This window comes from Streptomyces sp. NPDC101776 (assembly GCF_044766845.1).
GTDB lineage: Bacteria > Actinomycetota > Actinomycetes > Streptomycetales > Streptomycetaceae > Streptomyces.
In genome coordinates, this window is the sequence record NZ_JBIWMV010000004.1 from 57672 (window position 1) to 168532 (window position 110861).

The 110861-nt window shown below is 70.1% G+C and carries 106 protein-coding genes, 7 tRNA genes, 1 other RNA gene and 1 pseudogene; 50 read left to right on the forward strand and 65 right to left on the reverse strand.

Features of this window, described 5'->3' with window-relative positions; genetic code table 11:
• Positions 1-295: 295 nt before the first annotated feature.
• Positions 296-1141 (reverse strand): hypothetical protein, encoded by an 846-nt coding sequence (locus ACIRRY_RS15380; RefSeq protein ID WP_403972377.1) that lies wholly within the window; start codon positions 1139-1141, stop codon positions 296-298.
• Between the two features lie 223 nt (positions 1142-1364).
• Between ACIRRY_RS15380 and ACIRRY_RS15385 the strand changes: the two genes are divergently transcribed.
• Positions 1365-2456 (forward strand): Leu/Phe/Val dehydrogenase, encoded by a 1092-nt coding sequence (locus tag ACIRRY_RS15385; protein WP_403972379.1) that lies wholly within the window; start codon positions 1365-1367, stop codon positions 2454-2456.
• A gap of 274 nt (positions 2457-2730) precedes the next feature.
• A complete protein-coding gene (locus ACIRRY_RS15390) occupies positions 2731-2988 on the forward strand; it encodes a DUF3073 domain-containing protein (protein ID WP_328681855.1) in 258 nt (85 codons plus the stop codon).
• A 131-nt stretch (positions 2989-3119) separates the two neighbouring features.
• On the opposite strand, the gene purM is transcribed toward ACIRRY_RS15390, so the two are convergent.
• From purM to ACIRRY_RS15405, 3 genes are all read right to left on the reverse strand, one after another.
• On the reverse strand, positions 3120-4184 hold the full coding sequence (gene purM / locus ACIRRY_RS15395) for a phosphoribosylformylglycinamidine cyclo-ligase (protein ID WP_403972381.1): 1065 nt from the start codon (positions 4182-4184) through the stop codon (positions 3120-3122).
• 37 nt (positions 4185-4221) lie between these two features.
• Positions 4222-5748 (reverse strand): amidophosphoribosyltransferase, encoded by a 1527-nt coding sequence (gene purF, locus ACIRRY_RS15400; protein ID WP_403972383.1) that lies wholly within the window; start codon positions 5746-5748, stop codon positions 4222-4224.
• A 220-nt stretch (positions 5749-5968) separates the two neighbouring features.
• Positions 5969-6766, reverse strand: coding sequence for a sterol carrier family protein (locus ACIRRY_RS15405; RefSeq protein ID WP_403972385.1), 798 nt, complete (start codon positions 6764-6766; stop codon positions 5969-5971).
• A gap of 538 nt (positions 6767-7304) precedes the next feature.
• Here ACIRRY_RS15405 and ACIRRY_RS15410 point away from each other — a divergent pair.
• A complete protein-coding gene (locus tag ACIRRY_RS15410; RefSeq protein ID WP_403972387.1) occupies positions 7305-8441 on the forward strand; it encodes an FAD-dependent oxidoreductase in 1137 nt (378 codons plus the stop codon).
• Between the two features lie 70 nt (positions 8442-8511).
• Here the strand turns inward: ACIRRY_RS15410 and purL are convergent, their stop codons facing one another.
• From purL to purS, 3 genes are read right to left on the reverse strand one after another with little or no spacing between them, the layout of a single operon-like run.
• A complete protein-coding gene (purL, locus tag ACIRRY_RS15415; protein WP_403972389.1) occupies positions 8512-10794 on the reverse strand; it encodes a phosphoribosylformylglycinamidine synthase subunit PurL in 2283 nt (760 codons plus the stop codon).
• Positions 10791-11471, reverse strand: coding sequence for a phosphoribosylformylglycinamidine synthase subunit PurQ (gene purQ, locus ACIRRY_RS15420; protein ID WP_403972391.1), 681 nt, complete (start codon positions 11469-11471; stop codon positions 10791-10793). Before purQ ends, purL begins: the two co-directional genes overlap by 4 nt.
• On the reverse strand, positions 11468-11731 hold the full coding sequence (gene purS / locus ACIRRY_RS15425) for a phosphoribosylformylglycinamidine synthase subunit PurS (RefSeq protein ID WP_279551917.1): 264 nt from the start codon (positions 11729-11731) through the stop codon (positions 11468-11470). The genes purQ and purS overlap by 4 nt, the downstream gene beginning before the upstream one ends.
• Before the next feature lie 310 nt (positions 11732-12041).
• Between purS and ACIRRY_RS15430 the strand changes: the two genes are divergently transcribed.
• The 8 genes from ACIRRY_RS15430 (at position 12042) to ACIRRY_RS15465 (ending at position 16715) form a co-directional block, all read left to right on the forward strand.
• Complete coding sequence (locus ACIRRY_RS15430) at positions 12042-12359, forward strand: Lsr2 family protein (protein ID WP_403972393.1); 318 nt, start codon at positions 12042-12044, stop codon at positions 12357-12359.
• A gap of 137 nt (positions 12360-12496) precedes the next feature.
• A tRNA-Gly gene (locus ACIRRY_RS15435) sits at positions 12497-12568 on the forward strand.
• 80 nt (positions 12569-12648) lie between these two features.
• Positions 12649-12724 (forward strand) — tRNA-Gly (locus ACIRRY_RS15440).
• A gap of 137 nt (positions 12725-12861) precedes the next feature.
• Entirely contained in the window at positions 12862-13806 is a 945-nt protein-coding gene (locus tag ACIRRY_RS15445; protein WP_403972395.1) for an ABC transporter ATP-binding protein, read from the forward strand.
• A 5-nt stretch (positions 13807-13811) separates the two neighbouring features.
• Entirely contained in the window at positions 13812-14600 is a 789-nt protein-coding gene (locus ACIRRY_RS15450) for an ABC transporter permease (RefSeq protein WP_403972397.1), read from the forward strand.
• 20 nt (positions 14601-14620) lie between these two features.
• Positions 14621-15919, forward strand: a complete 1299-nt coding sequence (locus ACIRRY_RS15455; protein WP_403972399.1) for a sensor histidine kinase — start codon at positions 14621-14623, stop codon at positions 15917-15919.
• A gap of 79 nt (positions 15920-15998) precedes the next feature.
• Positions 15999-16616 (forward strand): response regulator, encoded by a 618-nt coding sequence (locus tag ACIRRY_RS15460; RefSeq protein WP_403972401.1) that lies wholly within the window; start codon positions 15999-16001, stop codon positions 16614-16616.
• A 23-nt stretch (positions 16617-16639) separates the two neighbouring features.
• Positions 16640-16715: transfer RNA gene (locus ACIRRY_RS15465), tRNA-Gly, on the forward strand.
• A 43-nt stretch (positions 16716-16758) separates the two neighbouring features.
• Here the strand turns inward: ACIRRY_RS15465 and ACIRRY_RS15470 are convergent.
• From ACIRRY_RS15470 to ffs, 6 genes are all read right to left on the reverse strand, one after another.
• A complete protein-coding gene (locus ACIRRY_RS15470) occupies positions 16759-17658 on the reverse strand; it encodes a phosphoribosylaminoimidazolesuccinocarboxamide synthase (protein WP_403972403.1) in 900 nt (299 codons plus the stop codon).
• A 113-nt stretch (positions 17659-17771) separates the two neighbouring features.
• Entirely contained in the window at positions 17772-19322 is a 1551-nt protein-coding gene (locus ACIRRY_RS15475) for a N,N-dimethylformamidase beta subunit family domain-containing protein (RefSeq protein WP_403972405.1), read from the reverse strand.
• A gap of 188 nt (positions 19323-19510) precedes the next feature.
• The gene (locus tag ACIRRY_RS15480) at positions 19511-22177 is read right to left on the reverse strand and encodes a hypothetical protein (RefSeq protein WP_403973588.1); all 2667 of its coding nucleotides are present in this window, start codon (positions 22175-22177) and stop codon (positions 19511-19513) included.
• Positions 22178-22478: 301 nt separating this feature from the next.
• Positions 22479-23744, reverse strand: a complete 1266-nt coding sequence (purD, locus tag ACIRRY_RS15485) for a phosphoribosylamine--glycine ligase (protein WP_403972407.1) — start codon at positions 23742-23744, stop codon at positions 22479-22481.
• A 276-nt stretch (positions 23745-24020) separates the two neighbouring features.
• Positions 24021-26357, reverse strand: a complete 2337-nt coding sequence (locus ACIRRY_RS15490) for a DNA polymerase III subunit gamma and tau (RefSeq protein WP_403972409.1) — start codon at positions 26355-26357, stop codon at positions 24021-24023.
• Between the two features lie 156 nt (positions 26358-26513).
• Positions 26514-26612: signal recognition particle sRNA small type (gene ffs / locus ACIRRY_RS15495), an RNA gene on the reverse strand.
• A 71-nt stretch (positions 26613-26683) separates the two neighbouring features.
• Here ffs and ACIRRY_RS15500 point away from each other — a divergent pair.
• A tRNA-Ser gene (locus tag ACIRRY_RS15500) sits at positions 26684-26771 on the forward strand.
• Positions 26772-26834: 63 nt separating this feature from the next.
• Here ACIRRY_RS15500 and ACIRRY_RS15505 read toward each other — a convergent pair.
• From ACIRRY_RS15505 to ACIRRY_RS15570, 14 genes are all read right to left on the reverse strand, one after another.
• Positions 26835-28121, reverse strand: a complete 1287-nt coding sequence (locus ACIRRY_RS15505) for a tyrosine-type recombinase/integrase (protein ID WP_403972411.1) — start codon at positions 28119-28121, stop codon at positions 26835-26837.
• Between the two features lie 85 nt (positions 28122-28206).
• Positions 28207-28422, reverse strand: a complete 216-nt coding sequence (locus ACIRRY_RS15510; protein ID WP_403972413.1) for an excisionase family DNA-binding protein — start codon at positions 28420-28422, stop codon at positions 28207-28209.
• Between the two features lie 485 nt (positions 28423-28907).
• Positions 28908-30383 carry an ATP-binding protein gene (locus ACIRRY_RS15515; protein WP_403972415.1) on the reverse strand — a complete coding sequence of 492 codons (1476 nt, stop codon included), beginning with the start codon at positions 30381-30383 and terminating at the stop codon, positions 28908-28910.
• Between the two features lie 2 nt (positions 30384-30385).
• Positions 30386-31258, reverse strand: a complete 873-nt coding sequence (locus tag ACIRRY_RS15520; RefSeq protein ID WP_403972418.1) for a bifunctional DNA primase/polymerase — start codon at positions 31256-31258, stop codon at positions 30386-30388.
• Positions 31259-31348: 90 nt separating this feature from the next.
• Positions 31349-31639, reverse strand: coding sequence for a hypothetical protein (locus ACIRRY_RS15525; RefSeq protein ID WP_403972420.1), 291 nt, complete (start codon positions 31637-31639; stop codon positions 31349-31351).
• An 18-nt stretch (positions 31640-31657) separates the two neighbouring features.
• Positions 31658-32128 carry a hypothetical protein gene (locus ACIRRY_RS15530; RefSeq protein WP_403972423.1) on the reverse strand — a complete coding sequence of 157 codons (471 nt, stop codon included), beginning with the start codon at positions 32126-32128 and terminating at the stop codon, positions 31658-31660.
• Positions 32129-32148: 20 nt separating this feature from the next.
• Entirely contained in the window at positions 32149-32343 is a 195-nt protein-coding gene (locus ACIRRY_RS15535; RefSeq protein ID WP_403972425.1) for a hypothetical protein, read from the reverse strand.
• 18 nt (positions 32344-32361) lie between these two features.
• Positions 32362-32613, reverse strand: coding sequence for a hypothetical protein (locus ACIRRY_RS15540; RefSeq protein ID WP_403972428.1), 252 nt, complete (start codon positions 32611-32613; stop codon positions 32362-32364).
• Positions 32614-32753: 140 nt separating this feature from the next.
• Positions 32754-34982 carry a cell division protein FtsK gene (locus ACIRRY_RS15545; protein WP_403972430.1) on the reverse strand — a complete coding sequence of 743 codons (2229 nt, stop codon included), beginning with the start codon at positions 34980-34982 and terminating at the stop codon, positions 32754-32756.
• Between the two features lie 90 nt (positions 34983-35072).
• The gene (locus ACIRRY_RS15550; RefSeq protein ID WP_403972433.1) at positions 35073-35414 is read right to left on the reverse strand and encodes an RRQRL motif-containing zinc-binding protein; all 342 of its coding nucleotides are present in this window, start codon (positions 35412-35414) and stop codon (positions 35073-35075) included.
• On the reverse strand, positions 35411-36025 hold the full coding sequence (locus ACIRRY_RS15555) for a GGDEF domain-containing protein (protein ID WP_403972436.1): 615 nt from the start codon (positions 36023-36025) through the stop codon (positions 35411-35413). The genes ACIRRY_RS15550 and ACIRRY_RS15555 overlap by 4 nt, the downstream gene beginning before the upstream one ends.
• Entirely contained in the window at positions 36022-37152 is a 1131-nt protein-coding gene (locus ACIRRY_RS15560) for a conjugal transfer protein (RefSeq protein WP_403972437.1), read from the reverse strand. Before ACIRRY_RS15560 ends, ACIRRY_RS15555 begins: the two co-directional genes overlap by 4 nt.
• Positions 37149-37439, reverse strand: a complete 291-nt coding sequence (locus tag ACIRRY_RS15565) for a hypothetical protein (RefSeq protein ID WP_403973590.1) — start codon at positions 37437-37439, stop codon at positions 37149-37151. Before ACIRRY_RS15565 ends, ACIRRY_RS15560 begins: the two co-directional genes overlap by 4 nt.
• Positions 37440-37541: 102 nt before the next feature.
• Entirely contained in the window at positions 37542-38354 is an 813-nt protein-coding gene (locus tag ACIRRY_RS15570) for a DUF4097 family beta strand repeat-containing protein (protein WP_403972440.1), read from the reverse strand.
• Positions 38355-38789: 435 nt separating this feature from the next.
• Here ACIRRY_RS15570 and ACIRRY_RS15575 point away from each other — a divergent pair, with 435 nt between their 5' ends.
• A complete protein-coding gene (locus ACIRRY_RS15575; protein ID WP_403972442.1) occupies positions 38790-39140 on the forward strand; it encodes a GntR family transcriptional regulator in 351 nt (116 codons plus the stop codon).
• Between the two features lie 160 nt (positions 39141-39300).
• Positions 39301-40548 (forward strand): XRE family transcriptional regulator, encoded by a 1248-nt coding sequence (locus ACIRRY_RS15580; protein WP_403972444.1) that lies wholly within the window; start codon positions 39301-39303, stop codon positions 40546-40548.
• Positions 40549-40861: 313 nt separating this feature from the next.
• Here ACIRRY_RS15580 and ACIRRY_RS15585 read toward each other — a convergent pair whose 3' ends face one another.
• The 5 genes from ACIRRY_RS15585 to ACIRRY_RS15605 all read right to left on the reverse strand — a co-directional run bounded on the left by ACIRRY_RS15585 (position 40862) and on the right by ACIRRY_RS15605 (position 46812).
• Positions 40862-44008: a COR domain-containing protein gene (locus ACIRRY_RS15585; RefSeq protein ID WP_403972446.1), complete on the reverse strand. Its 3147-nt coding sequence runs from the start codon at positions 44006-44008 to the stop codon at positions 40862-40864.
• A gap of 621 nt (positions 44009-44629) precedes the next feature.
• Positions 44630-45070: a VOC family protein gene (locus ACIRRY_RS15590; RefSeq protein ID WP_403972448.1), complete on the reverse strand. Its 441-nt coding sequence runs from the start codon at positions 45068-45070 to the stop codon at positions 44630-44632.
• Between the two features lie 394 nt (positions 45071-45464).
• Positions 45465-45923, reverse strand: coding sequence for a hypothetical protein (locus tag ACIRRY_RS15595; RefSeq protein WP_403972450.1), 459 nt, complete (start codon positions 45921-45923; stop codon positions 45465-45467).
• A gap of 64 nt (positions 45924-45987) precedes the next feature.
• Complete coding sequence (locus tag ACIRRY_RS15600; RefSeq protein WP_403972453.1) at positions 45988-46317, reverse strand: hypothetical protein; 330 nt, start codon at positions 46315-46317, stop codon at positions 45988-45990.
• 15 nt (positions 46318-46332) lie between these two features.
• Entirely contained in the window at positions 46333-46812 is a 480-nt protein-coding gene (locus ACIRRY_RS15605) for a hypothetical protein (protein ID WP_403972455.1), read from the reverse strand.
• 231 nt (positions 46813-47043) lie between these two features.
• On the opposite strand from ACIRRY_RS15605, the pseudogene ACIRRY_RS15610 reads away from it, so the two are divergent.
• From ACIRRY_RS15610 to ACIRRY_RS15625, 4 genes and pseudogenes are all read left to right on the forward strand, one after another.
• Positions 47044-47511 (forward strand): annotated as a pseudogene (locus ACIRRY_RS15610) (SigE family RNA polymerase sigma factor); the annotation flags it as partial.
• Between the two features lie 770 nt (positions 47512-48281).
• Positions 48282-48455 carry a helix-turn-helix domain-containing protein gene (locus ACIRRY_RS15615; RefSeq protein ID WP_403973593.1) on the forward strand — a complete coding sequence of 58 codons (174 nt, stop codon included), beginning with the start codon at positions 48282-48284 and terminating at the stop codon, positions 48453-48455.
• A 109-nt stretch (positions 48456-48564) separates the two neighbouring features.
• Complete coding sequence (locus tag ACIRRY_RS15620; RefSeq protein WP_403972458.1) at positions 48565-49479, forward strand: GMC family oxidoreductase; 915 nt, start codon at positions 48565-48567, stop codon at positions 49477-49479.
• Between the two features lie 42 nt (positions 49480-49521).
• Positions 49522-49935, forward strand: coding sequence for a GMC oxidoreductase (locus ACIRRY_RS15625; protein WP_403972460.1), 414 nt, complete (start codon positions 49522-49524; stop codon positions 49933-49935).
• Positions 49936-49953: 18 nt separating this feature from the next.
• Here ACIRRY_RS15625 and ACIRRY_RS15630 read toward each other — a convergent pair whose 3' ends face one another.
• The gene (locus ACIRRY_RS15630; RefSeq protein WP_403972462.1) at positions 49954-50112 is read right to left on the reverse strand and encodes a hypothetical protein; all 159 of its coding nucleotides are present in this window, start codon (positions 50110-50112) and stop codon (positions 49954-49956) included.
• Here ACIRRY_RS15630 and ACIRRY_RS15635 point away from each other — a divergent pair.
• The 3 genes from ACIRRY_RS15635 to ACIRRY_RS15645 all read left to right on the forward strand — a co-directional run bounded on the left by ACIRRY_RS15635 (position 50092) and on the right by ACIRRY_RS15645 (position 53100).
• Complete coding sequence (locus tag ACIRRY_RS15635) at positions 50092-50403, forward strand: hypothetical protein (RefSeq protein ID WP_403972465.1); 312 nt, start codon at positions 50092-50094, stop codon at positions 50401-50403. The genes ACIRRY_RS15630 and ACIRRY_RS15635 overlap by 21 nt on opposite strands.
• A gap of 199 nt (positions 50404-50602) precedes the next feature.
• The gene (locus ACIRRY_RS15640; protein ID WP_403972468.1) at positions 50603-51988 is read left to right on the forward strand and encodes an alpha/beta hydrolase-fold protein; all 1386 of its coding nucleotides are present in this window, start codon (positions 50603-50605) and stop codon (positions 51986-51988) included.
• Between the two features lie 137 nt (positions 51989-52125).
• Positions 52126-53100 (forward strand): cytochrome c oxidase assembly protein, encoded by a 975-nt coding sequence (locus ACIRRY_RS15645; protein WP_403972470.1) that lies wholly within the window; start codon positions 52126-52128, stop codon positions 53098-53100.
• Between the two features lie 18 nt (positions 53101-53118).
• Here ACIRRY_RS15645 and ACIRRY_RS15650 read toward each other — a convergent pair whose 3' ends face one another.
• Positions 53119-53721: a TetR/AcrR family transcriptional regulator gene (locus ACIRRY_RS15650; protein WP_403972473.1), complete on the reverse strand. Its 603-nt coding sequence runs from the start codon at positions 53719-53721 to the stop codon at positions 53119-53121.
• 104 nt (positions 53722-53825) lie between these two features.
• Here ACIRRY_RS15650 and ACIRRY_RS15655 point away from each other — a divergent pair, with 104 nt between their 5' ends.
• Positions 53826-54629: an SDR family oxidoreductase gene (locus ACIRRY_RS15655; RefSeq protein WP_403972475.1), complete on the forward strand. Its 804-nt coding sequence runs from the start codon at positions 53826-53828 to the stop codon at positions 54627-54629.
• Positions 54626-55507 carry a haloalkane dehalogenase gene (locus ACIRRY_RS15660; protein ID WP_403972477.1) on the forward strand — a complete coding sequence of 294 codons (882 nt, stop codon included), beginning with the start codon at positions 54626-54628 and terminating at the stop codon, positions 55505-55507. The genes ACIRRY_RS15655 and ACIRRY_RS15660 overlap by 4 nt, the downstream gene beginning before the upstream one ends.
• Before the next feature lie 19 nt (positions 55508-55526).
• Here ACIRRY_RS15660 and ACIRRY_RS15665 read toward each other — a convergent pair whose 3' ends face one another.
• From ACIRRY_RS15665 to ACIRRY_RS15680, 4 genes are all read right to left on the reverse strand, one after another.
• On the reverse strand, positions 55527-57299 hold the full coding sequence (locus ACIRRY_RS15665) for a copper resistance CopC/CopD family protein (protein WP_403972479.1): 1773 nt from the start codon (positions 57297-57299) through the stop codon (positions 55527-55529).
• Positions 57300-57503: 204 nt separating this feature from the next.
• Entirely contained in the window at positions 57504-58280 is a 777-nt protein-coding gene (locus tag ACIRRY_RS15670; protein ID WP_403972481.1) for an SDR family NAD(P)-dependent oxidoreductase, read from the reverse strand.
• Positions 58268-58741 carry a cupin domain-containing protein gene (locus ACIRRY_RS15675; protein WP_403973595.1) on the reverse strand — a complete coding sequence of 158 codons (474 nt, stop codon included), beginning with the start codon at positions 58739-58741 and terminating at the stop codon, positions 58268-58270. The genes ACIRRY_RS15670 and ACIRRY_RS15675 overlap by 13 nt, the downstream gene beginning before the upstream one ends.
• A 33-nt stretch (positions 58742-58774) precedes the next feature.
• Positions 58775-61498, reverse strand: coding sequence for a GNAT family N-acetyltransferase (locus ACIRRY_RS15680; RefSeq protein ID WP_403972483.1), 2724 nt, complete (start codon positions 61496-61498; stop codon positions 58775-58777).
• Between the two features lie 115 nt (positions 61499-61613).
• Here ACIRRY_RS15680 and ACIRRY_RS15685 point away from each other — a divergent pair, with 115 nt between their 5' ends.
• The 6 genes from ACIRRY_RS15685 (at position 61614) to ACIRRY_RS15710 (ending at position 64779) form a co-directional block, all read left to right on the forward strand.
• Entirely contained in the window at positions 61614-62327 is a 714-nt protein-coding gene (locus ACIRRY_RS15685; RefSeq protein ID WP_403972485.1) for a siderophore-interacting protein, read from the forward strand.
• 42 nt (positions 62328-62369) lie between these two features.
• Positions 62370-62804: a hypothetical protein gene (locus ACIRRY_RS15690; protein ID WP_403972487.1), complete on the forward strand. Its 435-nt coding sequence runs from the start codon at positions 62370-62372 to the stop codon at positions 62802-62804.
• Between the two features lie 73 nt (positions 62805-62877).
• The gene (locus tag ACIRRY_RS15695; protein WP_403972489.1) at positions 62878-63465 is read left to right on the forward strand and encodes an HhH-GPD-type base excision DNA repair protein; all 588 of its coding nucleotides are present in this window, start codon (positions 62878-62880) and stop codon (positions 63463-63465) included.
• 61 nt (positions 63466-63526) lie between these two features.
• Positions 63527-64186: an HdeD family acid-resistance protein gene (locus ACIRRY_RS15700; protein WP_403972491.1), complete on the forward strand. Its 660-nt coding sequence runs from the start codon at positions 63527-63529 to the stop codon at positions 64184-64186.
• A gap of 78 nt (positions 64187-64264) precedes the next feature.
• Positions 64265-64603, forward strand: coding sequence for a hypothetical protein (locus tag ACIRRY_RS15705; RefSeq protein WP_403972493.1), 339 nt, complete (start codon positions 64265-64267; stop codon positions 64601-64603).
• A gap of 53 nt (positions 64604-64656) precedes the next feature.
• Positions 64657-64779, forward strand: coding sequence for a hypothetical protein (locus ACIRRY_RS15710; protein WP_403972495.1), 123 nt, complete (start codon positions 64657-64659; stop codon positions 64777-64779).
• Between the two features lie 27 nt (positions 64780-64806).
• On the opposite strand, the gene ACIRRY_RS15715 is transcribed toward ACIRRY_RS15710, so the two are convergent.
• Positions 64807-66327 (reverse strand): helicase HerA-like domain-containing protein, encoded by a 1521-nt coding sequence (locus ACIRRY_RS15715; protein WP_403972497.1) that lies wholly within the window; start codon positions 66325-66327, stop codon positions 64807-64809.
• A 105-nt stretch (positions 66328-66432) separates the two neighbouring features.
• On the opposite strand from ACIRRY_RS15715, the gene ACIRRY_RS15720 reads away from it, so the two are divergent.
• Together ACIRRY_RS15720 and ACIRRY_RS15725 are read left to right on the forward strand one after the other, a co-directional pair.
• Positions 66433-66729 (forward strand): type II toxin-antitoxin system VapB family antitoxin, encoded by a 297-nt coding sequence (locus tag ACIRRY_RS15720; RefSeq protein ID WP_003999914.1) that lies wholly within the window; start codon positions 66433-66435, stop codon positions 66727-66729.
• A gap of 161 nt (positions 66730-66890) precedes the next feature.
• Entirely contained in the window at positions 66891-67520 is a 630-nt protein-coding gene (locus ACIRRY_RS15725) for a LytR C-terminal domain-containing protein (RefSeq protein WP_403973597.1), read from the forward strand.
• Positions 67521-67593: 73 nt separating this feature from the next.
• Here ACIRRY_RS15725 and upp read toward each other — a convergent pair whose 3' ends face one another.
• Positions 67594-68229: a uracil phosphoribosyltransferase gene (gene upp, locus ACIRRY_RS15730; protein ID WP_403972499.1), complete on the reverse strand. Its 636-nt coding sequence runs from the start codon at positions 68227-68229 to the stop codon at positions 67594-67596.
• Between the two features lie 149 nt (positions 68230-68378).
• On the opposite strand from upp, the gene ACIRRY_RS15735 reads away from it, so the two are divergent.
• The 8 genes from ACIRRY_RS15735 to ACIRRY_RS15770 all read left to right on the forward strand — a co-directional run bounded on the left by ACIRRY_RS15735 (position 68379) and on the right by ACIRRY_RS15770 (position 72838).
• Positions 68379-68576 (forward strand): hypothetical protein, encoded by a 198-nt coding sequence (locus ACIRRY_RS15735; RefSeq protein WP_403972501.1) that lies wholly within the window; start codon positions 68379-68381, stop codon positions 68574-68576.
• 243 nt (positions 68577-68819) lie between these two features.
• Positions 68820-69368, forward strand: coding sequence for a hypothetical protein (locus ACIRRY_RS15740; protein ID WP_403973600.1), 549 nt, complete (start codon positions 68820-68822; stop codon positions 69366-69368).
• Positions 69369-69424: 56 nt separating this feature from the next.
• Entirely contained in the window at positions 69425-69856 is a 432-nt protein-coding gene (tadA, locus tag ACIRRY_RS15745; protein ID WP_403972503.1) for a tRNA adenosine(34) deaminase TadA, read from the forward strand.
• Between the two features lie 56 nt (positions 69857-69912).
• A tRNA-Ser gene (locus tag ACIRRY_RS15750) sits at positions 69913-69997 on the forward strand.
• 123 nt (positions 69998-70120) lie between these two features.
• The gene (locus ACIRRY_RS15755; protein WP_019073295.1) at positions 70121-70297 is read left to right on the forward strand and encodes a hypothetical protein; all 177 of its coding nucleotides are present in this window, start codon (positions 70121-70123) and stop codon (positions 70295-70297) included.
• A 22-nt stretch (positions 70298-70319) separates the two neighbouring features.
• The gene (locus ACIRRY_RS15760) at positions 70320-70613 is read left to right on the forward strand and encodes a Dabb family protein (protein ID WP_403972506.1); all 294 of its coding nucleotides are present in this window, start codon (positions 70320-70322) and stop codon (positions 70611-70613) included.
• Positions 70614-70791: 178 nt separating this feature from the next.
• Positions 70792-71640 carry an RNA polymerase sigma factor SigF gene (locus ACIRRY_RS15765; protein WP_403972509.1) on the forward strand — a complete coding sequence of 283 codons (849 nt, stop codon included), beginning with the start codon at positions 70792-70794 and terminating at the stop codon, positions 71638-71640.
• A gap of 307 nt (positions 71641-71947) precedes the next feature.
• Positions 71948-72838: an RNA polymerase sigma factor SigF gene (locus tag ACIRRY_RS15770; RefSeq protein ID WP_019073292.1), complete on the forward strand. Its 891-nt coding sequence runs from the start codon at positions 71948-71950 to the stop codon at positions 72836-72838.
• 447 nt (positions 72839-73285) lie between these two features.
• Here the strand turns inward: ACIRRY_RS15770 and ACIRRY_RS15775 are convergent, their stop codons facing one another.
• Positions 73286-73486, reverse strand: a complete 201-nt coding sequence (locus ACIRRY_RS15775; protein WP_403972512.1) for a hypothetical protein — start codon at positions 73484-73486, stop codon at positions 73286-73288.
• A 221-nt stretch (positions 73487-73707) separates the two neighbouring features.
• On the opposite strand from ACIRRY_RS15775, the gene ACIRRY_RS15780 reads away from it, so the two are divergent.
• From ACIRRY_RS15780 to ACIRRY_RS15795, 4 genes are all read left to right on the forward strand, one after another.
• On the forward strand, positions 73708-74235 hold the full coding sequence (locus ACIRRY_RS15780; RefSeq protein ID WP_403972514.1) for a MarR family winged helix-turn-helix transcriptional regulator: 528 nt from the start codon (positions 73708-73710) through the stop codon (positions 74233-74235).
• Positions 74236-74256: 21 nt separating this feature from the next.
• Positions 74257-76779 (forward strand): MFS transporter, encoded by a 2523-nt coding sequence (locus ACIRRY_RS15785; RefSeq protein WP_403972516.1) that lies wholly within the window; start codon positions 74257-74259, stop codon positions 76777-76779.
• 111 nt (positions 76780-76890) lie between these two features.
• Entirely contained in the window at positions 76891-77730 is an 840-nt protein-coding gene (locus tag ACIRRY_RS15790; protein WP_403972519.1) for a YceI family protein, read from the forward strand.
• A gap of 28 nt (positions 77731-77758) precedes the next feature.
• The gene (locus tag ACIRRY_RS15795; protein ID WP_403972521.1) at positions 77759-78226 is read left to right on the forward strand and encodes a PPOX class F420-dependent oxidoreductase; all 468 of its coding nucleotides are present in this window, start codon (positions 77759-77761) and stop codon (positions 78224-78226) included.
• A 221-nt stretch (positions 78227-78447) separates the two neighbouring features.
• On the opposite strand, the gene ACIRRY_RS15800 is transcribed toward ACIRRY_RS15795, so the two are convergent.
• The 10 genes from ACIRRY_RS15800 to ACIRRY_RS15845 form a co-directional block, all read right to left on the reverse strand.
• Positions 78448-79245, reverse strand: a complete 798-nt coding sequence (locus ACIRRY_RS15800; RefSeq protein WP_403972523.1) for a TetR/AcrR family transcriptional regulator — start codon at positions 79243-79245, stop codon at positions 78448-78450.
• A 133-nt stretch (positions 79246-79378) separates the two neighbouring features.
• Positions 79379-80857, reverse strand: a complete 1479-nt coding sequence (locus ACIRRY_RS15805; protein ID WP_403972526.1) for an MFS transporter — start codon at positions 80855-80857, stop codon at positions 79379-79381.
• Positions 80858-80958: 101 nt separating this feature from the next.
• A complete protein-coding gene (locus ACIRRY_RS15810) occupies positions 80959-83208 on the reverse strand; it encodes an ArnT family glycosyltransferase (protein WP_403972529.1) in 2250 nt (749 codons plus the stop codon).
• Positions 83205-84707 (reverse strand): glycosyltransferase, encoded by a 1503-nt coding sequence (locus ACIRRY_RS15815; protein ID WP_403972531.1) that lies wholly within the window; start codon positions 84705-84707, stop codon positions 83205-83207. The genes ACIRRY_RS15810 and ACIRRY_RS15815 overlap by 4 nt, the downstream gene beginning before the upstream one ends.
• Before the next feature lie 13 nt (positions 84708-84720).
• Positions 84721-86367 (reverse strand): ATP-binding protein, encoded by a 1647-nt coding sequence (locus tag ACIRRY_RS15820; RefSeq protein ID WP_403972533.1) that lies wholly within the window; start codon positions 86365-86367, stop codon positions 84721-84723.
• Complete coding sequence (locus ACIRRY_RS15825) at positions 86364-87104, reverse strand: response regulator transcription factor (protein WP_019054929.1); 741 nt, start codon at positions 87102-87104, stop codon at positions 86364-86366. The genes ACIRRY_RS15820 and ACIRRY_RS15825 overlap by 4 nt, the downstream gene beginning before the upstream one ends.
• Positions 87105-87324: 220 nt before the next feature.
• Positions 87325-88221 (reverse strand): amidohydrolase family protein, encoded by an 897-nt coding sequence (locus ACIRRY_RS15830; protein ID WP_403972536.1) that lies wholly within the window; start codon positions 88219-88221, stop codon positions 87325-87327.
• Positions 88214-88582 (reverse strand): antibiotic biosynthesis monooxygenase family protein, encoded by a 369-nt coding sequence (locus ACIRRY_RS15835; RefSeq protein WP_403972539.1) that lies wholly within the window; start codon positions 88580-88582, stop codon positions 88214-88216. Before ACIRRY_RS15835 ends, ACIRRY_RS15830 begins: the two co-directional genes overlap by 8 nt.
• Positions 88583-88770: 188 nt before the next feature.
• Positions 88771-89682 (reverse strand): DUF2797 domain-containing protein, encoded by a 912-nt coding sequence (locus ACIRRY_RS15840; RefSeq protein WP_403972542.1) that lies wholly within the window; start codon positions 89680-89682, stop codon positions 88771-88773.
• A 57-nt stretch (positions 89683-89739) separates the two neighbouring features.
• Positions 89740-90123: an HGxxPAAW family protein gene (locus ACIRRY_RS15845; RefSeq protein WP_403972544.1), complete on the reverse strand. Its 384-nt coding sequence runs from the start codon at positions 90121-90123 to the stop codon at positions 89740-89742.
• Positions 90124-90225: 102 nt separating this feature from the next.
• Between ACIRRY_RS15845 and ACIRRY_RS15850 the strand changes: the two genes are divergently transcribed.
• On the forward strand, positions 90226-90723 hold the full coding sequence (locus ACIRRY_RS15850) for a MarR family winged helix-turn-helix transcriptional regulator (protein WP_403972546.1): 498 nt from the start codon (positions 90226-90228) through the stop codon (positions 90721-90723).
• A 188-nt stretch (positions 90724-90911) separates the two neighbouring features.
• Positions 90912-91385: a GtrA family protein gene (locus ACIRRY_RS15855; protein ID WP_403972548.1), complete on the forward strand. Its 474-nt coding sequence runs from the start codon at positions 90912-90914 to the stop codon at positions 91383-91385.
• 92 nt (positions 91386-91477) lie between these two features.
• On the opposite strand, the gene ACIRRY_RS15860 is transcribed toward ACIRRY_RS15855, so the two are convergent.
• Positions 91478-92416 carry a cupin domain-containing protein gene (locus ACIRRY_RS15860; RefSeq protein ID WP_403972550.1) on the reverse strand — a complete coding sequence of 313 codons (939 nt, stop codon included), beginning with the start codon at positions 92414-92416 and terminating at the stop codon, positions 91478-91480.
• A 111-nt stretch (positions 92417-92527) separates the two neighbouring features.
• Here ACIRRY_RS15860 and ACIRRY_RS15865 point away from each other — a divergent pair, with 111 nt between their 5' ends.
• Together ACIRRY_RS15865 and ACIRRY_RS15870 are read left to right on the forward strand one after the other, a co-directional pair.
• Positions 92528-93397 carry an NmrA family NAD(P)-binding protein gene (locus ACIRRY_RS15865; protein WP_403972553.1) on the forward strand — a complete coding sequence of 290 codons (870 nt, stop codon included), beginning with the start codon at positions 92528-92530 and terminating at the stop codon, positions 93395-93397.
• Between the two features lie 44 nt (positions 93398-93441).
• The gene (locus tag ACIRRY_RS15870) at positions 93442-93885 is read left to right on the forward strand and encodes a nuclear transport factor 2 family protein (RefSeq protein ID WP_403972555.1); all 444 of its coding nucleotides are present in this window, start codon (positions 93442-93444) and stop codon (positions 93883-93885) included.
• 94 nt (positions 93886-93979) lie between these two features.
• On the opposite strand, the gene ACIRRY_RS15875 is transcribed toward ACIRRY_RS15870, so the two are convergent.
• From ACIRRY_RS15875 to ACIRRY_RS15890, 4 genes are all read right to left on the reverse strand, one after another.
• On the reverse strand, positions 93980-94147 hold the full coding sequence (locus ACIRRY_RS15875; RefSeq protein ID WP_403972558.1) for a hypothetical protein: 168 nt from the start codon (positions 94145-94147) through the stop codon (positions 93980-93982).
• 79 nt (positions 94148-94226) lie between these two features.
• Positions 94227-94448 carry a hypothetical protein gene (locus tag ACIRRY_RS15880; RefSeq protein ID WP_026150079.1) on the reverse strand — a complete coding sequence of 74 codons (222 nt, stop codon included), beginning with the start codon at positions 94446-94448 and terminating at the stop codon, positions 94227-94229.
• Between the two features lie 233 nt (positions 94449-94681).
• A tRNA-Arg gene (locus tag ACIRRY_RS15885) sits at positions 94682-94754 on the reverse strand.
• Between the two features lie 205 nt (positions 94755-94959).
• Positions 94960-95050, reverse strand: a tRNA-Ser gene (locus ACIRRY_RS15890).
• 168 nt (positions 95051-95218) lie between these two features.
• Between ACIRRY_RS15890 and ACIRRY_RS15895 the strand changes: the two genes are divergently transcribed.
• On the forward strand, positions 95219-95692 hold the full coding sequence (locus tag ACIRRY_RS15895) for an SSI family serine proteinase inhibitor (RefSeq protein WP_403972560.1): 474 nt from the start codon (positions 95219-95221) through the stop codon (positions 95690-95692).
• Positions 95693-95911: 219 nt separating this feature from the next.
• Positions 95912-100450: a PAS domain-containing protein gene (locus ACIRRY_RS15900; protein WP_403972563.1), complete on the forward strand. Its 4539-nt coding sequence runs from the start codon at positions 95912-95914 to the stop codon at positions 100448-100450.
• A 13-nt stretch (positions 100451-100463) separates the two neighbouring features.
• Here ACIRRY_RS15900 and ACIRRY_RS15905 read toward each other — a convergent pair whose 3' ends face one another.
• A complete protein-coding gene (locus ACIRRY_RS15905; RefSeq protein WP_403972566.1) occupies positions 100464-101042 on the reverse strand; it encodes a TetR family transcriptional regulator in 579 nt (192 codons plus the stop codon).
• A 133-nt stretch (positions 101043-101175) separates the two neighbouring features.
• Between ACIRRY_RS15905 and ACIRRY_RS15910 the strand changes: the two genes are divergently transcribed.
• Positions 101176-102384 (forward strand): MFS transporter, encoded by a 1209-nt coding sequence (locus ACIRRY_RS15910; RefSeq protein ID WP_403972568.1) that lies wholly within the window; start codon positions 101176-101178, stop codon positions 102382-102384.
• A 203-nt stretch (positions 102385-102587) separates the two neighbouring features.
• Here the strand turns inward: ACIRRY_RS15910 and ACIRRY_RS15915 are convergent, their stop codons facing one another.
• The 8 genes from ACIRRY_RS15915 to ACIRRY_RS15950 all read right to left on the reverse strand — a co-directional run bounded on the left by ACIRRY_RS15915 (position 102588) and on the right by ACIRRY_RS15950 (position 110608).
• On the reverse strand, positions 102588-104264 hold the full coding sequence (locus ACIRRY_RS15915) for a long-chain fatty acid--CoA ligase (protein WP_403972570.1): 1677 nt from the start codon (positions 104262-104264) through the stop codon (positions 102588-102590).
• Positions 104265-104368: 104 nt separating this feature from the next.
• Positions 104369-104992: a SigE family RNA polymerase sigma factor gene (locus ACIRRY_RS15920; RefSeq protein ID WP_403972573.1), complete on the reverse strand. Its 624-nt coding sequence runs from the start codon at positions 104990-104992 to the stop codon at positions 104369-104371.
• Between the two features lie 147 nt (positions 104993-105139).
• Positions 105140-106306, reverse strand: coding sequence for a lipid-transfer protein (locus ACIRRY_RS15925; RefSeq protein ID WP_403972575.1), 1167 nt, complete (start codon positions 106304-106306; stop codon positions 105140-105142).
• The gene (locus ACIRRY_RS15930) at positions 106303-106698 is read right to left on the reverse strand and encodes a MaoC family dehydratase (protein WP_403972577.1); all 396 of its coding nucleotides are present in this window, start codon (positions 106696-106698) and stop codon (positions 106303-106305) included. Before ACIRRY_RS15930 ends, ACIRRY_RS15925 begins: the two co-directional genes overlap by 4 nt.
• Positions 106695-107816 (reverse strand): acyl-CoA dehydrogenase family protein, encoded by a 1122-nt coding sequence (locus tag ACIRRY_RS15935; protein WP_403972579.1) that lies wholly within the window; start codon positions 107814-107816, stop codon positions 106695-106697. The genes ACIRRY_RS15930 and ACIRRY_RS15935 overlap by 4 nt, the downstream gene beginning before the upstream one ends.
• Before the next feature lies 1 nt (position 107817).
• Positions 107818-108849 (reverse strand): bifunctional MaoC family dehydratase N-terminal/OB-fold nucleic acid binding domain-containing protein, encoded by a 1032-nt coding sequence (locus ACIRRY_RS15940; RefSeq protein WP_403972582.1) that lies wholly within the window; start codon positions 108847-108849, stop codon positions 107818-107820.
• Positions 108846-110048, reverse strand: a complete 1203-nt coding sequence (locus tag ACIRRY_RS15945; protein WP_403972584.1) for an acyl-CoA dehydrogenase family protein — start codon at positions 110046-110048, stop codon at positions 108846-108848. The genes ACIRRY_RS15940 and ACIRRY_RS15945 overlap by 4 nt, the downstream gene beginning before the upstream one ends.
• Before the next feature lie 248 nt (positions 110049-110296).
• A complete protein-coding gene (locus ACIRRY_RS15950) occupies positions 110297-110608 on the reverse strand; it encodes a hypothetical protein (protein WP_200690873.1) in 312 nt (103 codons plus the stop codon).
• Positions 110609-110861 lie beyond the last annotated feature (253 nt).

Here is a 110861-nt window from a genome sequence, read left to right on the forward strand (position 1 = left end):
AGACCCCCCAAAGCGCGCAATGCCGAGATTCCGCCCAAAGCATGACGGATGGAGTCCTCCCCGGACTCCTTGTCCTATTTTGGCATGAGGAGGGGCAAGCGGCGCAAGGGATCCGCACGTGCGGTCCGTCACGCTTGGCATCAAACGTCCGGATCGGGACCTACGTCCCGTGTTGACGAACCGTAAGAATCCTATGCGCACTTGTTCGAACCTGTCAGTTCGCCTAGGCCTACGTAGGTCCACCCAGGACTACGTATGTCCACCCAGGACCGCTCAGGTCCGTCTCGGGTCCGTCTCAGTTCGCCGAGCGCCGGTCCCTGACCGACCGCCAGCGCTCCACGAGCCGCCCGTACGCCTCGCCCGCCGCCGCCCCGTCCCCGAGCCGCAGCGCCTCGATGCCGGCCGCCACGTCCGCCGCCGAGTGGTCGTCCTCCAACTCGCCGGCCGGCAGGACGTGCACGAGCCCGCCGTAGTCCAGCTCCACCAGGGACCGCGGATGGAACTCCTCCAGCCAGCGCCCCACGTCCACCAGACCGTCGATCAGCGGCCCGTCGTCGATCGCGTCCTTCAGCGTCCGCAGCGCCCGGGCCGTGCGTCGCCGCGCCTGCACCATCGGCGTCCGGTACCGCAGCATCGGCGGATCGTCCCCGGACGCCTTGTCGTAGCGCCGCTCCTCGTCGGTGACGAGCACGAACCAGTTCAGCGGCACCTGCCAGGTCGCCGTCCGGATCCACGGCCGGGCGTCCGGGTTGCGGGCCAGCCAGCGCTCGTAGTCCTGGGTCGCCTGGTCCCGTACGAGCGGCGGCAGTACGGCGTCCAGGACCGACGGCGGAAGCTCCTCCGCGAGGTCGCCCAGGGCCTGCCAGCCGCGCAGCCGGGTGCGCCAGGGGCAGACGCAGACCACGCCGTCGACCTCCACCACGAAGGCGTCGGCGCTCTCGTGCACCGGCACCGGGACCGGCGGGGTGGGCAGCAGGTCGGCCAGCGCCCGGCGCAGTTCGTCCTGGTACGACGGACGGTCCGGGCGGCGGGCGTAGCGCGTCCAGTGGCCGCGCTCCGGCTCGGGGAAAGCGGCCAGCGGTTCGTAGACCCGTAGATAGGTCGCGTACGGGACGACCACCGAGGACACCTTCTTGGGCACGCCTGCTCCCTCCCCCGCCGTCCGCCAGGAAAACCTCCGGAACCCGCTCACAAACGCGCGGGAAAACTATGCAAATCGTCGCACGATCACCCCCCTTCGGTAGGTGATCCTGAACACTGCACGGATGGCGGCCATACCCAGGCTCTACGCTCATGCCACGGCACCCGCCACCCCTTACGGGAGCCTGTCTCCAACCGCCGCCACTCACCCAGGAGTCACCACCGTGACCGACGTAGACAACGGCGTCCTGCACACCCTGTTCCACTCGGACCAGGGCGGTCATGAGCAAGTCGTGCTCTGCCAGGACCGGGCCAGCGGCCTCAAGGCCGTCATCGCCATCCACAACACCGCGCTGGGCCCCGCGCTGGGCGGCACGCGCTTCTACTCGTACGCGAGCGAGGCCGACGCCGTCTCCGACGCGCTCAACCTCGCCCGCGGGATGTCGTACAAGAACGCCATGGCCGGCCTGGACCACGGCGGCGGCAAGGCCGTGATCATCGGTGACCCGGAGCGCGACAAGACCGAGGAACTGCTGCTCGCCTACGGCCGGTTCGTGGCTTCGCTGGGCGGGCGGTACGTGACCGCGTGCGATGTCGGCACGTATGTCGCCGACATGGACGTCGTGGCGCGCGAGTGCCGCTGGACGACCGGACGTTCCCCGGAGAACGGCGGCGCGGGCGACTCCTCCGTGCTGACCGCCTTCGGCGTCTTCCAGGGCATGCGGGCCAGCGCCCGGCACCTGTGGGGCGACCCGTCGCTGAGCGGCCGTACGGTCGGCGTCGCGGGCGTCGGCAAGGTCGGGCACCACCTGGTGGAGCACCTGCGGGACGAGGGCGCCGAGGTCGTGATCACGGACGTGCGCGAGGACTCCGTACGGCGGATCCTCGACAAGCACCCGACCGGTGTGCGGGCCGTCGCCGACACGGAGGCGCTGATCCGGGTCGAGGGGCTCGACATCTACGCCCCCTGCGCGCTCGGCGGCGCCCTGAACGACGCGACCGTGCCGGTGCTGACCGCCCAGGTGGTGTGCGGCGCGGCCAACAACCAGCTGGAGCACCCGGGCGTCGAGAAGGACCTCGCCGACCGCGGGATCCTCTACGCGCCGGACTACGTGGTGAACGCGGGCGGGGTGATCCAGGTCGCCGACGAGCTGCACGGGTTCGACTTCGAGCGGTGCAAGGCGAAGGCCGCGAAGATCTACGACACCACGCTGGCCATATTCGCACGTGCGAAGGACGACGGTATTCCGCCGGCCGCCGCGGCCGACCGGATCGCCGAGCAGCGGATGCACGAGGCGGCCGCCGGGAACAGGTGAGCGGTACCCGCCGGCGAGGACTTAGAGAGAACTCTCACGTTCGTCGGCGGGTCGCCTGCCAATAAGTGGTTAAAATCGCGGTTGACCAGCGAGTACAGGGCACCTCGCGGGTCCTGGAACCCGGCACGTGCTGCGGGCGACGTACCGTATGGGCGCGGGCTCAGGTACCGTGGAAGCCCTACGGACCGGTCTCTCCACGGAGAGTCCGTTCCAGATCATGAACGCGTGTCAAGACTCTGAGGCCACCGAGCCTCGTATCCGAGGGGGTCGAGCCATGGGGCGCGGCCGGGCAAAGGCCAAGCAGACGAAGGTCGCCCGCCAGCTGAAGTACAGCAGCGGCGGGACTGACCTCTCGCGTCTGGCCAATGAGCTGGGCGCTTCGACTTCGAGCCAGCCGCCGAATGGCGAGCCGTTCGAGGACGACGACGAGGAAGAAGACGACCCGTACGCTCAGTACGCGGATCTCTATAACGACGACGGCGAGGACGAGGACGACGAGTCCGGTCCCCAGTCACAACGTCGCGGAGCTTGACGCAACAGCGTCCCTCGCAGTTTCCGCATATCCGGAGCAACTGCACCTCACCCGGTCCGGGGCAACACCGCCGGACCGGGTTTTGTGCTGCCGTCTGATCCAGGCGGCTGCCTGGATCAGACGGAGGCGCTTTAAATCGAATACGTGCCGACCATGGCCGCGCCCGTCGCGTAATCTCCCCGCTCGGTGATCTCGCCGGCGACCCACGCCTCAACCCCGCGGTCGGCCAGGGTCTCCAGGGCCACGTCCGCGGACTCCTCGGGGACGATGGCGATCATGCCGACGCCCATGTTCAGGGTCTTCTCCAGCTCCAGGCGCTCGACCCGGCCGGTCTTCCCGACGAGGTCGAAGATCGGCGCCGGGGTCCAGGTGGAGCGGTCCACGATCGCGTGCAGGCCGTCCGGGATCACCCGGGCGAGGTTCGCGGCGAGTCCGCCGCCGGTGACGTGCGAGAAGGCGTGCACGTCGGTCGTACGGGTCAGCGCCAGACAGTCCAGCGAGTAGATCTTGGTGGGCACGAGGAGTTCCTCGCCGAGCGTGCGGCCGAGTTCCTCGACGCGTGCCTCCAGGTCGAGGCCGGCCTGGTCGAGGAGCACATGCCGGACGAGCGAGTACCCGTTCGAGTGAAGTCCCGAGGACGCCATCGCGATGACCGCGTCACCCGTGCGGATGCGATCGGCGCCGAGCAGCCGGTCGGCCTCCACGGCGCCCGTACCGGCGCCCGCGACGTCGAAGTCGTCCGGGCCCAGCAGACCGGGGTGTTCGGCGGTCTCGCCGCCCACCAGGGCGCAGCCGGCCAGCACACAGCCCTCGGCGATGCCCTTCACGATGGCCGCGACACGCTCGGGGTGCACCTTGCCGACGCAGATGTAGTCGGTCATGAAGAGCGGCTCGGCGCCGCACACCACGATGTCGTCCATGACCATGGCGACCAGGTCGTGGCCGATCGTGTCGTAGACGCCGAGGCGGCGGGCGATGTCGACCTTCGTGCCGACGCCGTCCGTGGCGGAGGCGAGCAGGGGGCGCTCGAACCGCTTGAGGGCGGAGGCGTCGAAGAGCCCGGCGAAGCCGCCGAGGCCGCCGAGGACCTCGGGGCGGTGGGTCTTCTTCACCCACTCCTTCATGAGTTCTACGGCGCGGTCGCCCGCTTCGATGTCGACGCCTGCGCTGGCGTAGCTGGCACTGGTCTCAGACATTGCCTGGGATCTTTCGCGTTGAGTGGTGCGGCGGGGCTTACGGGCGACGGATCGCGTCGGCCGCGGCCGTGGCGGCCGGACCGGCCGCCAGCTCGGTCTCCAGGAGCTGCTTGCCGAGCAGCTCGGGGTCCGGGAGGTCCATCGGGTACTCGCCGTCGAAGCAGGCGCGGCACAGGTTCGGCTTGGCGATGGTGGTCGCCGCGATCATGCCGTCCAGGGAGATGTACGACAGGGAGTCGGCGCCCAGCGAGGTGCCGATCTCGTCGATGGTCATGCCGTTGGCGATGAGTTCCGCGCGGGTGGCGAAGTCGATGCCGAAGAAGCAGGGCCACTTCACGGGCGGCGAGGAGATCCGGATGTGGACCTCGGCGGCCCCGGCCTCGCGGAGCATGCGCACCAGCGCCCGCTGGGTGTTGCCGCGCACGATCGAGTCGTCGACGACGACCAGGCGCTTGCCCTTGATGACTTCCTTCAGCGGATTCAGCTTCAGCCGGATACCGAGCTGCCGGATCGTCTGTGACGGCTGGATGAACGTACGGCCGACGTAGGCGTTCTTCACCAGACCCGCGCCGAACGGGATGCCCGAGGCCTCCGCGTAACCGATGGCGGCCGGGGTGCCGGACTCCGGAGTCGCTATGACCAGATCGGCGTCGACCGGAGCTTCTTTGGCGAGTTTCCGGCCCATCTCGACACGGGAGAGGTACACGTTCCGCCCGGCGATGTCGGTGTCGGGGCGGGCGAGATAGACGTACTCGAAGACACAGCCCTTGGGCTTCGCTTCCGCGAATCGGGACGTCCGCAGGCCGTTCTCGTCGATGGCGACGAACTCGCCCGGCTCGATCTCGCGGACGTACGCGGCGCCGCAGATGTCGAGGGCGGCGGACTCGGAGGCGACGACCCAGCCACGCTCCAGGCGGCCGAGGACCAGCGGGCGGATGCCCTGCGGGTCGCGGGCCGCGTAGAGGGTGTGCTCGTTCATGAAGACGAGCGAGAAGGCGCCCTTGACCTGCGGGAGGACGGTGTGAGCGGCCTCCTCGATGGTCAGCGGCTTGCCGTCGGCGTCGACCTGGGCCGCGAGGAGCGCGGTGAGGAGGTCGGTGTCGTTGGTGGCCGCGACGCGGGGCGTACGGCCTTCCTGCTTGGGGAGGTCGGCGACCATCTCCGCGAGCTGCGCGGTGTTGACCAGGTTGCCGTTGTGGCCGAGCGCGATCGAGCCGTGCGCGGTGGCGCGGAACGTCGGCTGGGCGTTCTCCCACACGGAGGCGCCGGTGGTCGAGTAGCGGGCGTGACCGACCGCGATATGACCCTGGAGCGAACCGAGCGAGGTTTCGTCGAAGACCTGGGAGACCAGGCCCATGTCCTTGAAGACAAGGATCTGCGAGCCGTTGCTGACCGCGATTCCCGCGGATTCCTGGCCTCGATGCTGGAGGGCGTAGAGCCCGAAGTAAGTGAGCTTGGCGACCTCTTCACCGGGAGCCCAGACTCCGAAGACGCCACAAGCGTCCTGGGGTCCTTTCTCGCCGGGGAGCAGATCATGACTGAGTCGACCGTCACCACGTGGCACGGCACCGAGTGTAGGCGAGATCGACCACTGGTCCGAATTCGGGTTACCCGGCTGTAATGGATCACTCGAGCCCGACACCGCTCTCACCTGCGAAAACGCCGGGATCGGCGCGGATGTGGCCGCGCTGCCCACCGGATGAGGTGAGCCGTCGCACATCCTGTCGCGGTGCGATCGGGTCGTTGTCGGGCCGCAGGGGGGTCGGAGTCGGGTCGTGGTCCTGTCAGGACATGATCGGCAGCAGGCCCCGGAGGTCCGCCCGTTCCCCGCTCGCTGTGATCTTCGCCTCTTCTACGGCGTCCTTCCACGACGTCCGCCCGGTCGCCAGCCGGAGCCAGGTCAGGGGGTCGGTCTCGACGACGTTGGGCGGGGTGCCGCGGGTGTGCCGGGGGCCTTCGACGCACTGCACGACGGCGTACGGCGGGATGCGCACCTCGGTCGAGCCGCCGGGGGCCTTGGCGGCGAGGGCGTCGGCGAGGAGGCGGGTGCAGGCGGCGAGGGCCTGGCGGTCGTAGGGGATGTCGAGGCCGGGGACGGCGGCGTTGAGGTCGTCGGTGTGGACGACCAGTTCGACGGTACGGGTGACCAGGTAGTCGGCGAGGGGCATGACGCCGGCGTTGGTCTCCAGGAGGCGGGTGCCGGGGTTCGTGTCGAGGTGCTCGGTGAAGCTCTGCTCGACGTCGGCGAGGTAGGTGCCGAGGTCGGGGTGCTGCTCGGTGAGTGTGCGGGTGAAGTCGGCGATGGCCGAGGAGCTGGCCGCGGTGGCGAACGGCCAGTCGAGGATCACGGCGTTCCGTGCGGGTGGGGCCGGGCGGTCCAGGGAGCGGTGGATCGCGGTGATCGCCATGCCGATGTGCGCGATCAGTTCGCGTACGGTCCATTCGCCGAGGCGGGTGGGGAGCGTTAGCTGGTCGGGGGTGAGTGTCCCTACGGCTTTTCGTACGTTTCCGAACTGGGCGAGGACCGCGGTGCGGGTCTTGGCGGGGTCGTACGTACGGGCGCGCTTTTTGGCCGTGGGCATGGCGGTGAGCCTAATCCTCGGGGCGGGGGCGACACCCGGCGTTTTTCAAGGGACTTGCGGGTCAACGGGCTTGCGGGCGTAGTCGCCCAGGCCATGTTCCACCAGGTCGAAGGCTCGGGCGGCGGTGAGGGTCTATCTCCAGGTGGCCCGAGGCATCAGCAGTTCCTCGGCCGGCCTCTGCCTCCTCCTCGTGGCCTTCGGCATGACCGCCGTCGGCATCCTCTCCTCTACAGGGCCGTGTTGATGGGGGTGTGTGTGGTGATGGCGCTGCGGTTGTCGAGGTATTCGGGTCCCCGGGACGCCGGGCGGGTCTCCGCGGAGGTGGCCCGACCTGTCCCCTCTGCAAGCCGGGGTCACTTCTAACCAGTCACCCTCATGACAGTAGTTAGTTTCGACCCCAGCCTCTGGAGACCCCCGTGTCGGACGTCTGTCGGAGCTGTCGGTGCCGCGTCGGCGACCTGTCGGCGGGGCGCTGAACTCTGGGCGCAGATCCCGCCGGGTGACCGTCCGGCAGGCCCGCGACACGTAAGGAGTCGGCATGACCACTCACGTCACGATCATCGGCGCAGGACTCGGCGGACTGACCCTGGCCCGCGTCCTGCACGTCCACGGGATACCGGCCACGGTCTACGAGGCGGAGGCCTCAGCGAGCGCCCGGGTACAGGGCGGGATGCTCGACATCCACGACTACAACGGCCAACTCGCCCTGGAAGAAGCCGACTTGATGGACGAGTTCCGCGCCATCATCCTGGAGGGCCGGCAGGCGACCAGGGTCCTCGACCCGGACGGGACCGTTCTGCTCGACGAGCCCGACGACGGCACGGGCACCCGCCCCGAGGTGCAGCGCGGCGCGTTGCGGCAGATCCTGCTCGACTCGCTCCCGGCCGGCACTGTGCGGTGGGGCCACAAGGTCAGCGGCACCCGCAGCCTCGCCGACGGCCGTCACGAGGTCGCCTTCGCCGACGGCGGCACCGTCGTCACCACTCTGCTCGTCGGCGCCGACGGCGCCTGGTCGCGGGTGCGGCCGCTGGTGTCCGACGCCGTCCCGGAGTATTTCGGCCGGACCTTCGTCGAGACCTACCTGTACGACGCCGACATCCGGCACCCGGCCGCCGCGAAGGCGGTCGGCGGCGGATCGCTGTTCGTGCTCGACAAGGACACAAACGGACGGTGGGTCGGGGCACACCGGGAGAGCGGCGAAACGCTGCACGCCTATGTGACGCTGGCCCGGCCGCAGGAGTGGTTCGACGACATCGACTTCACCGACGCCGCCGTGGCCACCGCGCGGATCGCCGCGGAGTTCGACGGCTGGGCTCCCGAGATCACCGCCCTGATCACCGACAGCGACACCGCCCCGGTCCTGCGGCCTCTCAACTCCCTGCCGATCGGGCATCGTTGGGACCGCGTACCCGGAGTGACCCTGGTCGGCGACGCCGCCCACCTCGCGCCGCCGGACGGCGAGGGCGCCAACCTCGCCATGCAGGACGGCGCCGAACTCGCCCTGGCCATCGCCGCGTACCCCGACGACATCGAGCAGGCGCTCACCGCGTACGAGGAGGCACTGTTCCCCCGTAGCGCCACAGCCGCCGTCGAGGCCGTGGCCACCAACGAGGCCATCGGGCAGGATCTGCTCGCCTTCCTCACCCGGGGCGAGCAGGACCAGCAGAACGCCTGACATGGGAAAGCGTTCGTGGAGCGGGTCGTCTGCGTGACCGCTCCACGAACGCTTTCGTCCAACCGAACTACTACGCCAGCAGTGCCGGGATCGTTCCCTCGTGCGCCTCGCGCAGTTCCTCCAGGGAGAGCGCGAACTCGCCCTGGACGTCCACGGAGTCACCGTCCACGACACCGATGCGCGTGACCGGCAGGCCCCGTGCGCCGCACATGTCGTTGAAGCGGAGTTCCTCGGAGCGCGGGATCGCCACGACCGCGCGGCCCGCCGACTCCGAGAAGAGGAACGTGAACGCGTCGAGGCCGTCGGGGACGACCAGGCGTGCGCCCTTCTCGCCCAACAGGGCCGATTCCACTACCGCTTGGATCAGACCGCCGTCGGACAGGTCGTGCGCCGAGTCGATCATGCCGTCGCGGGACGCGGAGATCAGGATCTCGGCGAGCAGCCGCTCGCGCTCCAGGTCGACCTTCGGGGGCAGACCGCCGAGGTGGTCGTGGACGACCTGGGACCAGGCCGAGCCGCCGAACTCCTCACGGGTGTCGCCCAGGAGGTAGAGCAGCTGCCCTTCCTCCTGGTAGGCGACCGGGGTGCGGCGCGCCACATCGTCGATGACACCCAGCACCGCGACCACCGGGGTCGGGTGGATGGCCACCTCGCCCGTCTGGTTGTAGAGGGAGACGTTGCCGCCCGTGACCGGCGTGCCCAACTGCTGGCAGGCGTCCGCCAGTCCACGGATGGCCTCCGCGAACTGCCACATCACCGCCGGGTCCTCGGGCGAACCGAAGTTCAGGCAGTCGGAGACCGCGAGGGGCTTCGCACCCGTCGTGGCCACATTGCGGTAGGCCTCCGAGAGCGCCAACTGCGCGCCCGCGTACGGGTCGAGCTTCGCGTAGCGGCCGTTGCCGTCCGTCGCGATGGCCACCCCGAGGCCGGTCTCCTCGTCGATGCGGATCATGCCCGAGTCCTCGGGCTGCGCCAGCACCGTGTTGCCCTGCACGAAGTGGTCGTACTGAGACGTGATCCACTTCTTCGACGACTGGTTCGGGGACGACACCAGCGCCAGGACCTGGGACTTCAGTTCCTCCGAAGTACCGGGCCGGGCAAGCTTGTTGGCGTCGTCCGCCTGGAGCGCGTCCTGCCAGGACGGGCGGGCGTACGGGCGCTCGTAGACCGGGCCGTCGTGCGCGACTGTGCGCGGGTCGACGTCCACGATCTTGCCGCCGTGCCAGAAGATCTCCAGCCGGTCGCCGTCCGTCACCTCGCCGATGACCGTGGCGATGACGTCCCACTTCTCGCAGATCTCCAGGAAGCGGTCGACCTTCGACGGTTCGACGACCGCGCACATCCGTTCCTGCGACTCGCTCATGAGGATTTCCTCGGGAGAGAGGGTCGAGTCGCGGAGGGGTACGTCGTCGAGGGTGACCGTCATGCCGCCGGAGCCGTTGGACGCCAACTCGCTTGTGGCGCAGGACAGTCCGGCCGCGCCGAGGTCCTGGATGCCGACGACCAGCTTCTCCTTGAAGGCCTCCAGGGTGCACTCGATGAGGAGCTTCTCCTGGAAGGGGTCGCCCACCTGGACGGCGGGGCGCTTCGAGGGCTTGGCGCCCGCCGCGTCAGCGGCTGATGTATCCGTGAAGGTCTCGGACGCCAGGATCGACGCGCCGCCGATGCCGTCGCCGCCCGTGCGGGCGCCGTAGAGGATGACCTTGTTGCCTGTGCCGGAGGCCTTCGCGAGGTGGATGTCCTCGTGCCGCATGACGCCGATGGCGCCCGCGTTGACCAGCGGGTTGCCCTGGTAGCAGGCGTCGAAGACGACCTCGCCGCCGATGTTGGGCAGGCCCAGGCAGTTGCCGTAGCCGCCGATGCCCGCGACGACGCCCGGCAGGACACGCTTGGTGTCGGGGTGGTCGGCCGCGCCGAAGCGCAGGGGGTCGACGACCGCCACCGGGCGGGCGCCCATCGCGATGATGTCGCGCACGATGCCGCCGACGCCCGTGGCCGCGCCCTGGTAGGGCTCGACGTACGAGGGGTGGTTGTGCGACTCCACCTTGAAGGTGACCGCGTAGCCCTGGCCGACGTCGACCACGCCCGCGTTCTCGCCGATGCCCACGAGCAGCGCGTCGGACTGGGGGGCCTTCTCGCCGAACTGGCGGAGGTGGACCTTGGAGGACTTGTACGAGCAGTGCTCGGACCACATGACCGAGTACATGGCCAGCTCGGCGCCGGTGGGCCGGCGGCCGAGGATCTCCACGACCTTCTCGTACTCGTCCTTCTTCAGGCCGAGTTCGGCCCAGGGCAGCTCGACGTCGGGGGTCTCGGCCGCGTGCTCGACCGTGTCCAGAGGCGTCCGGCTCATGCGTTGACCAGCTTCTTGAGGATCGAGGTGAAGAAGGGGAGGCCGTCGGTGCGGCCGGACCCGATGAGCGGCTCGACCGCGTGCTCGGGGTGCGGCATGAGGCCCACGACGTTCCCGGCGGCGTTCGTGATGCCGGCGATGTCGCGCAGCGAGCCGTTCGGGTTCAGGTCCAGGTAGCGGAAGACGACCCGGCCCTCGGCCTCCAGCTCGTCGAGCGTGTGCTCGTCGGCGACGTAGCGGCCGTCCATGTTCTTCAGCGGGATGTGGATCTCCTGGCCCGCGGTGTAGTCACCGGTCCAGGATGTGTCCGCGTTCTCCACCCGCAGTTTCTGGTCACGGCAGATGAAGTGCAGGTGGTTGTTGCCGAGCATCGCGCCGGGGAGGAGGTGCGCCTCGGTGAGGACCTGGAAGCCGTTGCAGATTCCCAGGACCGGGAGTCCCGACTTCGCCTGCTCGATGAGCGTCTCCATCACCGGCGAGAAACGGGAGATGGCGCCGGCGCGCAGATAGTCGCCGTAGGAAAAACCGCCCGGGAGGACGACCGCGTCGACCTGGTGGAGGTTCTTGTCCTTGTGCCAGAGGGCTACCGGTTCGGCGCCGGCGAGACGGATCGCGCGCTGGGTGTCGCGGTCGTCGAGGCTGCCGGGGAAAGTGACGACGCCAATACGAGCGGTCACTTGGCGGCCTCCGCCACTTCTTCGACCTTGACGGTGAAGTCCTCGATCACCGTGTTGGCGAGGAAGGATTCCGCGAGCTCGTGGATGCGGGCGAGCGCGGCCTCGTCGACCGGTCCGTCAACTTCCAGTTCGAATCGCTTTCCCTGACGTACATCGGAGATGCCTTCGAAACCCAGGCGTGGCAGCGCACGCTGGACCGCCTGGCCCTGGGGGTCGAGGATCTCCGGCTTGAGCATGACGTCGACTACGACGCGTGCCACTGGCACTCCCGATGTTGTGGTGCTGAGCTGGTGCCTTCAGACTACCCGTCCAAAACTTCTACGCGGGTAGATTGGTAGGAACCTACGTGACCGCGATCACGATCCGGTATCAGAGGGGGGAGTTCATGAAAAGTTACGGGAAAGATCCCCGACCGACCCCGGATACCTATTGCACTCGGACACGCGGGCAGATTTAGTCAGGCTTCACAATGCATTGCTGAGCACTGTACAAATGAATTAGAAATAGCTGACACTCGGCACATCACCACAGCTGAGCTGTACGGAGTGCCGGACGAAGGGACCGATATTCGTGGCGCAGAAGGTCGTGGTCACTCTCTTTGACGACATCGACGGCTCGGAAGCGGCGGAAACGATCGCCTTCGGGCTCGACGGCAAGTCGTACGAGATCGACCTGAATCAAGCCAATGCCAAGAAACTGCGTAAGGCGCTCGAGCCCTACGTGGATGCAGGTCGCAAGCGGTCGAGGTCCGGCAAGGCCTACCGCCAGACCGAGGTAGCCCCCGACCCGGCGGCCGTCCGGGCCTGGGCCCAGGCGAACAAGATGGACGTGCCGGCGCGCGGACGCATCCCCAAGAAGATCTACGAGGCGTTCGCCGCCGCGCAGTAGAAGTCCCGGGAAGAGCTGGGCCTACGGCCGGTCATCGGGCCCTCGGGGCAACCGACTTGCGCTGCACCCCTCCTGGTCAGCTAGAGTTCGGAGCACGCCGAGGGGCGAGGTCGAAAGGCCCAGCTCACGGAGTACATGCGGGTGTAGTTCAGTAGCAGAACATCCCCCTTCCAGGGGGAAGGCGCAGTGTGCAATTCCTGTCACCCGCTCTGCATCGCCGTCCGGACCACTCTGGTGGATCGGGTAGGCTGGTGCTCGCGCCGACCGGTGAGAGCCGATCGGATGCAATGCGGACGTAGCTCAGTTGGTAGAGCGCAACCTTGCCAAGGTTGAGGTCGCCAGTTCGAACCTGGTCGTCCGCTCCAGCGAAAACCCCGGTCCATCGGACCGGGGTTTTCTCGTATGCCCAGCACCCGTTGTCCCGCGCCCGTCTGACATTTGTCATGCCGAGTGATGACAGCGCGCACTGCTGCCGGCGCCCGGTCGCCGCGACGCTGAAGTCATGGACACCAACGAACACGAACACGTGATTGAGGTCACTGACCTACGCCGTGTGTACGGGGGCGGGTTCGAGGCCGTGCGGGGGATCACCTTCTCCGTGCGGCGCGGGGAGGTCTTCGCGCTCCTGGGCACCAACGGCGCCGGCAAGACGTCCACGGTCGAACTCCTCGAGGGGCTCGCGCCCGCGTCCGGCGGGCGGGTGCGCGTCCTCGGCCACGATCCCCACCGCGAGCGGGCCGCCGTACGGCCGCGGACCGGGGTGATGTTGCAGGAGGGCGGGTTCCCGTCCGAGCTGACCGTCGCGGAGACCACGCGGATGTGGGCCGGCTGTACGAGCGGGGCGCGGCCCGAGGCGGAGGCGCTCGCGCTGGTCGGGCTCGCGCGGCGGGCGGACGTACGGGTGAAGCAGTTGTCCGGGGGTGAACGGCGGCGGCTCGACCTGGCGCTCGCGCTGCTCGGGAAGCCCGAGGTGCTGTTCCTCGACGAGCCGACGACCGGTCTTGACGCCGAAGGGCGCCGGGACACCTGGGAGTTGGTGCGGGCGCTGCGGGACGGCGGCACGACCGTGCTGCTGACCACGCACTATCTGGAGGAGGCCGAGGGGCTCGCCGACCGGCTCGCGATCATGAGCGACGGGCGGATCGCGGTCACCGGGACCCCGGCCGAGGTGACGGCGGGGCGGCCCTCGCGGATCTCCTTCGAACTGCCCGCCGGATATTTCGTGGGGGACCTGCCGCCGCTCGGCGAACTGGGGGTCGTCGGGCACGAGGTGGCCGGGGGAGTCGTACGGCTGAGGACGCACGAGTTGCAGCGGGCGGCCACCGGGCTGCTGGTGTGGGCCGGGCGGGCGGGGATCGAGTTGCGGCGGCTGGAAGTGCGGTCGGCCTCGCTGGAAGAGGCGTTTCTCGGGATCGCCCGGGAGCAGGAGCAGGGGGTGGCGGTGTGAGTGCGATGACTACTACGAAAGCTACGAGGACTACTACCCCGGTGGGGCGGCTGCGGGCGCTCGGGCGGGCCGAGTTGGCGTTGCTCGGGCGGAACCGGAGTGCCGTGGTCACGGCGCTGTTCGTGCCCTTGGCGCTGCCGTTCAGTGTGCGGCCCGCGGTCGATCAGATGGATCTCAAGGGGGAGGGGCTGAGCGTCGGGTCGGTGATGCTCACGGCCGCGATCGGGTTCTCGCTGCTCTTCGCCGTGTACTCGTCGCTGGTGAGCGCGTTCGTCGCGCGGCGGGAGGAGCTGGTCCTCAAGCGGCTGCGCACCGGGGAGCTGGGCGACCCCGAGATCCTCGCCGGGACCGCGCTGCCGTCCGTGTGCCTCGGGTTCGTCCAGTCGGTGCTGCTGACCGTGGCCTGTGTGGTGCTGCTCGACGCGGGATCGCCCGCGATGCCCCAACTCGCCGTCCTGGGGCTGCTGTTCGGCCTCTTCCTGGCCGCCGCGCTGGCGGCCCTGACGGCGAGCGTGACCAGGACGGCGGAGAGCGCGCAGCTGACCGCGCTGCCCGTGCTGTTCGCGTCCATGCTCGGCTCCGGGATCATCATCCCGCTGCAACTGCTGCCCGACTGGGCCGCCGACGTCTGCCAGTTCCTTCCGCTCTCCCCCGCGATCCGGCTGATCGGCGGCGGCTGGAGCGGCGACCTGTCCGGCTACGACGCGCTCGGCGCCGTCCTGACCGCGCTGGCCTGGACCGTCCTCGCGGTGTTTGCTGTACGGCGGTGGTTCCGGTGGGAACCGCGGCGCTGAGGTACGGGGAGCACATCGGCATGCGGACACTTGTTGGCTCGCGCGGCTCCGGCGGCTGGTGGGGGCGGAAGAGCACGCCGGGGAAGGTCGAGACGTACACCCGTTGGACCTTCCACTTCTTCGCCCTGGTCGAGATCGGGGCGATCGGGCTGCCGTTGTTCGGCCAGGTCGGGGTGGGCCTCACGGGCTGGCTGGCGGCGGCCCTGGTCGCACATGCCCTGCTCTGCTCCGCAACCGCCGCCCGGGCGCTCGACTGGACACGCGACCGGCGGGCACAGCCCGTACGGCTGCTGTGGGCCCTCGGCGCGGTCACCGTGCTGATCTCCGCCGCCGCGATCGTCGTGCGGGAGCGGGGCTCCGGCGGTGACGACGTGCGGACCGCCGCGAGCACGGTCTTCGTGGGCGTGCTGGGCTTCGGCGCGGGCACGCTCACGCTCGGGGTGAGGGGCCGGCGGCACGTTCTCGCGGTCGTGGCGAGTGCGGTGGGCGGGGCGCTGCTCCTGCAGCTCCCGCTGGGCGTGGCCGCGCCCGCCGCGCTCGGCACGGTGATCGCCGTCCTCTTCGCGGCCGGCGGGCTCGCCTTCACCTCCGCGTTCTCCGTCTGGCTCCTCGACGCCGTCTACGAACTCGACGAGGCCCGCGAGACCCGGGCCCGGCTCGCCGTCGCCGAGGAACGGCTGCGGTTCGGGCGCGATCTGCACGACGTGATGGGCCGCAACCTGTCGGTGATCGCGCTGAAGAGCGAGCTCGCCGTGCAGCTCGCCCGGCGCGGGCGGGCCGAGGCCGTGGAGCAGATGATCGAGGTGCAGCGGATCGCCCGGGAGTCGCAACGGGAGGTGCGCGATGTCGTACGGGGCTACCGCGAGGCCGACCTCCGGCTCGAACTGGCCGGTGCGCAGGGCGTGTTGGCCGCAGCCGGCATCGAGTGCGCGGTGACCGGCGACGCGGCGGGGCTGCCGGTCGAGGTGCAGTCGGCGCTCGGGTGGGTGGTGCGGGAGGCGACGACCAATGTGCTGCGGCACGGGGACGCCCGGCGGTGTGTGGTGGGGGTGCAGGTGGGTGCGGGGCGGGTTGTGCTGACCGTGGAGAACGACGGGGCCAAGGTGGACGCCGACCGTGCCGGTGGTGACGGTGGTGACGGTGGTGACGGTGGTGACGGTGGTGACGGCAAGGGTGGGTCCGGGCTCGTGGGGTTGCGGGAGCGGTTGAGCGCGGTCGGCGGGGAGTTGGAGGCGGGGGCTGTGGAGGGGGATCGGTTCCGGGTGGTGGCTACGGTGCCGGTGGCTGCGGAGAGTCGGGTTGAGGTGGTCGACTCATGAACACGCTGCTCATCGCCCGTCCGCTGTCCCCCGTCACCAGGAGAACCGTGACCAAGGGAACCTCGACCAGGAGAACCTCATGACCGGCCCCGTCGTACGACTGCTGCTCGCCGATGACGAGCACCTCATCCGGGGGGCACTCGCCGCGCTGCTCGGGCTCGAGGACGATCTGGTCGTGGTGGCCGAGGCGGCGACCGGGCCCGAGGCGCTGGCCATGGCTCGGGCGCACGAGCCGGATGTGGCGGTGCTCGATCTTCAGATGCCGGGGGCTGACGGTGTGAAGGTCGCCACATCGCTGCGGGCCGAACTGCCCGGGTGCCGGGTGCTGATCGTGACCGGGCACGGGCGGCCCGGGCATTTGAAGCGGGCCCTCGCGGCGGGGGTGCGGGGGTTCGTGCCGAAGACCGTCAGTGCGCGGCGGCTCGCGGAGATCATCCGTACGGTGCACGCCGGTAACCGTTATGTCGACCCCGAGTTGGCCGCCGACGCGATCTCCGCCGGGGACTCGCCGCTGACCGCCCGCGAGGCCGAGGTGCTGGAGCTGGCCGCCGACGGGGCGCCGGTCGCGGAGATCGCCGAACGGGCCGCGCTCTCGCAGGGGACCGTACGGAACTATCTCTCCTCCGCCGTCTCGAAACTCGGGGCCGAGAACCGGCATGCGGCAGTGCGTCTCGCACGCGAGCGAGGTTGGGTATAGTTGCTCTCGCGCCACGGCGCAGTGCGGACGTAGCTCAGTTGGTAGAGCGCAACCTTGCCAAGGTTGAGGTCGCCAGTTCGAACCTGGTCGTCCGCTCCAGCGAAAACCCCGGTCCGGGTGGACCGGGGTTTTTTCGTACCCTCTAGGCCCAGTTCAGGCTGGTCAGGCGCTCGTAGGCCTCGATGTACTTCGCGCGGGTCGCGTCCACGACCTGCTGCGGCAGCGCCGGCGGGGGCTGCTCGCTCCTGCGGTCCCAGCCCGACTCCGGCCCGGTCAGCCAGTCGCGCACGAACTGCTTGTCGTACGACGGCTGCGCGCGCCCCGGCTCCCACTCCTCGGCCGGCCAGAAACGGGACGAGTCCGGGGTGAGCACCTCGTCGGCGGCGATCAGCGTCTCGCCCTCGAAGCCGAACTCGAACTTCGAGTCCGCGAGGATGATGCCCCGGTCACGCGCGATGTCCCGGGCCCGGCCGTAGACGGCGAGGGTCGCCTGGCGCAGTTGCGCGGCGGTGTCGGCGCCTACCTGCCGGGCGACCTCCTCGTACGACACGTTCTCGTCGTGCTCGCCTACGGCGGCCTTGGTGGCCGGGGTGAAGATCGGGGCGGGGAGTTCGCTGCCGTCGACCAGGCCCTCGGGGAGGGCGAGGCCGCAGACCGTGCGGGACGCGTCGTACTCCAGCAGGCCCGAGCCGGTGAGGTAGCCGCGGGCCACGCACTCCACCGGGACCATCTGGAGGGACTTGCAGACGAGGGTGCGGCCGGCCCAGTCGGCGGGGGCGCCGGGCGGGAGGTCGGTGCCGAGGACGTGGTTGGGGATCAGGTCGGCGAGCTGGTCGAACCACCAGAGGGAGAGCTGGGTGAGGACGCGGCCCTTGTCGGGGATCTCGGTGGGCAGCACCCAGTCGTACGCGGAGATGCGGTCGCTGGCGACCATCACGAGCTCGCCCGCCGCGTTCTGGTACAGGTCGCGCACCTTGCCGGTGTGGAGGTGCGTCAGGCCCGGGACCTGGAGCGGCTCGGGCTTTTCTACGAATCCGGACACGGGTTCCTCCAGTGGGTCTGTCCAACTGGCTCGATTGTCCCGTATGGGCGGCGACCTCCGGACAGGGGGTGAGTCGGCCTGGTGCCTGAGGTTGGTCGTCCCCGTACGTCCGGTCAGTCGTGCTTGCAGATGCGGTCCAGGAGGTTGGCCGTGGCGCGCTGGACGCGGGCGTCCACGTGGCCGGGGCGGTCCAGGGCCGGTGACCAGGCGAAGGTGCCGGAGGCGAAGACGAGGGAGCCGGACGGCGCCCGGTACAGGGAGGTCTCCTGGTGGCGGAGGGCGCCCTCGCTGTCCGCGTACGGGGAGTGGGCGAGCAGGATGCGCTCCTCGTGCGGGGGGAGCTGGGTGCGCGGGAAGTACCGGTCGGCCTCGCCCGCGACCAGGCCCTCGATCGGGTCGCCCTCGCCTGCGCCGGTCGCCTCCCACAGCCAGTGGTCGGCGTTGCGGACGATCAGGGGGTGCGGTTCGGGCACCCGGCCCGCGTACTGGATCCCCACCAACTGCTGCTCGGGGCGGTCGACTTCGCGCCAGAGCACCGGCTTGCCCGGGCCCCGGCGCTTGCGGCAGGTGAGGAGGCGGTCGGGGACGCCGGACGGGGACGGCCCCAACTCCACTTGCCAGTACATGGTGTTGGCGGAGAGGAAGACGAGGGACGTGCCGTGGTCGCGGGCGCGCTCGACGGTACGGCGCATCTGGGTCGACCAGTACTCGTCGTGGCCGGGGAAGACCAACCCCCGGTAACGGGTGGGGTCGACGCGGCCGGAGTGCAGGTCGCGGGCGTCGGCGTAGGCGAGGTCGTAGCCGTAGCGCTCGGCCCAGCGGATGAAGTCGTAGGCGTGGCCCACGTGCAGGGGCAGGCCCGCGCCCGCGTACGGGCGGTCGAAGGAGAGCGTCGTCGCGGCCTCGGACTCGCCGAGCAGCCGGCCGTCGTCGTCCCAGGCATGGTAGAGGCTCGCGCCGGTGTGGCCGTCCTCCGGGTAGAGGTTGTAGGCCTGCCAGGTGATGTCGGGCAGGAGGAGGAGCAGGTCGGCGGGGTGGTTGTCGCGGACCGTGAACGGGATGTGGGAGCGGTAGCCGTCGGCGGTGGTGAGGACGGCCACGTAGGCGCCGATGCTCCAGTAGCTCGGGATCTGCAGGCGCCAGGACAGCCACCAGTGGTGGCAGGAGACCGTGCGGTCGGCGGTGAGCGGCGGGGGCTGCACGATGCCCGAGAGGCGGGGGCTGGTGGTGATCTTGGCGGCGCCGTCACCGCCGTAGTGGCCGATGCGGTAGACGTCTACGGCGAATTCCTGGGGCGGGTCGACCGTGACATGGAAGTCGAGGGCCTCGCCGGGGGCGACCGCGCCGGCCGAGGTGAATCCCTTGATCTGGCGGTGGACGTCGTCGGCGGAGCGGGGGGCGCCGCCGGTGGAGGCGGGGGTGGAGGTGCGGGGGGCGGGGAGCCTGGGAGCGTTTCTGCCGGGGGTGCGGGCGGGGTTGCGGGCGGAGTCGTGGGCGGAGTCGTGGGCGGGGGGTGGGTCCACGTACCAGGGGACGACGTGGCCGGTGTCGTCGAAATAGGTCTCGCTGCCCCGGAGCCAGGGGACGGGGCCCTGCCCGAAGGGGTCCGTGACGGCGTGCGCCAGCGCTCCCGACTCCCAGCGGCGGATCTGCTCCGACCCCATGACCTCACCCCTCCCTCGTGCCCCCGTGGTGATCCTTCGTTCAGCTGTCGTATGTCACGCGCTCTTGCCATGCACGGGATCGGCCCCAGCACATCACATTAAGCACTCACTCTGTCACTGGTCGTTGCTAATTGACCAAAAGTGGAGCTCGGGGTTCCGATACGGGTGGGCGGGCGAGGGGCGCGATGTCAGACGAGCCGTACCGGCTTCTCGGGGCGTATGCCCAGGTCCATCAGCCAGGCGCGCAGCGGTGCCGGGTCGCCGTCCTCCACGAGGCTGAGCACCCTCGGGGCCAGATCCGCCGCTCTTTCGCCGTTCACCAGCAAGGTCGGTCCGTCGAGCCAGTCGAGGCCCGGGGTCGCGCCGGCCGTGTCCATCGCGGCGCAGCACACCATCGCCGTGACGTGATCGGCGAGCAACTCCCGTCCTGTGCGCGGTGGTTGCAACGGGAAGAGGGGGAGCATGCCGTCGTCCCAGAGCGCGGTGTCGGGCCCCTGCCCGGTCGGCGCCGAGCTGACCGGCGGGGTCGCCGCCTCCTCCCGCGCCAACTCCGCGGTGAGGCCTGCGGCGAGGGCGGCGCTGTGGGGGGAGCAGGTTTCGCCGAGGTCTTCGTCGTCTTCGGCGGCCATTGCTTTGTAGGGGTGGGGGGGAGGGGGGGTGGGTGAGGGGGGGTGGGGGCTGGTGGGGTGGGGGCTGGTGGGGTCGGGGCTGGCGGGGTCGGGGCTGGCGGGGTCGGTGGCTTCCGTCGGCTCGGTGACGTCGGCGAGCTCGGTCGGCGGCGGGGTGGGGGCGTCTGTCGAGGGGGGTGGGTTGTCGGCGTCGGTGCGGGGGGCGGTGGCGGTGGGCTCGGTGCCATCGGTGCCGGTGCCCGTTCCTGTGCCGGTGGCGGTGCCCGCGCCCGTGGCGGTGGTTCCTGTGCCGGTGCCTGTGCCGGTGCCGGTGCCTGTGTCGGTGCCGGTGCCTGTGTCGGTGCCCGCGCCCGTGGCGGTGGTTCCTGTGCCGGTGCCTGTGTCGGTGCCGTCGAGCTCGGTGTCTTCGGCGGCCGGGTTCGGCTCCGGGTGCTGGCCGGTGCCGTCGGTTTCGGTGGGTCCGCCTACGCCAACGGGCGCTGGGGGAACGGGCGTTCCGTCGAAGGCGGGACCATCGGCCGCCTTGCCGGTGTCGGTCGCGTCCGGCTTCTCGGACCTGCCGGAGGCATCCGGCTCGGGGCGCCTGTCGGAGCCAATGGCAGCCGGGGAAGCGGTGGTTCCGCCGACCTCAGCGCCGTCTCCTCCAGCGCCTCCGTCAGCCGTATCCGACTCCGTGAACCCGCCGGAGGCATCCGTCCCTCGGTGCCCGTCGAACTCAACGCCCCCCAGGGAAGCCGCAGTTCCCTCGATTCCGGCGCCGCCGACCCCCTCACCTCCGTCGGCGACATCCGCATCCGCGTGCCGGCCGGAGGCATCCCTCTCAGGGCGTCCGTCGAAACCAACCGCCCCCAGAGGACCGGCAGTTCCACCGACGCCGACGCCATCAGCCCTCGCGACTCCATCCGCCGCGTCCATCTCCCCGTACCGCCCCTCCGCCGTCGGGTCCGTCAGGTGGTCCACCACTCGGGCCAGGGTCGGGGCGTCGTGGTGGGGCGGGGTGGGGTCGGGGGCGCGGCGGACGCCGAGGGTGTCGAGGACTCGGTGGAGGCGGGCCGCGTCGGTGCGCCATTTGCGGTCGACGACCTCCTCCGGGTACTCCTGCCAGTCCACCGGCGCCCAGTCGGGACCGGGCTCGGCGGGGCCGCCGTGGAAGAGGCGGGCGGCGAGGAGCGAGGTCGCCTCGTCGATCGCGCCGGGCTCTTCGAGCAGGTCGCAGGCGGGGCGCTCACCCAGGCGGGAGGCGAAGCCCTCGGCCAGCCGGTCGCGGCGGGACAGCTCCGTGAGCGCCGCCACGACGCCCGCGTCCAGCCGGGACGGCCAGCGGCCCATCCGCCACGCGGGCAACGCGACCCGGGTCAGCAGCCGGTCCCAGCCCGCGTACGCCAGGCCCACCTGTTCCTGCGCGACGATCCGCAGGCCGTAGTCCACAGCCTGTGCACGCTCGGCGGCCGCGGCGGCCACGCCCCGCTCCATCTCGGCCGCGTGCCCCCGGCAACTGCGCAGCAGCAGCCGGGCGACCCAGCCGACACCGGCGAGCACCGAACGGAACACGGGGGCGCGAGGTGCCGAGGTCACGGCCACCGCCGCGTCCAGGCCCCGTACGAAACGGCGGGCCGCGGCTATGTCCGGGTGCGCCGAAGGTCCCGTACCGGCGACCACAGGCGCGAGCACCGCGCGCAACTCGCCCACCCGCATCCACCACAGGAACGGCGAGCCGATGACGAGGACGGGCGCGACCGCCGTACGACGGGAACGCCCCGGGGTGAGGCCGCGTACGCCGGTGATCTCGTCGCCGCTCTCCTGCGGGGGCGGGCCGTGGGACGGGTGGGTGCGGTCCTCCAGCCAGCTGTCGCAGTCCGGGGTGAGCGCTATCGCGGACGGCGCGGGCACGTCGAGGCGGTCGGCCAGGTCGCGCACCAGGCGATACAGGTCGGGGGCCGACTCCTCGGCGATCGCGACCGTAGGACTCACGGCCGGGCGGGAGCGCGCGACGACCAGCGCGATCGCGCCGGCCGCGAGCAGCACGACCATCGCGGTCACGCCCATGATCCAGCGGGCGAGATCCCAGCCCCGGCCCATGAGATGGCCGGTGGAACCCCCGGCGAACAGGATCACCGCGCCGGCGGCGGGCAACAGGGCGACGGCCAGCGCCCGGCTGCGGATCCGCAGCACGGCCAAAGCCCGGGAACGCGCCGCCTGCGCGCCCGCCTCCACACCCATCCCCATACCGGTCACGACCGGACCTCACCCCCTCCGTGCTGTCCCGCTCTGCTGGCGTTGCTCACTCCCCCACTGTGGCACCCGCCACTGACATCGCAATGCCGGTGGGCCAAGTGCCGGAACGCTTGCGCCGCACCATAGTTGGGGCCCCGGCCCCCGTCAGCCGGTTGGGGCATCGGTCACTCGATGGAATGGCTCAGGGGAAAGGTGGATGACAGAGGGCAAGGGTGAGGGCATGGTTCAGGCCCCGATTCCTGAGACGGAATCGGGGCCTGTCGGGTTCATCGGTGCGCGGAAGCGCTTGGGGCTACTCGCCCGCCGCCGCCTCTGCCGCCGCCTTCGCCGCGATGTCCGTACGGTGCTGGGAGCCGTCGAGCCGGACCCGGGTCAGGGCCGCGTACGCGCGCTCGCGGGCCTGGGTGAGATCCGTACCGGTCGCCGTGACGGAGAGGACACGTCCACCAGCGCTGACGATGTCGTCGCCGTCGTACCTGGTCCCGGCGTGCAGCACGTACGCGTGCGGGGCGTCCTGCGCGGCCACCTCGTCGAGGCCGGTGATCGGGTCGCCGGTGCGCGGGGTGTCGGGGTAGTTGTGCGAGGCGATGACGACGGTGACCGCCGCGTCCTCGCTCCAGCGCAGGGGGGCCAGGTCGTCGAGGGTGCCGTCGGCGGCGGCGAGCAGGACGCCGGCCAGCGGGGTCTTCAGCCGGGCCAGGACCACCTGGGTCTCGGGGTCGCCGAAGCGGGCGTTGAACTCGATGACCCGCACACCGCGCGACGTGATCGCGAGACCGGCGTAGAGCAGGCCGGAGAAGGAGGTGCCGCGGCGGCGCATCTCGTCGACGGTCGGCTGGAGGACCGACTGGAGTACTTCCTCGACCAGCTTCGGGGCGGCCCACGGCAGTGGGGAGTACGCGCCCATGCCGCCGGTGTTCGGGCCCTCGTCGCCGTCCAGCGCGCGCTTGAAGTCCTGGGCGGGCTGGAGCGGGACGACGGTCACGCCGTCGGTGATCGCGAACAGGGACACCTCGGGGCCGTCGAGGAACTCCTCGATGACGACGCGTTCGCAGGCGTCCGCGTGCGCCTTCGCCGCATCGAGGTCGTCCGTGACGACGACTCCCTTGCCGGCGGCCAGTCCGTCGTCCTTGACGACGTACGGCGCACCGAAGGCGTCGAGGGCCTCCGCGACCTCTTCCGGGGTCGTGCAGACATAGGAGCGGGAGGTCGGAACCCCGGCCGCCGCCATCACTTCCTTGGCGAAGGCCTTGGAGCCCTCCAGCTGCGCGGCCTCCCCGGAGGGGCCGAAGACCGGGATGCCCGCCTCGCGTACGGCGTCGGCGACCCCGGCGACGAGGGGGGCCTCCGGGCCGACGACGACCAGCTCGGCGCCGAGTTCCGTCGCCAGCGCGGCTACGGCTGCGCCGTCGAGGGCGTCGACCTGGTGCAGCTCGGCGACCTCGGCGATGCCGGCGTTGCCGGGGGCGCAGTGCAACGCGGTGACGTCGGGGTCTAGGGACAGGGAACGGCAGAGGGCGTGTTCGCGGGCACCGGTACCGATGACGAGGACCTTCACGGGGTCAGCCTAGGTCACGGTGAGGGTGGGGTGGGTCGGGGTGGGGGTTGGTGTGGGGGTTGGCCGGTGGAGGGGGCGGGGTTGCGGCCGGGTTGCGGCCGGGTTGGGGGTGGGGGGCTTGGGTTGGGTGCGGGGTGCGCGTTCGTGGGGGCTGGTCGCGCAGTTCCTCGCGCCCCTAAAGACGTTGGGGTGGGCGCGCGCTCGTGGCGGAGCCGCATGTCTACACAGCCCCGCGCCCCTGAGGGCATGGGGGTGGGCCGGAGGGAAGGGGGTGCCCTACTCGTTGGTGAACTCCTCCATCACCGTTGCTCCCAGTTCCCGGACGATCAGTTCGTGGCCGGAGAGGGCGGACTCGTCGAGGTCGGGGTCGTCGTCCTCGGGGGTGTCGTCCTCGGCGGAAACGGTGCGGGGGGCGGGGGGCGGCGGGGCAGCGGGAGGTTGGGGCTGGGCGGGTGCCTGGGCCGAGGGGGAGTTCGTGGGGTTCGTGGGCGCGGGGGTGGGCTGGGGGGTTGCCGGGCGGGGGGCGGCCGCCGTAGCGGGGCCGGGGTTGCCGTAGCCGCCGGGCGCAGCACCGCCGTAGCCACCCGCCGCGCCCCCGCCACCGCCGTAGGAACCGCCCGGCTGCGGGGGCGGGGTGCCGCCGCCCGACGGGTCGACGATCGCGTCGATCTTCCAGGTGACGTTGAACTGCTCGGTCAGCGCCTGCTTCAGCACGGCCTCGCTGCCGCTGGTGTTGAAGTTGTCCCGCGCACCGGCGTTGACGAAGCCGATCTGGAGGGTCGTGCCGTCGAAACCGGTGACCTGCGCGTTCTGGCTGAGCAGGATCCAGGTGAAACGGCGGCGGTTCTTCACCACCTCCAGGATGTTCGGCCAGAGCATGCGGGGGTCGAGGCTGCCGGCCGGGGGTGGGGTGGCGGCGGCTTGGGCGGGGGGTGCGCCTTGTGGTGCGAGGGCCTGTACGGGTGCGGGGGCGGGGGTGTTGGGGGCGGACGGGGGTTGGCCGCTGCCCGCGGGTGTGGCCGTGGGCCAGCCGCCGGGGCGGCGACCGCTGCCTGCGGCTGTGGTGGTGGGCCAGGCGCCGGGGGCGGAGGCGGGGGCCGAGGGTTGTGCTTGAGGCTGCGCATGCGGCTGCGGCTGCGGCTGTTGGGGTTCTTGGGCGGGCGGGGCCTGCTGGGCGTAGGTCGGTGCGGGGGCCTGTTCCAGCGGCGTCGCGGGCGGGGCCGTAGCGGCGAAGGGGGCACCACCGGGGGCGGGGCCGGGTGCCCCTGGACCTCGTACAGCTGCGCGCGCGGCGGCGACACCACCGCCCGGTGCGACGGGTGCGGCGGTGATGCCACCCCCGTGGGCAGGGGCAGGGGCAGGGGCAGGGGCAGGACTGGGGGCGTGGGCGTGGGCATGGGCGTCGGGTCCGGGGGCGTAGCCCATGGCGGGTGCGCCACCACCGCCCGCGAAATTGACGCCGCGTTCCAGTCGGTCGAGGCGGGCCATCACCGACTGCTCGTCGCCGTAGGCGGCGGGGAGCATCACCCGGGCGCAGATGAGCTCGAGTTGGAGGCGCGGGGAGGTGGTCCCGCGCATCTCGGTCAGGCCGGTGTTGACGAGGTCGGCGGCGCGGCTGAGTTCGGCCGCGCCGAAGGTGCCGGCCTGGGCCTGCATGCGTTCCAGTACGTCGGTGGGGGCGTCGATGAGGCCCTTGTCGAGGGCGTCGGGGACGGCGGCGAGGATCACCAGGTCGCGGAGGCGCTCCAGCAGGTCGGCGACGAAGCGGCGCGGGTCGTTGCCGCCCTCGATGATGCGGTCGACGACCTCGAAGGCGGCGGCGCCGTCACCGGTCGCGAAGGCCTCGATGACGGAGTCGAGGAGCGAGGCGTCGGTGTAGCCGAGCAGTGAGGTGGCCATGGCGTATGTCACACCGTCGGTGCTCGCGCCCGCGAGCAACTGGTCCATGACGGACATGGAGTCACGCACGGAACCGGCGCCGGCCCGCACGACGAGGGGCAGTACGCCCTCCTCGACGGGGATGTCCTCCTGCCCGCACACCTGGCCCAGGTAGTCGCGCAGGGTGCTGGGCGGCACGAGCCGGAAGGGGTAGTGATGGGTGCGCGACCGGATCGTCCCGATGACCTTCTCGGGCTCGGTGGTCGCGAAGATGAACTTGAGGTGCTCCGGCGGCTCTTCGACGACCTTGAGCAGCGCGTTGAAGCCGGCCGGCGTGACCATGTGGGCCTCGTCGATGATGTAGATCTTGTAACGGCTGCTCGCGGGCCCGAAGAAGGCCTTCTCGCGCAGCTCACGGGCGTCGTCCACACCACCGTGCGACGCGGCGTCGATCTCGATGACGTCGATGGAACCGGGTCCGTTGCGCGCGAGGTCTGTGCAGGACAGGCACTCACCGCAGGGTGTGGGCGTGGGCCCCTTCTCGCAGTTCAGACAGCGGGCCAGGATGCGCGCGCTCGTGGTCTTGCCGCAGCCTCGCGGCCCGCTGAACAGGTACGCGTGATTGACCCGGTTGTTCCGCAGCGCCTGCTGCAACGGGTCGGTTACATGCTCCTGCCCGATGACCTCGGCGAACGACTCCGGGCGATAACGGCGGTACAGCGCGAGAGACGACACGCGTACGAGGTTATAGGCGCCCACTGACAACGGGGGCCGGTGGCGAGCTTGCCGCAGCCTTGGCCGCGAGACGCAGAGCCGGCACCACAAGGGGCCACAGCGGCACGAGCCACAGCCACAGCCACAGCCACACGAGCCATAGCCACAGGCGCCGGGAACGCAAGCGCCCCCCACGCACCCGCCAGAGCCAACCTACCCTTGCTGCCTTCCGGCCCTGGGGGAGTTCAGTCAGATAGCGCCGCGTGAGGGGCTCCGCACAGGCTACAGGATCTGAGCGGGGGGAACGAGTTCGCGAGCACTCCTCAACGTCTTGTATTGTTTGCCGCGGAGGATTCGCCTAGTGGCCTAGGGCGCACGCTTGGAAAGCGTGTTGGGGGCAACCCCTCACGAGTTCGAATCTCGTATCCTCCGCCATTGCTCTCACCGGGCAATACGTCGAAGGGTCCCACCGCGAGGTGGGACCCTTCGATGTTGTCCTCAGGCCCCGTTGTCCTGGTTTTTGTCCACAGCGGGTGTCTCCGGGGGTCCCCAGATGGCTTCGGCGATCTTCCGGGCCACGTCCTTCAGCATCGCGTCGGGCACGTGCAGGTACCGCGCCCTCATGCTGTCGGAGGTTCCCGGTTCCCATCCCATGATTTGGTCGATGACGCGGGCGGGGACACCAAGCAGCATGAGCACGGTGGCGGCGGTGTGCCGGGCGTCGTGCAGCCGGCCGTCCCGAACCTTCGCGTCCTCCAACAGCCGCTTCCAGTCGTGGTAGTCCGTGTTCGGGCTGAGGGGGCCACCCAGCAGCTTGGTGAACACGTAGTCCGACTCGACCCACAGGTCACCGGCCGCCTTGCGTTCGAGCGCTTGCGTCTCGGCATGCGCACGGAGCATCGAGACCAGCGGGCCAGGCAAGGGCACGGCACGCCGGCCCGCCCGGGATTTGGTGTTCTTGGTCTCGCGCCGAACCTGCACCTTGGCCGGGCAGTACCCCGCCTTTCGGCCGCACGGCGAGGCCTCCGGGCACCCGTGCTCGTACCGGGGGCGCAGGCGGTTCCGACGCAGCTTCAGGTACTCGTTGTCCAGGTCGACATCAGACCAGCGCAATCCGAGCGTCTCACCCTGCCGAAGTCCGAGCGCCAGCGCCAGCATCCAACGGGCGCTGTTCCGACGCCTGTTGGCTTCGAGTAGCAGGCACTGCACCTCGTCCACGGAGTAGGGCTCTACCTCTGATTCGTCCTCTTCCATCCGTGGCGGCTTCGCCAACGCGGCGGCGTTCTTCGCCGTGTAGCCGCGCCGTACCGCCTCCCCCAGCGCGGTCCGGGCGGTGCGGTGGGCCTGGTGAGCCGTACCCGCCTTGCGCGCCCCGTTCGCCTGCATCCGGCGATACAGGCTCTCCAGGTGCTCGGGTTGCAAGCGGTCAAGGCGGTGCTTGCCGATGCCAGGAACGAGGTGGACACGAACGGCGACCTCGTAGCCGTCGTACGTGTTCTCGCTGACGGTCGGCTTGGCGATGTTCTCAACCCAGTGCTGAAGCCACTTCTCAACCGTCCACGGCTTGCCGGGCTGACTCGCCGAACCCGCGTCACGCTGCTTCTCCAGCTTTTTGACTTCCTCAACCAGGTCCTCGCGCGTCTTGCGCGTCAGGTGCCGGCGGTAGGGCTCCCCGTTGTCCTTGTAACCCATCGGTACGCGGGCGTGCCAACGGCCGTCCGCCCCGAAGTAGATGGCCGTTTCGCCGTTGGCACGGCGAGTGCCCTTCTTCTTTTTCTCTGCCACAGGCAGGCTCCTGTTTCTTGCGCGTCGGGATGGAGACCGGGGCGGCGGGCTGTCCTGTCCGGGAGTGCTGCCGCCCCGGGCGTGGTCAAGCGGCTCGTTTGGCCGCGCGTCGGCGGGCGAGGTATTCGGCCGGTGCGTCTGCGGGGACGCGACGGAGACGGCCTATGTCGATGGACTCCAGTTCGCCGGTGCGGATGAGTGCGAAGCACGTGGTGCGGCCGATGCGGAGGCGGCGGGCGGCTTCTTCGACCGTGAGGAGTACGAGGGTGTTGTCGAATGCGTTGGCAGGGGCCGTGTCCATGCGGGGATCTCCCAGGGGCGAGGAGTGGGCTTGGGGGCCTTGCGGGGTGGCGGATGGTGCGTCTGTCCGAGGTGTGGATTTCTGCGTCATTGCGTCATCCGCGTCATTCAGGCGCCTGACCTGCGACTTTGGGTGACGCAGGGGGCGAGGTCTGCGTCATGGGTGCGTCATGGGCTGCGTCACGGATGACGCGGTCCATGACGCAGATGACGCAGGATGACGCAGGCGCGGCCGTCTACGTCATGGCGGTAGCCGCAGGTCAGGGGCCGTTTTCCGGCCCGTGTGACGCAGATGACGCAGCGTCTTCCCTCTTAGGACAAAGAGAGGGGGTGTCTGTCGTAGTGCGCCACCGCTCAGAACGTGAAGAAGGAGCCGCTGCGCGGCGCGACCTTGGCGCGGCGCGCTGCGCCGAACAGCAAGAAGAGCACCCCCGCGCGAGGTGACTGGTGCTCTTCTTGCTTGTCCGCGCGAGCATGGGGAGCGGGTCAGTACATCCGCTGTTGCTCGTGCGGGGGCGCCAGCGCGGGGCGGGTCATTTCCAGGTACCGGCCCTCACTGGTTCGGCCCGTGTCGATGAGGACGCCCCGGGCGGCGAGGGTGGGCTGTAGGCGCTTGAGACGGTCGGAGAGCACCTTGCCCGTCGTCGGCCACCCCTTGGGCAGCGGGCGGCAGTCGTCGCCGCTGTAGCGCTGGCTGAGACAGGTGAGCCACTCCGTCGACGTCATCCGCTCCGCCGTGCCTGGCTCGATGGTCTCGGCGTGCCGGAGGACGGTCTGCGCCAACAGGTCGCCCTCGATCACGTCGTCGTTCAGATCGTCCAACCGGGCCCGGTACGCGGCCAGCGCCCCGAGCCCGGTCGCCGCATCGAGCTGCGCGCACAGGTGGGCGAAGTCCGCCATCCGCAGGTCGGTGGGCGTCGCCGCGTCCACCGACCGGACCTTGACCGTGAGGTCGAGCAAGGACCCGAGCACGACCGGCAGCACTTCCTTGTACTCCGCCCACAGTTCGGCCTCAGTCCGCCTCACGCGGGGCCGTTCCAGGCGCAGCGGCAGAAGCCGTTCCGCGAGGTCGGGCCGGATGACACCGACGTCGATCCCGGTGAGCAGTAGCGGCCGGCGGTAGCCGACGCGGAACACGTCCCCGTCCGTGAACAGGGCACGCTTGACGCTCTCGGCTCCGGTGACGATGCAGCACATCGCGTCGGACAGGTCCGGCGTCATGTGCGAGAGGTTGTCCAGCGCCGTGACCCAGCCCGCCGCGACCGCCGCGATCAGGTTCTCTTCGTCCTTCGGGGCCCGGCGCAGGTCCCCGCTCATGCCCTCGATGATCCGCACCAGCATCCGCCCGCCGGTCGACTTCCCGGCGCCCTGGGGGCCGGTGAGGAACGGGGCGGGGACGGGGACGGACGGACCGAGGCAGCCGATCAGCCACGCGATGGCCAGGCACTCAGTTTCCGCACCGGCGAAGTTGCACAGCCGCATCAGCAGATCGATGCCCTTGCCGTTCGTGTCCTTGACGGGCAGCGGCACTTCCCCGGTGAGCTGGGTACGGCGCCAGCACACTTCCTGCGGGTCGGGCGTGAGGATGTCCCAGCCAGCCGGGTGGATACGCACTGACTGCCCGTCGTCGCGGCCCAGGTCCAGCCACGTTGCCCCGTCGAAGCCGGGGGCGACGCGGATATGTACGGGCTGTACATCCTCGGTCAGCGCGAGCGCTTCGATCAGGTCCAACGCCTCTTTCAGCGCGGTCCCGTTGAAGGCGCCGCGTCCGTCGCGGTAGAGGCCGACCATGAGTTCCTGGCGGTGGCTGCCGGTGGTGCCCTGGGAGCGGATCGGGCGGGCGATGGGCTGGCCGTTGCGCTGCGCGTACACGGTCCCGTCCGGCGTGCGGAAGTAGCGGAAGTGGGATTGCGCGTAGTCGGTGATGATCTGGCGGGCGGGGTTCTTCTCGTCGTCTGCCATGGTCACAGTCCCAACGTGGTGATTGCGTTAGTCCACGCGTCGGTGCAGTGCCGGGGGGTCTCGCCCTTGGCCTGCGCGGCGGTGAACAGCCGGGCGACGTGCGCTTCGGTGAGGCAGCCGCACCGCCCGTGCGTGGACAGCACCGCGAGGAACGTTCGGTAGACGGTCGCGTGCACCGCCTCACGGGCGCCGGTGATGCGCTGCTCCGCCATCGCGATCCCACGGTCCAGGAACACGGGCGTACGGTGACAGCACTCCCCGCTCTGGCTCCCCAGGGATGCTGAGACGGCCTGTGGCGCCCTACGGGCCGGTGAGGGGTCCGTTAGTGCCAGGGCGCGCACAGAGTCCGGGAGAGCGACCATGGCGCCGCGGCCCAATCCGAGCCAACGGGCGTATCCCATAAGGGACTTGATGTCCACGCCGGGCCGGACCTTGTTGGCGGACGGCATGACGCCCCGGTAGATCCAGTGCTCACCGCGCGTCGTCGGCACGGTCCGAGTCGCGGGCAGGGTCTCGCGGGCCCACGCGATGGCCGCCGCGTTGTCCAGGTCGACTACGGTCAGCCCGGCGCCTCCGGCGTGGTAGGCGACCGCCGCCGCCCGACGCCATGCCGCCTCCCACTGGGGGGAGTTGAGGACGTGCGGGTCGGTGGTGGCGGCGGCCCACGCGTGGCAGACACCGGGGCAGGTGCAGGGGCCGGGGGTCTTCATGTTGGGCCGGCCGCCGCACGCGTTCTTCGCGCAGGTGCGGCAGTTGCCGAACGGCACCTTCCCCGCCCGCAGGGGCAGGACGGGGACACCGGCCGCCGCGAGGGACAGCGCGGTGTGCAGGTGACTCCCGTCGACGGGGCGCCGGGCCTTGCCGTCAACTGTCATGCTGTTGGTCTCCTGTTCTGCTACGTCGGGATCGGAGACCGTGGGCGGCGGGCTGTCCTTGTCCGGGAGTGCCGCCGCCCACGGGCAGAGCTAGAAGGGCGGTTCGTCGCTGTAGCCCCCGGGCCCCCACGGGTCAGGAGCGGTCTCGCGGCGACGCCCCCACAGGGGCCGGTACGGCAGGGGCATCAGAACCCAGCGCCGGGACTCGTTCCAGCACTCGCAGGGCTCCCAGTCGGTACCGGCGTACTCGCCGTTGTGGTCGCCGTAGTCGTGCTCGAACCCGCCCTCGCCGCCGCAGGCACGGCAGTCCGGGCGAGGTGTGTCGGTCAGGATCAGGGCCCGGCGGGGCCAGTGGGCGACCTGAATGCGCAGTCGGATCACGGGTGTTGTTCTCCCTTGTCAGCCGTAGAACTTGTTCCGCTTGATGACGGCCTTGCGGATGTTGACCGTGGTCCCGCCCCGGTGGCCGCTCGCGCTGAAGACCTGCACGGCGATCCAGCCGCCGAAGATGACGGCGGCGAGGATGACGAGTTGGGTGATCAGGGCGGTCAGGGCGGTGATGAACGCGGTCAGCATGAGCAGTCCGCCGCACACCGCGAGGAACCCCACTCCCCCGAGCGCGATGTTCACCGCCGTACGCGAGACCTCCGGGTGGGCGGCGACCGGTTCGGGCCTGGCGGGCTCGATGGCGTAGCCGGTGACGACGCGGCCGTCGGGCAGGACGATGCTCGCCACGGCGGGGATGGTGCCCGGCTGCATGGGCATGAGCGGCGCGGCGGGCTGTAGCGGGGCGAGCGGTGTGGGGTGGTGGACTTCCACGGCCGCCGCCTCGTACGCGGCCGGGCGGCCGTACGCGGTGGGTTCGTTCATGGTGCGTCTCTCCCTTCGGGTCAGCGGCTGATGCCGGGCACGGCGTCGGTGAAGGCGGTGACGAGCTGGTTGACGGTGTCGGCCGCGCCGGTGTGGGCGAGGTAGAAGCCGAAGAGCGCGACGACGACGGCCGCGCCGGCGCCGACCGCGCGGAAGCGCAGCAACAGCACGACGACGACGGCGAGCAACAGAACGAGCGGGATGGTGAGCGTCACCAGTGCCTCCCGGGCGGGTCAGCGGGTGCCGGCGCGGTAGGTGCGCGCGGCGCGGTTGTAGATCCAGCGGCCGACGCGTATGCGCTTGCCGGTCGCGTCGCAGCGGCGGCAGTCCTTGCCTCGCTTGGTCTGGCCCTTGCGGTCGGTCTTGAAGCCATGGCCCATGCCGTGGCACTTGCGGCAGTCCCCGAACGGGCTCAGCCAGCACTTGACGACGTAACCGAGAGTGACAGTCAGTAGGAACGCGGAAGCGAGCACCGCAAGGCTCATCAGGGCCTCTCACAGGGGTTGCAGGGGGTTTCCGCAGGTCAGCCGCTACGTGCTAGCGACCTGATCAGGGGCGGTTTCGGTCGCTAGCAGGGTTGCTACCGGTAGCGACGTCTGCCGCTACCGGTAGCAGGCTGTGTGACCTATCCGGCGTCCCTCTTCTGGTTGCGCTGTGTAATCGCGGTGGCGATGTCGTCGCGCTTGATGCCGCGCTTGTTGACCTGTTCGCCGTCGATGCGGCGGCTGATCTGCATCGTGCCGATGCCGTGCGGCTTGAGTGCGGCGCTGAGCGCTTCCGCCTTGGGCTTGGGCTCCAACTCCGCCCACGGACCGTAGACGTCGGGGCGCAGGTCGGCGAGGCGGTCGACGATGGTCTCGGACCACACCTTGGCCTCGCCCTTGCCGAGCACGGCGGCGACATCGTCCAGGACCGTCGCGGACGTCTCCACGGCCGGGACCTCGCCGACCGCGTCCCCGGACAGGGTCCCTTCCGCCTCGCGCAGCGCGGCGGCCCTGGTCAGGATGCGTTCGGCGTCGCGGCCGTCGGCGAGGTAGGTGCGGACGATCCCGGAGTCATCCGACATGCCCTTGAGCAGACCGACGCCCTTGTGGGATTTCAGCAGCTTGGACGCGTCCAGGCCCTCCGAGTACGAGCCCGCACCGAGGATGACATCGGAGACCTGATAGGCACCGACCCGCAGCGCGAACCGGGCCTGATGCTGGTCACGCAACTCCGACGGGCACGCCTTGTCGTCCGGCTTCTGCGTCGACGTCATCACCGACACACCCACCGCGGGGGCGACCCGGGCGAGGTAGACCATCAGGGAAAGGATCTCCTTGCCGTGCTCGGGATGGGTCAGGTACTCCTGCACCTCATCCACCACGAACAGGGTCAGGGGCATGTTCAGCTTCTTGTCCCGGCTGATCTCCGGGGTCAGCTTGCCCTCCGGGCAGACATGCAGCGGCAGTTCGGACAGCCGGTGATAGCGGTCCTCGACATCCGCCTTCAACTCCCGCAGCGACGCCAGCAGATGTCCCACCGGGTCGATGCCGTTCTTCGGCACGATCCCGAACCCGATGCGGTGCGCGACCAACGCGAACTTGCGCCAGTCCGGCGACGCCTTCCCGTCGAACACGTACAGGCGCACGTACGGGTCCAGCGCGGCGGCGAGCGCGATCGTGCGGGCAGAGAACGTCTTGCCCTGACGCGGCACGGCGCCCACCAGCAGCGACAGCCACAGCATGGTGGCCATGACCGCGTTGCCGCGCTCGTCGACACCCCACGGGAACGGCTTCCAGAAGTCGACCCGAGTCGCCCCCAGCAGCGGCGACCTGCCCGACGGCACGGCGAGCGGGTCACGGTCGGCGATCCAGTACGACACCCGACGCCCGCTCGTCTCGTCCTTGTCCAGGAAGAGCTGAGTGGGGGCGATGTCCATACCGGAGGCGAGACGGGCGTGAGCCTTCACCGCGTCCTCGAACGTCTTGCCGTACGGCAGATCCACGATCACGCGCCAGCCGTCCCCGTCCCGGCCGATCGGCCGGGGGAAGGAAATCGTCTGATCCTTGGTGGTCAGCCCGGCCGCCTCGTGGGCGCGGATGACGATGTCCGACGACAGCTTGCGCTTGCGGAACGTCACCTTGGCCATGTCGATGAGCGGCCGGTCCGCCGGCGCCCCCACCACACCCAACGTGGTGGCCAGTGCCGCCATGGACAGCATGAGCAGCCACGACGGCGCCATCACGTACAGGGTCAGCGCGGCGACCAGACCGACGAAACCACCCACCGTGGCGACGATCCCCCGCAGCCTCACGCGGTCGTTGCGCTGCCGGGACAGCTTCAGGTACTCCGCCGCGTCCTCGTTGGCCACGGACGCGAGACGCAGGCCCTTGCCCTCCGCGTCGGACACCCACCGGCCGATCGCGGTCGACCAACGCCACGCGCCGCGCGGCGAGTACATGCAGATCTTCGGCGTGTAGACCAGCGGCAACCGCACCGCGTGGTAGCCGACCACAGCCGAGTAGTGCCGAACGGCCCACTTGCGCACGGCCGTTCGCTGGTCAGGGAGCTTCACCCAGTCCGGCAGCACCGGCATGCGGGCCTTGTCCTTGGCCTCCATCCATTCCGCGACCGAGGGCGGGTACACCTCGCGCGGCGGGTCCACCGGAGCACCCTCGCTCAGGCCGTCAGCCTCCGGGTCATCGGTGTCGGGGAGTTGTGCCTCCCACTCCCCCGGCTTCACCGCGCCCTCGCCCGGGGTGGCCGGGTCGGGATCGGTCTTCTTCTTCAGCGGGAACGGCAGCACGGCGGCCGTCGGCTGTTCGGTGCCCTCCGGGTCCCCGGCGGGCGTGAACGTGGTGGTCTCGGTCACGATGTACGTACTCCTTCGGGAGTCGACGGGTCCGGCCGGCTTGCTGTAGGAGGTGGACGGCCGGACCCGGGATTCAGGATTTGGGGCGGTTCAAGCGGCACGCTGTTCTTCGGGATAGGCGCAGTTCACGCAGGTTCCGAGCGTGGGCGGGATGACGTATCCGGCGTCCCGGCGGCACTCGGGGCAGGTGCGGCGAGCGCGCATCATCGCGGCGTGGGCCCGCCACCGGCCCGCCGTCATCGGCCGGACCGGTTTGGCGAGGTCGACGCGGTACAGGTAGGCGACAAGCGGCGGACGGCCCCGCCGCCGGGGGCGTTCAAGTTGGGCGGCGACGTCCTGTCCACCGGGGCGCAGGTCGCGGGCCCGCAACTGTCGGCGGGTGGCGTAGCCGTCCGGGGCGAGGTGCCACCGGAACACCGGCAGCGTGCTCATGCTGCCCCGCGCCGACCCGGGCGACGGCCGGCCACCGACCCGAGCAACCGCCCGAGACGGGCCCGGCGAGGACCGGACCGCCCCGACCGCTTCGCCGCGTACATGGCCTCATCGGCGCGGCGCAACAGCGCGGACAGGTCTTCACCGGGGTGGTCGGCGGCCCGTACCCAGCCCAGAGACACCGTGGTGTGTACGTCGGGGGCGGTGTCGACCGGCCGGGCGAGGACGCGGGCGAGGGTGTGCAGCCGATCGGGCATGGTGGCATCGCGGTCGACGACGACGGCGGCGAATTCGTCCCCACCGAGCCGTCCCACGACACCGCGCGGGGTGGTGCCGTGGGCGAGGCGGTCGGCGACCGTGGCGAGCAGCGCGTCACCAGCCGCATGCCCATGGGTGTCGTTGATCTGCTTGAAGTGGTCGACGTCCGCCAGCACCACCACGGCGCGCGGGTCGCGCAGCAGGCGGCGGGCCCGCCGGGTGAACGCGTCCCGCGTCCACAACCCGGTGAGCGGATCGCGGCGGGCAGTGGTCAACCGGCTGTGCAGCCACCGGGCGTGAACCGCCCACCCCAGAGCGGGCACGGCCGGTAACAGTGCGGCGAGGGTGCTCACGGCGTCACCGCCGTAGTGGCGCGTTCGGCAAGCAGGGCGTCACGCAGCATGCGGGCGTTGGCCGGCGAGGTGCGCAGGGCCCGGCGGATGCCCTCCCCCGTCACCTGAACGTCCGTCAGACCGGCCGTCGCCTTGCGTGCTTCCGCCATGAGCTGTTCGGGACTGCGCCGGGTGCGGGTCGACTTGGCAGCGACCGGAACACGGCCCGTCGCCCGACGCGGCACGGTCGACGCGGCCGGAACCGAGCGGGAGGACGCCGGGGCGATCGGGACCGGCTTCCCCGCCGGGACGGCGGCGGGCATCGGCTTCGTGCCGACGCCCGACTTGCCGAGATCGACCGGCGCCGGATCGGGCACCACAAGCCGCGTCAGCACGACCGTGGGAGTGCTCGATACGGGCAGGTCAGAGGTAGACCTTTCTCGACTGCTTCCAGTCGATTCCTTCACATTTGCATCCATGGCGGAAACCGAGGCGAGGGCGGGGGCCGTGCCCCCGAACATCGACGCAAGCGCGGCGTCCGCGCCGTCGGTGATCCGGTCGCGCTGGACATTCAGCAGCCTCGATCCGAGGGCCGCGTCTCCTACTCCGACCTTGCGGGCCAGTCGCCACGACGCCCGGTCCGAGCGCTTCCGCACCCGGTCGACCGGGTGGTGTACGGCGCGCGCCCGGTGGTAGGCGAGGGCCTGCACGATGTCGGCGGTGCGCCGCTCGTTCTCCGCGTCGCGGCCGTCGGTGTGGACGACGATCCGGCGGGCGAGGAACGCCATGCCCTCCGCCGACACCGACATGCCCATCGGGGTCAGGGCGTAGATCACGGTACGGCCGGGGTCCGGCGCGGCCATCGCGCCCATGACGGCAGCGGCGGCCGGCAACGCCCACAGCCCCATCCGTACGACGCGCGGCGAAGACTGTCCCAGCATGGTCAGTCCCAGCAGGACCAGGGCGAGAACGGCCGTGGCACCCTCACCGGCACCGAGGGCACCGAGCGCGGTCCCCGTGCCGTAGGCGTGCCCGATGTTGCTGTACGTGCCGATCCCGCCGACCACGCCCGTGGCGAGCATCGGCACGAACGCGGCCGTCAGCACACCGATCTGAACCCTCGTCAGGGGCTTGCGGGTCTCGTTCATGCCGCTTCCCCCGCCCCGGACCGGTAGGCGCGAGCGGAACGCAGGAACGGCACCGTACGAGTCAGCGCGTCCGCGTACAGGGCGTCCCAACCGGCAATCTCGTCACCGGCCGCCGCCTCCGCACGCAGGTCGGCGAGGACGTCACGAGCCGCGTCCTCACGGGCGGCACGCTCGCCGTCCGTCTCGAACTCCAACGGGCCCCGGAACAGGTCGACGTCGATGCCGAGCGCCAGTTCCGCAAACTCGAAGTCGCCGTGCGCTTCCTGGCCGGCGACGAAAGTGCGCATACGCATGGTGGATCTCTCCTAGATACGTCGGGAAGGGCGCGGCGCGGTCGGCTGTCCTGTCCGGGAGTGCGACCGCACTGCGAAGTGGAGTGGGGCGAGGGGCTAGCTGATCTGCACGTGGCCGCTGGTCACCCGGCGGCGGACGTCCAGGTGGCCGGCGCCGGTGACGCGGACGCTGCCGGAGGTCGCGTTCACGGACAGACGGCCCGTGGCCTGCGAGGTCGCGGCCATACGGACGCTGCCGGAGGTGAGGTTCAACCGGGCGCAATGGCCGCTGTAGGCGCCGACGTTGACGCTGCCGGACGTGAGGTTGATGTCCAGCGGGCCGCTCACCTCGCCGACGACGACACCGCCGGAGGTGACCACGGCTTCCAGGTCACCGACCCGCTCAGCGGTCAGCATCCCCGAGGTGCCGTCGTACTCCAGCCGCGCCAGCGTGCCCGTGACAACGGTGTTCGCACTGTGCGTGCCGATCGCGGCCACCGACCGCGCGGGCAGGTGAATCGTGGCGTTGATCGGGGTGACCGCGTCCCCGGCCGGGCCGGTGGCAGTGACCTCGCGACCGTTGACGAACACCCTGCCGCCACCGTGACCGGTGATGTGGACGTTGCCGCCCACGATCTGCACACCGCTGCCGCCGGAAAACGTCATGGTGCTGCCACCCATGTTGATCGTGGTACTGCCGCCCATGCCGCCGACGAAGTCCGGGACGCGAACCCTGAGGTTCTGCCCGGTGAGGCTGACGGTGGTGTCGCGGATCGCGTCGGCCGACGGGCCGGAGGTGGCCTCCGTCGTCAGCACCATGCGCGCCTGCTTCAGCTCGGGGTCGACGACGACGCGGATACTGCCGGTGCCCATCGTCAGACCCAGGGCGATCGGGCCGACGACGTCCACGGGGATGATGCGCTCGGTCATGGAAGAACTCCTGACTCCGTCGGGATGGGAGACCGGGCGCGGCAGGCTGTCCTGTCCGGGAGTGCCGCCGCGCCGGGGGGTATGCAAAGGCCGCAGCGAGCTGCGGCGGATGAGTGGTCTCGTTTCGGGGACGCGGCTGCCGGTTCAAGGAACAGCTCGCTAGGGCCCCGTTGTAGGCAGAGACCTGACCTTTCGGTCTGCCATCCGGACTGCCAAGGGATCGCCTGAAACAGACGACTGTCCGGTGCCCTCCCCCCGTCCAACGCGGGGCTCCTGGTCATGCGTTCTTGCAGGTCAAGCACTTGCAAACACAGCCGGTGAGTCCCATTTCGAGACCCTCCGGGGTGACTCGTGAACTAGCTTGCACTAGTGCACACTGATGCACAACCCCTGTGGCAGTACGCACTAGGGCGCGCTGCCCGATACCCTCGACTCATGAGCCTCGACCCGAACGACTCCCGGCCGAAGTCAGTGCAGGTGGCGGATGTGCTCCGTCAAGAGATCACCGAGGGCAAGCACAAGGGCCGGCTGCCTGCGACCCGGGATCTGGCTAAGCGCTTCGGGATCGCAGGACAGACACTCTCCAACGGACTGCGCGTCCTCGTTGAAGAGGGCCTCATCTATTCGTCGGGAAACCTTGGGTATTTCGTCACCAACGGCGACGATGATGCGTCGGATACCAAGGTGGATGTCCATGCGGAAATCAAGGCACTTCACTCCGAAATCCAGACTTTGACGCAACGAGTGGCAGCGCTCGAAGAGCGCTCCGGATCGGTTGGTGCGTGATCTGGAATCAGCATGCCCGCGTCAGCACGAGTGAAATAGATGACAGTCGGGGACAGCGTCAGGGGGACGGGGACAGCCCCGGTGTCCCCGCTCTGTCCTCTTGCGTGTCCCCCCGCATCGCACGCCAGACTTCCGGTAGGCAAACGCCCAAGGAGGGCTCATGAGCGACGAAAGGCCCACGTGGGCACGACGCATCGCGGCTGAGCGGTCGGCCCGCGAGTGGTCCCAGCTCGACGCAGTCAGGGCGCTCCGGCTTCATGCACCGTCGGAGCTGCCGGGGGACGACAGCATGGTGCGGCAGTGGAAGCGTTGGGAAGCCGGACAGATGCCGGGGGAGTTCTATCGCCCCATCATCGCGTCCTTGTTCGGCACTGTCACGCACGCGATTTTCCCTGCACCATCTCGCCGCGACGGTAACGCGGAAATCGTCGCAGCGAGCGGCATGGAGACTCTCGAAATCGTGAGTCGCCTCAACCGGTCGGACGTGGACAATGCAACGCTGGAAGCGCTCAGGATCACCACGGACCGGCTTTGCTCCGAATACCCGTACATGCCGAGCGAACAGCTTCTCATTGAGGGCCGCGCGTGGCTGCGGCGAGTTGTCGACCTCCACTCGAAGAGCCTGACGCTCGCTCAGCATCGCGAGGTGCTGGCTCTCTCCGGCTGGCTGGCCTTGCTGGTGGGCTGCGTGGAGTACGACAGCGGCGACCGCCATGCGGCGGAGTCCACCCGCCGGGCTGCCCTCTCGCTCGCCTCGGAGTCGGATAACGCCGAAGTGATCGGGTGGGCCCATGAGATGCGGGCTTGGTTCTCCTTGACCACCGGCGACTACCGGGGCGTGATCGCGGCATCGCGAGCGGGAGGCGAGCTGGCCTCACACCACAGCGTCGCTGTGCAGCTCGCTGCGCAGGAAGCCAAGGCATGGGCCCGCATCGGAGACCGCCGGCAGATGGAGGTGGCTCTTGACCGCGGCCGACAGCTCTTGGAAGGGATGCCGTACCCCGACAACCTCGATCACCACTTTGTGGTGGACCCGGCGAAGTTCGACTACTACGCCATGGACTGCTACCGACTGGCCGGCGAGGACAAGCTAGCCCGGACACTCGCCGAAGAGGTGCTGAGGGCCGGCACGGACTTCGACGGCACGGAGCGCTCGCCCATGCGGAACGCCGAAGCGCGGGTGACCCTCGGGGTGGCCGCAGCGCGAGACGGAGACCTCGAAGGGGCACTCATCCTTGGCGAACGGGCCCTACAAGGTGACCGGCAGTCCGTTCCGTCGCTCATCATGACGAGCCGGGAACTCGCGGCCGTCGTGAGGGATCGCTACAGCACCGAGCCGACAGCCCAGGACTACCTAAGCCACCTGCAAGAGCTTGGTAGGGAGAAGCCAGGTTTCCTGCCCTCTTGACCGGCAACACCAGGCGGGTTGCCAGGTCGTGGAGAGGATCGCCGCATAAGGGCTAGTTCCCAGTCGATGACCGGTGATCGCTGCTCCGCCACTCGGCGGGACACGACCTTGGCTTCCGTCCCGTTCACCACCGTTCGTTGTCTTGGTCCTTGTCCAGTGCGCTGACGGACGCCACCGTTCACCGCCGTACGCGCACCCCCTCTGATCTGCCGCGCGAACCCTCACGGATGCCCCCGAACGGCCATGCGGACGAATTGGCCGAAGTGGGCGATATAGCACCCGGAGCCGGGCCCGTTTCCCTAGTTAAAGGGCATCACACCAGGCCAGGCCGACCGGATTGGTCGCCCCCCGTGAATGCCGGGAGCGCTTTGACCGCGTCAGCGTGCGCCTTACACAGCCAGTAGGTATGCCCTTCGGGAGTCGCAGCCTTATTCAAGCCTCCCCACTTTTCGTCGGGATCGATTTTCTTGAGCAAGGCATACATTTCACGGTATTCGGAGTGATACTCCGCTCTGACGAGAGATTCGAAATTTCCAAGCCGCCCATCGGGTGAATCGACCAGCTCATCTGGAAGTCCCTCCAGAAGAGCCTTCATAAGTTCAATATCCTCTTTGAGGAGCTTGTCGAGATCTTCAGAAGCCATTCCTAGCCCAGCTCCGACGACAGGCAGCGCATATTTCAGTACCGACAACAATCGTTGGGCGTACGGGAGAACAACTGACACGCTATGTGGGGTGCTCCGAATCTCGTAGGGAGCAACATTTGGGAGGCGATGCCAAGCGCCAGGAGCTTCGCAGTACAAGTGTAGTTGGAAGACATGGCCGGGAAGCATTCCGAGGGCTCGACGTCGCTTCACTCTGACGATCGAAAGGACGCTAGGACAGGATGCCGTTTCTTGATACTGGCTGGCGAGAAACGTCCTCTGCTGCTCTGCAGCGATAGCGGCTCGCTGCACCTTCGCTTCGGCGAATTGTTCAAGGATGTCTCGCCCCTGCCCTTGCACAGCGCTACTGAGTTCAGCTACAGCGCTCAGAGCGGCGGAGGCGAGAGCCTCTGAACGGTCCTTGGGTGGCGGTTCGACTCCTTGTAGCAGTTTCCTTACGTCGAGATCTTCATAGTGGACAGGGCACTCGATAGTCTCGCGGGGTGGTCTACACGTCAATCGGTCTACCAATTGATGGTGCGGGAACTCATGACTGCATGGCGCCTGAGGGCTCGCGCCAGGGCAGGGTACGAATTTTGTAATCTCCAGCCCCGGATAGCGCAGGAGTGTCTGTTCGAAGCCATCCTTGAGTACAGCGAAGAAGTCGTACGGATATGGTCCGCGCACTTGGATTTCGGCGACCTTGGCATGCCGGTCTACCGTCACGAGGCCCATATGGCCATCTTCATGACGTAGCAGTGCCCCTAGCCGCCAGTGAAGACCCGTAGTGAATCGGTGCTCGCGCGCGATAAACCACGTAGGAATACCGGGCGGGACGGTATGCAACCGATAACGCAGATGCAATTGCCTGTGGTGCGGTGTGAGTGCCATGTCCCATTGATCTTGAAAAATCGGAGGATCCCAGGGAAGGAGTTCAACCACGAGACTGCTGTTGCCGTCTGTTGTCCGATAAGAGAGGTCAAAGCGCTCCATCATCCCGACAAAGTGCTGGCGCATACTTGGATTCAGGTCCTGCCATAGGTCACGGCGCCGGGTTGGCGTGAATACTCCTCCTTCAGTTCGTACTTGTTCGTCGTCCAAAACTCGACTGATATATGACGTTACCCATTGCGGGTGTAGGATAACGAGTTCTCCAAGTTCCTCGTCATCAGGATAGTAGAGAATATCGCCAAGACTATGTAGAGCAGTCGAGAGCGCCCGTTGCTGTGATGGTTGAGTCACCCCCTGCTCGGCCATAAAGTCCCGCATCTCATCAGGACTTACATGTTTCTCTGGACGGTTCCGTACCGCCTCTGCAGCATTGAGCCAACGCCGGGGCCAACGGGCTCCCATCAGCGGGAGTTGGGCAGCCTCTTCAGCGATTCGTTTGCGGATTTCCGCGATCTCATCGTCGGTAGCGGCGGCGCTGTCCACAGCGAGGCTGGCCAAAATCATGTGTGGGTAGGCGGCATTGATCGCAGACAGAGGGAGGTCGGGCGGTCTGGGACCGAGATGAGTGGCTACCAATATAACGGGAGCGCGGGGAGCGCGAGCTTTGATGAGATCAAGCCAGTAGTAGAGTTTACTCTCCTCCCAGCCAACTTGAGCGTCCCAGAGGAGCAAGAAGAGCGAGCGATCCGTGAGGAAGAACTGATGAGTTGCGTGGTAAATATCTTGGCCGCCAAAGTCCCACGTACTGAGGTCCATCATCAGAGTGGTCTCGGTCCCGGCGGGCTGACTGGGGTGAGCCAGAGTCAGACGCGACACATTGAGTCCGTGCGTGCTGTCTTCTTGGGGGTCGTGACTTTCGCCGCGCAGACGACGGAGAAGGGATGTCTTGCCGGCGCGACCCTGACCAACAACCAATACCTTAGAAACCCATTGTTCCACCGAATCGTTGGACATCTCACGAAAGAACTCCACGACGGCTTCCGCTCCTGCGGAAAGGATTTCCGGAGGGGGGTCGGTAAGTCGGGGGGTTCTTAGGGGCAGATCGACGAGCTTTTTAAGGTTTCCGAAGGAGTCGGGCAGATGAGTCAATTGCTCCGAGGTCAACTGTAGAAACATCAACTTGCCGAGGCGTCCGATCGAATCCGGCAGCGACGTCAATCCATCTGCGAAAATAGAGAGGAACTCAAGTTTGGTCAGATTGCCAATCGAATCGGGAAGGTGGGTGAGACTCGCGCTGGAGTGGATTGAGAGACTCCTAAGTGCGCTCAGCCTCCCAATGGAATCTGGCAGCGATGCTCCACCTACGCCCAGTAGTGATAGATTTTCGACTGCCCCGATTTCCCCAATTATTTCAGGAACGTTGGAAGAGTTACAGTGCACGGTAAGGGAAGAAAACCTACGGGTGCCGTGAGCGGTTAGACCTTCAAGGAGATTCGAATCTAGACCCAAGTTGCGAAGGCGAGGCACGTTCCGAATCGCGTCCGGAAAGGTCGTGAAGTTATTCCCATGGAGATCGAGTGTATGAAGTTTCGAACTAATCGTGGAAAAAAATTCGGTGAGCTCGTTATATTGCAATCCCAGGATTCTCAAACGGGTGAGATTTCCAATTGAGTCTGACAGGGAGGTGAGATGATTTGATCCCAGGTTGAGATGCAGAAGTCTGGGGAGTTGAGTCAAGAAATCCGGAACAGAGCGAATTTCATTGCCGCTCAGATCGATCACTTCTAGACGACTTGCTTCTGTAAGTGATTCAGGGATCGTTCTGATCCCCAACCTGGACAGGTCAAGCTCGTTGGCGTCATCTCGAATGCATGCTGCGATCCGCCGTTCAGCCTCGGCGAATCCTCGATCGGCTTCGTCAGTCACCCTGTCCCCTGTTGCTTCCTCGGCGAATCCGGTGCACCCGGAGGGTCGATTCCCTTTTAGCAGAGTGGCTGATGTTGTGTCACATGTCTGCGAAAAAATACGCTCTAAGGATGACAGTCTCTCTGCCCGTCGAGCTGACTGCGACGTTCGGGCCTCACTAACATTCGAGTCTGTAGGAGGCAGTCCAGGATCGTTGGCTGGCTCGGGCCGGGAGGTAGCCAAGCGGCGAGAGCCAACCCATCTCACGCGATGTTGAGCACCTTGACGGCGCTGACACTCAGGGGAAGTTTACTCGTCGACGTTTCTGCCGACCGTTGATAGATGCACCGAGGGGGGGTGACGCCACTTCCCTGTCCCGTTCGGCACCGCTCGTTGTCCTGGTCTTTGTCCAGTACGCGGACTGCCGCTACCGTTCAGCGCCGTACGCGCACCCCGCCTAACCTGCCGCGCGAACCCACATGGACGCCCCCGTACGACCGTGCGGACAGTTGGAAAGCGTGTTGGGGGCAACCCCTCACGAGTTCGAATCTCGTATCCTCCGCCAGTGCCTCACCGGGCACGATGTCGAAGGGCCCCACCGTTCGCGGTGGGGCCCTTCTTCGTTGTCCGGGTCGGTTGGTTTCAGGGGAGTTGTTCGGCCAGTCCGACGATGATGCCGTCCGGGCCGCGGAGGTAGCAGAGGAGATAGCTGTCCTCGAACCGGGCGATCTCGCCGACGAGTTCGGCGCCGTGCGGGCGCAGGCGGGCGACGGTGTCCTCGATGTCGTCTACGGCGAACATGACGCGGTGCGTGCCCAGAATGTTGTGCGGGCGGTTGCGCGGTCCGGCGCCGGTCGCCTCGGGGCTGCGGTACTTCGCCAGCTCGAGTCGGCTGTGGCCGTCCGGGGTCCGGACCATCGCGATGTCGCAGTGGACGCCGTCGAGTCCGGTGCACTGGTCGGCGAAGGGGCCCTGGACCTCCCCTCTGCCCTCCAGCTCCATACCGAGTTCCACGAAGAACGCGATGGCGGCGTCCATGTCCTCGACGACGATGCCGACGTTGTCCATCCGCTGAATCGCCATGCCGGTTTCTCCTTCTTCCTTGTGCGGCCTGTGGGTGGTGGTGGCCGCTGATGTCCCTGGGACGGAGCCGGTGACACGTTCTCGACATCCGCAGGCCGCCGGACCCCGAAAGAACGTGGACCGACGATCAGCGATCAGCGAACTCTGTGTACGCACTGACGCGCTTCTCCGTCCGGTGACGATGGGTTTGAGAAGGGACACCTGCGGCTGGACAGGGGGCCCCACGGGTAAACAGGTCAAGTGCGGGTCAGTCACCGGCCGGGGGCGATCGGCCGCCCGAGCCGGGCACTTTGGTGATGCCGAAGGAGTCGTCCTCGGTACCGAAGGAGTCGTCCTCGGTGCCGGAGTCGGCGGGCGTTGGTGAAACCGTCGGAGAGGGAGTTGTCGGACGCGGTCACGGACGCGGGTGTCCGTCGCGGAGTTGGCGTTGGAGTCGGAGTCGGGCCTCCGCGATCCGCCGTACTTCGGTGAACCGGTCGTCCTGGCGCGTGCCGCCCGCCAGATCGCTCAGGGCGTATGCCGTGAATGTGAACCCGTCCGTGGTGTGGAACTGGGCGCCCCAATTGCCGAGGCTCACCGCGCTGACACGTGACCACGGCAGTCGCTGGGCGCCCCAGGGATTCACCATGACGATCGTGTCCGTCGTGAATTCCAGGCGTACGCGCAGCAGCACCCACCAGGCGAAGAAAGCGAATCCCAGCGCGACGGCTGTCGCCACTCCGGCGGAGTCCGCGTTCTGTGGGTCCGGGTGGGAGAGAACGCCCCACCAGGTGGAGAGCGCCCCGCACGCCGGGCCGACGATGAGCAGGTAGCCCGCGAGTCGGCCGGCCCGGCCGACCCTCCACACGTCCATGACACCTTCTCGTGCATCGTCCACAGCAGGAATCGTCCTCTCCCGTGCCTTCTCGCTGTCTCGTTCAGGGGGAGGGCGTGACGCCCTTGGAGAAGTCCAGGTGGAAGGGAGAGCCGGGGGACGTCGGGGTCCAGCCTTCGCGCAGGGCGTGCTCGATGGCTTGGGTGACGTCGGACGGCAGGACGGGCTTGGACTCATGGCCCAGCCAGTTGCTCGGGTGGGCGTGGGCGGTGGTGACCACGAGCGTCGTACCGCCTCCGTCCGCGTGCTCGACCGCGAAGGTGCACGGTGACCAGGCCAGTGCCTGGGAGTACGTCGGCCTGCGGCGCAGGCGCCAGCGGTAGGCCGTGCCGTCGACGACGATGTGACGGGATCCCTTGCGGGTCAGTGTCATGGCGCTCCTCCTCGTCTACTCGGGAGCCGCGAACGGATCCCGTGCCGGATCCCGCGCCGTATCCCGTGCCGGGTTCGGTGGGGTGTTCCACCAGGTCTGTGGGGGTGGGGCCGGGGTCCAGTCGGGGCCTCGGTGGGTCAGCCACCATTGGCCTATGACGTGGAACTTCTCCTCGAAGCGGCGGTCCCAGGCGAGGAAACCGGTGCTGGGCGCCCGTAGGCGGGTGCGACGGCCGTTCGTCTCGTAGAGGACGACCGTTCTGGTGCCCATGACGGATTCGATCTGGATGGACTGGATGTCGGCCCAGGGGATGGTCCGGCGGCGCAGGTTGCGGACCACGGCCGCGGACTCGGTGAGGGTGACCCCGAAGTAGGCGGGGAGCAGGATGTCCAGGACCAGCACGCCGAACACGATGATCAGCCAGGCGGTCAGCGCGTCCGGGGGCAGTGACCCGGTCAAGGACGTGAGGAGGAGGCACGCGCCCACGACGAGCATGGGGAACACGGGACCCAGTCGTTGCCACACTGTCGCGCTGTAGCGCGGTCTCCGCGAACTGCCCATCACTGCACCCCCGTTGCCCTGCTGTCCCGACGCCCCGATGTCCCGATGTCCCGCTTGTCCGCCGCGGTCGTTCATTGTCGCCATTGTTGCTGTGACGGCGACTGTCGTGGAAAGAATTTCTCGGGACGTGACAACCTCCTTGGCCCGTACGCCCGTTCCATGGGCATGAAGTACTCCTCACCGCGCACGGCGCCGGTGCCGGGTGGCGGTGACGTCGCCGAAGTCGTGCTCGACTTCGACGACTTCGCGCGCAGTCGGCAGGCGCATCTGCGGCGTACGGCCCATCTGCTGTGCGGGGACTGGCACTTGGCCGAGGACCTGACGCAGACGGCGCTGGCGAAGCTGTACGCGGTGTGGCGTCGGGTACGGCAGCTGGAGTCGCCGGACGGGTACGCCCGGCGGGTGCTGTACCGGACGTTCATCGACGAGACCCGGCGTCGGCGCTGGTGGGAACGGCCGGGGACGGGAGCGCACCAGGAGGAGACGGCGGCCCCGGCCTCCGATCCTGATCTACGGCTGACCCTGCTGGACGCGCTGCGGCAGTTGCCGCCGCGTGGGCGGGCCGTGCTGGTGCTGCGGTTCTGGGAGGACCAGAGCGTGGAGGCCACGGCGGCGGCGCTGAGGTGCAGCGTCGGCACGGTGAACGGCGGATCCGGCGCCGCCACCACGACCACGGCCGACGGAGCCGTACAACTCACCGTCCCGGACGACGTGGACGACGCGACCAAGAAGGAGTACATCCAGGAGAACGCCATCGCGGCCTGCATGAAGAAGCAGGGCTTCACCTACACCCCGCACGCGCAGAGCTCGAAGCCGGCCGACCCCTTCTCGGCGGTCGACGGGGAGGACTACGCGCTGGCGAAGAAGTTCCGGCAGAAGTACGGCTTCGGCTACTACGCGGGCCTCGTCTACCCCGACGACCCCAATGCCCCCTTCAGCAAGGCGGCGACGGTCGACAGGACCGCGCCCAAGGACCATGACCAGGACGGGCTGACCGACGCCCAGAAGAAGGCGTACGACATCGCGCTGGCCGGTCCCCCGGCCAAGAGCAAGGCCGAGGAGAAGCCCGGCGGGTGCTCGGAGACCGGGCGGGTCGCGGCGTACGGGCCGGCGCTCAGCGCGGCGGCCGAGAAGGACGCGGAGAAGGCCCGTGACGACCAGAACCACGCCAACGGCCTCGCGCTCAACGGTGATCCCCAACTCGTCCAACTGGCCCAGCAGTTCGCGACCTGTCTGACCGGGCAGGGCATCCCGGTCAGCACCACCCAGCCGACCGGCCTGGTCGGCATGGTGCGGCTGGACATCTCCCTGAAGCTGCCGGAGACCCTCCACCAGATGTCCAGGGAGGAGGCGCTGCCGCTGCTCAACTCCTCGCCGAGCACGGCTGCACCGTCTCCGGCTGGATCCGTGAACAGCGCCTCGCCCGCTGCCGCCGCGACCTCGCCGACCCGGCCCTGGCCCACCTCGCGGTCGCCGCGATCGGCAGCCGTTGGGGCTTCCCCGGCCCCGCCCACTTCAGCAACGCGTTCCGGACGGCCTACGGCATGAGCCCGAGCGAGGCCCGCGCGGCGCGCTGACCGTAACCACGACCGGGCGACCGTGCTCAGTCCGGCAACTCCCCATGCACCGCGACGAAAGCCGGGCCGGTCGGTGAGCGGCACGCTTCCGCCATGGAAGCCACGCCGCATGTGGGAGCTGTGGACCTCGCCCGAGGACTACGCGTATCTCACCGAGCCCCAGCAACACGCCGACAGCACAAGGGTGTTCTGGCCGCGCGGCAAGGTCGTCGGCGGGACCAGCGCCATCAACGCCATGATCTACGTCCGCGGCCATCGCTCGGACTACGACGACTGGGCCGGCCGGTATGGGGCCACCGGCTGGTCGTACGACGAGGTCCTGCCGTACTTCAAGCGCTCCGAGGACTTCGAGGACGGGCCCTCGGAGTACCACGGTGCGGGCGGGCCGATGCCGGTCACCCGGAACCGCTCCCCCAACCCGGTCTCCCTCGCGTTCGTGGAGGCGTGCGAGCAGTACGGGCTGCCGTACAACGACGACTGCAACGGCGAGGAGATCCTCGGCGTGAACCTGCTGCACCTCGACGTTCGTGACGGGCGGCGGGTCAGCGCGTGGACGGCGTTCGTCCAACCCGTGCTGGACAGCCCGCTGTTGACCGTGCTGACCGGTGCGCCGGTGGTTCGGGTGCTGGTCGAGGGCGGTCGCGCGAGCGGGGCCGAGGTCGTCGAGGACGGCCGCGTCGGCGCCGTACGGTGTGCGGGCGATGTCGTCCTGTCCTGCGGGACCATCGGCTCCGCGCACCTGCTGCTGCTTGGCGGGATCGGACCGGCCGACGAATTGCGGGAGTTGGGGATCGGTGTGGTCGCCGACCTGCCGGGGGTCGGGGGCAATCTGCACGATCACGCGCTCGCCCCGGTGGTGTACGAGTCGGCGCGGCCGGTGCCGCCGGGGACGTCCAACAAGATCGAGGCGCAGTACTTCGCGAAGACCGATCCGGCGCTGGCCGCCCCCGACCTCCAGCCCGTGATGTCCCACGTGCCGCTGCCCGTCGTAGGACAGGACGTGCCGGCGGAAGGGCACGGGTAGAGCGTCGCGCCGGGCACGATCCGGACGCTCAGCCGGGGGCGGTTGTGGCTGCGGTCCGCCGATCCGGCCGTGGCGCCCGCGCTCGATCCCCGGTATTTCGCCGAACCGTACGACCTGCGGACGATGGTGACGGCGGTCAAGCAGGCGCGGGAGATCGGGGAGCAGAAGGCGCTCGGGGAGTGGCGGGCGCGGGAGGTCGCGCCCGGGCCGGGGGTCGTGACGGACGACGAGATCGCCGCCTATGTGAAGCGCAACCTGGCCAGTTACCACCATCAGGTCGGGACCTGCCGGACGGGCACCGGGGCCGACGCGGTCGTGGATCCGCTGCTACGGGTGCACGGGGTGCCGGGGTTGCGGGTCGCTGACGCGGCGGTCATGGCGGCGGTGCCGTCGGGCAACACGCATGCGCCGACCGTGATGATCGGGGAGCGGTGCGCGGAGTTCCTGATCGGCTGACCTGGGCGCTCCGGGTCCTCAACTCACCTTCACCGACAGTTCCGTTGAGCCCTTCAGGGGCAGGGTCACGGAGCGGAAGCCGTGGGCCGGGTCGCGGATGTAGGCGAGGTAGTCGGGTTCGGCGTTGTCGTTCATCACGAAGGCGCCGGTGCGGAGTTGGGGCGCGATGACCTCCATGACCTGGCGGGCGAGGGAGGGGCCGCCGTCGCGGACCAGGTGAAGCCGCTGGCGAAAAAGAAACTCTGGACCGTCGTCTCCCAGGACGACGACAAGTCCTACTCCGGCGAGAACGCCATCACCAAGGTCATCAAGGCGCAGAAGGCGCCGGTCAACTACGCCGCGTTCAAGGCCGGAACGGTGGTGCCGAAGGGCTCGACGACCAGTGCGCACATGGCCACATGGCCCGTCGCCTGCACCATCCCCGGTATCCGGGACCGGGTCATGAACCAGAATTTCCGCCGCCGGTAAACCAGGTGAATGCGGGTCAATAATCGCGGCGCAATGGCTCTCGCGACCTAAGCTTGCGCGAAGCGAATTCATCCGTACGACCAGGGAACTTCTGGGTCCCCTGTGAAAAAGGGTTCCTTTTCTCGTTTCGCTTCACAGATTGAGGCAGGACAGTGGCGCCCGGCAGCCCTGACAACCTCGATCGAAGGAGCTCACCTTCATGGACAGGCGTAGGTTCATGGCCGGTACCGCGACCGCGACGGCGGGGGCCCTGGCGGTGTTCGGCAGCGCGACCCCCAGCTCGGCGCGGGAGGCGAGCGGGACGGGCGCGGCAAGTGCGGACGGGGACCATGTGAAGGGCCTCACCGCCATCACCCAGGTCTTCGGAGCCGGGCAGAAGCTCGTGGCCGTGGCGGTCGAGTACGACAGGGACATCGACGGCCGGACGCTGTCGACGTCCACGTTCACGGTCACCGACCGCACCGTCACGAAGGTCTACACGAACCGGACCGCCGACCTGAACGACCGTGCGCGGTACGGCCGTTACGTCATCGTCGAGCTGTCCCCGGACGACACGGCGGCGGCCCTGTGGGTGACCCAGCAGGGCGGCGGGACCCCGCCCGCGGGAGGCGGGACCGGCGACTCCGGTGGCGGGGTCGGAGGGGGCGGCCCGAAGGTGGGCGACACCACCCCCGGCGGGACGATCGTCGCCGCGAAGGCGACGCTCACGCAGGCCGGCGCGGTCACCACGGCCCACGGCACGCGGTACCCCGCGAGCACCACGGCACTGACCACCGACGCCGTGAAGAACCTGATCGTGGACGACTTCCAGCAGTTCACCTTCGCCGACCCCGCGACCGGCCAGACCCTGAACTACAACCTGTTCGTGCCCGAGCACTACAACCCGCGCAAGAGCTATCCGCTGGTGCTGTTCATGCACGACGCGAGCGTGGTCAACGTCGCGACCGAGGGTCCGCTGGTGCAGGGGCTGGGCGCGGTGTGCTGGGCGAGCCCGGAGGACCAGGCACGGCACGAGGCGTTCGTGCTGGCGCCCGAGTACGGCTCCGTGGTGATCGACGACGACTACTTGCCGTCGACCCTCTTCGACGCCACCGCCAACCTCGTCGAGTCCGTGACGCGGCAGTACAGCATCGACCCCGACCGCCGTTATACGACGGGTCAGTCGATGGGCGCGATGATGTCGCTGGGCCTGAACATCAAATACCCGGACCTGTTCGCGGCGGCGTTCGTCGTCGCCGGGCAGTGGCCGGAGGCGCAGGCCGCGCCGCTGGCGAAGAAGGACCTGTGGATCCTGGTCTCCGCCGACGACACCAAGGCCTACCCCGGGGAGCAGGCCATCACCGCGGTCATCCAGGAGCAGGGCACGCAGGTCGGCACCGCGCTGTGGGACGGGCAGTCCACCGCAGCGGAGTTCGCGGCCGACGTGCGCAGCATGAAGGCCCAGCGGACGCCGGTGAACTTCGCCGCGTTCGAGACCGGCACGGTCGTACCGACGGGCTCGACGACCAGTGCGCACATGGCGACCTGGCAGGTCGCGTACACGATCCCCGGGATCAGGGACTGGATCATGCGGCAGTCGCTGTAGGTCCGCCCGGCCACGGGGGCGGTCACCGGAGCGGTCACGGGGGCGGGTCCCGGCCGCGGCACTCGGCGGCATAGAGTGCTGCGGCAGATCCGACAGAACCGGCGGAACCGGTCGACCGGCCGTGGAGGTAGATCGCGATGGAGACCCCGCCGCAGCTCACCGTGGGACGGCTGTTCTCCTCCTGGCAGGCGGACGTCCCCGCGCTGCTGGTCGTCGTCCTCCTCGGCGGCCTGTACGGCTGGGGCGTCCTGCGCCTGCGCCGCCGGGGCGAGTCCTGGCCGGTGGCGCGGACCGCCGCGTTCGCGGTGCTCGGGCTCGGCACGCTCGTCGTCGCCACGATGTCGGCGCTGGCCGTGTACGACCGCGTGCTGTTCTGGCCGGCCGCCGTCCAGAACGTCCTCCTCGACCTGATCGCCCCCCTCGGCCTGGCCCTGGGCGATCCGCTGCGGCTGGCCCTGCGCGCCCTGCCCGAACGCGGCGCGGCTCGCGCACAGGGGGCACTGACCGGCCGCCTGGTCCGACTCTTCACCTTCCCCCTGGTCAGCACGGCCCTCGTCCTGACCACAGAGCTGACGATCTACTTCACGCCGTACTTCGAGACGGCGTTGGCCAACAACTGGTTGCACCAGCTCATGTATCTCCAACTGCTGCTCGCCGGGAGCCTGTTCGTCCTCCCGGTGCTCACCCGTGAGGAGGCGCTGCCCGCCTGGTGCACCCACCCGGTGCGGGCGGGCCTGGTGTTCGTCGACGGGATCATCGACGCGGTACCGGGCATCGTCGTGATGACGCACGGCACGCTGATCGCCGGCTCCTGGTACCTCGCCCACGCCCCGTCCTGGGCCCCGGACGTCCAGCACGACCAACAGCTCGGCGGCGGCGCGATGGTCGGCGTCGCCGAGCTGGTCGCCGTCCCCTTCCTGCTCGCGATCCTGGTCCAGTGGGCCCGTACGGAGCGAGTGGAGACGGTGGCGCTGGACCGGCGGCTGGACGCGGAACTGGAGCGGGTCACGCCCGCGGAAGCCGTGGCATCGGCGGAGGGTTCGGAACTCGTCCGCCCCTGGTGGGAGACGGAGAACAGCGAGGTCGCGCGGCGGATCCGGGGACAGCGGTAGGAGTTCCTCGGGCCGCGGTCAGGACGACACGGCGAGGGCGTCCAACTCCCTTGTGAGCCGGGCCCCTTCGCGGGTCATGATCTCCGGGTCGCGCAGGGCGTTGGAGAGCAGGGACATGCCCTGGTAGGCGGCGACGAGGGTCAGCGCGAGCCCCTCGGGATCGGCCGCGCCGAGCAGCCGGTACTGCTGCTCCACCCAGTCCACCAGCCGCCGTATGACCTGCCCGGCAGCAAGATCGAGCCCACCCTCGTAGCGCTTGTCCAGTTCTACGGCGAGGGTGCCCATCGGGCAGCCGTGGCGGGCCGCGAGGTCCTTCTGCTCCACCCAGCCGCCGATGAGGGCCTTGAGGCGTTCGCGCGGGTCGGGGAGCTGGTCGAGCTGTGCGGTCAGGGTCTCCAGGTTGCCGGTGTGCTCGGAGAGGGCCGCCTCGATCAGCTCGTCCTTGGTCTTGAAGTAGTAGTAGACGTTGCCCGTCGGGACGTCGGCGGCGCGGGCGATGTCGGCGATGGTCGTGCGCTCCACGCCCTGCTCGTGCAGGACCCGGGCGGTGGCGGTGGTGAGGCGCTGCCGCTTGCCCACGGCAGGGGGTGGGGTGGGCCGGGAATCCTTTGAGTCAGTCATCTGACTAACTATAGACAACGGGCGGGGTGATCGTGTTAGCGTCATTCCCGACGGAGTTAGTCAGTCAACTAACTCATACACGCGAGCGGCGACGGGGTAGCGAGATGATCGTGGTGACGGGTGCGACAGGGAACGTCGGACGGACGCTGGTGCGGCTGCTCACGGAGGACCGGGTCCCGGTGATGTCCGTGGCCCGGAACATCGGCGGGCCGGGGACGGTGACCGGTGACCTGGCCGAACCGGACGGCCTGCGGGGCGCGTTCGAGGGGGCGGAGGCGCTGTTCCTGCTGGTGGCGGGCGAGCGGCCGTACGACATCCTGGACCTGGCCAAGTCCGCCGGTGTCCGCCGGGTGGTGCTGCTGTCCTCGCAGGGCGCGGGGACCCGCCCGGAGACCTACGCGCATCCCCGCCGGTTCGAGGCGGCCGTAAGGGAGTCGGGGCTGGACTGGACGGTCCTGCGCTCGGGCGGGCTGGACAGCAACGCGTTCGCCTGGGCCGAGTCGATCCGTGCGGAGCGGGTGGCGGCGGCGCCGTTCGGTGACGTGGGCCTGCCCTTCGTGGACCCGGACGACGTGGCGGCGGTCGCCGCGGCCGTTCTGCGCGAGGACGCGCACGCGGGTGCGACCTACGCCCTGACCGGCCCGGCGCCTACGACCCCTCGCGCGCGGGCGGCGGCGATAGCGGCGGCGCTGGGCGAGGAGGTGGCCTTCACGGAACAGTCCCGCGCGGAGGCCCACGCGTTGATGTCCCGGTTCATGCCCCTGCCGGTGGTGGAGGGCACGCTGGCCGTCCTGGGCGAACCGACGGAGGAGGAGCGGCGGGTGAGCCCGGATGTGGAGCGGGTGCTGGGCCGGGCACCGGGCACGTTCGCGTCCTGGGCGCGGCGCAACGCGGCGGCCTTCCGGTGACGGCCTCGCAGGTGACGCGCGTCCTCGACTCGACCATCGCCCACCGGGAGTCGGGCACCGGAGCACCGATCGTCTTCCTGCACGGCAACCCGACCTCGTCGTACCTGTGGCGGAACGTCCTGCCGGGTGTGACGTCCGGGCGCCTGCTGGCCCCCGACCTGATCGGCATGGGCGAGTCGGGCAAGCCGCCCATCGCCTACGACTTCGCCGACCAAGCCCGTTACCTGGACGCCTGGTTCGACGCGCTCGGACTGCGGGACGTGGTGCTGGTCGGACACGACTGGGGCGGCGCCCTGGCCTTCGACCGGGCCGCCCGCCATCCGGACCGGGTGCGGGGCATCGCGTTCACCGAGACCATCGTCAAGCCGATGACCTGGGAGGAGTTCCCGGAGGGTGGCCGGGAGCTGTTCCGGGCGATCAAGACGGCCGGCGTCGGCGAGGCCATGATCCTCGACGAGAACGCCTTCATCGAACAGGCACTCCCCGCCGCCTCCGCGACCCCCCTCGCCCCGGCCGACCTCGCCGCCTACCGCGAGCCTTACCCGACCCCGGAGAGCCGCCGCCCCCTCCTGCGCTGGGCCCGCTCGATGCCACTGGGCGGCGAACCGGCCGACGTCGTCGCCAGGATCGAGGCCTACGACCACTGGCTCAAGTCCAGCCCGGACGTACCGAAGCTGCTGCTCACGTTCGCGCCCGGGCCGGGGGTGATGGTGCACGAGGAGCTCATCTCCTGGTGCGCGGACAACATCGCGGCGCTGGAGATCGAGCACTCGGACACGGTGGCCGGGCACCACACACCGGAGGACCGGCCGGAGGTGATCGCGGGGGCGATATCGGGGTGGGTGGAGCGGCACGGGCTCGTCGAGCACACGGCATGAGAGGCGACGCCCCCCTCACCTACCGCACGATCCGCACCTTCCGGGACACGCTCACCTGATCCACGTCCGTCGTCCTGACCGTGACCTTCATCGTCCAGGTCCCGGCGATCGGCAGGTTGAGGGTGTTGGTGCCCCAATAGCCGCCCTCGTCCTTGATGTTGGCGTCGAGGGGGCCGATCTTCTGGGCGGGGAGGGTGAAGGAGAGGCGGAGTTCGGGGACGGTGGCGAAGCCGCCGTCGGGGCCGTAGACGACCGCCTCGACCGAGTTCTCGCCGACGCGTCCGGGGTCGAGGGTGATCTGTACCCTGCCGCCCGCGTTGCCGACCTTGAAGGGGACCATGGTGACGGACGCCGCCGGGATGCCGGCCGAGGTCGCCGTCCGTTCCGCGTCCGCCGCCGCGCGGCCCGGGAGGGTGTTGGTCAGCAGGGTGGTGACCACCAACACCACGACGCCGACGCCGACTTCGAAGAGTACGGAGAGCCGCAGACCTCGGCGGAAACGGTCCTGGCCCTGGTCCTGGTCCTTCGAATCGTCACCGGGGTTCGGGGCGCCCTCGCCATCAGCGGCGGCATCGCCCTCGGCGGTGGAGCCCGTCGCCCCCGTCCGCACCAACTCCGGTACCGGGAGCCGTACTTCCGACTCCACCAGCCGTCCCGTCCACTGCCGCGACCACCCCGCCACCACGAGCAGCAGCAGCACCGCGCCGAGTTTCACCAGCAGGATGCGGCCGTACGACGTGCCGGTCAGGGCGTTCCAGGAGCCGAGGCCGCGCCAGGACTGGTAGACGCCGGTGACGACGAGCACGGTCACCGAGGCGAAGGCGAGGCGGGAGAAGCGGGACACCGGGGCCGCGTCGAGGCGGGGTGAGCGGTAGAGGACGGTGAGGAGGGCCGTCAGACCGCCCAGCCATACCGACATCGCGAGCAGATGCAGCACCGCCGACGTCATCGCCACCGGCACCTGGATCCCGGCGGACGCGTGTTCCGCCGACGCCCAGGTCAGCGCCAGCCCGACCGCCAGGGCGGCACCCGTCCCCAGGGCCACCCGCCCGTATCGCTCACGCTCCCGAAGTCGTAGGAGGAAGGCGGCTGTCGCGGCGAGGAGGAGCAGGCGGGCGGCGAGTGCCTGGCCGGGGCGGGACGTCAGGGTCTTGGGGAGGGCGGAGGGTTCGAAGGCCGTGGCCAGGCCGGTGCCCGCCTCGTAGGGGGCACGGAGGACGAGGAGAGCCACGGTGGCCGCCAGCAGGGTCCACCAGCCCATCCGGATCGGCTTGTTGAGGACCGACGGGTCCGGGGGGCGGCACAGGACGACGAAGGCGGCCGTGCCGATGAGGAGGGCCGCGGCTATGTACGCGAAGTAGCGGGCGATGTCGTACAGGCTGCCCGTCAGCGGCTCCTCGGTCGGGGCCGTGCTGATCGAGGTGGTGGCGGAGGGTTTGCCGATGGAGAAGGTGAAGGCGCCGGAGACCGGGTGGCTGTCGGCCGAGACCACGCGCCAGGCGACCGTGAAGGTGCCGGTGCCGAGCTTGGCCGGGAGCGTGACGCTCGCCGTGTCGCCCGCGTCCTTCGCGTGGTGCGCCGAACTCGTCTTCACCCGCCGGTTGTCGGGGTCGTAGACACGGAAGGAGTCGTCGAGCAGGGCGACGGACTCGGAGAAGGTCAGGGTGAGGGTGCGGGGGGCGGACTTGAGGACGCTTCCGTCGGCGGGATCGGTGGATTCGAGGGCGGCGTGCGCGGACGCGGTGCCCGCGGTGCCGAGGAGGAGCAGGACCAGCACGGTGCCCAGCAGCACCAGCCCTTGAACTCCTCGCCGGCCGGCCCGTCGGACGCCTCCGGTGCCCCTGGCACCTCCGCCTCCTCCGCCTCCTCCGTCGTATCCAAAACCCTGGCCCTCGTTCCGTCGTCGGCGCACGTCACATCTCCGTCTTCGGACTTTTCCGGCCCACTGTCGTGTGCGTCGGCCTCCGGTTATGTACGGAGGAGGCGCGCGTCCCGCTCACCATGTCGGCCGCGCCGTCACGCCGCCGTCGACGACGAGGTCGTGCCCGGTGACCCAGGAGGCGAGGCGCGAAGCCAGGAACACGCACGCGTCCCCGACCTCCTCCGGGCGGCCCAGCCGGCCCGTCGGTGCCGCCTCCCGCCATCTCCGCACACCCTCCGGCCAAGCCTCCGCCAACCCCTCCCGGTCGATCAGACCGGGCGAGACGGTGTTGACGCGGATGCCGTACGGGCCGTACTCCAGGGCCGCCGACCGTGCGTGCATGACCACGGCCGCCTTGGACGCCGAGTAGTGCGCGTGCAGCGCTGCCGGGGCGCCCGCCTCGATCGACGCGATGTGCGTCACCGTGCCGCCGCCCTGCTCCCCCATCACCTCGGCCGCCGCCTGGGTGCACGCGAAGACGCTGGTCAGGTTGGTGTCGACGACCGCCCGCCAGTCCGCCGCCGTCATCCCGGCCAGGGGCTGCGTCGGCTGTACGCCCGCGTTGTTGACCAGCGCGGTCAGCCGTCCACCGCTCCATTCGGCCGCCTCGCGGACCAGTCCGCGGCAGGCGTCCTCGTCGGTCAGATCGGCTTGCAGTACGACGGCTCGGGCCCCCAACTCCCGTACGCGTGCGGCGACTTCACCGGCCTCCTGCACCGCCGTACAACAGTGGACCGCGACCCCCGCCGCCCCCTCCTCGGCGAACCGCAGCGCGATGCCCCGGCCGATGCCGCCGCTCGCGCCCGTGACCAGCGCGAACTGGCCTTCCAGCAGGCGGCTCACGGGCGGCACAGCCCGGTGATGCGGGCGGCCTCGGCGGGGTAGCGAAGGGTCAACTCGGCTGCCTCGCCGTGCTCGTAGCCGTCGTAGGTGAACCCGGGTGCCATCGTGCAGCCGAAGAACGTCCACGCGCCGCCCGCCACCACCCGCGCCCCCATCCAACTGCCGCCGGGCACGGTGAACTGGAGGTGCTGGCCGTGTCGTACGTCCGGGCCGAGCACCGCCGTGCGGGTGGTGCCGTCGGGGGCGAGGAGGAGGAGTTCGAGCGGGTCGCCCAGGTAGAAGTGCCAGACCTCGTCGCCGGGCAGGCGGTGCAGCGCGGAGTAGTCGGGCGCTGTCAGGAGGGCGACGATCGCCGTGCCCTCCGGGCGGCCGTCCGGGCGCGCCGGACCCGCCCAGGTCTGCCGGAACAGACCGCCCTCGCGGGGGATCGGCTCCAGGCCGTAGTGGGCGACGAGGTCTTCTGGGGTCAGCTCTTCTGGGGTCACTCCGGTCACCCCGGCAGGCTACGGGAAGGCCACCTCGCGAGGAAGAAACGCCAGTTGAGCGCGCTTTTCGGGCAGGAAAACGTCCGGGATGTCGATCTCCGGCAGCACGACCTCCGGCCCCGCCACGAACCCCTGCCGCAAGAACCGCGCGATCGCCTTCTCGTTCCGCACATCCGGATCGACCACGACCCGGCGCCGGTCCAGCCCGAGCAGGACGTACGACGCGAGGACCCCCATCACCGCCGCCGACCAGCCGGGCCGGTCGCCGTCCGGTCCGGCGGGGGCGAGGAGGAGGTGGATGCCGATGTCTCCGGGTTCTACGGCGTAGCAGCCGCCGACGCGGTCGGCGGCGGGGTCGTAGGTCTGGAGGAGCGCGACCGGTTCGTCGTCGTCCCCGACCACCAGGTGGGCGTGGTGGGTGTCGAGGGTCTCCATGTGGGCGTAGATCTCGGCGACTTGGGCCCGCGTGAGGCCGTTCATGCCCCAGAACGCGGCCCGTTCCTCGCTGACCCAGCGGTGGACGGTCTCCGCGTCGGCCGCCGGGTCGAGGGGGAGGACGCGGATGGTGCCGAAGCCGTCGACGTGTTGTTCGTGGAGCGGGCGGCGAGTCCGGGGGCTGCCGGTCTCAGGTTCGAGGCGGGTGAAGTCGGTGATCACGGGTGCCATATCTCCCTTGAGCCACATGGGCAGTTGATCGCGGTGGTGCGGCGACCCGGGATCCCCCGAGGCCCCGAGCGGCACCACCCACAGGCTGTCCTCCCGCCGGGCCAGGTCCCACACGAAGCGGGCCGCCGGCCCCCGCGTGCTCAGGTCGGTGAGCCCGGGCACGGAGGAGGTACACAGCACACAGTCGTGGTCGCCGGAGAGCCCCGGTTGTTGGTCCGTGTCGGAGTACGTCGTCCCGGTGAGGGCCCGCCAGGGAGCGAGGCGGTGGGTGTCGCCCCACACCCCGGCCGGGGTGGCGGCGGCCTTCTCGACGGCCGCCCGCACGATCTCCGTCCGGTCGATCTCCACCCCGTCGCTGCCGTGCAACTCCCCTGCCCGCAGCAGGTGTTCGAGCGCGAAGGCGACCCGCGGGAGCAGCGCGAGCCACGGCAGGAACACCTCCGGGTACGCGGGCGGCTCGGCCAGCGCGGCGAACGCGGGGTGCGCCGCGAGCCGTCGTACGACCGCGCCGCGCACGGCCGCGAAGGCGGCGGCGGCGCTGCTGTCGGCGTCCATGCGGCGGTCCCAGGCCAGCAGCCGCTCGCGGAGTGCGGAGGCGGCGGGGGTGAGGTCGGTGAGGGTGGCCAGCTGGTCCAACAGGGGTGCGGCGGAGCCGAGTCGGGTGTCCATGTGGATCGCGGGCATGTCGGCGGCGGACCACTTCACCCGCCCGGCGAGCAGTTCGGTGATGCGGTCGGCGCGGTGGGGCGGGGCGAACTCGACGCCGAGCGGGGCGGCCGGTCCGCGCTGGTTGGCCATGACGGCGATGCCGTCCCCGGTCGGCCCTGCGCGGGGCGGCTCGTGCCAGCCCTGCCACTCGTGGCCGGGCTCCCAGGCGGGGACCAGCCGGACGCGGTTGGCCTCGGCGCGCAGGGGCACCCGGCCCGCGACCCGGTGCAGCAGTCCGCCCTCGGTGTCGGCGGCCTGGACGACGTTGACGGGTTCGGCCCAGTCGTCGAACGCCCGGTCCACGTCGGCGACTTGGCGGGCGCGGAGAAGGGGGAGCAGGGCGGTGAAGCCGAGGTCCTCGGTGACGCGGGGCGGGTAGCGGAGGCTGACGGCGAGGGGCGGGACGCCGGGCGGCGCGGTGACTCCGCCGTCGAGCCCCTCCGGTCCGCCGATGACGACCGGCCCGCGCCCAGTCTCGACGACCTCGACCTCGACGGGCTCCTCCCCGGCCACCTCGACCGTCTCCGTGTGCCGGACCGCGCGCCGCCAACTCCCGTCCGGGTCAAGGGCTTCGACACCGGCACCGGTACGGCGCAGCCGTTCCCGGTACAGGTCCTGGTAGTCGGCCATGGCGTTGGTGATGGCCCAGGCGACCGTGCCGGTGTGCCCGAAGTGGGCGATGCCGGGGACACCGGGCACGGTGAGGCCGACGACGTCGAACTCCGGGCAGGAGAGGTGGACTTGCTGGTAGACGCCGGGGTCCTCGATGAAGCGGTGCGGGTCTCCGGCGAGGACGGCCCGCCCGGTCGTGGTCCGCGCCCCGCTGACCAGCCAGCCGTTGCTGCCGGAGGTACCGGGCCCGTCGGCGGCGAACAGCCCGACGGAGTCCGGCCCGAGCCGCCGTATCGCCTCCTCCCGCCACAGCTTGGCCGGGAACCCCGCGAAGAGGATGTGCGTGGCGAGCCAGACGGCGAGGGGGGTCCAGGGTTCCCAACGGCCGGGCGCAAGGCCCGACTTGGCGAACTCGGGAGCCGAAGTCCCGCCCCTGAAAAGTTCGTTGAGACCGTCGTTGACGCCGTCGACGTACGACCGGACCCAGCGCGCGGTCTCCGGGTCCTTCCGCTCCAGTGTGGCGAAACAGCGCCTCGCGGTGTCGTCGAGGCGGACACGGCGGGCGAAGAGGTCCCAGGGCAGGGCGGTGATACCGAGGAAGGCGGCCGAGGTGCCTCGCGCCCGATGCCGTTCGACCTCTATCTGCCGGCCGCGGTCGAGGGCGGTGACGCGGCCCTGGGCACGGGCGAGTTCGTCGGCGCTGTCGGCGCGCAGATGGGGGATTCCCCAGGCATCTCGGTAGATCTGGGTTGTCACCCTGCGGCCCCTCTGTGTTCCGACGCTGTGACGCACCTCTGTGGTGCGGCTGTTTTTTAGGTTAGCCTTGCCTAAGTTACTCGTGGGGGAAGCGTACGCGAAGGGTGAAGAGACCATGGTGCAGGGGCGCGGCTGGGAGGGCGCGGTACTCAAACTGCTGCGCGCGAAGGACTTCGAGTTCACCGTGACGAGGGCCGAGGACGTCACCCCGCACTACCGCCGCCTCCGCCTCACCGACGGCGGCATGCTCGCGGCGACCGACGTCCACCCGACGATGTGGGTCCGCCTCTGGTTCGACAACGCCGGCAGGCCGCACCAGCGGGCGTACACCCTGGTCGACCCCGATCCGGCGGCCGGCACGTTCGGCCTCGAATTCGCCCTGCACGAGGGCAGCGCGAGCGACTGGGCACGCGCCGCGAAGCCCGGCGACACCATCGAGGCGACGATCCAGGGCACGGGCTTCGACCGCCCCGACCCGGACCCGTCCCACCTCTTCGTGATCGGCGACCCGGCGTCACTGCCGGCCATCAACTCCCTGCTGGGCGCGGTGGGTTCGACGGTCCCGGCGACCATCTGGTTCGAGAACGCCACCGAGGGCCTGCCGTTCCGCACGGACCCGCCCCGGCACGAGATCCGCCATCTCTCCAGGGGCCAACTCGCCGAGCGGGTACGGGCGGAACTCCCGGACCTCCTGAAGACCACCCCCGACCCGTACGTCTGGATCACCTGCGACACGGCCACGACGCGGGGGCTTTCGTCGTACGTACGCAGGGAGTTGGGGGTACGGCGGGAGCGGGTGCACGCGCTCGGATACTGGCGGCCGGCCTGAGGCCGAGGCCGACTCCGTACGGGGAGGCGGCATGATTGATTCATGCCGAAGAGGCGGATACGCGTGGTCGTCGGCTGTGCCGCGCTCACCTTGCTGTGCGTGGTGGCGACGGCAGCGGCCATGTCCCTGAGCATCGCGACGCTGAACCTGTCGGGCAACGCCGTGGAGATCCGGCTCACCGAGTGCCACCAAGAGGCGGTGAAGAGCGGCACCGAAACCGTATGCGGCGGCCCGGTGCGGAACACCGCGCACACGCGCACCGCGGAGGTTCCCCACAACGGCCACGTGGGCGCGACCGTCAGGGCCGCACGGATTCCCTGGGGAAGCTACAGAGCGGTGGAAACGGGCTTCGTCTCCCGGGGCATCTGGACGCTGTTCCCCGTGCTGCCGCTCCTCGGGACGGCGGGGGCGGGGGCACTGACCGTCAGAGAACTGCGCCGGGCAGGGCAACCAGCCGATGCCGACGAAGCCTCTTGAGTCCCCGCTGTCGGTGTCGGACCACCCGTTGACCCGGCAGGCATCCCGCCCCCGAACGCGCCATCATCGACCCATGGACGTCACCCTTCACCTCGCCCAGGACCCCGACGCCGACGCGCTCCTCGGCCGTTCCCCGCTCGCCGCGCTGGTCGGGATGCTGCTCGATCAGCAGGTCCCGATGGAGTGGGCGTTCAAGGGGCCGCGGACGATCGCCGACCGGCTCGGGGCCGATGATCTGGACGCGCACGAGATCGCGGCCCGGGATCCCGAGGAGTTCGTCGCGCTGCTCTCCGAGAAGCCGGCCGTGCACCGGTACCCGGGGTCCATGGCGAAGCGGATCCAGCAGCTCTGCCAGTACCTCGTCGAGCACTACGACGGGGACGCGAGCGGTGTCTGGGACGGGGTCGGCACCGGGGCCGAGCTGCTCAAGCGGCTGGAGGCGCTGCCCGGGTTCGGGAAGCAGAAGGCGCAGATCTTCCTCGCCCTGCTCGGCAAGCAGCTCGGGGTCACGCCGAAGGGCTGGCGGGAGGCGGCCGGGGCGTACGGCGAGGCCAGGTCCTTCCGGTCCGTCGCCGACATCACCGGGCCCGAGTCGCTCACCAAGGTCCGCGCCCACAAGCAGGAGATGAAGGCCGCGGCGAAGGCCGCCGGCGGTAAGTAGCCCGTCATCCAGGTGGCCCGCCCCGGTGGCGGGTCCGCCGGGGCCGGTCAGAACATGGACCATGACCGAGGCACCGAGCGGCCCCTGGGGCCCGGAGTACGACGACCGCAGCGCCCACGACAGCCGGCGTGAACCCCGGCCGCCACGCGAAGAGGAACTCGAAGGGCCCCTGTTCGCCCTCTCCAAAGCCGCCTGGCAGGTCGTCCTGCTCACCGGCGTCGCGTCCCTCGTCCTCGGCGTACTGGTCCTGGTGTGGCCCGGCGCGTCCCTCTTCGCGGCCGGCATCCTCTTCGGCCTCTACCTCCTGATCAGCGGCGTCTTCCAACTGGTCGCCGCGTTCGGCACCCACCGGGCGACCTCGCTGCGCGTCCTCGCGTTCATCAGCGGCGCGCTGTCGATCGTGCTGGGGCTGTTCTGCTTCCGCGGGCCGATGCAGTCGATCCTGCTGCTCGCCCTGTGGATCGGCATCGGCTGGCTGATCCGGGGCATCACCCAGACCCTGGCCGCCGTGCACGACAGGTCGATGCCCGCGCGCGGCTGGCAGATCTTCCTCGGGATCGTCACCTTCGTCGCCGGCATCGTGCTGATCGACTCGCCCTTCCGCTCGGTCGCCGTCCTCACCCTCGTCTGCGGCATCTGGCTGGTCGCGGTCGGCGTCGTGGAGATCATCACCGCCGTCCGGATGAGGGGCCTCGCCAAGAAGGTGCCCGCGGCCCTGTGAGCCTCGTTGGTAGGCCGTGCGGGCGGTTTCCCCGCCCGCCGCGATGAACGCCGTACGGCCGCTGGGAGATGACCTTCCATGAGCACGAGGGTTGGCCCCGCACGCCACCTCCCCCGCAGCCGCGTCTGGCTGCGGGCCCTCGTGCTGCTGCTCGCCCTGCTCGTCCCGGGCACCGACGCCGAGACGCGCGCCATGCCCGTCGCGTCCTCCGTCGGGACGAACACCGTCGAGTACGACGTCCTCGAACCGGCCGCCGCCGCGCTACGGCCCTCCTCCCCCGCCGTCCACCGGCCCACCGCACCCCTGCGCCCCGCACCCGCCCCGGCGCCGCACGATCCCCGGGTCGGCCCCCACCCCGCGCCGCCCTGGCCGTCGTACACCCTGCGTGCCCGGCGCACCGTGGTCCTGCGCTGCTGACGGACCGACCGCCACCCAGGTCAATCCGTCGGTACGACGCCAGGAGCACAGCCATGCCCATCGACCCGTACGCCGTCCTGCGCGCCCTGCTGCGCGCGGAGGCCGTCCGCAACGCGCCCAAGCCGGAGATCCGCCGACCCGAGCCGCAGCGGCCTCCGGAGGGACACAAGCGCTGACCCTCCGGACGTACGGCCCGGTGGCGGCTAGCGCTTCCGCCGGGCCGTACCGAAGAGGGAGCGGGTGATCTCTCGGCCGATCTGGGTGCCCACGGAACGTGCCAGGGACTTGAACATCCCGCTGCCGACGACCTGTTGGACCATCGACTCGTCCTCCTTGGGAGCCGACTTGGCGGACGACTTGGCGGTCGCCTTCGGTGTCTCCTGCGGCTGCGGGCGGGAGGTCAGCTTCTCGTACGCCGACTCTCGGTCCACAGCCTGTGCGTAACGGCCGTAGAGGGATGAGGACTTGACCGCCGCGTCGAGGGTCGCCGGGTCGATCGGGCCCATGAGGGACTCGGGGGCGCGGAGGCGGGTGACGGCGACGGGGGTCGGGGCGCCGTTCTCGCTGAGGACCGTGACCACGGCCTCGCCGGTGCCCAGGCCGGTGAGGATCTCCTCCAGGTCGTAGGAGGAGTTGGGGAAGGTCTTCACGGTCGCCTTCAGGGCCTTCTGGTCGTCGGGGGTGAAGGCGCGGAGGGCGTGCTGGACGCGGTTGCCGAGCTGGGCCAGGACGTCGCCGGGTACGTCCTTCGGGGTCTGGGTCACGAAGAAGACGCCGACCCCTTTCGAGCGAATCAGGCGGACGGTCTGCGTGATCGAGTCCAGGAAGGCCTTCGAGGCGTCGTTGAAGAGCAGATGCGCCTCGTCGAAGAAGAAGACGAGCTTCGGTTTCTCGGCGTCGCCGACCTCCGGGAGGTCGTGGAAGAGGTCGGCCAGCAGCCACATCAGGAAGGTCGAGAAGAGCTGCGGTTTGTCCTGGACGGCGGGGAGTTCGAGGACCGAGACCATCCCCCGGCCGTCCGACGCCGTGCGCAGCAGCTCGCTCGTGTCGAACTCCGGCTCGCCGAAGAAGTCGGCCATGCCCTGCGCCTCGAAGGCGGTGAGGGAGCGCAGGATCACGCCGGCCGTGGCGGTGGACAGACCGCCGATGTTCTTCAGTTCCGGCCTGCCCTCGTCCGAGGTCAGGAAGGTGACGACCGCCCGCAGGTCCTTGAGGTCGATCAGCTCCAGGCCCTTGGTGTCGGCGTAGTGGAAGATCAGGCCGAGCGACTGCTCCTGGGTCTGGTTGAGCTGGAGGACCTTGGAGAGCAGCACCGGGCCGAAGCCGGTGATCGTGGCCCGGACCGGGATGCCGTGACCGATGCCGCCGAGGGCGTAGAACTCGGCCGGGAACCCGGTCGCCGTCCACTGCTGCTTGACCTCGGCGGCCCTGCCCGCGACCTTGTCGTTCGAGGTGCCCGGCGCCGAAATGCCCGACACATCGCCCTTCACGTCCGCGAGGAACACCGGCACACCCTGCGCCGAGAGCTGCTCGGCGATGAGCTGGAGGGTCTTGGTCTTGCCGGTGCCGGTGGCGCCCGCGACCAGGCCGTGGCGGTTGAGCATCGGGAGGGGGATGCGGATCTGCGCGTCGGGCAGCGGGGCCCCGTCCCACAGCAGGGCGCCCAGGTCGAGTGCAGGTCCTGTGAAGGCGTACCCGGCGGCGATCGTCTCGCTGTCACTCATATCAGGCCTCGGTTCCCTTTTTGCCCGGCTTTGCGGCATCTTTTCCAGCGTCGCACTCCGTCTCCATGGCTGCGCCCGGAACGTCATGACCGGTAGGCTTTCCGTGTGATCTTCAAGCGCATCGGAAACGGCCGGCCGTACCCCGACCACGGCCGGGAGAGCACCCGGCAGTGGGCGGATGTCGCACCGCGCCCGGTCCGCCTCGATCAACTCGTGACGACCAAGGGCCAGCTCGACCTCGAAACCCTCCTCGCCGAGGACTCGACCTTCTACGGCGACCTCTTCGCGCACGTCGTGAAGTGGCAGGGCGACCTGTACCTGGAAGACGGCCTGCACCGGGCGGTCCGCGCCGCGCTGCAACAGCGCCAGGTGCTGCACGCGCGCGTCCTCGAACTGGACTGAGCCGCACCCTCGTCGAGCCCCGGACGGCGGCCCGGACGACTGCCTTCCGGTGAACCGTTCGCCCTTTCGGGTTGGTCTCGGCGCTGTCGAATGATCATCTAGTAGGCATCGTCGCCCGGGCGCACTACGCTGCGCTCATGAGCATGCTGACTCCCCCAGGCATGGGCGGCCAGTACCGGATCACGGGGGACAAATACCCGCGCATGCGCCGTCCGCGGCGTCGCGGGCGGCTCGTCCTCATGATGGTCGCGTCCGTCGCCGTAGTGGGTGTGGGCGGGTGGGGCACGTTGCAGCTCATCGACGTCTTCACCGGTGGCGGCAAGCAGGCCGCGGCGGCCGGTCCCAAGGCCGCCTGCGCGACCAAGGCGAGCCCCTCGCCCAGCGCAGGCGCCGCCGTGCCGAAGCCCGCCCAGATCACCGTGAACGTCTACAACGCCACGCCCCGCAGCGGTCTCGCCAAGTCGACCGCCGACGAGCTGAAGAAGCGCGGCTTCCGGATCGGCGACGTGGGCAACGCGTCCGCGCAGTGGGACAAGAAGGTCAAGGGCACCGGCGTACTGCTCGGCCCTGCCGCGTCCCTCGACACCTCGCTGCCCGTCCTCGCCACCCAGCTCAGCGGCGCCGAGCGCCGCACCGAGGCCACCCGCAAGGGCGCCACCGTCGACCTGATCATCGGCACCGCGTTCAAGAACCTCACGGTGAGGGCCACCGCCGACAAGGCACTGGCCGCGCTGAGCGGGGCCGCCGCACCGACGGCCGGTGCCTCGGCTTCGCCGAAGGCGTGCTCTTAGCCGTACGACAGCACACGCGCAGATTCCCGTACGGCAGGTAAGAGCCGTACGGGAATCGGGTGTTGAGCGGGTGTTACTCCGCGGCGCCGTACAGCCGGTCGCCCGCGTCGCCCAGGCCCGGGACGATGTAGCCGTACTCGTTCAGGCGCTCGTCGACCGAGGCCGTCACGACCGTCACCGGGGTGCCCGCCAGCTCGCGCTCCATGACCTCGACGCCCTCGGGGGCGGCGAGCAGCACCACGGCCGTCACGTCGTCGGCGCCGCGCTTGATCAGCTCACGGATCGCGGCGACCAGGGTGCCGCCGGTGGCCAGCATCGGGTCCAGGACGTACACCTGGCGGCCGGAGAGGTCCTCGGGCATGCGCGTGGCGTACGTGGAGGCCTGGAGCGTCTCCTCGTTGCGCACCATGCCCATGAAGCCCACCTCGGCCGAGGGCAGCAGCCGGACCATGCCGTCCAGCATGCCGAGGCCGGCCCGCAGGATCGGCACCACCAGCGGGCGCGGGTAGGACAGCTTGACGCCGGTGGTCGAGGCGACCGGCGTCGTGATGTCGACCTGTTCGGTGCGCACGTCGCGCGTGGCCTCGTAGGCGAGCAGGGTGACCAGCTCGTCGGCCAGGCGGCGGAAGGTCGCGGAGTCGGTGCGCTGGTCGCGCAGCGTGGTGAGCTTGTGGGCGACCAGGGGGTGGTCGACGACGTGGAGACGCATGTCCACAACAGTAGCCGGGCCCCGCGGCTGCCGCGGCCCCGCTCCGGCCCGCCGCCACGACGGCCCCCACCGGCCGCGATTCCGCCCGGACTGGCATCAAACCGCCCGTCCGGGGGAAAGTGGGAGGGACGGACCGAGGTGGTGAGCCGATGCCTGACCGTGAGTCCCACGAGGACCCGTCACAGCGGAACAAGAGCCAGGAGACCGAGGCCGAGCGCAGGCGGCGCCGGGCCCAGTTCCTGCGCGATCTGACCGAGGCGCGCGAGCTGCGCGACCGGGTCCAGCCCCGGCGCGCCAAGGTCGCCCGGCTGCGCCACGCCATGCGTATGCGCACGTTCCGCTGGTAGTCGAGGCCTGTCTCACAGGAGCTTGTAAGGCCAACCGGGTGCGTGCGTACGGCGATCGCCGCGTACGATCCCGCTGGTGGTCGATCAAAACGGGCGGACACAGGGAGCCGAAGACGTCCCCTGAACGCCTTGTTTCTGCCACGATTCCGAGTGGGTGGGGCTCGGAGCACGAGCTCTCCCCGCCCGCAACCTCAGCCGGGGGGACCCCCAACCGGCACACCTATGACCAGTGGGAGAGTCACGGTGTACTTCGCCGCACTGCTCGCGCGCACCGAAGACGGGTGGGAAGCGAGCGACACGGAACTCGACGATGTCGAGAGCATGTCGGATCTGGCCGCACTGGCCCGTGAAGCCTCGCCCGAGGACGACACGGTGCTGGTGCTCATCGAGCAGGAGGACGCCTGGTTCGGCGTCGTCCGCATCGACGGCGAGGACGACCCCCGGATCTACGTCTCGGACGCGGCTGCCGCAGCCCGCAGTTCGTACGGCGAGATCCTGCTCACCGACGAGCTGCTCGGACGGGATCCGGACGACGACGACGTCGCCGATCTGGACTCCCTCGACCTCGACGGTACGGAGGACGGTGATCCTCAGAGGGAGGACGAGGAGGACGACGACGAGGACGGCACCTCCTCGGCCGAGGCCGTTCCGCACAGCCCTGTCGGTGACAGCCAGATCCTGGACGACCTGGGCGTCGGCGAGAAGGAGTTGCGTCTCCTCGACGCCGACGACGCGCTGAGCTCCATCGCCGAGGCCCTTGGGGCCTCGGAGGTCCTGGAGACCGTCCGCTGACCACAGCACGCACAGAAGGGCCTTGGGACCCGGTACGCGACCGCTGGCGGGCCGCGATGCGGCTCGCCCTCGACGCTGCCGGAGTGGCCGCCCTGGGCGGCGACGTCCCGGTCGGCGCGGTCGTACTGTCCCCGGACGGTACGACCGTGCTCGCCACCGGGCACAACGAACGCGAGGCCACCGGCGATCCGACGGCGCACGCCGAGGTCCTCGCGATCCGCCGGGCCGCCGCTCACCTCGGTGAGTGGCGGCTGTCGGGCTGCACCCTCGTCGTCACCCTCGAACCCTGCACGATGTGCGCGGGCGCCCTGGTTCAATCCCGGGTCGACCGGGTCGTCTACGGCGCCCGCGACGAGAAGGCGGGCGCGGCCGGCTCACTCTTCGACGTCGTACGGGACCGGCGGCTCAACCACCGCCCCGAGGTGATCGGGGGCGTGCTCGCGGTCGAGTGCGCGCACGTCCTCACGGAGTTCTTCCGCAGCCGTTAGCCAGCCGCCGATTACCGATTTCAAACCACGCCCCACCTTGTTGTAAGGTCTCTCTCGGTAGCGTGTCCGAGCGGCCGAAGGAGCTCGCCTCGAAAGCGAGTGTGGCGCAAGTCACCGAGGGTTCAAATCCCTCCGCTACCGCTTCTGAAGGGCCCCGTCGAGAGACGGGGCCCTTCGTGCGTAGATCCAAAAACGGCCGTGAAGGTTACACTCACCGCCGGCAACAGGGGACCCACGGGCACAGACGTCACAGGGGAGGCCGCGATGGCGGTGAACGCGAAGAAGATCGCCGTCTATGTGCTCGTGGTCTTCGCGCTGTACGTGATCATCACGGACCCGTCCAAGGCCGCCGACTACGTCCAGATAGGCTTCGAGGGCATATCGGACGCCGCGAAGGCCATCGGCGACTTCATGACCTGGCTGGCCGACGGGGCGCAGTAGCCGACCGACCGGGAGCCCGCAGATGATCCGCCACCTCGTCCTGTTCAAGCTCAACGAGGGCGTCCGGCGCGACGACCCACGTGTCGTCGCCGGCGTCGAGGCCTTCCGCCCGCTCGGCGACCTGATCGACGAACTGCGCTTCTGGGAGCTGGGCTGGAACATCAGCGACCGCCCCGTCGCCTACGACTTCGCGATCAACTCGGCGGCCGACGACGCCGACGCGCTGAAGCGGTACGTCGAGCACCCCGCACACCAGGCGGGCGTCGCGCTGTGGCGCGAGTTCGCCACGTGGGTGATCGCCGACTACGAGATCTGAGCACCGCGTCCGAGCACCGCACCGGAGAGCCCCCTGCCGTCACGGCAGGGGGCTTTTGTTGCTCAACACGGCTTAACAAGGTATTAGGCGGTGCTTGCACACAGTGCACATGTCTTGTGATGCTATGACCGCTTTTGACGGATGAGTTGACCTATTGAAGTTGACCTATTGAAGAGGTGTGGCGTTGACCGTGTCGGCCAGTACGGCGCCGCCCCAGGACGAGGCGCCCGCCCAGACCCCGGTGGCAGCCGCTCCGCCCCGCAGCCGCGGCGCCGACACCCGGGCCCTCACCCAGGTGCTCTTCGGCCAGCTAAAGGAGCTCCAGCCGGGCACGCCGGAGCACAACCGGGTGCGCGGGGCGCTCATCGAGGCGAACCTCCCGCTCGTGCGCTACGCCGCCGCCCGCTTCCGCTCCCGCAACGAGCCGATGGAGGACGTCGTCCAGGTCGGCACCATCGGGCTGATCAACGCCATCGACCGCTTCGACCCGGACCGGGGCGTGCAGTTCCCGACGTTCGCGATGCCGACCGTCATCGGCGAGATCAAGCGGTACTTCCGCGACAACGTCCGCACGGTCCATGTCCCGCGCCGGCTCCACGAGTTGTGGGTGCAGGTCAACGCGGCGACGGAGGATCTGACGACGGCCTTCGGGCGCACCCCCACCACTGCCGAGATCGCCGAGCGGCTGCGCATCGGCGAGGACGAGGTGCTGTCCTGCATCGAGGCCGGACGGTCGTACCACGCGACCTCCCTGGAGGCCGCCCAGGAGGGCGACGGACTCCCCGGGCTCCTCGACCGGCTCGGCTACGAGGACCCGGCCCTGGACGGCGTGGAGCACCGCGACCTCGTCCGCCATCTCCTCGTCCAACTCCCGGAGCGCGAACAGCGGATCCTGCTCCTGCGCTACTACAGCAACCTCACCCAGTCGCAGATCAGCGCGGAACTCGGCGTCTCCCAGATGCACGTCTCCCGGCTCCTCGCGCGCAGCTTCCAGCGGCTGCGCTCCGCGAACCGTATCGAGGCGTAGCGCCCCCTCGCCGCGGCATGACACCGCGCCGGGGCCCTGTCGAATACCCGAGCGAGTTGTCACCGGTACGAACGAATCGCCTATCGGGCCCTTTCCCGGCAGTTCTGCGCTGAAAAACCGTCAGACCCCCTTTTTCCAGGGCCGATTCGTAACAGACAAGTCGACATGTCACTACAGCGTGTTGCCGACATGTGACATTCTGCCGGAAGCGCGTTTGCCGTGGCCCCGGCTCCGGTATTCAGGTGAAGGCACCGCTCCCCAGACGGGGGCGATCGCCGCGACCGTCCCGCGACCCAAAGGGGGTGGCATGTCCGCAGACCAGGGCAGCTCGAAGGTGCTCACGCTCACCAAGAGCGAGGCCGAGCCCGCACTCGACGCCGTTACGGTCCTCGAGGCCGTACCCGCCGTACCGGCCCCGGCCCTCCCGACCACGGGAGCCATCGACACCCGCACCCTGTCCCGCTCCCTCTTCCTGCGGCTCGCCGCGCTCGACGAGAACAGCCCCGAGCGCGGTTACGTCAGGGACACCCTCATCGAGCTCAATCTCCCGCTGGTGCGTTACGCCGCCGCGCGTTTCCGCTCCCGCAACGAGCCGATGGAGGACATCGTCCAGGTCGGCACGATCGGCCTGATCAAGGCGATCGACCGGTTCGACTGCGAACGCGGGGTGGAGTTCCCGACGTTCGCGATGCCGACCGTCGTGGGCGAGATCAAGCGCTTCTTCCGCGACACGTCGTGGTCGGTGCGTGTCCCGCGTCGCCTCCAGGAGCTGCGGCTGGCCCTCACCAAGGCCAGTGACGAGCTCTCCCAGAAGCTGGACCGGTCGCCCACCGTCCCCGAACTCGCCGCGGTCCTGGGCGTGTCCGAGGAGGACGTCGTCGACGGCCTCGCGGTCGGCAACGCGTACACGGCCTCCTCGCTCGACTCCCCGGCACCCGAGGACGACGGCGGCGAGGGCTCGCTGGCGGACCGTCTCGGCTACGAGGACACGGCCCTGGAGGGCGTGGAGTACCGCGAGTCGCTCAAGCCGCTGCTCGCCAAGCTGCCGCCCCGCGAGCGCCGGATCATCATGCTGCGCTTCTTCGCCAACATGACCCAGTCACAGATCGGCGAGGAGGTCGGCATCTCCCAGATGCACGTCTCCCGCCTCCTCACCCGCACCCTGTCGACCCTCCGCGAGGGCCTGATCTCGGACTGACCCCCAAGAGGGCCGGCGAGGCCAACAGGGCCACGAGGGTTCCCATGTGACGAAGCGTCAGCCGCCATGGCGCGGTGGCACGACGCTTCGCCCGACACGGACAAATGGCCGCCGAGGCGCCCCATCGGGTGCGTCGGCGGCCGTCGTCTGCGCGGCGCCGGCGGCGCGCGGAGGCGGTGGTGAAGGCGGTTGCCCGGCGATCCGCCCGACCCGGCCATCCGCTACGGCGGCCCGCCCGCCCGGCAGCGTGACTCCGCGCCGGACGACCCTAAGTCGACCGCCGCAAGCGGGATTTCAAGAACGAGACCCACACGAGGACCGGCGTCCCGCACACCCACTCCGGCCGCTCCACTGCTCGCCGAATCCGGCCGTAGCGGCGCACGTTCACCGCCACCGGCCTCAACGGCCGGTCCTACGACGGCCCTTGCCGCCCCCGTCGTAGAAGCGCTACATCGCCGCCAGATACACCACCGCCGCCACGACCAGCACGGCGACGACGACGCCGACGATCAGGCCGACGCGGGGTCCGGCGGAGGCGGCGGCCTGCTGCTGCTGGCCGCCCTGGGGGGTCTCGTCGACGAAGGCACGGAACATCTGGGTGCTGCCGGCGGGGTCGTAGTTGCCCTCGGGGCCCTGGGTGTTTGCCATGGGGCGAGACACTAGCGAATCCCCGGGAGACACCCAAGTGCGGGGCCCCGGACGGCCTTCCCCACCTGCGGATTTACATACGCCAATGCTTGCCTTTGCCAACTTTTTATGCCGTACCGACCCCTTTTTATTTGCCTGTAGCAACCAACAGATCTTATGGTTGCCCTAAGCAACGAACACGGTGGACAGCGGACAGAGAAGACCGGGACAGGGGAGGTGTGATGGCCGAGCAGGCGCAGTACGAGGAGTTGATGCGTCAGTTCAGTGCCTTCGGCGCCGTGCGCAGGGAACTGGGGCGGGTGCTGCCGTCCGACTGCGCCGCCGGTTCCGCGGCGGTGCTGATCCTGCTCAGTCGGCACGGTGCCATGCGCATCAGCAGGCTCGCGGAGCTGCTCGCCGTCGACATGTCCGTGACCAGCCGCCATGTCGCCCACGTCGCCGACCGGGGCTGGATCGAACGCTCCGCCGACCCCGCCGACAAACGTTCCCGCATCCTGCGCCTCACCCCCAGCGGCTGGGCCCAGGTGGACGAACTGTCGCGGCGGACCGCCCAGTTGCTCGCCGACCGGCTGAGCGACTGGAGCGACGAGGAGGTCGGGCAGCTCATCGGGCTGATGGCCCGGCTGCGCGCGAGCTTCGACGACTGCCGTACCGCGCCGCTCCGGCCCCCCGCCCCCACCGAAGCCACGGAAGCCGTGGAAACCCCCCACACCCCCGAACTCGCACACACCACCCGTACACCCGCATAAGCACGGAAGAAAAGGAAGCCCATGGCAACGACCACACCAGCCGGTGTGCGGGCTCACGCCAAGCACGGAGGGGGATCCCCTACGGCCCCCGCGGCCCCCGACGGCGCTCCGATGACCCACCGGCAGATCATGGAGTCCCTCTCCGGGCTGCTGCTCGGTCTGTTCGCCGCGATCATCTCGTCGACGATCGTCACCAACGCCCTGCCGACCATCATCGGCAGCCTGGGCGGCGGCCAGGAGGCCTACACCTGGGTCGTCACCGCGGCCCTGCTCTCCATGACGGCCTCGGTGCCGCTGTGGGGCAAGATGGCGGACCTGGTCAGCAAGAAGGCCCTGGTCCAGATATCCCTGGTCATCTACATCATCGGCTCGGTCGTCGCCGGTCTCGCGCAGAACCCGGCGATGCTGATCGGCGCCCGTGTCATCCAGGGCCTCGGCGCCGGCGGTCTCTCCGCCCTCGTCCAGGTCGTGATGGCCGCGATGATCTCCCCGCGCGAGCGCGGCCGGTACTCCGGCTACACCGGCGCCACCTTCGCCGTCGCGACCGTCGGCGGTCCGCTGCTCGGCGGTGTCATCACCGACACCTCGTGGCTCGGCTGGCGCTACTGCCTGTTCGTCGGTATCCCCTTCGCGCTGATCGCGCTGGTCGTGCTCCAGAAGACGCTGCACCTCCCGGTCGCCAAGCGGAAGGTCAAGGTCGACTGGACCGGCGCCTTCTTCATCACCGCCGCCGCCTCGCTGCTGCTGGTCTGGGTGACCTTCGCCGACGACAAGTACGAGTGGCTGTCGTGGCAGACGTACACGATGGTGGGCGGCACGCTCGTGCTGGCGCTGCTGTTCGTGTTCACCGAGACCCGGGCGAGCGAGCCGATCATCCCGCTGCGCCTCTTCCGCAACCGCACCGTCTCGCTCGCCTCGCTGGCCTCGCTGTTCGTCGGGGTCGGCATGTACTCGGGCACGGTCTTCTTCTCCCAGTACTTCCAGCTGGCCCGGGACAAGTCCCCGACGATGTCCGGGGTCATGACGATCCCGATGATCGGCGGTCTGTTCGTCGCGTCGATGGTCTCCGGCCGCTTCATCACCAAGACCGGCCGCTGGAAGGGCTGGCTGGTCGCCGGCGGTCTCTTCCTCACCGCGGGCCTGGGCCTGCTCGGTCTGATGCGCTACGACACCCCGTACTGGGAACTGTCCATCTACATGGCCATGTTGGGCATCGGCGTCGGCACGATGATGCAGAACCTGGTCCTCTCCACGCAGAACCAGGTCACCCCGAAGGACCTCGGCGCCGCCTCCTCCACGGTGAGCTTCTTCCGGTCCCTCGGCGGCGCGGTCGGCGTCGGTGTGCTCGGCTCGGTCATGTCCGGCCGGATCACGCACTACGCCAAGGACACCGTCACCTCGCTCGACCCGCAGTCGCAGGCCGCCGCCGCGAAGGCCATCGGCAGCAGCGCCCTCCCCGACATGGACGCCCTCCCGAGCACGGTCCGCACCTGGCTGGAGAGCGCCTACGGCCACGGGATCGCCGACGTGTTCCTCTACGCGGCCCCCTTCGCCCTCATCGCCTTCGTCGTCGTGATGTTCATCAAGGAGGTCCCGCTGCGGACCTCCGGCGGGCTGGCCCAGGCCGCGGAGGAAGCGGTGGGCGTGCTGGACGCGGGCGAGTTCCCCGCGCCGGCCCGTGAGAACGCCGTGGCCGCCCATCGAGTCCAGGCCCCCGTAGCCACGGAGGCCAGGGAGGAGACCGCACCCGTGACCACACTCGACCCCGCACCCGTCTCCGGTGGGATTCCGGTCCGCGGCTTCGTCCGGGGCGCCGAGAGCGCGCCCGTCCCGCAGGCCGCCGTCACCCTGATCTCCCTCGGGGGACGCCAGTTGGGCCGCTCGGTCACACAGGCGGACGGCTCCTACGCGCTGGACGCGCCGAGCGTCGGCTCGTACGTCCTGATCGCCTCCGCCGACGCCTTCCAGCCGCAGGCGTCCACGGTCGTCGTGAACGGCAGCGACCCGGTGTCGTACGACGTCCTCCTCAGCGGCACCAGCGGTCTCAACGGCCTTGTCCGGGCGGCCGATTCGGGGCTGCCCGTCAAGGACGCGATGGTCGTCGTGACCGATGTGCGCGGGGATCTGCTGTCCAGCGGGATCACCGGTGAACAGGGCGAGTTCGCGTTCGCCGAGCTGGTGCCGGGGGCGGTGACGATCGCGGTGAACGCCGCCGGGTTCCGGCCGCGCGCGCTGCCCGTCGAGGTCGGCGGCACCGGGGTCACCCGGGTCGAGATCGACCTCGACTCCGGTGCCCAGGTCCTCGGCGTGGTCCGCGCCCCGCACGGCCCGCTGGCCGACGCCCGGGTGACCCTCGTGGACGCGGCGGGCAACGTGGTCGGCAGCGCCACGACCGGTTCGGACGGGGCGTACGCCTTCACCGATCTGAGCGGCGGCGAGTACACGGTGATCGCGACGGGCTACCCGCCGGTCGCCACCGCCCTCACGCTGAACGGCAGCGGTGCCGACGGCCACGACATCGAACTGGCCCACCCCGGCGAGTAGTTCGCCCACCCACCCCGGCCCGTGGAGCGTGTCCCGAGCGGAGGCACGCCCCACGGGCCGGTTCCTTTGTATGGCTCATATGGCTTTGTACGGCGAGGAGTTACGAGAGACATGGGACTGACCGCGAAGATCCGTACCCGCGACGGATGGGCCGTGTCGCACGCGGTCGTCACGGTGACCGACATGACCGGGGCGCAGGTGCTGCGGGCCGAGGCGGACCCGGAGGGGGCGGTGCGCGACCCGAACCCGATGGCCCCCGGGCCGTACACCGTGATCGTGACCGCCGTCGGATACGCGCCCGCCGCCGTCACCGCGATCGTCACGGCTGGGGGTCCCCCCTCTGGGGGAGGCCGGGCCGAGGTCGGCACGGTCACGCTGGCCCGGCAGGGCGGCACCGAACTGCCGCCGCCCGGCCCCTGGACCGTCGACCCCGCGCACTCCACGGTCGGCGCGGTCGCCCAGCACCTGGGCATCTCCAGCGTGCGCGGCCGTTTCACCGACTTCAGCGCCACGGTCGAGATCGCGCCCGACGACATCGCCAAGTCCCGGGTGGAGGCGGTCATCCGGGCCGCGTCCATCGACACGGGCAACGGCATGCGGGACGACCACCTGCGCTCGGCGGACTTCCTGGACGTGGCCCGTTACCCCGAGATCACCTACCGCTCCACCGCCCTCGCCCCGGCCGGCTCGGACCGCTGGACGGTCTCCGGCGAACTGACCCTCCACGGTGTCGTACGACCCGTCGCCCTCGATCTCGCCTACCTCGGCACCGGAGCCGACCCCTGGGGCGGCACGCGGGCCGCGTTCCGGGCCACCACGGAACTGCGCCGCGAGGACTTCGCGATGAACTACAACCAGGTCGTCCAGGCGGGCATCGCCGCGATCGGTACGACGCTGAAGGTCGAGCTGGACGTCCAGGCGGTGCAGGGGGAGTCGCTGCCGCAGGCGTGAGCGGGGGACGTGCGCCTAGGGTGGCGGTATGGCACCGAACATCGCGACCAACACCAAAGTCACCCTGGACGAGTTGCTCGACTTCGTACGTCCCCGCCATCGCGCGCTGCTGCTGACCAGGCGGGCCGACGGCAGCGCTCAGGCTTCGCCGCTGACCTGTGGGGTGGACGACTCCGGGCGGATCGTCGTCTCCACGTACCCCGAACGGGCCAAGACCCGTAACGCCAAGCGGGACCCGCGGGTCGGCATCGTCGTGCTGAGCGACGAGTGGAACGACCCGTGGGTCCAGATCGACGGCACGGCGGAGGTCATCGACCCGCCGGAGTCCGTGGAACCGCTCGTCGAGTACTACCGCAACATCGCCGGGGAGCATCCGGACTGGGACGAGTACCGCGCGGCGATGTTGAAGCAGGGCAAGTCGATCATCCGGGTCACGCCGGAGCGATGGGGGCCGATTGCCACCGGCGGTTTTCCGGCGCGGCTCGTCGAAGGCTGAGGTGGTGCTGGGGGCTCCGCCCCCAGACCCCCGATCGGCCCTGAAGGGGCCTCGTCCTCAAACGCCGGACGGGCTGACTACGCGCGGCCGGGGTTGAGAGGGGCACCCGGTGCCGGAGCCTGCGGCAGGCTGGTTTCACCGGCCGGGTCGAAAGGTACGCCCGGTGCGCAAGCCCACGGCAGGCTGATTTCGTCGGCCCGGGTCGGGGGGACGTCCGGTGCTCAAGCCCGTGGTGGACCCGTTTTGTCGCCGTCTCGTTTCACCATCGCCTCGATGCCCGCCACCAGCAGGTCCAGGGCGAAGGTGAAGTCCCGTTCCATCATCTCCGCGACCGTGTCGCCGCCCCGGGCCGCCATGAGTTTCTTGGACTCCGTCACGATCTCGGCGGTCGTGGGGGCGCCGTCGAACGTCGTCATGGCCTGCCGGAAGTAGTCGTCGGGGGTCATGCCGGCGTCGGCGACCCGGGCGAAGAAGTGGCCCTCGATCGTGCCGTAGCCGTAGACGAACTGGAAGACGGCCGAGATGGCCCCCGTCAGGCCGTGGTCCGGCAGGCCCGTGCGGCGGATCACGCGCTGCACGACACGGGAGAAGGACAGGTTGTTCGGCCCGATGTTGAGAAACGTCCCGGCGAGCGGCGACAGCCAGGGATGCCGGACCAGCAGCCCCCGGTACGCCGTGGCCAGCATGCGGAGTTGCTCCCGCCAGTCCTCGCCCGCCGCCTCCGGATCGGGCAACGGCAGGTCGCCGAAGACGGCGTCCAGGGCGAGTTCGAGGAGATCGTCCTTCGTGTCGACGTACCAGTAGACGGACATCGCGGTCACGTTCAGCTCAGCGGCAAGCCTCCGCATGGAGAACTTCGCGAGCCCCTCGGCGTCGAGCAGTCGTACCGTGGCGTCGGTGATGCGATCCCGATCAAGCCCGGAAGGCTGTCCGCCCCCACGTCCACTCCGGCGCGTCCGGCTCTCCAGCCAGACACTGGTACGCGCGGAACGCCCGGACGACGGGCTTGTCTTGGCCATGACGCACCTTCCTCGACATTCCAACCCCGACCCAGTATCCAAGGGGCGCGAGGCTGTGACATTTGCGGCTCCGCCGCGTGGGCGCGACCAGCCACAACGCACCCGCAGCCGCCAACGCACCACGCCACCCGAGCTACTGGGCGACCACCATCTCCGAGTCTGCCCGCTCCGCCCGCCACAACAACGCCGCGGCAAGCAACCCCCCGACCAAAACAGCCACCGCCCCCACCAACTGACTGACCTGAAGCCCCGCGGAGAAGGAGTCGATCACCCTCTCGCGCTCGACCGCGGAAGTCGCCACCGCCAAGCCCCCCGGCAGGGACACCGCCGCGAACCGAGAACTCAGCACCGCCCCCAGCACCGCGACCCCCAACCCGTTCCCGAACTCCCCCAACGTTCCGTTGACCGCCGCCCCGACCCCCGCCTTCTCCGGCGGAATCGCACTCATGATCGCGTGAGCCATCGCCGGATTGGTCAGAGCGGCCCCCGCCCCGATCAGCATCAACCCCACCAGCGTCCCCGCATACCCGTCCGTGGCGATCACCGCGATCGACGCCAGGCCCGCCGACATCAACACCATGCCCAGCCCGATGGCCACCGGCGCTCCGACCTTCGCCGTCCACTTCGCCGCCAGCCCCGAGAAGTTGAGCGCGACGATCACCAGGGCGAGCGGCGCCGTCCGTACGCCGGCCTCCAACGGGCCGTAGCCGAGGACGAATTGGAGGTGCTGGGTGAGGAGGAAGAGGGAGCCGGCCATGCCGAAGGTGATCAGGACGACCCCGGTGACCGCGCCGGTGAAGCGGCGGTCGCGGAAGAAGTCCAGGTCGAGCATCGGGTACGGGACGCGGTTCTCCCAGTACGCGAACACCGCGAGGAACAGCACCGCCACCGCGGCGATCAGCAGCACCCGGTCCGACGTCCAGCCGTGCGCGGGGCCGGAGATGATCGCGTAGACCAGCGCGGCCATGCCGATCGTGGAGAGCAGGGCGCCGAGGAGGTCGGGGCGGTCGCCGCGGGGGTTTTTCGACTCGGGGACCAGGGCCACCGCCGCGACCAGGGCCAGGGCCGCCACCGGGAGGTTGATCAGGAAGATCGCACCCCACCAGAAGTGGTTCAGCATGAAGCCGCCGAGGAGCGGGCCGGTCGCGAAGCCGAGCGCGTTGACGGCGGCCCAGATGCCGATCGCCTTCGGCTGTTCCCCGGGGGTGAAGATCTGCATCACGACGGCGAGGGTGGTGGTGATGAGCAGGGCGCCGCCCACCCCCATGCCGGCCCGCGCGGCGATCAACTGCCCGGTGGAGTCGGCCAGTCCGGCGATCAGCGAGCCCGCGCCGAACAGCACGAGTCCGGTGATCAGCATCTTCTTGCGACCGTAGCGGTCGGCCGCGCTGCCCGCCGTCAGCAACAGCCCCGACTGCACGAGCGAGTACGCGTTGATCATCCACTGGATGTCCGCGGTGCTCGCGTCGAGTTCGCGGGTGAGCGAGGGGATCGCGACGTTCAGGACGGTGTTGTCGAGCAGCACGGTGAGCTGCGCCAGGCAGATGACTCCGAGGACGATCCAGCGCTGAGGGTGGCCCTGGAGGGCTTGGGGGCCTGAGGAGGTCGGCATGTTGTACACCGTAGAACAACTCCCATACAGCGTACAATCGAGATACGAGAAGGGGCGGTGACCATGTGGTCACCGCCCCTTCAGGTCAGCCGGGTGTCAGTTCAGCTGCTCGTCTTCTGCGTCAGGTCGTAGAAGGTGGCCGAACCGACCGTCACCTTCTTGTAGTTCTTCTCGACCCACGAGGTGATCTGCGAGGAGCTGCCGGTGCTGCTGCCGCCCATGCCGGTGCCGCCCGAGATGAAGTAGTGGATCTTGCCGTCCGCCACGTACTTCTGGAACTGGGCCAGCGTCGGCGACGGGTCGGTGCCGTTGAAGCCGCCGATCGCCATCACCGGGTCGCCGGTGGCGAGTTGGTAGCTCGCGGCGTTCTGGGAGCCGATGGACGCGGCGACCCAGGTGTACTTGCCCGCGTCCGTCTGGAGCAGCTTCTTGGCCGCCGAGGTGACCGTCGCACCGTTGAGCAGGCCGCCGACGCCACCGCCGCCGCCCATACCGCCGCCGTCACCGGTCTGGCCGCCGAAGCCGCCACCCTGGTTCTGGGTGGTACCGCCGCCACCGGGCGCCGTACCGGTACCGCCGCCGGGCATCGTGCCCGTGCCGCCGCCGGGGAAGCCGCCGCCCTGGTTCTGGGTGGTACCGCCGTTGCCGCCCTGCTGGCCGGGCATCGTGCCCGTGCCGCCGGTGCGGTTGCCGCCGCCGAAACCGCCGCGACCGCCGCCGCCCGGACCGCCGCCCATCATGCTCGCGCCGGCCGGACCGGCCGTCGGGATGGAGCCGGTGTGCGCCGAGTTGACCGTGGAGAGGGTGTACGCCGCGGGACCCGCAAGGCCCGCCACGATGCTCAAGCCGACTGCCGCGAGGGCGAGTTGGCGGCCGATCTTCGCGACGAAGATCAGGCCGAGCGCGCCTGCCAGGGAGCCGAGGAGGACCAGCCACTTCAGCCAGGGCAGGTAGTCGGGGGTGCGGTTGAGGAGGACGTAACCCCACACGCCGGCCGCAACTACCGCCGCCGCGAGGGTGATCGACGCCCAGATCTCGCTCCGCCGCTCCCAGAGGGAACCCGCGCCGATGCCGATGACGGCGGCGAGGTAGGGGGCGAGGGCGATCGTGTAGTACTGGTGGAAGATGCCCGCCATGTAGCTGAAGACGACCAGGGTCGTCACCAGCGAGCCGCCCCACACGAGCATCGAACTGCGCCTGACCGACGTGCGGCCCAGCTTGCGCGTGGCCACCAGGCCCGCGACGAGGAGGATCAGCGCGGTCGGCAGCAGCCAGGAGATCTGGCTGCCGATCTCGTCGTTGAACATGCGGTTCCAGCCGGTGGCACCCCACTGGCCGGTACCGCCGCCGCCACCGCCACCGCCGACGCTGCCGGTCTCGTCGCCGCTGAGGCGGCCGAACCCGTTGTAGCCGAAGGTCAGTTCAAGGAAGCTGTTGTTCTGCGAGCCGCCGATGTAGGGGCGCGAGGACGCCGGCCACAGCTCGACGAGCGCGACCCACCAGCCGGCCGCGACGACCAACGCGCCCGTGGCCAGGCCCAGTTGGGCGAACCTCTTCTTCACGCTCACCGGCGCGCACACCGCGTAGACGATGGCCAGCGGCGGCAGGATCAGGAAGGCCTGGAGGGTCTTCGACAGGAACGCGAAGCCGATCGCGACTCCGGCCCACACCAGCCACTTCGTACGGCCGTCCTCCAGGGCCCGGACGACGAGGTAGCAGGCGGCCGCCATGAGCAACGCCAGTGCGGCGTCGGGGTTGTTGAAGCGGAACATCAGCGCGGCGACCGGGGTGAGCGCCAGCACGGCGCCCGCGATCAGACCGGCCGCGGGGCTGTGCCGGCGGCGGACCGCGGCGTAGACGACCGCGACCGTGCCGACGCCCATCAGGACCTCGGGGACCAGGATCGCCCACGAGTTGAGGCCGAAGACGCGGACCGAGATCTCCATCGGCCACAGGAAGGCCGAGGGCTTGTCGACGGTGATCGCGTTGCCCGCGTCCAGCGAGCCGAACAGCATCGCCTTCCAGCTCTTGCTGCCGGCCTGGACCGCCGCCGAGTAGAAGGAGTTGGAGTACCCGGACGCGCTCAGGTTGTAGAGGTAGAGCAGGCCGGTCGCCAGGAGCATGCCCCAGAAGGCGGGGCGTGCCCAGCGCGGGTCCTCGGGCCGGCCGCGCCACAGGCGGCGCCCGAGCGGCTGCTTGGGCTCACCCGCCTGGGGGGCCAGGGTGTCCGAGGACGCCGCCGGTTCCTGCACGGCCGTGTCTCTGCCGGTGTCCGGGTCACCGCTCGGCGCCCCCCAGGACGAGGGGCCGCCGCCTCCCGGATAGGTCGTCTGATCGGTTTCGGTGGTCATCGGGGGTCCCTCGGGTCGGTGTCGTGGGGACGCACCGGCTGCAACCGCATCGTCGCGTCCCTCCAGGTGCCGTCCGCGGCTTCACCGGCGCGGAACTGGGTGGTGGTGTCGTACGGCCCCTGCTGGGGCTGGGGCTGCCGGTGGGGCAGCGGGCCGTAGGAACCGTGGTGCTGCGTGTGCCGGGGCATCGCCCCGACCGTCGAATAGGTGGGCGACGAGGGGGTGTTGACGGCCACGACCGTCGACTCCTCGGCGCTGTCGCCGCGGTCCGGGAAGACCCAGGCGCGGAAGAGCAGGAAGCGCAGGACGGTCGCCGCGAGGTTGGCGGCCACCAGGACCGCCAGTTCGGTGGAGTGCGCCGGGTCGCTGCTGGCCGCGTTCAGCGCGGCGAGCGAACCACTGGTCAGCGCGAGGCCGATGGCGAAGACGACCAGGCCCTGGGCCTGGTGGCGGACGGCGCCGCCCCGGCCGCGGACCCCGAAGGTCAGTCTGCGGTTGGCGGCGGTGTTGGCGACCGCCGAGACCAGCAGCGCGAGCGCGTTGGCGATCTGCGAGCCGGAGAACTGCCGGAAGGCGCTGTAGAGCACCAGGTAGAAGAGGGTGGAGAGACCGCCCACGACACAGAACCCGACGAGCTGGCGGGCCAGGCCCTTGGGCACGTCCTTGATGTCACGGTCGCGCGGGTCATCGCCGAAGGGACGCGTGACACGGTCGAGCGGCAGCGAACCGGAGGCCAGGGCCTTGCCCACGCGCCACACTCCCTTCAGGTCCTCGGTCGCCGTCTTGACGATGTGGACGGTCGAGTTCGGGTCGTCGACCCAGTCGACCGGCACCTCGTGGATACGGAGTCCGGCACGCTCGGCCAGCACCAGCATCTCGGTGTCGAAGAACCAGCCGGTGTCCTCGACCATCGGCAGCAGCGCCTGGGCCACATCACGCCGGATCGCCTTGAACCCGCACTGGGCGTCCGAGAAGCGGGCCTGGAGCGAGCCGCGCAGGATCAGGTTGTACGTCCGGCTGATGAACTCGCGCTTGGCGCCACGCACGACACGCGACGAGCGGGCCAGCCGGGATCCGATCGCCAGGTCGGAGTGACCCGAGATCAGCGGTGCCACCAGGGGCAGCAGCGCGTTGAGGTCGGTGGAGAGGTCGACGTCCATATAGGCGAGGATCGGGGCGTCCGAGGCGGACCAGACGGTGCGCAGTGCTCGACCGCGCCCCTTCTGCTCCAGCCGGAACGACTTGACCTCGGGGATCTCCGACTCCAGCCGCGCCGCCACCTGAGGAGTGGTGTCGATCGACGCGTTGTCCGCGATGGTGATGCGGAACGCGTACGGGAACGTGCGCTTGAGGTGCTCGTGCAGTCTGAGCACACATGGCTGGAGGTCCTTCTCCTCGTTGTAGACGGGGATCACTACGTCCAGGACAGGCGTACCGGCGTCTGTGGCCGGGAGGTGCTCCCGCGCCGGCAGGGTGCCGGGAGAAGAGTCGGTTCGCATGAACCGACTCTCCTCAAACGCCCTGTTGCACCCATGTGGTGGCACTGTGCTGTGCCTGTGAGTGCGATTGCCAATTCGTTTCGGGGGCGGGCGTGGGCACAGCCGGTGCCAGCGCGGGCAGATGCACGGTGAACACCGTGCGTCCGGGAACGCTGTCCACGGTGACCGCGCCGCCGTGCGCGGTCGCGACCGCCTGCACGATGGCCAGACCCAGACCGGTCGATCCCGTCGAGCGGGAGCGCGCCGAGTCGCCGCGCGCGAACCGCTCGAAGACATGCGGCAGCAAATCCGGCGGGATGCCCTGGCCGTTGTCCTCGACGTCCACGCACATCCACGGCCCGCGCCGCTGCACGCGGGCGGTGATCGTCGTACCGGGCGGGGTGTGCTTGCGGGCGTTGCCCAGCAGGTTGATGAGCACCTGCTGGATACGGGCCGCGTCCGCCGACACGAGGGCCGGTTCGTCGGGCAGGTCGAGCCGCCAGTTGTGGTCCATGCCGGCCGCGCGCGAGTCGCTGATGGTGTCCACGACGAGCGGGATGAGGTCGGTCTGGTCGAACTGGAGCGGTCTGCCCGCGTCGAGACGGGCGAGGAGGAGCAGATCCTCCACGAGGAGGGTCATGCGCCCGGCCTCGGACTCGATTCTCCCCAGGGCGTGCTTGGTGTCGGGCCCGGTCTGTTCGCGCCCGCGACGGGTCAGCTCCGCGTAGCCGCGGATCGAGGCGAGTGGCGTCCGCAGCTCATGACTGGCGTCGGCCACGAACTGCCGTACCCGCATCTCGCTCTGCTGTCTCGCGTGCAGGGCGCCGTGCACATGGTCGAGCATCCGGTTGAGCGCGGCCCCGACCTGGCCGACCTCGGTGTGCGGGTCGGTCTCGGACTCGGGGACACGTTCGTTGAGGGTGACTTCGCCGGTGTGGAGGGGGAGTTCGGAGACCCGGGTTGCGGTGGAGGCCACGCGGCGCAGGGGGCGGGTGGCCACGCCGACGAGGACGTAGCCGGCGATGGCGGCGGCGACGAGGCCGGCGGCGGTGACGCTCACCTCGACGAGGATCAGGGTGTTGATGGTGCTCTGGGTGTCCGTGGTGGGGATGGCGACGTAGTAGTTGCCGTTGGGGCCGGTGACGTACTTGACGCGGTAGTCACCCAGCCCGGGGAGCTCCGTGGTGTGCGCGTTGCCGTCCTGGGAGACCTCGTTGAGCGCTGACTTCTGGGCGGCTGAGAGCGCCACGGGGCTCATGTTGGTGACCCCGGTGCTGCTGTCCTTCTTCTTCTCACCGACCTGACCGTCGGTGATGACCCCGTTCTTGACGCTGGCGGCCAGCGTGCCCTCCGGTTGCGGCCCCCGGGAGACGAACTGGGAGAGATTGACCGCCTCCGCCTTCTGCGCGACCGCCTTGCCCTTCTGGCCGGGCGGGGTCGAGCCGTCCTTGTCCGCGCCGGGCGGCTGTCCGAAGCCGCCCGAGGCACGGGCCGACACCTCGCCGAGCCTGCCGTCCAGCTGCTCGTACAGATGTGATCGCAGCGCGAGCGTCGTCACCGTACCGATCACCGCACACACCACCGCGATCAGCGTCACGGACGCGACGACGAGCCGGGTCCGCAGGGTGCGCGGCTTACCCGCTCGCTTCTTCTGCGCACGCGGCCGTCGTCGCCCGCTCATGAGGCCGCGGGCTTGATCAGGTAACCGGCACCGCGCCGGGTGTGGATCATCGGCTCACGTCCCGCGTCGATCTTCCGGCGGAGGTACGAGATGTAGAGCTCGACCACATTGGCCTGCCCACCGAAGTCGTACGACCACACACGGTCGAGGATCTGTGCCTTGCTGAGTACACGCCGGGGATTACGCATGAGGAAGCGCAACAGCTCAAACTCGGTCGCGGTGAGGTGGATGCCCTCTCCGGCCCGCGACACCTCGTGGCTGTCCTCGTCGAGGGTGAGGTCACCCACGACCAGCACGGAGTCCGAGCGGCGGTCGGCGGCACCGGAGCGGCGGATCAGTCCACGCAGCCGGGCGACGACCTCTTCGAGACTGAAGGGCTTGGTGACGTAGTCGTCGCCGCCCGCGGTGAGCCCGGCGATACGGTCCTCGACGGCGTCCTTGGCCGTCAGGAACAGCACGGGTACGTCCGGCAGCTCTCTGCGCATCCGGCCGAGAACGGTGAGGCCGTCCATGTCCGGCAGCATCATGTCGAGGACGACGGCGTCGGGCCGGAACTCGCGCGCGGTCTGGATCGCGCCGGTCCCGTCACCCGCGCTGCGGATCTGCCAGCCCTCGTATCGGAGGGCCATGGACAGCAGCTCGGTGATCGACAGCTCGTCGTCCACCACAAGCACTCGGACGGGGCTCCCGTCCGGCCTCAGCAGTTCGGTGCGCCCCTGGGGCGAGGTCGTGGTCATAGTGGACACCTTGTCGGGGTCCTCTAAGAGCACGCTTTCTAGAGTCTGTGATTTTCCTGAGAAACTCACAGGCACCACTCAGGGAACACCTTGGAACCGCTTGCCCAACGCTCATCCCGCGGTCATGAAGCCGCCGGTCCCGTCCGCGCCCGCCCCGACCTCCTCCGTATCCGCACACTCTCCCCGCATCACCCGTACCGGTCCTACTCTCAGCTTCCGCTCACCCCGCGAACAGCCGCGCCCCGTTGTCGTGGCAGACCGCGCGCAGCCAGTCGTCGCCGAGGTCCAGCCGCTCCAGGGCGTGCAGTTGGTGGAGGTAGGGATACGGAATGTTCGGGAAGTCGCTGCCGAGCAGCACGCGGTCGCCGAGCGCGGCCAGCCGGGGGAGCGCGTCCGGCGGAAAGGGCGCGAGGCGTTCGCTGAAGTCCGTGAACGCCATCGTCGTGTCGAGCCGCACCTCCCCGTGGCGTTCGGCCAGGTCGAGGAAGTCCTCGTACTCCGGCATCCCCATGTGCGCGACGACCAGCCGCAGTCGGGGATGCCGGGCCAGCACCCGCCCGATCGGCCCGGGCCCGGTGTGCTTGCCGGGCGCGGGACCCGACCCGCAGTGGACCACCACCGGCGTCCCGGCCTCGGCGAGCAACCCCCAGGCGGGGTCGAGGAGTTCATCGGCCGGGTCGTACGCCCCGACCTGCACATGCGCCTTGAACACCCGCGCGCCGGAGTCCAGTGCCTCCCTGACGTAGGTCTCGACTCCCGGCTCCGGGAAGAGAGTCGAAGTGTGCAGACAGTCGGGGGTGCGGGCGGCGAAGTCGACGGCCCAGCCGTTGAGCCACTCGGCCATCCCGGGCTTGTGCGGATAGAGCATGGCGGTGAAAGCGCGTACTCCGAACTCCCTTATCAGCGCGACCCGTTCCGCTTCCTCCCTCCGGTACGTGATCGGCCACTCCAGCGCTCCGCCGGTCGCCGGACCGAGCGCGTCGAAGTAGCCCCAGACCTTGCGCAGCACCCGCTCGGGCATGAAGTGGGTGTGCACATCGACGAGCCCGGGGAGCCCGAGCCGCCGCCAGAACGCCCGGACCCCGGCCGCCTCGGCATCCCCGGCCGCCTCAGCCATGCGTCCGCTCGAATCCGTGGCTGCGCTCGACCTTGGCGATGTGCAGCGAGTACCGCTCGTACCAGTGCTCCCGCCCGTAGGCCTTCGCGGCCCGGTGTTCGGTGTGCGTGCGCCACGCCTCGATCCCGGCCAGATCGCGGAAGTAGGCGACGGTGATCCCCAGCCCGCCCGGCTCCCGAGCCGAGTCCTCCCCGAGGAACCCGGGAATCTCCCTCACCAACTCCCCCATCCGCTCGGCCGTCTCTCCGTATCCCCCGTCGCCCTCGGTCCGGAGAGAGGTGAAGACGACGGCGTAGTAAGGGGGTTCGTGGACGGCTACAGGGACGGGGACAGGGACAGCGGCAACACGGTGATCGCTCATGTCACCCACGATCGGTCCCGAGGGCGAGCCCAGTCCATCGGCTTGCCGAAAGGGATCCGTACGGGATCCAAGCCTTGACCCTCGCGGTGCGACCCGACCCCTGCTCGACCACCCCGGTCACCTTGGCCACCTCTGTCACCTCGACCACTCCTGTCACCTCGACCACCCCTGTCACCTTGGCTACCCCCTCAGAACAACCCCTCCTGCACCCCCGGCACCTCCCGCCTGAACTCCCGTACCGGCACCGTGAATCCACCCGTGTCACCCCCCGCCGGGGCCCCGGCAGGGATCAGCTCCCACCCCGTCATCAACCGGGTGTCGAGCACGACCACACCCCGCCCGGTCGCGAGGTGGAGATCCGGTCCCGCCGCCGCGACCAGCTCTCCGCTCACCACCCCGCCCGCGACCAGCCCGCTCACCTCGCCGACGGCGGCCGGGAGTCCCGCGAGGCCGAACACGTCGACGTGGTCCACGGGTTGATACGGCTCGCGGTGGAGCGACTCCGGCCATTCGCGCAGCGCGAGGGCCCGTGCGTGCAGGTCGGCGAGCTCGGCGGCCCGCTCCGCCGCCGAACCCGGCAACGCGGAACGGACGGCGCGCTTCTCGCCGTAGGGGATCCGGTCCGGCACGCGGAGTGCGGCGCGCAGGAGTTCCTCCGAGCGCCGGGCCGCCATCAGCGGGCCGAGGCCCAGCCAGGTGAAGCAGACCGCGCCCTGCTCAAGCAGCCGGGCGGAGCCGCGCTCTTCGGCGGTGATGCCGACCTTGAGCAGGCCGGGGCCGAACCAGGCCAGATATACGTGGTACGGCCGCGGGTCGTCCGCGATCGTGTCCGCGGCGACCGAGTGCGCCCGGTCCAGTCGCGCGCACTCCTCGCAGCGCGCGCCCGTACTCCGCTCCGGCACGGCCGCCCGCACCGGGCAGGGATTGCCCCGCGCCCCCACACATGTCCGCCCGCCCCCTTCCGCGACCTCGAAGGCCACCCGCTTCCCCCGGGGCAACGGGCTCCCGCGCCCGCCGTCCCACTTCAACTCGGGCCCGCCGGCCGCCCAGCGCAGCCCCGAGCACTTCCATGTCCGTGCCGTCCGTGATGTCTGTGCCATCCCTCACGAGACTAGAGGGCGCCACTGACAACGGGCTCGGCCGGCCGACCGGCGGCATCAGCCCGCGCTGTCACCGACCAGGGCGGCAGCGGACTGCCGGAGCGCCACCGCGCGCTCCTCGTCCGTGCGTTCCGCGGCGGGTCGCCCCCGCCCCGCCAGCCGGCAGCCGACACACCCGGCGTGCCCGGCCCGCGCCAACGGGTCCCGTACCCGCATCCCCCACTCCGCCCGGTACCGCCGCCCGGGCGGCTTGCCCCAGCCGCTGAGGTGGAGCGCCCAGGTGACCAGGGCGCTCACCGCGACGATGCCCAGCCCGAGCCCGATCAGCGGGGCCGACACCGCGCACACCCCCACCCCGGCGACGCTCGTCCCGACGGTCGCGATGCCGAATCCGGTCCACCCGGCGACCGTATGACCCTCGTCATACTGGTGTGCGCTCATATCCCGGCCGGCCTCCTCAGGCAGCTCCCCGCCACACGGGGGAATTCCCTCACTGTCTAAGAAGTTTAGAGCATAAACCTCTCACCAGCTAAGGCAATATCCATGCAAGCCAAGCCTCGCCCCACCGCCACCCCGGCCCAGGCGCTGGACGCGATGGACAACCTCATCGCGACCGCCCAGCTCGGCCAGCAGGAAATGGCCGAGCGGCTGGGCCTGAACGTCACCGATCTCGTCTGTTTCGCCTACGTCCTGCGGTCCGGCGAGCACCTCCTCACCGCGGGCGACCTCGCCGAACACGTGCACGTCACGACCGGTGCGGTGACCGGCATCCTCAACCGTCTGGAGCGCGCCGGCTTCATCACCCGCGTCCCCGACCCGACAGACCGCCGCCGCGTCCGCGTGGCCTCGGTACCGGACGCGGTGACCCGTGTGGTCACCCTCTACGGCCCGTACTACGACCGCCTCAACGCGCTCTTCGCCGACTACTCGCCGGCCGAGGTCGCCGTACTGGCGGACTGGTTCACCCGCACGTCGGCGCTGGCGCGGGAGTACGTCGAGGAGCTCCGCGCGAGGGAAGAGGGCGGGGACGGGGACAGCTGAGAGGCCAACTGACCCGAGGGGCACCCGGGGGCACCCGGGGGTATACCCGACCCCCTTGGTACAGCCCGCTACACCAACGGTTCGGGAGACCGCTTCATCGTGCCCGGACGCGTACGACGGCAAGGTTGACCTCAGCCGGTCAACAGGGCCTGCGCAGGCCCAACGGCCGCCGTACGGAGGGAAATCCCATGAAGCCCGGTCCCGGTCCACTCGCCTCCTTCATCAGGTTCGTGGCGTGCGGCGGCGGGATCGGGATCCTCTCCAGCCTGGCGGTACCGCTGCTCGCCGCGCTGATGCCGTGGGCGGTGTCGAACGCGCTGATCACGGTCGCCTCGACCGTCCTCTGCACCGAACTGCACGCCCTGTTCACCTTCGGCACCGGCCGCCGCCCCGGCTGGCGCGAGCACTGGCAGTCGGCGGGTTCGGCCACGGCGGCCTACGCGGCGACGTCGGCGGCGGTACTGATCCTGCACACCGTCCAGCCCTCCCCCAGCATGCTCACCGAGCAACTCGTCTACCTCAGCGCCTCCGCCCTCGCCGGCATCGGCCGCTTCCTGGTCCTCCGCCTCTTCGTCTTCACCGACCGCACCACACGGACGGCGACGTCGACCCCGGTGGCGATTCCGGTACGGCCGACTCCCGCGTTCAGCGCGGCGGCGTGACGGCCCCACGCCCCAACAACTCGACGCACCAACGGAAATGCCCGTCACCTACGACGGCTGCCACGGCGGCGGAAGTTGGCCTCCTGAGCGGATCAACCGCCATGCGGATGAGGGTCGTTCGCAGAACCGGACTCCCGTCGCCGCCAACTCCCCGGCGGTTCGCCGTGATGCCGGGTGAACGCGGCGGCGAACGCGTAGGGCGAGCCGTAGCCGACCGTGCGGGAGATGGCCGTGAGGGTGAGGTCGCCGGTGCGCAGGTGGTCGCGGGCCAGGGCCATGCGCCAGTCGGTCAGGTACTGGATCGGGGTCTGGCCGAGGGCGTCGCGGAAGGTGCGGGCGAAGGCGGCTCTCGACAGGCCGCTGATCGCGGCGAGTTCGGGGACCGTCCAGGGGTGGCCGGCGTTCTCGTGGACGGCCTGGAGTGCCGCGTTGAGGCGGGGGTCCGCGCACGCCCGGTACCAGCGGGGCGCGTTCGGGCTGCGCCGGAAGTCGGTGCGGATGGCGAGGACAAGGAGGACGTCGAGAAGGCGGTCCAGCACGGTGGGGCCGCCCGGTTCGCCCGGCGCCGGCGTGGCCAACTCGTGGGAGAGCAGCCCGATCACGTCCCGCAACGGATCACCCACCCCCGCCGACAGCGTCAGCACCTGCGGCAGCGCCTCCAGCAGCCCGGCACCGATGTCACCCGAGAACCGGTACGCACCGCAGAGGAAGACCGTCGCCCGCGGGTTCTCCGAACTCCCTTCGTGCGCATGCCTGTTGCGGAATTCGTCCGGTTCGAGACAGTCGGCGCCCGGCTCGTGCCCGATGTGGTGATCGGTGCCGCCGCGGACGAGCGTCACCTCGCCCGGCACGAGTTCCACCGCGTCCTCGGGGTCCTCCAGCCACAGCCAGCCCCTGCCCCGTACGACCGTGTGCACGGCAAGTTGGATCGACCCGGCCAGCCGCAGTCCCCACGGCGGCTCGGCCACCGTCCGCGCGAAGACGGCACCGGAGGCGCGGGCCCGGGCGAGGCGATCGTGCAGTATGTCCACCCGGCCAGTGTCTGTCAGACAGCCCCGGCAGGAGTGTTTCCGAGCGTCTGACGTAATGAATCGAGCGGTTCACTCATTGATCCGCTCGCGCCCTGCTCCCAGGCTGAAGCCATGACTGGATCACCGACCGCCCCACCCCCGACCGCCCTCGTCCTCGGCGGCACCGGCCGCACCGGCTCGCTCGTGGCGCGCCGCCTCACCGAGCGCGGGACGGCCGCCCGTACCGCCGCCCGCCACGGCGCCGACGTGCGCTTCGACTGGGACGCCCCGGCCACCCACCCCACCGCCCTCGCCGGCGTCGACCGCCTCTACCTCGTCACCCCCGTCCTGCGGACCTCCTACACCGACCAGGTGGCCGCCTTCCTCGACCTCGCCGTGGCCGCGGGGGTACGTCACGTCACGTACCTCAGCACCTACGGCGGCCGACAGGCACCCCCGGACGTCGACATCAGGGCCGTGGAGGACGATCTCGCCGCCCGGGACACGGTCACCCGCACGATGCTGCGGCCCGCGTGGGTGATGCAGAACTTCAGTGACGCGCATCTGCCGGTCGTCGACGGAGTGATCACGGTGCCGACCGGGGGTGGTGCGGAGGCATTCGTCGACGCGGCCGACATCGCCGCCGTCGCGGTGGAGACACTGCTCGCCTCCGAGGCCCACGCCGGTGCGGAGTACGCGCCCACGGGACCGCGGGCCCTCACGGTCGCCGAGGTCGCCGACGCCATCGCGGCGGTGACCGGCCATCCGGTGACCCACCGGGACGTTGACCCCGAGGCGTGGATCGGCGGTGCGGTCGCGGCCGGCCTCGTGCCCGCCGACTACGCCGTCATGCTCCGCTGGCTGACCGGCACCATCGCCTCCGGCAACGGCTCCACGCCCAACGCCGACATCGAGAAGGTCACCGGCCGGCCGCCGGCGACCTTCCAGGACTTCGCCCGGCGCAACGCCGGCGCCTGGGCGGCCGCACCGGCGGTGAAGTGACCATGACCGCAGGGAACATGGGGAGCGCAGGGAACATGGAGAGCATGGGGAACACCGGTGGCTTCGGCGACTTCGCCGCGCTGGAGCCGTTCTTCCGGATCGTCCAGGAAGGGCTGTCGGGGCTCGTCGACGGCGGGCACTTCTTCGAGCTGCTGGCCGAGGACGTGGTCGTCGAGTACGTGGTCTCCGTGCCCGGCTACCCGCGCCGGGTGCGGGGGCGCGAGGCGGTGGCCGACCTGTACCGCGGCTACGGCGACGTCATGATCCTGCACAGCGCGGACGGGCTGGCCGTCCATCGGGCCCCCGGGACGTCAGTGGTCGTACTCGAGTACGCGGTGCACGGACAGGCGGTCGGCACCGGGCGGGCCTACGACAACCACTTCGTCTCCGTGATCACCGTCAAGGACCGCAAAGTGGCGCACTGGCGTGACTACTTGGACCCCGTCGCCGTCTTCCGGGCCATCGGATGGCCGGCGAAGGAGCACTGAAAAACCGCCGGGGAACTGTCACTTGGTTGACGGGCTTCGCCGGACCGCGCCCGTGGAAACCGGACAGCGCCCGTGGAAGCCCAGCCCGCCCTGACTAGCCCGCCCTGCGGAAGGCCTCGTCCATGTCCGAGAAGGCTGCCGGCCCGTCGTCGAGCAGCAGGCTCTCGTCCTCCCCGAAGTCCGGGGCCTGGAAGGGGTTCGTCGCCGGAGGGGGCGATCCCGCGTTGGGATGGCGGGTCGCCCCTTCCGGGGCGGAGAACAACGAGGTCAGGTCGATGAGAGGGTCTCCCGTTCGTTACAGGCCGCTGGGACCTGGTGTGCCGTGACCGGGCACGGCGGTCCTACAGCTTGCTCATCTTGGCGTACGGACTCAGGATGCGCTCCTGAACCGAGCCGAAGTCGACGAGCACCGCGATTCCGTCCTCGATGCCGATGACCCGGCCGAGGCCGTACATGTCGTGTGTGACCTGGTCGCCGACGGCGAACTGCTTGGGGGCCGCCGCGGCCGGGGCCTTGAAGGGACTGGTGGGCAAATAGCGCTTCGGTGCAGCTGGCTTTGTCATTGACTCCAGTATGGGCCTAGACACGCCACTCGCTGAGGCCGTCCACATCGCTTGTTCATCACAGATCGGGCACTCGGGAACCACTTCGGCCCCCCGGACGTACCCCTCACGCCCCTGACCTGCCCGTTCCCGGGCACGCCCGAAAACCGCCGCCGACCTTCAAAACAACGGACGCAGGGGGACCGCGCACGCACGCGAGAGGCCCCGGATCACTCCGGGGCCTCTCGTCGATGTGCACTCGGCAGGATTCGAACCTGCAACCTTCTGATCCGTAGTCAGATGCTCTATCCGTTAAGCTACGAGTGCGTGTTTTTTGTTGATTTTCTTCGCCGTTCCCTGCCCTTCCGGGCCGTTCGCGGCGACAGGAAGAACATTACATGACTGCCGCCGCCATGTGAAATCCGTTAGCCGTACCCCTTGTGAGCTGGGAAAACAGCGATATTGAGGCCCTGAGGACCGTCCTGGGAACGAGCGAAGCCCCGGTCGCGTGGACCGGGGCTTCGACGAGGTGCGGAGGCGGAGGGATTTGAACCCTCGATGGGATTTGCGTCCCAAACCGCATTAGCAGTGCGGCGCCATAGACCGGACTAGGCGACGCCTCCAGCACAACCACCCGCGCGAGCGCGGAAGGTGCGTGCAGATGATGACACAGACGAGCGCGGTGTCACCAATCGCCTCCCACGGTACTAGGCAGCCGGGCCGCAGGGCAAAGCCGTTGCCGTCGGCCGGCGGGTCCGCAACATCCGGGGGCGGCGGGCGTTAGTCAGGTCATGTTGCAGGTCAACCGTCTCCTCGTGTTCGCCGCCGCCGTCGGCTCGCTGGCCGCCGTGCCCGCCACCGCCCACGCACAGGCCGCCCCCACCACCACGCCCCACACCCTCGCGCCACCGCCCGTCCACGACGAGGACCTGTCCGCCGGCGACCATCTCACCGTCACCGTCCGGCAAGCGGGCGGCTCGGCCGACGGTACGTACGAGCTGTACTGCCATCCCGACGGCGGCACCCACCCGGACGTGACCGGCGCCTGCGAGGCCGTCGGCCGCAACACCCGGTGGGGGAAGGACCCCTTCGCACCGGTACCCCCGGACAGCATGTGCACGATGATCTACGGCGGCCCCGCCACCGCCCATGTCACCGGCACCTGGGCCGGACGCCCCGTCGACACGACGTACGACCGCGGCAACGGCTGCGCGGTCTCCCGCTGGAACGGGATGGTCCCGCTGCTGCCCGACCTCCGCAGGTAGCCGCCCGTCGGCCGGATGTCCGTCGGTCAGGTGTCCATCGGTAGGGGTCCGACGACGGTCGGTCACACGTTCTACGTCACTTCACCGTGCGACCTCCCTCTCATCTCACTCCGCGAGCACAAGGACTGCCCTTAGACTCCCTCGCGTGACACGTCGCGGGCAGGTTGGCAAGATGGCCTCTGCGGTCGGCAAGGTGCGGTAACAGGGAGGAAGCGTCTCGTGAGCAGCAGGCCATCCCGAGGCGCTGCTCGCCTCGCAGCCATACTCGACGCACTCCCGGATGCGTTGGTGCTGGTCAACGCCAACGGGACTGTCGTCAACGCGAACACCATCGCGCTGGAGGCCTTCGAGGCGCCGGGCACCGCGCTCGTCGGGCGCGGACTGCTGGACCTGCTGCCGGAGTTCGACTCCCGGCTCATCCCGGGTTCCATGCGCCGCCCCGACTCGATGGACCCGCGCGGCCGGACCAAGCCCACCCGCATGACCGCCCGCCGCACCGACGGCTCCGAGTTCCCCGTCGAGGTCACCAGCGCCAACCTGGAAGACGGCCAGCAGGCCTACGACGGCTACGGCTACACCTCCGACGAGCTCCTGATGCTCGTCGTGCGCGACCTCTCCGGGACCGTGGACACCGAGGCCGAGCTGGCCCGTTCGCAGCGGCAGACCGAGATGATCCTGCGCGCGGCGGCCGAGGGCGTCGTGGGGACGGACACGGACGGGCGGGTCGTGCTGGTCAATCCGGCCGCCGCGCAGATCCTCGGGTACCGCGCCAGCGATCTCGGCGGCAAGGAACTGCACACCCTCGTCCTGCACTCGCGCGCGGACGGCTCGCCGTTCCCGTACGCGGAGTCGCCGCTCGCCGACACCCTGCGGTCCGGGCGCAAGCACCGGGTGCGCGGGCAGGTGCTGTTCGCCAAGAACGGGGACCGGGTCTCCGTCGACCTCACCACCGCACCCGTGCGCGACGGCGACCAGCTCGTCGGCGCCGTGATGACCTTCACCGACCGGCGGCCCTACGACTCGCTCGCCGAGGAGAAGGACGCCGCCGACAAGCTGCACCGGGACGAGCTGGAGCGGATCGACGAGGAGCACGCCTCCGAGCTGACCTCGCTGCGCCAGAAGCACATCACCGAGACCGAGGAACTCCAGGAGCGGCACGAGGAGGAACTCGCGGCGAACGAGGAGCGGTACGCCGCGCTCGGGGAGCGCGAGAAGGACCGGTACGAGGAACTCGCCGGACGGCACGAGCAGTTGCTCACGCTGCTCGGGCGCTCGTTGCGCGGCCCCCTCGACGAACTGCGCCGCGAACTGGCCGCGTTGGCCGCGGACGACGCCGGTCAGTTGTGGCCCGAGGCCAATCAGGTCCTTCATCATCTGTCGGCCGGTTACTCGCGCATCACGCAGCTCATCGACAACGTGCTCGGCTATCAGCGGCTGGAGACCGGGGCCGACGACATCGCTCGGACGAAGGTGATGCTGGACGCCGTGGTCGCGGCCGGTGTCGACGGGGCCGTGGAACTGATCGGGCCGGGGCGTGTGCAGTTCGCCGTGCACGCGCCGCCGATCGAGGCCGAGGTCGATCCCCGGCTGCTCGCGACCGCGCTCGCGCATCTCGTCGCGGATGTCGCCGGCGTGGACGCGACCGGCAACTCGCCCGCTTCGACGGGCGGTTACATGGACAACACGGTCGTCGTGGCGGCGGCGCAGCGCGGTGAGGTCGTACGGATCGAGGTGCGCGGGCCGTACGCCGGGGGAGACCCGGTACACGAGCCGATCGTGCGCGGGATCGTGCGGGCGCACGGCGGTGTGCTGCAGACGCACGACGTGCCGGGCATGAGCGGCAGCGCGTATGTCCTGGAGGTGCCCATCGGGGGCGGGGCGGGGGCCGTCGCGGTTCCGGCCGCGACCGGTGGCGGCGCCGAACTCGCCCTGCCCGAGCCCGCGTCGGGCACCGCGGGCAGCAACGGACGTCGGCGCGCCCGGCGGTCCTCCGTGGACGCGTTCCTGGAGAGCGAGGTGCCGGGCGGCGCCTCCGACGACACCGGTGGCGGTGACGGCGGCGAGGCCGCGGTGCCCACGGGTCGGCGCAGAAGGCGTGCGGGCGACGAGTCGGGGGCGGTGGCGGTCGGTGAAGCGGGCGGCGACGGTGCGTCCGGTGGCGGTGCGTCCAGCGGTACCGGGCGGCGGCGCGGGCGGGCGGCCGAGGGCGCGGCCGGTGAGGTGTCCGACGGTGAGTCCGAAGGCGTGGTCGAGGGCGTTTCCGGGGGTGTGTCCGAGGGTGCCGTGATGACGGCGGCCGAGCATGCCGCCGGGACCGCGGCTTCCGGTACGGGGCTGGGTGGCACCGTGTCGCCGCGGGGTGTGCCGGTGGGCGGCGAACGGCAGGCGCTGCCGGCCGCGTTGCCCGCGAGCGGCAACTCCGGCGACTCCGGTGACTCCGATGGCGAGGACGGGCAGCCGACCGGGCGTCGGCGGCGGGCGCTGGCGGCCGCGGCCGAGCGGGCCGCGGCGCAGGAGGCGGGGGCGCGGACGGTGTTCGCGTTGCCACCGGCCGAGGCGGACCGGACGCCGGACGTCTCCGCGGCAACGGCCGCGCAGGCCCCGGGAGTTGCGGGAGTTCCGGTGGTGCCTGGACAGGTTCCCGGGCAGGTTCCCGGGGGCGTTCCTGGTGGTCATCCCGGTGACGACGGTCGGCACGACGCCGTTCCGCTCGATCAGTCCGACGACCACACTCCGCCTCAGCCGCATCCCGCGAGCGCGCCAACCGGGCGGCGGCGTCGGGCTGTTGGCCAGCCGCAGCCCCAACTTCAGCCGCAGGCCGGGGAGTCGGTGGCGGTCCAGGCGGGTGCCCCGGTTCAGGCCGGCGGCGAGGGGCAGGGGCAGCCCGGGGCGGTGGTTCCGGCGCAGGGTACGGCTGTGGGGCAGGGGCAGCCGGGGCCGGGTCAGGGTGTTCCCGTGCAGGCCGGGGGTGTCGTCTCGTTGCCCGGGCAGAACCCCGGACAGCCCGGTGCCGCCATGCAACTCGCCCCCGCGCAGAGCCTTTCCGCCCCCGGGCAGACCCCGGCGGGCCGGCCGCTGCCGCTCCCGGCGGAGGCGGTTCCCGGCCAGGGCATCCCGGCGCAGGGCAACCCCGGGCAGCCGGTGTCGCCGCAGGGGATCCAAGGGCAAGGAATCCAGGGTCAGGGAGCGCAGGGTCAGGGGTTCCCCGGGCAACCGGTCTCGCCCCAAGGGATTCCGGGCCAGGCAATTCAGGGGCAGGTCCAGGGAGTTCAAGGGCAGGCGGCCCCCGGTGTCCCCGGCCAGCCGATCCCGCCCCAGGGCATTCCCGGTCAACTCGCCCCCGTCCAGGGGCAACCCGTGTCCCCGCACGGCATCCCCGGGCAGATCGCCCCGGCGCAGGGTCGACCCGCTGAGCCGGTACCGCCGCAGGCTCTGCCCGCCGCGCAGTCGAACCCGGCCGCGGGCCACCCCGGCGTGGCGGTGGCGCCGGGCGCGCCCGTACCGGCGAACGGCGCCGACATCGCCGTAGCGCCGAACGCGGAACCGAACCCCAACCCGAACGCGAATCCGGGCGCCCCTGTGTCCGGTACCCCCGTCGCCGCGCAGGTCCGGGCCGCTCAGCCGTTGCCCGCCGAGGCCGCCGCTCCCGTCGATCCCAACTCCACTCAGGGGCGGGCGATCAGTGTGCGGACCTTGGGGCAGGGGGTGCCGTTCACGCGGCAGGCCGCTCAGGTGCAGTTGCCTACCGCCACGCCTCCGCCGCATCAGCCGACTGGTGGCGGGCGGCGGCGGAAGCTGGGGACGCGGCCCGATGCCGCCCCCACCGGGGCGGCGCGTCCGCATCCTCAGGGTGAGCAGGCGCAGCCCTCCATGGCCGGGCAGTCGCGGCTCGCGCAGATGACCGAGGGGGCCGGGCGGTCGTACGCCATAGGAGCACCGGACGAGAACGCGGCCGAGGGGCCGGAGCCGTTGGACGGTCCCGGTGGGGCCGTCGAGATCGCGGACACGCCCCGGCCGCAGCCGCTCGACGACGAGCTGCCTCCCGAGCCGCTCGACAATCCGCGTCGGCTGCTGGTGTGGCCCGCGCCGGACGTGACGACCACGCAGGCGTTGAGCGACCGCGGGTACCGGCCGGTCATCGTGCACTCGCGCGAGGAGGTCGACGCGCAGATCGCCGCGTTCCCGGCGGCGCTGTTCGTGGACCCGCTGACCGGGCCGATCACGCGTACGGCGCTCCAGTCGCTGCGGCAGGCGGCCGTCGCGGCCGAGGTGCCCGTGCTCGTCACGGCGGGGCTCGGACAGGCGACGCGCGAGGCGGCCTACGGCGCCGATCCCGCCGTACTGCTGAAGGCGCTCGCGCCGCGCGACAGTGAGCAGCATCCGCCGCGGGTGCTGTTGATCGAGGAGCACGCGGAGATCGCGCTGGCGCTGACCGCGACGCTGGAGCGGCGCGGGATGCAGGTGGCGCGGGCCGCGAGCGACGCGGACGCGGTGACGTTGGCGGGGCAGTTGCGGCCCAACCTCGTGGTGATGGATCTGTTGCAGGTGCACAAGCGGCGGGCCGGGATCGTCGACTGGCTGCGGGCGAACGGACAGCTCAACCGCACCCCGCTCGTCGTCTACACCGCCGCCGTGGACGAGGCCGATCTGCCGCGGCTCGCCTCCGGTGAGACCGTCCTCTTCCTCGCCGAGCGGTCGACGAGCACGGAGGTCCAGTCGCGGATCGTCGATCTGCTCGCCCGGATCGGCACCAACTAGCCGTCCAGAACGGCTACTTGGCGATCAGCCTGCGCGCCGCCTCTTTGATCGACTCGCGCAGGCGGTCGCCGTCCGTGTCGTCCGCGCCGACCAGGACGCGGCGCATCTGGGGGACGACGACACCCCAGTTGGCCATCGCGACCAGCAGGAACAGCAGGTCGCGGGCCGGGATCGCGTCGCTCACGACACCCCGGTCCTGGCCGTCCTGGAGGGCGGCGACCTTGAACGCGTAGTGCTGCTGGCGCTCGGTCTCGTCGGGCAGTTCGGCGGTGCCGTACTCCAGGCCCTCCCAGAAGAGGAGGCGGAGCAGTTCGGGGTGGGCCTCGTGGTAGTCCATGAGCCGGTCGATCCAGCCCTCGATGTCGTCGGGGTCGACGGGGAGGGCAACGGCCAGGTCGAGCATGGACTTGCCGAGGACCCGGGTGAACAGCTCCGCCTTGTTGCCGAAGTAGGCGTAGATCAACTGCTTGTTGGCCTTGGCCTCGGCGGCGATGCGGTCGATACGGGCGCCCGCGATGCCGTACCGGGCGAACTCGGCGACCGCCGCCTCGAAGATCCGGGCCTTGGTGGCCTCGGGGTCTCTGACTCCCATGAGGCCCAGCGTACTCGGCGAGCGACGGTAACCAACTGTTTGGTTGACAGGGAATCCGCGGGCGCCGCATGCTGTTCCAGCTTCCAACCAACCAGTTAGTTGCTAGAGCTGGCTCGAAGGAGTCCCACCGCTCATGTCCTCCGCAACCGCAGCCCAGCCGGTCCGGGTCCCGACGGGAACGCCGACCGCCGCTTCCGGCCGCCTCTTCCTCGTCCTCATCGCCGTCTGTACGGCCGTGACGGCCGCCAACATCTATCTCGCGGGCCCGCTGCTCCCCCTCATCGCCCACGACTTCGGCTCGACGCCGTCCGCGGTGGCCTGGATCGCCTCGGTCGCGCAGTTCGGCTACGCCACCGGTCACCTCTTCTTCGCCCCGCTCGGCGACCGGGTGAACCGGCGCCCCCTGGTCGCCGCGCTCTCCGTGGCCACCACGGCGGCCCTACTCGCCGGTGCCGCGGCCCCCGGCACCGCCGCCCTCGCGGTGGCCGTCTTCGTCGCCGCCGCCGCGACCGTCGTCCCGCAGCTCCTCGTCCCGCTGGTCGCCGAACGCGCCCCCGCCCATCACCGCGCCCGCCATGTCGCGGCCGTCATAGCGGGCCTGTTCACCGGCATCGTCGCCGCGCGCGTCGTCGGCAGCCTGGTCGGCCAGGCCTACGGCTGGCGGGTCGTCTTCGTCGGCTCCGCCGCCCTGACCCTCGTCCTCGGCCTCGCCACCGCATACGTCCTCCCGTCCGAGAAGCGCCGCGGCTCCGGCCCGCTGTTCGCCGGGATCGCCGCCCTGCCCGGCCTGGTCCGCACCTCACCGGACCTGTGGCGCGCGTGCCTGCGCCAGGCGGGGATGTTCGGCGCGTGGAGCGCCCTGTGGACCACACTCGCCCTGCTCCTGACGGGCACGACGAGCGGTTCCTACGGCTTCTCGACCGCGACCGCCGGACTGTTCGGTCTCTTCGGGCTGGCGGCCGGCGCGGTGGCTCCGCTCGCGGGCGGATTCGTCGACCGGTTCGGCGCGGGGAAGGTCGTACGGTCCGCGTACGCGCTCGCGGCCGTGTCGGTGCCGCTGTTCTGGCTCGGCGGACATGTCCTGTGGGCGCTGTTCGTCGCCGCGATCGCCGTCCACGCGGCCCTGGTCGCCTCCCACGTCGCCAACCAGACCCTCGCCCTCACCACCACCTCCACCCCGGCGACCGCCAACACCGCGTACGTCGTCGCCGGCTTCACGGGCGGCGCGCTCGCCTCGTCCCTCGCGGGGCCGGCGTTCAGCCACTTCGGGTGGGGCGGGGTGTGTGCGGTGGCGGGGGTGTGGCTGGTGGTGGGTTGGGGGGCTGCGGCTGGGCGGCGGTGACATATCTGTACGCCGGGTGGGTGGGGCCGGGGTCTTGGGGGTGCCCTGCCCGGCGCGTTCCGGGGCGCGGCGGCGACTCCTGCGGCTGGGCTGCGGCGAGTTCTTCACGTGCGACGCGAGCGTGGCCGTAGGAAATGGGAGGGTGTCGGCGCCGGGCGGGAAGCGTGGGGCCTCCCGCCCGGCGTTCACGATGTGCCGGTCGGTCAGAGCCTGGTGACGTCCAGGTCGCCCTCGGCGTAGCGCCTGCGCAGCACCTTCTTGTCGAACTTGCCCACGCTCGTCTTCGGGACGGACTCGATGATCGTCCAGCGCTCCGGGAGCTGCCACTTGGCGATCTTCCCCGCGTCGGCGAGGAAGGCGCGCAGGGACTCGAAGTCGGCGGTGGAACCCTCCCGCAGGACGACGGTCGCCAGCGGACGCTCCCCCCACTTCTCGTCCGGTACGGCGACCACCGCGGCCTCGGTGATGTCCGGGTGGGACATCAGGGCGTTCTCCAGGTCGACGGAGGAGATCCACTCGCCGCCGGACTTGATGACGTCCTTGGCGCGGTCGGTGAGGGTGAGGAAACCGTCGGCGGAGATCGTGCCGACGTCACCCGTCTTGAGCCAGCCGTCCTCGCTGAACTTGTCGGCGGGGCGCAGGGGTTCGGCGTCCGTGCCGTTGTAGTAGGCGCCGGCGATCCACGGGCCGCGCACCTCCAGCTCGCCCGCCGACTCGCCGTCGAACGGCAGCCGCTCGCCGCCGGGGCCGGTGAGGCGGGCCTCGACGCTCGCCGGGAAACGGCCCTGGGTCAGCCGGTACTCCCACTCCCGCTCGGTGCCGACCGCCTCGGCCGGCGGGCGCGAGACCGTGCCCAGCGGGGAGGTCTCCGTCATGCCCCAGGCGTGGCAGACCCGCATGCCCAGTTCGTCGAAGGCCGCCATGAGGGCGGGCGGGCAGGCCGAACCGCCGATGGTGACCTGGGTGAGCGAGGAGACGTCGCGGGGCTTGGCGGTCAGCTCGGCGAGCAGGCCCTGCCAGATGGTGGGCACGGCCGCCGCGTGCGTCGGGCGCTGGCTCTCGATCATCTCGGCGAGCGGGGCAGGCTGGAGGAAGCGGTCCGGCATCAGCATGTTCACGCCGGTCATGAAGGTCGCATGGGGCAATCCCCAGGCGTTGACGTGGAATTGGGGCACGACGACCAGTGACGTGTCCTGGTCCGTGAGCCCCATCGACTGGGTCATGTTGACCTGCATCGAGTGCAGGTAGATCGAACGGTGGCTGAACACCACGCCCTTGGGGTCGCCCGTGGTCCCGGAGGTGTAACACATCGCGGCACCCTGGCGTTCGTCCAGCTCGGGCCAGTCGTACGTGGTCGGCTTGCCCGCGATCAGTTCCTCGTACTCGTGCACGCGCGCGTGAGCGCCTTCGAGCGGCGTACGGTCGCCGGGCCCGGAGACGACGATGTGCTCGACCGTCGGCAGCTTGGGCAGCAGCGGCGCGAGCAGCGGGATCAGCGAACCGTTGACGATCACCACCCGGTCCGCCGCGTGGTTGACGATCCACGCCAACTGCTCCGGCGGAAGGCGGAGGTTGAGGGTGTGCAGCACCGCGCCCATGGCGGGGATCGCGAAGTAGGCCTCGACGTGAACGGCGTTGTTCCACATGAAGGTCGCGGTTCGCTCACCGTCGACCACACCCAGGTCCTCGCGCAGGGCGTGCGCCAACTGGGCCGCGCGGGCACCGATCTCCGCGAACGAACGGCGCTCCGGCTCTCCCTCACCGGTCCAGCTGATCACCTGCGATGTTCCATGGACCGTGGACCCGTGGGTCAGGATCCTGGAGATCAGCAGCGGTACGTCCTGCATGGTGCTCAGCACGGCGTCCTCCCGAGGCGACATTGCCTGCGCGGTAGTTGGGGTTGCGCTGATTCTGCGCACATACCGCACGGTATGTCACTAGGAACGGGCGATCGATCACGTCAGGTTGTCACGAGCGGTGCGGATTATCGGGCGAGAACCAGCTCCGGGTCCTCCCGCAGCTTGCCCAGCGCCCGCGACACCGCCGACTTCACCGTGCCCACGGACACCCCGAGCACCTCGGCCGTCTGCACCTCGCTGAGGTCCTCGTAATACCTGAGGACGACCATCGCCCGCTGCCGCTCCGGGAGCTTCGCGATCGCCCGCCACATCGCGTCGTGCAAGGCCTGCTGCTCGGCCGGGTCCTCCGCGGAGCCGACCGTCTCCGGCTCGGGCAGCTCGTCGCACGCGAACTCGTCGACCTTCCGCTTGCGCCACTGCGAGGTCCGCGTGTTCAGCAGCGCCCGGCGGACATAGCCGTCCAGCGCCCGGTGGTCCTCGATCCGCTCCCAGGCCACATACGTCTTGGTCAGCGCGGTCTGCAACAGGTCCTCCGCGTCACACGCGTTCGCGGTCAGCGAGCGCGCCGTGCGCAGCAGCACGGGTTGCCTGGCCCTCATGTACGACGAGAAGGAGGGGTACGTGAGGGTGGCGGTGGTCGGCCGGGTCTGCGCAGCCCGTGCGGCGGGCCGGGTGACGGGGCGCGCGGCCGGGCGTACGGCGGCCCGTGCGACGGCGTTCGAAGCGCTGGTGCAGACTGCTGTGGTCATGGCTCCACGCTATGAGCGACCCCCACTCCCGCGGATCGGCCGCAGGTCCCGAAGCAGACTCCGCCTCAGGTTGTAGGGGTGGGGCTGGCTCCACCTCCTGAAGGTGGACGAGGGGGTGACATGTACTGCGGGTTTACCCCTGGGGGCTCATCCCTCGGCCGTGAGCACCAGCCCGGACGTCGGCACCCCCGTCCCCGCCGTCACCAGCACCCGCCCCGCCTCCGGTATCTGGTTCACGGCAGTGCCCCGCACCTGTCGGACGCCTTCCGCTATCCCGTTCATCCCGTGCAGATACGCCTCCCCCAGCTGTCCCCCGTGTGTGTTGACCGGCACCCGCTCCTCGGCCACGAAGTCCGCCGCCTCCCCCCGCCCGCAGAATCCGAACTCCTCCAACTGCATCAGCACGAACGGCGTGAAGTGGTCGTACAGGATCGCCACGTCCACCTCCCGCGGCCCGAGCCCCGCCGTCCGCCACAGCTGCCGCGCGACCACGCCCATCTCCGGAAGACCGGTCAGATCGTCGCGGTAGAAGCTGGTCATCTGCTCCTGCGCCCGCCCGGCACCCTGCGCCGCCGCCGCGACGACCGCGGGCGGACGCGGCAGATCACGGGCCCGCTCCACCGACGTGACGACGATCGCCTGGGCGCCGTCCGTCTCCTGGCAGCAGTCCAGCAGCCGGAGGGGCTCCACGATCCACCGCGAGGCCGCGTGCTCGGCGAGGGTGATCGGTCTGCCGTGGAAGTACGCCGCCGGGTTCGTCGCCGCGTACCTGCGGTCCACCACCGCCACCTGCCCGAACACCTCCGGTGTCAGTCCGTACGTGTGCAGATACCGCTGCGCCGCCATCGCCACCCACGACGCCGGTGTGAGCAGCCCGAACGGCAGCGACCAGCCGAGCGCCGCGCCCTCCGCCGACGGCTCCCGGTGGGTCACTCCCGAGCCGAATCTGCGCCCCGACCGCTCGTTGAAGGCGCGGTAGCAGACCACCACCTCCGCGATCCCGGCCGCCACCGCCAGCGCCGCCTGCTGGACCGTCGCGCAGGCCGCGCCGCCGCCGTAGTGGACCCGGGAGAAGAAGGACAGCTCGCCGATCCCGCAGGCCTGGGCCACGGTGATCTCCGGGTTGGTGTCCATCGTGAACGTGACCATCCCGTCCACGTCCGCCGGCGTCAGCCCCGCGTCGGCCAACGCGGCCCGCACCGCCTCCACCGCCAGCCGCAGCTCACTGCGCCCCGAGTCCTTGGAGAACTCCGTCGCCCCGATCCCGACGATCGCGGCCCGTCCGCCGAGGGTGTCGCGGGTGCGGGCGCTCATTCCCCGGCCTCCCTCGGCACGGTCACGGTCACCGTGCCGGTCACATGTCTGCCGATGCCGTTCGCCCCGACCACCCGCACCGTCGCGGTGTCGCCGTCCGTCTCCTCGACCCTGCCGGTCAACACCATCGTGTCGCCGGGGTAGTTGGGGGCGCCGAGCCGTATGGCCACCTTGCGGAGCGTGGCCCCCGGTCCGAAGTGGTCCGTGATGTAGCGGCCCACCAGACCGTTCGTCGTCAGGATGTTCATGAAGATGTCCGGGGAACCCTTCTGCCGTGCCGCCTCCGCGTCGTGATGCACGTCCTGGTAGTCCCGGGAGGCGACCGCTCCGGCGACGATCAGCGTGCGGGTGATCTCGATCTCCAGCGGGGGCAACTCCTCACCTGCCCTCATGACTGCGCCTCCTCCTCACTGACGATCAACTCCCCCAGTTCCTGGAGCACTTCGCCCCCGCAGCCCAGGTACGCGTCCAGCTGCCGGCCCCACAGGAAGTGCCGGTGGACCGGATGGTCCAGGTCGGCTCCGGCCCCGCCGTGCAGATGCTGACCGGTGTGGACGACGCGCTGTCCCGCCTCGGACGCCCACCAGGCGGCGGTCAGCGCGTGCGTGGCGTACGGCAGCCCCGCGTCCCGTCGCCAGGCCGCCTCGTACGCCGTCACCCGTATCGCCTCGATGTCCATGTGCGCGTCGGCGGCCCGGAGTTGGACCGCCTGCCGCGCGGCCAGCGGGCGCCCGAACTGCTCCCTGGTGTTGACGTGCGCCACGGCCCGGGCGAGCGAACCGGCGCAGACCCCGGCCTGGAGACCGGCGAACGCGGTGCGGGCGGTGGCCAGAACGTCGCTGTAGGGGGAGGGAGTCGGGGGGCGGGAGGGGGGCTGGTGGCCCTCGGCAGCGGGGTGCACGCCTCCCGCACCGAGCCGCTCCGCCGATGCCCCGTCGAGTGTCAGTCGCCCCGCCGACCAGGGCGCCGTCAGCTCGACCGCCTCGACGCGCACGGCATCCGTGACCGGGGTCAGCCACAACCCGTGCCGGTCGTCGGCGACAAGGACGTGCGTGGCGTCCCGCAGCCAGGGCACGACAGGAACCGTGCCGGTCAACTCGCCCTGCGCCGAACCCCCTTCAGTCCCACCCCGTACCTCTCTCGCCCGCACACCCCCCTGCGCCGGAAACGCCCCGCACACCACCACCGACCCGTCCCCGATCCCCGGCGACAACCGCTCCCGCTGCTCGGGTGAGCCATGGGCCGCCAGCGCCAGCAGCCCGTACACACAGGTCGACGCGAAGGGCACCTGCGCGGTCGTCCGCCCCTGTTCCTCCAGGAGGAGCACGAGCCCGAGCAGGCCCAACTCCTCTACGGCGCCCACCAGTCCGGCCGCGCACAGGGCCTTCCACAGCTCGGGGTCGCTGTCCGTGCCGGCCGCCGTGAGCCGCTCGGGTGTCGCGAGGTCGCCGAAGATCCGGGCGGCCAGGTCACGGGCCGCCGACTGCTCCTCCGTGGGCGTGAAGTCCATGTCAGCCCACCTCGCCCTCTCGGCCTTCCTGGATCCGGAAGACGGGGAGCACCAGGGGGTCGCCGCTCGACTCGGCGCCGCCCGACTCGCCGCCCTGCGGCTGCGGTTCGTCGTACCGCCTGAATTCGAGCCGTACCGGCAGCCCGACGCGGACCTTGTCGTACGGCACCCCCACCACGTTGCTCACGATCCGCACGCCCTCGGCGAGTTCGATCAGGCCGACCGCGTAAGGGCCCGCCGCGTCAGCGGCATCATCGGATTGCGTGAAGGCGGGGAAGGACGGGTGGTGCATCACCACGTACGAGTAGACCGTGCCCTCGCCGCTCGCCTCGACGGTGTCCCAGTCCAGGCCGCCGCAGGCGTTGCAGCCCGGGAGCCAGGGGTGGCGCAGGGTCGCGCAGTCCGTGCAGCGCTGGATGAGGAGTCGGTGCCGTCGCACGCCCTCCCAGAAGCCGGCGTTGTCCCGGTTGACGACGGGGCGCGGGCGCCGGGCGCGGGCCCGCTTCTCTTCCGGCTTCGCCCCCTCTCTGCCTTTCTGGCGTGCGTGGGCGGGGGCGTACTTGAGGATGCGGAAGCGGTGGGTGCCGACGAGGTCCGGGCCCACCCGGACGTCCATCCGCGTCGTGACGAAGTACCCCGTGCCCAGCTTCGTCGTCTTGCGGTCCGACACCGACTCGATCACCGCATCGAACGTGACCTCGTCGCCCGGCCGCAGGGGCCGCAGATACTCCTGCTCGCAGTCGGTGGCGACCACCGAGGTGCAGCCCGCCTCGTCGAGGAGGTCGAACAGCTCGTCGTAGGCCCCGGTCCGTCCCGTGTGTCCGGAGAGGCCGCCCATGGTCCAGGCCTGGAGCATGGTGGGCGGGGCGATCGCGTCCGGTCCCGTGTACGCCGGATTCGTGTCGCCCATCGCCTCGCACCAGTGGCGGATCATCGGCTCGTTGACCGGGTCCTTCCCCCGGCCCGCGACGGCGGCCGCACGTCCCTCGTACGTCTTGAGCCGCGCCCCCAGCTCGTCGATCACCGTGCTCACCGCCCCCCCCTCGTCATCCCGAGCCGCATCGTCGCGACGATCTCCCGCTGCACCTCGCTCACCCCGCCCCCGAACGTGTTGATCTGCGCCGCCCTGTTCAACCGCTCCAGCTCGCCGTCCCCGAAGACACCCGGCGATCCCGAACGCACCAGCCCCGTCAGTCCCGTTGAACCGGTCTCTCCGGCTGTCCCGTCCGCTCCGGCGACGTGCTGACATATCTGGTACACCGCCACCGTCGATTCGGTTCCCACGACTTTCACGCCGCTCGCGTCGCCGGGTGCCAGCCGGCCTGCCCCCACATCACCCACCAGACGCCAGTTGAGCAGGCGTGTCGCCCCCAGCCGGGCATGTGCCTCGGCCAGTTGGGAACGCACCCACGGCTCGTCGACCCGGCGCCGCCCCGTCACCGGATCGGGTGTGCGGGCGGCGGTCAGCACCGCCGTGTAGAAGTCCTCGGCCTGCATTCCGGTCGCGGCGAGGGCGACCCGCTCGTGGTTGAGCTGGTTGGTGATGAGGGACCAGCCCTCGTTCTCCGCGCCGACGAGGTTGCCCGCCGGGACCCGGACCCCGTCGTAGTACGTGGCCGTCGTCCGCTGCCCGCCCACCGTCTCGATCGGCGTCCACGAGAAGCCGGGGGCGTCGGTGGGGACGAGGATGATCGAGATGCCGCGGTGCTTGGGGGCCTCGGGGTCGGTGCGGCAGGCGAGCCAGATCCAGTCGGCGTTGTGGGCGTTGGAGGTGAAGATCTTCTGCCCGTCGATCAGCCAGCCCCGGCCGTCCTCACGTACCGCCCGCGTCCGCAGCGACGCGAGATCCGTACCGGCCGACGGCTCGCTGTAGCCGATCGCGAAGACGAGTTCGCCGCGCAGGATGCCCGGCAGGAGGGCGGCCTTCTGCTCCTCGCTGCCGTACTTCATGAGGGTCGGTCCGACGGTGTTCAGGGTGACCATCGAGACGGGCGCGTTCGCCCGGTAGGCCTCGTCGAAGAACACGAACTGCTCGTCGGCGCCGCGCCCTTGACCGCCGTACTCGACCGGCCAGCCGAGCCCGAGCCGGCCGTCGGCCCCGATACGGCGCAACAGGGCCCGCTGGCCCTGGGGGTCGTCCGTGCCGGGTGGTCCGTCCGGCATCAACTCGGCGAAGTACGTACGGAGTTCGGCGCGCAGCCGCTGCTGGCGTTCGGTGGGGGCGAGGTGCACGACGCCGGACCTCCGTGTCGTCGTAGTCCTGCGGACGATGGTTTCTGACTGTCCGTCAGATGTCGTGCACTGTCAAGGTCGTTCCCGGAGAGGCGCCGCGCGTCCGGGCACACACGTGCGGCACGCACGCGTGGCACACGAAAAACGCCTGCGCGGCGGTACCGAAGCACCGCCGCGCAGACGCGTCACAACCCCAGAGAGCACACCTCAGGCACCCCCGCGCATCCCCGCGCGGAAGTCGGGCCCGGCTACCAGAAGTTGGCGAAGTTGACGGCGACGTTCTCGTTTCCCTGGTTGATGGCGGTGAACGCGGAACCGTTGACCTGGGCGGTGTTGCTCTGGTTCGAGGCTCCGGAGCCGACCGCCTGCTGCTGCGTGGTGGACGAGTTGCCCTTGTTGTCGTGCCCGACGCCGCTCCCGCTGACGGTCGCCACACCCGCGTTCGATCCGTTGCCCGCGATGGCGCCGTTGTCCGCCGCCGCGACGCCGGTGAAGAGGGCGGCTGCCAGCGGAAGGGCGGAGACGGCGGCGATGATGCGGGCGGTACGGATGCTTGCCATGTTGTTCCTCCAGAACAGGGCGCGTACCGGCTCCGTGGCCGGACGCACATGAACTACGGCTTCAAGTACTGCTGCTGCCAAGGCAGTTGGCCGACCGCCTCGGTGTGGTGCACAACGTCGCGAGATCAGAGTTGCCCACCGGATCCCCGGCGAACCAGAGCGGAAGCGGTTATTCCCTCTGAAGCGTGATGACAAGTCGATAAACCCCCTTGGCTGCCCAGAAGGTGTCATCCGTCGCAGTACGGACAGCTCG

What these genes read in the sequence shown, in the direction of transcription:
- ACIRRY_RS15640 (WP_403972468.1), top strand. Translation starts at nt 50,603, where the DNA reads ATGGACAGGCGTAGGTTCATGGCCGGTACCGCGACCGCGACGGCGGGG.
- ACIRRY_RS15570 (WP_403972440.1), bottom strand. Translation starts at nt 38,354, where the DNA reads ATGACCGAGCGCATCATCCCCGTGGACGTCGTCGGCCCGATCGCCCTG.
- ACIRRY_RS15895 (WP_403972560.1), top strand. Translation starts at nt 95,219, where the DNA reads ATGTTGCAGGTCAACCGTCTCCTCGTGTTCGCCGCCGCCGTCGGCTCG.
- ACIRRY_RS15515 (WP_403972415.1), bottom strand. Translation starts at nt 30,383, where the DNA reads ATGGCAGACGACGAGAAGAACCCCGCCCGCCAGATCATCACCGACTAC.
- ACIRRY_RS15510 (WP_403972413.1), bottom strand. Translation starts at nt 28,422, where the DNA reads ATGGACACGGCCCCTGCCAACGCATTCGACAACACCCTCGTACTCCTC.
- ACIRRY_RS15855 (WP_403972548.1), top strand. Translation starts at nt 90,912, where the DNA reads ATGAAGCCCGGTCCCGGTCCACTCGCCTCCTTCATCAGGTTCGTGGCG.
- purM (WP_403972381.1), bottom strand. Translation starts at nt 4,184, where the DNA reads ATGTCTGAGACCAGTGCCAGCTACGCCAGCGCAGGCGTCGACATCGAA.
- ACIRRY_RS15655 (WP_403972475.1), top strand. Translation starts at nt 53,826, where the DNA reads ATGATCGTGGTGACGGGTGCGACAGGGAACGTCGGACGGACGCTGGTG.
- ACIRRY_RS15835 (WP_403972539.1), bottom strand. Translation starts at nt 88,582, where the DNA reads ATGAGCGATCACCGTGTTGCCGCTGTCCCTGTCCCCGTCCCTGTAGCC.
- ACIRRY_RS15845 (WP_403972544.1), bottom strand. Translation starts at nt 90,123, where the DNA reads ATGAGCGCACACCAGTATGACGAGGGTCATACGGTCGCCGGGTGGACC.
- ACIRRY_RS15710 (WP_403972495.1), top strand. Translation starts at nt 64,657, where the DNA reads ATGCCCATCGACCCGTACGCCGTCCTGCGCGCCCTGCTGCGCGCGGAG.
- ACIRRY_RS15690 (WP_403972487.1), top strand. Translation starts at nt 62,370, where the DNA reads ATGCCGAAGAGGCGGATACGCGTGGTCGTCGGCTGTGCCGCGCTCACC.
- ACIRRY_RS15800 (WP_403972523.1), bottom strand. Translation starts at nt 79,245, where the DNA reads ATGGCCAAGACAAGCCCGTCGTCCGGGCGTTCCGCGCGTACCAGTGTC.
- ACIRRY_RS15685 (WP_403972485.1), top strand. Translation starts at nt 61,614, where the DNA reads ATGGTGCAGGGGCGCGGCTGGGAGGGCGCGGTACTCAAACTGCTGCGC.
- ACIRRY_RS15760 (WP_403972506.1), top strand. Translation starts at nt 70,320, where the DNA reads ATGATCCGCCACCTCGTCCTGTTCAAGCTCAACGAGGGCGTCCGGCGC.
- ACIRRY_RS15645 (WP_403972470.1), top strand. Translation starts at nt 52,126, where the DNA reads ATGGAGACCCCGCCGCAGCTCACCGTGGGACGGCTGTTCTCCTCCTGG.
- ACIRRY_RS15815 (WP_403972531.1), bottom strand. Translation starts at nt 84,707, where the DNA reads ATGCGAACCGACTCTTCTCCCGGCACCCTGCCGGCGCGGGAGCACCTC.
- ACIRRY_RS15480 (WP_403973588.1), bottom strand. Translation starts at nt 22,177, where the DNA reads ATGGGGATGGGTGTGGAGGCGGGCGCGCAGGCGGCGCGTTCCCGGGCT.
- ACIRRY_RS15590 (WP_403972448.1), bottom strand. Translation starts at nt 45,070, where the DNA reads ATGGCGATTCAGCGGATGGACAACGTCGGCATCGTCGTCGAGGACATG.
- ACIRRY_RS15775 (WP_403972512.1), bottom strand. Translation starts at nt 73,486, where the DNA reads ATGGCAAACACCCAGGGCCCCGAGGGCAACTACGACCCCGCCGGCAGC.
- ACIRRY_RS15770 (WP_019073292.1), top strand. Translation starts at nt 71,948, where the DNA reads ATGTCCGCAGACCAGGGCAGCTCGAAGGTGCTCACGCTCACCAAGAGC.
- ACIRRY_RS15475 (WP_403972405.1), bottom strand. Translation starts at nt 19,322, where the DNA reads ATGGGGTCGGAGCAGATCCGCCGCTGGGAGTCGGGAGCGCTGGCGCAC.
- ACIRRY_RS15840 (WP_403972542.1), bottom strand. Translation starts at nt 89,682, where the DNA reads ATGGCACAGACATCACGGACGGCACGGACATGGAAGTGCTCGGGGCTG.
- ACIRRY_RS15600 (WP_403972453.1), bottom strand. Translation starts at nt 46,317, where the DNA reads ATGACACTGACCCGCAAGGGATCCCGTCACATCGTCGTCGACGGCACG.
- ACIRRY_RS15735 (WP_403972501.1), top strand. Translation starts at nt 68,379, where the DNA reads ATGCCTGACCGTGAGTCCCACGAGGACCCGTCACAGCGGAACAAGAGC.
- ACIRRY_RS15825 (WP_019054929.1), bottom strand. Translation starts at nt 87,104, where the DNA reads ATGACCACGACCTCGCCCCAGGGGCGCACCGAACTGCTGAGGCCGGAC.
- ACIRRY_RS15870 (WP_403972555.1), top strand. Translation starts at nt 93,442, where the DNA reads ATGGGGAACACCGGTGGCTTCGGCGACTTCGCCGCGCTGGAGCCGTTC.
- ACIRRY_RS15540 (WP_403972428.1), bottom strand. Translation starts at nt 32,613, where the DNA reads ATGAGCCTTGCGGTGCTCGCTTCCGCGTTCCTACTGACTGTCACTCTC.
- ACIRRY_RS15715 (WP_403972497.1), bottom strand. Translation starts at nt 66,327, where the DNA reads ATGAGTGACAGCGAGACGATCGCCGCCGGGTACGCCTTCACAGGACCT.
- ACIRRY_RS15795 (WP_403972521.1), top strand. Translation starts at nt 77,759, where the DNA reads ATGGCACCGAACATCGCGACCAACACCAAAGTCACCCTGGACGAGTTG.
- tadA (WP_403972503.1), top strand. Translation starts at nt 69,425, where the DNA reads ATGCGGCTCGCCCTCGACGCTGCCGGAGTGGCCGCCCTGGGCGGCGAC.
- ACIRRY_RS15810 (WP_403972529.1), bottom strand. Translation starts at nt 83,208, where the DNA reads ATGACCACCGAAACCGATCAGACGACCTATCCGGGAGGCGGCGGCCCC.
- purL (WP_403972389.1), bottom strand. Translation starts at nt 10,794, where the DNA reads ATGAGCCGGACGCCTCTGGACACGGTCGAGCACGCGGCCGAGACCCCC.
- ACIRRY_RS15560 (WP_403972437.1), bottom strand. Translation starts at nt 37,152, where the DNA reads ATGAACGAGACCCGCAAGCCCCTGACGAGGGTTCAGATCGGTGTGCTG.
- ACIRRY_RS15705 (WP_403972493.1), top strand. Translation starts at nt 64,265, where the DNA reads ATGAGCACGAGGGTTGGCCCCGCACGCCACCTCCCCCGCAGCCGCGTC.
- ACIRRY_RS15915 (WP_403972570.1), bottom strand. Translation starts at nt 104,264, where the DNA reads ATGTCGCCTCGGGAGGACGCCGTGCTGAGCACCATGCAGGACGTACCG.
- ACIRRY_RS15930 (WP_403972577.1), bottom strand. Translation starts at nt 106,698, where the DNA reads ATGAGGGCAGGTGAGGAGTTGCCCCCGCTGGAGATCGAGATCACCCGC.
- ACIRRY_RS15805 (WP_403972526.1), bottom strand. Translation starts at nt 80,857, where the DNA reads ATGCCGACCTCCTCAGGCCCCCAAGCCCTCCAGGGCCACCCTCAGCGC.
- ACIRRY_RS15905 (WP_403972566.1), bottom strand. Translation starts at nt 101,042, where the DNA reads ATGGGAGTCAGAGACCCCGAGGCCACCAAGGCCCGGATCTTCGAGGCG.
- ACIRRY_RS15780 (WP_403972514.1), top strand. Translation starts at nt 73,708, where the DNA reads ATGGCCGAGCAGGCGCAGTACGAGGAGTTGATGCGTCAGTTCAGTGCC.
- ACIRRY_RS15880 (WP_026150079.1), bottom strand. Translation starts at nt 94,448, where the DNA reads ATGACAAAGCCAGCTGCACCGAAGCGCTATTTGCCCACCAGTCCCTTC.
- ACIRRY_RS15580 (WP_403972444.1), top strand. Translation starts at nt 39,301, where the DNA reads ATGAGCGACGAAAGGCCCACGTGGGCACGACGCATCGCGGCTGAGCGG.
- ACIRRY_RS15830 (WP_403972536.1), bottom strand. Translation starts at nt 88,221, where the DNA reads ATGGCTGAGGCGGCCGGGGATGCCGAGGCGGCCGGGGTCCGGGCGTTC.
- ACIRRY_RS15405 (WP_403972385.1), bottom strand. Translation starts at nt 6,766, where the DNA reads ATGCCCACGGCCAAAAAGCGCGCCCGTACGTACGACCCCGCCAAGACC.
- upp (WP_403972499.1), bottom strand. Translation starts at nt 68,229, where the DNA reads ATGCGTCTCCACGTCGTCGACCACCCCCTGGTCGCCCACAAGCTCACC.
- ACIRRY_RS15595 (WP_403972450.1), bottom strand. Translation starts at nt 45,923, where the DNA reads ATGGACGTGTGGAGGGTCGGCCGGGCCGGCCGACTCGCGGGCTACCTG.
- ACIRRY_RS15550 (WP_403972433.1), bottom strand. Translation starts at nt 35,414, where the DNA reads ATGAGCACGCTGCCGGTGTTCCGGTGGCACCTCGCCCCGGACGGCTAC.
- ACIRRY_RS15755 (WP_019073295.1), top strand. Translation starts at nt 70,121, where the DNA reads ATGGCGGTGAACGCGAAGAAGATCGCCGTCTATGTGCTCGTGGTCTTC.
- ACIRRY_RS15620 (WP_403972458.1), top strand. Translation starts at nt 48,565, where the DNA reads ATGTGGGAGCTGTGGACCTCGCCCGAGGACTACGCGTATCTCACCGAG.
- ACIRRY_RS15925 (WP_403972575.1), bottom strand. Translation starts at nt 106,306, where the DNA reads ATGAGCGCCCGCACCCGCGACACCCTCGGCGGACGGGCCGCGATCGTC.
- ACIRRY_RS15910 (WP_403972568.1), top strand. Translation starts at nt 101,176, where the DNA reads ATGTCCTCCGCAACCGCAGCCCAGCCGGTCCGGGTCCCGACGGGAACG.
- ACIRRY_RS15410 (WP_403972387.1), top strand. Translation starts at nt 7,305, where the DNA reads ATGACCACTCACGTCACGATCATCGGCGCAGGACTCGGCGGACTGACC.
- ACIRRY_RS15650 (WP_403972473.1), bottom strand. Translation starts at nt 53,721, where the DNA reads ATGACTGACTCAAAGGATTCCCGGCCCACCCCACCCCCTGCCGTGGGC.
- ACIRRY_RS15445 (WP_403972395.1), top strand. Translation starts at nt 12,862, where the DNA reads ATGGACACCAACGAACACGAACACGTGATTGAGGTCACTGACCTACGC.
- ACIRRY_RS15790 (WP_403972519.1), top strand. Translation starts at nt 76,891, where the DNA reads ATGGGACTGACCGCGAAGATCCGTACCCGCGACGGATGGGCCGTGTCG.
- ACIRRY_RS15935 (WP_403972579.1), bottom strand. Translation starts at nt 107,816, where the DNA reads ATGGACTTCACGCCCACGGAGGAGCAGTCGGCGGCCCGTGACCTGGCC.
- ACIRRY_RS15725 (WP_403973597.1), top strand. Translation starts at nt 66,891, where the DNA reads ATGGGCGGCCAGTACCGGATCACGGGGGACAAATACCCGCGCATGCGC.
- ACIRRY_RS15785 (WP_403972516.1), top strand. Translation starts at nt 74,257, where the DNA reads ATGGCAACGACCACACCAGCCGGTGTGCGGGCTCACGCCAAGCACGGA.
- ACIRRY_RS15820 (WP_403972533.1), bottom strand. Translation starts at nt 86,367, where the DNA reads ATGAGCGGGCGACGACGGCCGCGTGCGCAGAAGAAGCGAGCGGGTAAG.
- ACIRRY_RS15460 (WP_403972401.1), top strand. Translation starts at nt 15,999, where the DNA reads ATGACCGGCCCCGTCGTACGACTGCTGCTCGCCGATGACGAGCACCTC.
- ACIRRY_RS15700 (WP_403972491.1), top strand. Translation starts at nt 63,527, where the DNA reads ATGACCGAGGCACCGAGCGGCCCCTGGGGCCCGGAGTACGACGACCGC.
- ACIRRY_RS15920 (WP_403972573.1), bottom strand. Translation starts at nt 104,992, where the DNA reads ATGACCACAGCAGTCTGCACCAGCGCTTCGAACGCCGTCGCACGGGCC.
- ACIRRY_RS15455 (WP_403972399.1), top strand. Translation starts at nt 14,621, where the DNA reads ATGCGGACACTTGTTGGCTCGCGCGGCTCCGGCGGCTGGTGGGGGCGG.
- ACIRRY_RS15850 (WP_403972546.1), top strand. Translation starts at nt 90,226, where the DNA reads ATGCAAGCCAAGCCTCGCCCCACCGCCACCCCGGCCCAGGCGCTGGAC.
- ACIRRY_RS15565 (WP_403973590.1), bottom strand. Translation starts at nt 37,439, where the DNA reads ATGCGCACTTTCGTCGCCGGCCAGGAAGCGCACGGCGACTTCGAGTTT.
- ACIRRY_RS15695 (WP_403972489.1), top strand. Translation starts at nt 62,878, where the DNA reads ATGGACGTCACCCTTCACCTCGCCCAGGACCCCGACGCCGACGCGCTC.
- ACIRRY_RS15575 (WP_403972442.1), top strand. Translation starts at nt 38,790, where the DNA reads ATGAGCCTCGACCCGAACGACTCCCGGCCGAAGTCAGTGCAGGTGGCG.
- ACIRRY_RS15530 (WP_403972423.1), bottom strand. Translation starts at nt 32,128, where the DNA reads ATGAACGAACCCACCGCGTACGGCCGCCCGGCCGCGTACGAGGCGGCG.
- ACIRRY_RS15605 (WP_403972455.1), bottom strand. Translation starts at nt 46,812, where the DNA reads ATGCTCGTCGTGGGCGCGTGCCTCCTCCTCACGTCCTTGACCGGGTCA.
- ACIRRY_RS15950 (WP_200690873.1), bottom strand. Translation starts at nt 110,608, where the DNA reads ATGGCAAGCATCCGTACCGCCCGCATCATCGCCGCCGTCTCCGCCCTT.
- ACIRRY_RS15520 (WP_403972418.1), bottom strand. Translation starts at nt 31,258, where the DNA reads ATGACAGTTGACGGCAAGGCCCGGCGCCCCGTCGACGGGAGTCACCTG.
- ACIRRY_RS15390 (WP_328681855.1), top strand. Translation starts at nt 2,731, where the DNA reads ATGGGGCGCGGCCGGGCAAAGGCCAAGCAGACGAAGGTCGCCCGCCAG.
- ACIRRY_RS15865 (WP_403972553.1), top strand. Translation starts at nt 92,528, where the DNA reads ATGACTGGATCACCGACCGCCCCACCCCCGACCGCCCTCGTCCTCGGC.
- ACIRRY_RS15630 (WP_403972462.1), bottom strand. Translation starts at nt 50,112, where the DNA reads ATGGAGGTCATCGCGCCCCAACTCCGCACCGGCGCCTTCGTGATGAAC.
- ACIRRY_RS15450 (WP_403972397.1), top strand. Translation starts at nt 13,812, where the DNA reads ATGACTACTACGAAAGCTACGAGGACTACTACCCCGGTGGGGCGGCTG.